Here is an 81,717-nt window from a genome sequence, read left to right on the forward strand (position 1 = left end):
TGTTCGGGAGCGGGTCAGGTGTTCGAGGTCAGCGCGTTCCTCGGGCGTCAGGTCACGTGTGGGCAGGGGACGGGGCATCGGGCACCTCCAGCAAGCAGATGCCCGTATTATAGCAGATACTTACCGGATGGACCACTTAGAGGAAGAGCAGAAATACACCCTGTTTCCTATTGAACCACCGGGATTGTTCAGATATACTTTGCGCAAGCAAGGGTCCAGACCCTTGTGAGATTGTAAGGAGGCACCAGCCATGTCCTTCAGACTACATCGGTTCCCGCAGCAGCGAGCAGTTGGAAACGCCTTCCTCCTCTCGATCTGTCTGGCATACAGCATACTGCTGGCTGGATGTGACAGCAGCAGCGCTGGCGCGGTTGCCAACGCTCCCACTGCAACTCCGACAGCCATGCTCATCCCAACACCAACCAGTACCCCCACCCCTACACCTACTATACCGCCGCCGCCGCCGCAGCCAGCGCCGATCCCTCCGCACGGCTGGGCCACCCATACGAGCAGCAAGTATCATTACACCATTCAATATCCAGCCAATTGGTTCGCATTGGGCGACTTCGATGTCTGGAACTTTAACGTGGAAAAGTTCAACGCGAGCTACATCAATCCACCACTGCTGAAAATTGAGGTGCTGCCTGCCCCCAACCCATCGCAACTCTCACCCTCGCAGTTCTACACACAAGATCAGCAAAATAGCGAAGGACCGCCCTGTTCTGACCCAACCACCCATGCAACCACAGTAGGGGGCCACGACGCACTAGAAGCCATCTGTCCATCACAGAACGATGTTGAGTATTTTGTCTCAGGCGGACCATATATGTTTATTATTGGTCAACTCAACGCGGTGAAGGGGCAGCCCTCACCTGTCTTTCCTCAGATGATAGCGAGCTTCACCTTCACCGATTGAGCATCCTGCCCAGACCAGGCTTCTCTCACCGACCCTTTTTGATGAGTCGGAGCGGAGTGCGCCACACCCCCGTCCCTATTCGCCGCCAGGGACGGCGGCGCTACACGCGGAGGCTGCCACCTGGAGCGCCAGCCTCTGTGCTGGCGAAAGGGTGGGGGTGCGGCGCATCTGATCTCGCTGCGCTGCAAAAAAGCTATCGGGAAGAGGGTACCCCGTACCAGCGATGGCCCCACCCTAGAAAGCCTGGACTCCGGCGCTACGGACCCATCGCCCGCTCCAGCGCTTCGAGCGGCACATCTACATACGTGCCGATAATGCGGCGGCCAGCCGCATAGGCTCCGCGCAGCGCCGGAATATTATGCGCAGGCACAAAGCCAAACAGATAGGGCCACTGGCGTGTATCTATGGCGGCAATCTGCGCCGTCCTGGAGGGATCGCCTGCCGATTCGGCGTCAGTCGGCGGCTCGACGCGGCGTGACGCCTTGCGTGTGACCAGCAGCGTTGCCGCGACTCGCTGAAGAATCGTTCCCAGGCGTTGGCCGCGCGCCTGGGGGGCAATATGCAAAGCGAGGATGCCCCAGCCATCGCAGCCCTCAGCCGCATCATACTGACGGGCCAGCGAGAGATGCCCGGCCAGCGTCTCGCCCTCGTACAGATTCAGAATCAACCCCAGCGGGCTGGCATTCCACCAGGCAAGCTCTTGTTCCAGCAGCGCCAGATCGCGCTCCAGGTCTCCCCACAGCCCCATTCCCGGAGCCTCACGCTCTTGTTGCACAATTAACGCGCGCAGGTGCGGCCAGAAGCTCATATTTGGCGCGCGCACCACGCTGTAGCGTGCCAGGGGCTGCCTGCTCAAAGCCGTATCTGACAGCGGCGCTACCAGTCCTCCCAGCGTATACAGGCGCGTCGTCGCGCCAGGAAGCCAGCGCGCTAGCTCCGCAGGCGCTACCACTCCAGGCGCGCGAAAGGAGAGCAGCGCCGGTCGCTCACTTTCATCAGCGCCAGTTACTGTGGTCCAGCGATCTGCTACACTCCTGAGCATCTCCACTGGAGGCAGCAAATCCTCCGCTGGCGTTGGCTCTTCCGCTCGCGCTTCTTCGGCGCGGTCCTCCTGGTCAGCGGGTTCTTCCTGCTCCGCGCTCTGGTCGTCCGCGCTGCTCTCTTCCTGCTGGACAGCGCCTCGGACATTCCGATCCGCGTCTCTGGACCATTCAGATACAAAAATAATGTGCTGCCCGGCGCCAAGCCGCCAGCGAACTGCGCTGGCGGCGCGCCAGCCAGTGACGCGTTCAGGGGCATCGCCCTGGGCAGTATCAGTTAGCGATGCTTGTGGTTTCTGTCGTTTTGATGCGCCGGAAGCTCTCCCCACCAGAAACACTCCTTTATCCGCTATCCGCCAGCCACGACGCTCCCATCTCTTCCATCTCCAGGCTGGCAGCGCATAGGTTCCGCCTGCCAGACAAAACACACTTCTTCTATCTGGAAGCGTGCGCTCAGTATAGCGTTCATTTTTCTTCGTAGCAAGAGATAATTTTTGCCCGGCCAGAGTTCCCGGCTCTAGAGGCAGCCTGTGCTGATGGACAGATGAGCCATGTTGATGCCCACTGGCCCGATTTTGCTATACTTCAGAAGATGGAGACCACAGAGCAGAGGAGCAGCAAGCTATGGCACGAAATCTCTGGTCCAGGAGCAGGGCGCTGGCGGTGGCGCTGCTGATCGCGCTGGCGATGTTCTATATGCTTATTCTAGTTGGCGCAGCACTACCCATTGCCTTGCTGTTGGGATGGCTCGTCAGCAGCATCGTTTGTCTCGTCATGAGCGCCCGACGCCAGGATGATGCCTGGGCAACGCTCGGCTTCATCGAACTGGGCGGAGCGATGCTCGCCGTATTCATGTGGCAGGGCGCGCTCATCTGGTGGTGGCCCCTTGGGCTGGTCGCGCTTGGCGTGGCCTACGTGCCGCTTGCTGCCTTGCTCCCTGGGCGATTGGCTGCTGGTTGGCGGCCCGCTCTGGAGAGCAGCGCGCCTTTTGTCGCCGGAGTCGGGGCCATTTGGGAGTTGGGGCAGGTCATCACCACATTTCTTCTTGCCTCGCAAGCGATACCACTGCTGGCGGAGGATGCGAATGCGCTCGGCGCCTCGTTTGCTCTCTCTTCCTTGCTGCTGGTAGGGGGATCGCTGGTCTGGGCGCTGCTGCACCGCCGCCTGCTCGTCCTGGCGCTAACAGCGTTACTGCTGGCGCAGCTTGCCATCGCGCTGGTCATCGTCGGTACAGGGATCAACAATCCCGGCGTTGAAGGACTCTTCGCCCTGGCGCTGCTGGTTGTTGCTTTAGCCTGCCATGTCGGCGCTTACCCTCTGCGGCTCTTGTTTCCAGACCTCGCGCCAGAAAACGCGCCCAGGCCCTGGCGCTTCCTCTTTCAACGGCGCGGACGGATCAGGGCAGCCCTGGCGATTAAATCGCTGCGCAATCGGGAAGCCTGGGGTCTGTGCTTTTTGTTGGACTGCTTCGCGCTGCTGCTGGCCTTGCTGGCAATTGCGCCCGTGGCCGATCAGCCGACGGCTGGCGCGCTCAACAGCGGGCCGCTGCTTATCGTTTTGAGCGCAGGAGTGATACTGAGCTTCGCCGTTGCCTACTGGCAGCAGGCCCCCTGGCTTTTGCTGCTGGCTGGTTTCTTTCTGGCGGGCGGCATCTATATCCTGGGACTCTTTGCCACAACTCCCGCTACCACCTGGCCGCTGCTCTATTTCGCCGCGACCACCGCTTTCCTGGGGCTGGCCGTCTGGCTGAGGAGCTATAACAGGCGCGCCTGGGCGCTTCCCGGTCTCTTTGTCGCGCTCGGCTCCGGCTGCCTGGCGCTGACCTTCGCTCTCCAGCGCCAGAGCCTGGCCTGGAGTATCGGCATGGCGCTGGCGCTGGCGTTGGCAGCATTGCTTGCCTTTTGGGGCTGGAGCATGGCTCAGGATGTGAGCCAGCATCCCTGACCGATGAGGAAGCTTATTCGATACTTCCTCTACGCTCGCACGTTCTACCCAATGAACGGCTCTTTTGGGCTATGCGCCGGGCAAAACACTCCTCAAAGAGCGCCAGGTATGCTATACTACCGCCCAGATTGGCTTAAACCAGCCTGGCATGCGAGGCAAAGAGTGGCAGTGCTGTTTGGAACGGCATGCTACCGCGCACGAGGGCAACTGATACCGGAGGGCGTGCAATGAATGGTCATCGGGGGTCGAACCCCAAACAGCGGCTACAGCCAGAAAACCAGGCCGAGGTAGAAAACTGGGCGCTGGGAGAAATCCAGCGGCAGCAAGCGCAAGCGGAGCGGAACACGAATCAGAAATCGCATGCCGCCCGCAACCTGCCCGCCATCCTGGCGGAACAGGAAGCGCAGCCCCCGGCGACGGCTACCCCCCAGACGATCAAGGTGAAACGCCCTCCAGTCAGGCGCGCGCTGACCCATGCCATGCGCAACGTCGCCGATAGGCGTATCGGCGCGGTAAGCCGCGTGGCAAGCCAACTCAGCAATCGCATTCAGCCGTTTAACACCGATGTGCGCATGCTGAAAGAGCGTCTGCGCTCAGTTGATGAGCGGGTCGCTGCCGATGCCGCCCGCAGGCTCGCAGAGATCGCCATCACCTATGGCTCCGAAGAGGCGCTGCTGCCCCTGCTGGAGAAGGCCGCCACAGCCACCCCGGTCTTTGTGGGCTTTCGGGGGAACACCAACGAAGAAATCTACCGCGATATGAGCGAGCCGATTCGTAGGGTAGCGACCGAGGCGCTGCGCCGCATTGACGCGCGCTGCGCTCAGGTCTTGCTTGACTTCGTTGGTGGCAAACTGGCCTGGATGACCGGCCTGGGCGGCCCATTCGATCAAGTGCTGGCGGCAGTCGAGAAAGCGATGGTGCGTTTCGGGGCCGACGCGCTGCCCGTCGTCGTTCCAGCCCTCCAGCGCCAACAAACGGCAGTCTCAGCGGCGCGTGTGCTGGTGAAATTAGATGATATGGAAGCAGCCCGCGCGCTGGTAGACGCTCTATGCAGCCGGGATGATTTTGTCGTCACCGCCGTAACCCGTTCCCTCATTGGCGCGCGCAACACTTCCCTGTTAGATGCGCTGGTACGCGCGCTCCAGCAGGGCAGCGTGCGCATGCGCCAGGCCGCCGCCGATGCCCTGGGCTGGATGGCTGATCGCCGCTCAGTGGAGGTGCTGGTGGCCGCGCTGGGTGATGAAGACTGGAAGGTCTGCGCCAACGCCGTCATCGCGCTGGGGCGGCTGAATGATCGCCGAGCGGTGACGCCGCTGGTGGCGCTGATCGCCGGAAGCAATGCGGCCATGCGGTTAGTGGCGGCGGGCATCCTGGGACGCCTGGGTGATCGTCGCGCCACCGCTCCGCTGGTGGGACTGCTCGATGACGCCGATATTGTGGTGCGCGCCGCCGGAGCCGAAGCCCTTGGCGCGCTTGGCGATCCACGAGCGGCGAACCCATTGGCGCGCGCCCTGGAGCGCGAATGGGAAGATCGCGCGCGCATGGCAATGATGGTGGCCCTGGTACAGTTGAGAGATAGCCGCGCGCTGGAGCCATTGTTACAGGTGCTTGAGCGCAAACGCGGCACCCTGGAGCAGCGACCCAAATCAGCCGAACTGCTGGGCGAACTGGGCGACCCGCGCGCCATCTGGCCGCTGGCGACGGTTCTGGTGGATAGTGAGCCACAGGTCCGGCGCGCGGCTGCCGTGTCTCTGGAGCAGCTTGATCTGGCCCAGGCTCCGCTGGTCCCTGAAGAGCGCAAGCGCCGCAAGCTGGGGCGCTACCTCCGAGCGGCCCGCCACAACGAGGATGGCGATCGCCAGGTGACGATGATCGCCAAAATCTTGCTGAACCAACTGACGACAACGCAAGGCCCCAATGCCAACCGGCGTGATGATGATGATGACGACGAGGACGAAGACCTGGATTAGCCAGAAGGGGCTGCGTCGAATGTCTCCTGCTGGCTGGCGAGGATGCGCAGTTCTTCACGCAGAATCGCCAGCTCTTTACGGACGCGATCATTGTTTTTGATGGCCGCAGCGACTCGATTTGCGCCGTAGATAACAGTGGAGTGATCGCGTCCCCCAAGCTCCGCCGCGATCAGGAGGCTGGTGGCCTTGGTCTCTTCGCGCATCATGAACATGGCTACCTGGCGCGGCCAGGTAATCTCGCGGTCTCGCTGCTTGCCGCGCAGCGCCTCCATCGTCACATTATAGTGGCGGGCCACGACCTCCAGCACCTGCGTTGGCTCCAGTGCGCGGCCCTTATTATCAATATAGAGCCGTTGCAACGCCTCCGCCGCCAATTCGACTGTGACCGGCGCTTTTTGCAGCTTGGCATAGGCGCCGACGCGGTTCAACATGCCTTCCAGTTCGCGCACGTTGGCGCATTCAGGATTAGCGATATACTCGATCACTGAATCGGGAATCTCCAGTTGCAGCCCATCTGGCCCGGAGAAAAATTCCGTCTTGGAGCGCAGGATCGCCAGGCGATGCTCATATTCCGGCGGCTGAACATCGGCCAGCAGCCCCCACTCAAAGCGAGAGCGCAGGCGGTCTTGCAACGTCACCATCGCCTTGGGGGGACGATCACTCGTCAGCACAATCTGCTTATTGGCGTTATGCAGCGTGTTAAAGGTATGGAAAAACTCTTCTTCGGTTGATTCTTTGCCGGCAATAAACTGAATATCATCCACCAGCAGAATATCGATCTGCCGATATTTGGCGCGAAACTCCTCGGTCGTATGAAAGCGGATGGCGTTAATAATCTCGTTGGTAAAGCGATCCGATGTTGTATAGAGGACATTAAGGCCAGCAGCAAGGCCACAGTGGCCGATGGCGTGCAGCAGGTGGGTCTTGCCTAAGCCCACGCCGCCATAGATAACCAGCGGATTATACGACTTCCCCGGCACATCAGCCACCGCCTGCGAAGCGGCATGCGCAAGTTGATTGGATTTGCCGACGATAAAGGTGCTGAAGGTATAGCGGGGATTTAACAGCCCTTCGCCGCCATTCGGCTGCCCGCTGGCGCCCTCAGCAGGGCCAGACCCACGCGCAGGAAGCAGTGCTGTCCAGGGAACCAGGGCTGCTTGCGCCTCATCAGGCTGCTTTCCTGTCCCCGGTTCCTCTGCTGGAGAAGAGGCTGCCGACGGCCTGACGCTTTCCACCACTGTCGTTGTCACGACCTGCTCTTCCCTGGAGCGCGGCTCCGGCCAGGTAGGAGGAAGAGCCTCGCCATCTCCCTCGCCTGAAGCGGGGGTGATGCGGGCCAGCAATGGAGTGGCGACGGGAGCGTCAGCGATTGGCAACAATTCAGGGCCAGCATAGGGCAGCGCGCGCCTGGGTAAGCGTCTGCCCTCTTGCGCCGCCTCCACCCGCTCCCGGCGGGCAGCGGCTACTGTCATCAACGCGGGCTGCCGCTGGGGTCGCGGCGCCTCCGGCACCGAGGCGACTTCCAGAGGTTCCTCCTGCACTGTCGTCCGCAAAGCCTCCGTTTGAGCGTGGTGCGAGACGCCATTGGCCGCCGTTTCAGTCCGCTCTTCGGCTTGCCCGACTTCAAAGCAGACCTCGGCATCCGGGCCAATAAGATCGCTTAGAACGCTACAGATCAGATCATGGAAGCGATTCTCCAAGTGAGCGCGGTTAAAGGTCGTCCTGACCCGAACCGTGAGCAAATGGCCCTTCAGAGAGACGGCGCTGGTACCAGTAAACCAGGTGTTAAAAGTGGCCTGGCTAATTTTTGGTTGGATGCGCTCCAGCGTTGATTGCCAGATCTGTTTCGCGTTCATAAGCACAAAGCCTCCCAGGTAATCAGATAAAATGAAGGCTTATTGTCTAGCGCCGAGGCGTGGCGCAATAACAATAGATGGTCTCTTCTGCACCGGCAGAGTTGCTTGGTCTTTCCGGGCATCTCTCACATATTTAAGAAGGCTGGCCTGGTTGATAGAGGCTTGAGGGATAGTCACCACAACCAGGGTGCCATCGTACCACGAATACCGTCTCCTGTAAAGAGGGTCTGCCAAAATATCGCAAAGTTCAGGCCAATAAATGGATGAGCTTCTAGTTGACAGGACTCAAGGCGTGGAGTATAATCGGCGGTAGGTCTGCGGAGTTCAGAATCATCATGAGAGAAGCGCACGATTGCCCGGCTGTGGGTGGTCAGCCGACTTGCCTCTCCGATCCCGAAACCGCCGAGATTCGGCCAGGAGAGGAGGGAGTGATGTGTCGGAAGTCAAAATTGGCGAGAACGAGTCATTCGAGGCTGCCCTGAAGCGATTTAATCGCAAGATTCAGCAGGACGGCATTCTGGCTGAGGCCCGCCGCCGCGAACACTACGAAAAGCCAAGCGTCAAACGCAAAAAGAAGGAAGCCGCGAAAAAGCGTAAGGCCCGTAAAGCCTGAGGCGCTGATCGCGTCTTGCTCCGCTGCCAAAGTGCAATTCAGGAAGCTGCTGAGGAGAGCCGGGTCGTGTGTTGCGCGGTCCGGCTTTCACCTTGTATTCCTGGTCGCAGAGGAGAAAGAGAGGCCCGGATGGCCGAGAACACTGTACAATTTCCTAGACGCCCAAGACATCACCGCCGCCTGGCGCTCTGGTTCTGGCGGCGCAGGCTTTTCTGGCCGATATTGTTCTTCTGGCCCCTGGCGACAGGAACTCTGGCAGCGGTCTTGCTAGCCCCATTTTTGGGACCGCCCACCAACCTCTTCTGGGCCTTTGGGCAGGGACCAGTAAGCCCCGGCGCCGGAACGCTTAGTTTCGGCGCCGGAATAGCCAATTTGGGTATCCTGCTTCTGGTTGGCGGGCTGATGCTGGGCCTCTCTCTCTATCTGGCCTCCTGGGCGCAAGCGGTGGCAACTCGCCCACGCTCTCTGCTCCTGGTGCTGGCCGTCTTGCTGTTGACTGTGCTGGCCGCCAGAGTCACGCTCCCGGCCTGGTCAGGCTGGGCCTATGCCTTTCCACTGGCCGCCTCGTCAATGATTATCGCTTCATTGCTTGATGCGCAGCTTGGCCTGGTGATGGGCCTCATCCTGGCTTTCCTGGTGGGCGCGGTGGTCGGAGACTCCCTCGCGCTCAGCCTGATCTACGCTGCGGGCGCGACCATCGGCGCCCTTGGTATGCGTCGGGTCAACCGGCTGGCGCGCTTCGGCGTAGTTGGCCTGGCGGTAGGACTTAGCTCGCTGCCGCTGATCGGCGCCTTCACCTTCATGTCCAGCGCCCAACAGCCTGACATCGGCAACCTCATCACCCTTTGCCTGGTAGGGCTGGTCGGCGGCGAGCTTTCAGCCGTCATGGCGCTCTCACTGTACAGCTTCTTTGGCTCGCTCTTCGGCATTACCACCATCTTGCAGCTTTTTGATAGCAGCCGCCCCAATCATCCGCTGCTGCATCGGCTCTTGCTGGAGGCGCCAGGCACGTATCATCACAGCATCGTCATGGGCGCAATGGCTGAGCGCGCCGCCCAGGATATTGGCGCAGATTCCCTGCTGGCGCGCGTCGGTGGGTTCTACCACGATGTCGGCAAGATCGTTCATCCGCAGGTCTTTATTGAAAACCAGTTTAGCGGGCGCAATGTCCATGACCAGTTGACCCCCTTGAGCAGCGCCAAAGTGATTCGCGCACATGTAAGCCAGGGTCTGCGCATGGCAAACAAACACCACCTGCCAGCGCGGGTGCGCGATTGCATCGCCGAACATCACGGCACATCGCGCATAGAGTATTTCTATGACAAGGCGAAACGCCAGGCTATAGAAAGAGGTCTGGAGCCGCCTGATGAGACGACTTTTCGCTATAGAGGCCCAAAACCACAAAGCAAAGAAACCGCGATCTTGATGCTGGCCGATGGAGTCGAGCCTCTGGTGCGCTCCGGTCAGGCAGGCCAGACACCAGAAGAAATGGATGCCGCTATCCAGCAGCTTTTCCAGGATCGCCTTGCCGACGGGCAACTTGCCGAATCTGGCCTAACGATCAACGAACTTGACGCGATCCGCCAGGCGTTTTTGAACATCTTGCGTGGCATATTCCATCAGCGTATTCCGTATCCCGAACTGCACGCCGAGGCGGAGGCAGAGCCAGACGACAAAGCTGACGATGAACCTGCCTTTCCCAAGGGGCAGATCAAGCAGGTGAGCTAATGTATGTTTGATGCTGATGAGGCGGGGTTCCCGGCCCAACAAACCGAAGAAGCGGAAGAGGTGGGTTGGGCCGAACTAACCCTTTTTATAGATGACGAGGCGGGCGATGAAGCCAGGCGTCTGAACCAACCGCTTCTGGCGCACGTAGCGCATACTGTTTTGGAACTGGCGGGCATCCGGCGACCAGTAGAACTGAACCTATTGGTGCGCGGTGACGAGGGCCTGCGCGAGCTGAACCGCGTCTATCGGGGCAAGGACACGGCAACTGATGTCCTTTCTTTCCCGGCGCTGGATGAGCCTCTGGTCACAGCGCCCACAGACGAACTCTGGCAAGACCTCAGCCAGCCAGAGGTCCGTTTCATCACCGCGCCGGGGCTGCCGCTGCAACTGGGCGATGTCGCAATTTCCTATCCCACCGCCATACGCCAGGCCGCCGAGGCTGGTCATAGTCCCTTGCATGAGTTCGCCTTCTTGCTGGCGCATGGCATCCTACACCTGATCGGCTTTGATGACCAGACCGAGGCTGGTTATCACCGCATGGTTGACCTTCAGAACGCTACCCTCGGCCAGATAGGAATCGCCTGATGCCAGACAAGGACGAACCGGGCGGGATAAAGCAGGCCGAACAGGCAGAACAGCGACCTCCGCCAGACCAACAGATGCGGCCACAGGCACAGCGCGAAAGGACAACACGGCAGAAAGCGCCACAACCGTCACGCGCCGCGTTTTTGCGCAGCTTTGTGTATGCTTTCAACGGCCTGCGCTATGCTGTGCGCACCCAGCGCAATGCTCGTGTGCATCTGGTCATCGCCATCCTGGCGATTGGGATGGGCCTCTGGCTGGGCATCAGCCCTGTCGAATGGGGGCTGGTCTTTGTAGCGATCACCGGGGTCTTCATTGCCGAGATGCTCAATACCGTCGTCGAGGCATGCGTGGACCTGGCAACCCAGGAATATCATCCACTGGCAAAAGTCGCCAAGGATGTTGCCGCCGGAACGGTCTTGCTCAATGCCATCCTGTCAATCATCATTGGCCTCTTCGTCTTTGGCCCCCACCTCTTCCCGATGATCGGGCGGCTGCTCCATCACTGACCACCGGATACCCCAAAACGGCCAGAGAGGTCGTGAAGATGTCATGGAGGCGCTCCCCTGGCCGGATTACCTCTTCGTCCGGCGGTTACGATACAGGTCTGCTGCTGTCCACTTATCTGCCAGGCAAGGGTGAAGGTTTGCATGGTACCCCGAAACAGGATCAGGTTAGATACTCGGCCAGTGGGAAGGAGCGATGGGCGCGCGGTGGCACCAGAAAGTTCTGCCGGTGGGTCGTGGTGAGCACCGCGTTGAAGCCCATGCCGAACGCTCGCGGTTTCAGCTTGAGCGCCGTCCCATCTGGATAGCGTCCATCCATCGCCATCCGCCCCCGGTGGAAAGCGTCGCTTGTGGGGACGAAGACAACAAAGTGTAGGCCAGCCGACGGCTCGTTAGAATATCGATCCTGCTGGGGGTTGGCGCTGTAGAAAAAGGGATTGTCCAGGGTGTTGAAGTCAGCCCGCTGGGGGATGGCTGTTCCTGCCCGGTAGAAATTGTCGTAGTTGTCGGTCACATCCTGCGGTAAGCGCGTGGCAGGCTGGATCGCGGCGCTGTGGCCGACAACCCCGTAGGTTTTGAGATCTTTTGCCAGGGCCACTGCATTCACAATCTGGGCAGGCCCCTCTGGCACGGTTTGCGTGCCTGCTGGCACATTGAGGCCAGGGCGGAAGGTGGCCCGCACACGGTCTGCGTAGCTGGAAAAGTTGATAGGGCCGTTTCCTTCGTACCACGCTTTCAGATCTTCGAACAGGTGCGAGAGGTGCATGGTCGTGCCATGCTGGAAGTAGCCATACGGCCATTGGTCGGTGAGGCCGGGGAGGCTCTCCATGTTGGCAATAACGCCAGGGCCGAGCGCGTTGTGCTGCGTTGAGGTGAACCCCATGAACAATTCAGCGGTGGGGGGGATGTACTCGGCTCCTGGGATTCTGGCCGAGCGGGCCATCTGGCTCGGCAGGCTTTGCTTGCCATAGAATCCGCCACCGGCGAAGCCCCGACGAATGCTCGTGATCTGGAATAACCAACCGGCCTGGCCTGGTTTCGTTCCGAAAAGGGCATCCATTCCAGCCTGGATGTGGGCGAGCGAATCGCTGCGCAAGAGTACGGCCACATCATTCGCTTCGAGGATAATGCCTGAGTACCCGGGCGGAGGCTGATCGCTGGGGAAGGTAATCGCGTCGAGAATCGCATGGACCGTCTTCCCGGCTGCCTGAGAAGCGCGATAGTCAATGGGCAGGTAGTCGGGATAGGGTGTCCAGGCAGCAAAGTGGTACGACTGCTTGCCCAGTCGTGGAATATATCGCTGAAAGTAGGGCAGTCCCCAGGCGATGGTAATGCCCAGCCCGCCAGCCGTCTGCGGGTAGGTCTGCTCCAGCGCCTGAATGGCTAATTCAAGCTGCGCCTGGGCCTGCTGGAGCGTCCTGGCGCTGGGATCGATCTTCAAGGTGGCCGTCACGACCTGATGATGAAGCGGGGGAACAACCACAGACAGCGCGCCTGTGCTGCTGCTGCTCCCTGTGCCATCGTCGGTGATGACTGACACGTCCTGCAACAGGTGCTGCTCCGGCAGGAACGTAAACGACGATGCGGGCGCCGATGCCGTCCCATCACGCGCGGGTGGCTTTGCAAAGGTATCGATCAATTCGTAGACGCCGTTGGCTGCCCCTGGGGTTGCTGGCGCTGGGGGAGTGGGAAGGGCAGCGTTCACAAATGGCTCCCCGCAGGTGGGACAGAAGCGAGCGCCTCCTGGCACGTCTTCCCCACATCTGGCACAGCGGCTGATCGGCGCGCTTGCTGCTGTCAGCACCGCTGCGCCCACTTTCGTCGGCTGCGCTCGCCCACAAGAGCGGCAGACGCCTCGCGCCGTGTCTATTTCTCCCTGGCAGAAGATACACTGTTCCAAGCTCGTTCTCCTGACCTTTTGTGCGGCTGTACACCTCTGTCCCTGTACAGGCTGTTTCAGTGTACATCTTGTCTTGGGTATAGAATTATCAGGGATATATCATCTTTGTATCATTGGTGTGGTTGATTGGAGGAGCTAAGCAATGAGACCTCCCCTTTAGTATAGATGTTCTTCGAGCGGTTGTCCGTGAACTGGCTCACACTCTGGTTGTGGGCTGATTCATACCCCCCTGGTTGCGCAACGAGGTTGCATGACTGAGCAATAAGAAAAAAGGAGCCTTGCCGAAAGATTGAAGGAATATGCCTCCTTCCTCATTTCTGCATCGTTTGCTCAACACATCATCATCCCCTTGACAACGAGATTCTCTGAGCTATAATGGTCTCACCAAAGAGGAACAGGTCGCCAGCAGAGGCGACCTGTTTTGTTTCGCAGAAGACCAAGAGAGCAGACGCGCCAGGTTTCTTTCTCCAGCGCGCCTGCTCTCTTGGTCTTCTGTATCGCTGCTCAAAAGGAGGGTTCATCATGAAAGAGAAGCGTTCTCTCATCACCCTGTCCGATGAACAAACTATTGCCTGGTTACAGCACCATGTGCAGGTGCTGCATGGCTACGCCCTGGCGCTGGCGCTGAAGGCAGGGCTCAGTCCAGCGGAGGCGGCTGCGACCTTCGTCGAACCCGGACATGGCGACAGAGCAGATCTTCACCCCCCCGCCTCGCTTCAACTGCAAGCCAGACAGATTGCGGAAGCCTTGGCGCTCACCCATGGTGCAGAACACGTTCATGTTCAGCACCATGACAATACCTGGAGCGTTCAGGTTACGGTGATTGACCGTGAGCCATTTGAGCGGTATGGAGCATCCCTTGAGATGCATACCCAGTGGATCGCCGAGCAAGTGCGCCATGTCTGCGAACCGAAGGGCATACGCCCTTCGGTCTGGCTTGATCAAGAGACGCTGTCCCTGCACCTCTCTCTCCAGATGGAGAGGCGGTAAAGTCCGCAGAGGAGAACGGTGAAGATGGCATGTCCCACGAGTCTCACCCTGCCATCTTCATCCTGCTGGGTCGAACGCGGCGATGGTGACACCTGCTTCTCACCCTGTGTGCGGTTGAGAAAGCTGAGGAGACGTCAGCACAAGAAACAACGATCATGGGAGCTGTTTGAGACAAGGAGCCCACAGAAGCCGTATGACGCACTCTTCAGTCACGATCCAGACTTCTGCCCAATTCATGTCCTCCACCCCTGGCTGGATGGGCGAAGTGGCTCTCATCGCTCACTACCTGCGAACGCAAGGAGGGCGGGCAGCCATTGCTGAGCAGGTCCGCTTTGCCCGGCGGCGGTTCGGGCGCTATGATGTGATCGACTTTGTGGCCGTACTCTTCGGCTATGCCATCAGCGGTGAACGGACCCTGCAAGTCTTCTACGAGCGGCTGCGACCCTGGGCCGTGGCCTTCATGGCGCGGCCAGCGTTCAAGAGTCTCTTCAGGGAAAGCCTGGCTGACAGCGCGCACCACTTGCTCGGCCCACTGGCGCTGTGCTGTTTGTTCCAGGCCATCCTTATACCCCAGTTGTCAACCCAATCCGAGGCGACGATGGCGTCTCTTCTCTCTAGCCTCTGCTGCCAGAGCGAGACATGCGCCAATCTTGATATGATCTTAACGGCCTGGCCTCTCTTTCTTGACATCAACTTGATCTTGACGGGCTATGCTTCTTTCCAGGAGGCTGCCCAGGCGCCAGAGTGGGAAGGCTGCGGGCCAGTATCGCTGGTGGCCGCCTGGAGCATATTTCCTGCACCCCAAGGGACTCCCTGGGCAGAGGGCAAGTTTCTTGCAGCATGCTCCAGGTAGAGGGGGGCAGGGCAAGAAGAAGGTACCAACTATGACACTTCCATCAGATCAACATGAGCAGTTGCCAGAGGCTACTGCACCTGTGGCGCCGCGCGGGCAGGTGGTCCACCGGGTTGCGCCAGCGCCCAAGCCGTCACGTTCCTATTCCCTGCTTTTCTTCCTGGCGCGTTTCCTCTTTCCAGCCTCGCGTGTGCCCGGGTGGAAAGGTTACGTTGCTGCGGCGCTGGGCGTTGCTCTGGCTTCTGGCGTCATTGGCCTCATCGAGCAATTCATCCATATCGCCAATATCTCGTTGATCTATTTGCTCGTCATCCTCTGGCTGGCAACCGCCTTCGGATGGGCGCCAGCGTTCCTGGCATCAGTGCTGGCCTTTCTGGCCTATGATTTTTTCTTCATCCCACCCGTTCATCGCCTGACGGTGGATGACCCTGCCGAGTGGGTAACGTTGTTCGTCTTCCTGATAACGGCGCTGGTCCTGGGCCAACTCACCGCGCTGGTGCAAGCACGCGCCCGCGAAGTGCGAGAGAGCCAGCAGCGAACCGCCACCCTCTATGCGCTGGCACAGTTGGTCGCCTCCACCACTGATCAGCAGGCGCTTCTGGATGCGCTGGTACAGCGTGTCCTCGATGTATTTACGCCCTTCGGAGTCAGGGGCTGCGCGCTTTTCTTGCCAGACCCCAACAAACATCTGGTGATGCGAGCGGCAGCAATGGGTACGCTCCCGCCAACTACTTTTAACCTGGAGCAGCGTGAGCAGTCTGCCCTCGCCGGATGGGCGTTGACGCAGGCGTCTCCTGTTGGGCAGGCCCTGCGCCTGCAAGAGGGGCGGCGCCAGCAGGAATACAGCCTCATCTATGTACCGCTGCAAAGTCGCCGCGAAGTGGTGGGCGTCCTGGGATTCCTGGGCATGCCAGAAAGTCGTCGCCTCGTCTCAAGACTGGCGCGCCTGCCAGAGCGGTCGGCTACCCCTCTCCTGGCGTATAGTGGGCGTGGCCCCGAAACAGAACTCTTTGAAGCCTTTTGCGACCAGATCGCCCCCGCCCTCGAACGGGCAACGCTCCAACAGCAGGCCATCCACGCCGAAGCCCTCCGCGAAAGTAATCGCCTCAAAGATGTGCTGCTCGGCTCGGTCAGTCACGAACTGCGAACGCCGCTGGCCTCCATCCAGGCAGCGGCCAGCAGCTTGTTGGAGCCTGAAGTGACCTGGAACCAGGCAGAACAACAGGAGTTGCTGGAATCCATCACTACCAGCGTTGGGCGGCTGAATCGTTTGGTGAGTAATTTGCTCGATCTCTCGCGGCTGGAAGCAGGGGTAGCAGAACCACAGAAAGACTGGCACTTCATTGACGAGATCGTAGCAACCGTACTCGACCGATTGGACCTGGCAGGGCAAGGACGGGATCACCACCTTCAGGTTGACATTCCTGATACAATACCGCTCGTGCCGATGGATCACGAGCAAATCGAGCAGGTGCTGACCAACCTGATCGAAAACGCCCTTAAATACTCCCCGGCAGGCAGTGTCGTTCGGATTCAAGCACAGGTGAAAGAGTCGCCAGAGGAGGGCACGGCATTGGAGGTGCGGGTTTCGGATCAGGGCATTGGTATCCCTGCTTCTGAATTGCAGGCCATCTTCGATAAATTCTATCGCGTGCAGCAAGTGCGCCTCCCCTGGACAAAGTCACGGCCACCAGCAGGCACGGGCCTGGGCCTTGCCATCTGCGCCAACATCATCCACGCGCATGGTGGGCGCATCTGGGCCGAAGGTCTGCCTGGCAATGGCGCAACGTTTATCTTTACCCTGCCCATGCCCGCTGGTGGCGCTCTCACAGATGTGCCTCCGCTGGAGGAGCGCGAGGGGCGCCAGCCCGCCTATCCACCGGAGGTCACTGCCCCATGAACAGCGATCCTGACACCCCCCCTGAAGCGCGGGCGCCTCGCCCGCAGACTCCCACTGGACCACAGCGCGGCCCGTCGGCTCGTGTGCTGGTCATTGATGACGAGCCAGAAATCTGGCGGGCTGTGCGCGCCGGGCTGACCAGCGCCGGGTTCACTGTTGACTGGGCATCTACCGGCGCGGAGGGCCTTGAACTGGTAGCGCGCTGGCATCCTGATGTCATCATCCTCGACCTGGCTCTGCCCGATCAAGATGGTATCGAAGTCTGTCGGCAAGTGCGCGAATGGTCGCAGGCGCCCATCATTGTGCTTTCCGTGCGCGGCGCAGATGCCGACAAGGTGACGGCGTTGGAACTGGGCGCTGATGACTATCTCACCAAGCCGTTTAGCATGGCTGAATTGATCGTTCGCGTGCGGGTCGCCTTGCGCCATATGGCGCGCGCAGCGGGCAGCAGCGACCGCGAGGCCCTCTTCCAAACTGGCGCGCTGGTGATCGACTTTGAACGACGCCAGGTCAGGATGGATGGCCGGGAAATTCATCTGACACCTATCGAATATGACCTCCTCAAATATCTGGCGATCAACGCGGGCCGGGTACTTACCCATCGAGCCATTCTGCGGGCCGTCTGGGGACCGGCCTATGAACAAGAGGTGCGCTATCTGCGCGTCTTTTTCAACCAACTCCGCCGCAAGATCGAGCCTGATCCAAGCCGTCCCCGCTACCTCCTCACTGAACTGGGCATCGGCTATCGGTTGCGTGTCAACGAACCCCCTCACTCCCACTGATTCCATATTCTTGATACGATCTTAACCCTTCGGGCCGCCTTTCTTGATGGGGTCTTGACCTGGGCAGGCTATGCTTCCCTTTAGAGGGAACAGAGGCCAAGGGCATGGCTGGATACCTATTAAGGAGGGTTTCTGATGGCACGCATCCTGGTCGTGGAAGATGAAGCGCCGCTGCGGCGTATCATTGTCCTCAATCTGGTTCGGCGGGGCCACACGGTGATCGAGGCTGAGGGCGTTGCCTCTGCCCAGGAAGCGTTGGCCGCCTTTGCGCGGCAGTTCGATCTGATCTTGCTTGACCTGAACCTGCCCGACCGCACCGGATGGGATCTGCTGCGCGCGCTGGAACAGACCAATGCCCCACCTTATCCAGAGCAGGCTGAACGCGCCAGGGCGCCTGCGGTCATTATCATCACCGCCGTTCGTCCCGTGCGCAGCCGCCTGGAGGCATTTCATCCGGTTGCAGTGCTGCTTAAACCGTTTCCCATTGAGGCGCTGCTGCGCCTCATTCAGCGGGTGCTGGGCGCATCCTCTGTCGAACTAGCCGAGGATGCCGAAGATCAGTACAACCCCTCAGAAAAGGAGCGTACCTGAGATGTATGACCTGCTGGTCGTCGTCGTGGCCCTGATCACCTTTGTGGCCCTGGGCGCTTTCGTGTTCTTTTGCAAGCGCATCTAAGGATGCGCGTATACCTTTAAGGAGTATGGTCTTCATGTTGGAGTACCTTCTTGTGGGGATCGTGGCGCTGCTCGTCGGCATCTATCTGTTTGCCGCCCTGCTGCGGCCCGACTGGTTCTAGGGGAGGAGGTTGATAATGGCTGTCACGATGCGCAGATTCCCCCTCCCAACACTCAAGCAAAGCGCCTTGATCGTCGTGCTGGCGGTGGCGGCCCTGATCCCGCTCATCTGGCTGGTTGCCATCGGCCTGATTACGTTCAACGCCGAAGTTCAGGTTGCTATCCTCTTTGGGTTGGTGCTGCTGGTGACGAAACCGCTGGGCCTGTATATGTATCATATTTTTCGCGGCGACCGCACCTGGCTCTCGCCTGTGCTGCGCCCGGTGGAGCGAGCTATCTATTGGGTCTGTGGCATTCACCAGGAGCAAGAGCAAGGCTGGGTGGGCTATACCATTGCCATGCTCCTGTTTATAGTGGTTGGCTTGCTGCTGCTCTATCTGATTGAGCGCCTTCAGGGTGTCTTGCCGCTGAATCCTGAACATGTGGGAGGTGTTGAGCCAGGGCTGGCCTGGAATACCGCTGTCAGCTTTTCCACCAACACCAACTGGCAGAATTACGCTGGCGAGCAGACCATGAGTTACTTCACTCAGATGGCCGGGCTGGCCGTCCACAACTTCACTTCCGCTGCCGTTGGCATTGTCCTGGCGGTTGCGGTGGTGCGTGGCTTCACTCGCCGCAACGCCCGCTCACTGGGCAACTTCTGGGTTGATCTCACGCGCTGTATCCTGTACCTGCTGTTGCCCATCTGCATCGTCGGGGCTATCTTTCTAGTTTCGCAGGGCGTCATCCAGAACTTCAACGACTATATAGTCGTCCACACGCTGGAAGGCAAGACACAAACCCTGGCGATGGGTCCGGTGGCTTCGCAAGAGATCATCAAAGAATTGGGCACCAACGGCGGCGGCTTCTTCAATACCAACTCTGCCCATCCTTTTGAGAATCCCAACGCACTGACAGACCTGGCGGAGATGTTTGCCATCTTGATGATTCCGGCAGGTCTTGTCTACTTCTTTGGCAAGATGGCGGGAAGCACCAGACAGGGCTGGGCGCTCTTTGGCGCGATGGCCTTCCTTTATCTGGTGGCCGTCTTTATCGTCATCCCTGCCGAGCAGGTTGGCAATCCACTGTTGACGACGCAGCATGTCGGCAATCAGACGTTCACCGTTGACCAATCCATCCATACCGGAACCATCTCCTCTTCCGGGGGCAACCTGGAAGGCAAGGAGGTGCGCTTCGGCATCACCAATTCGGCGCTGTGGGCTGTGACCACGACGGTCACATCCTGCGGGGCAGTCAACAGCTTCCTTGATAGTTATACACCGCTGGGGGGCATGATCCCCTTGGGGAATATTGCCCTGGGCGAGATTGTCTTTGGCGGGACCGGCTCTGGGCTGTATGGCATGATCATGTTTGCCATCCTCGCGGTTTTTATTGCCGGGTTGATGGTGGGACGCACGCCCGAATATCTGGGCAAGAAAATCGAAGGCAAAGAAATGAAGATGGCAGCTCTGGCGCTGCTGATCTTACCCCTGAGCATCCTGGGCTTTTCCGCCATTGCCAGCGTTACTCCTGTGGGCGTCGGCCCCATTCACAATGCCGGGCCACACGGCCTCTCAGAAATCCTCTACACCTACCACTCCACCACTGGCAACAACGGGTCGGCCTTTGCCGGGTTGGGGAGCAACACGCCCTTCTACAACTGGACGCAGGCGTTTGCCATGCTCATCGGGCGCATGCTCTTCGTCATTCCGCTCATGGCAATCGCCGGGTCGGTTGCGCGAAAGAAGATCGTGCCAGCGGGAGCGGGAACTTTGCCCACCGGGGGACCGCTCTTCTCGGCGCTACTGGTTGGGGTGATCCTGATAGTTGGCGCCCTGACCTTCATCCCAGCCTATGCGCTTGGTCCGATTATCGAACAACTCTTGATGTGGGCAGGGAAGATATTCTAGAGGGCAAAGAAAGCAAAAACCATGTCAGCATACGAAGAGAACCCATCACAGGCAGCGCCTCAAGCGTCGGCCAAAAATGTGCCGGTAGACCCTCCAGAGACGACCGGGGATGGCGGGAAGGAGAGCGTGAGCAGCCGCCGACACAAGACCTCGCTCTTTGATCGCAAAATCCTGGCGCGGGCGATCATTGATTCGTTCATCAAGCTCAATCCGCGTGCGCAGGCGCGCAACCCGGTCATGTTCGTAGTGGAAATCGGCAGCGTCATCACGACTATTGAGTTTGTCCGCGCGCTGTTTGATCCGTCGCTGCGCAGCGACCTGGGCTTTACGCTGGCCGTCTCCATCTGGCTCTGGTTTACGGTACTCTTTGCCAACTTTGCCGAGGCGATGGCTGAGGGGCGCGGCAAAGCTCAGGCCGATACCTTGCGCCGCGCCCGCACCGAAACCCAGGCTAAGCTGCTCAAAGAGGGGGCCAGAGGACGCGAGAGTCCATTTATCCTGACGCCCGCGCCGCAGTTGCGCAAAGGCAATCTGGTGCTGGTCGAAGCGGGAGACCTGATCCCCGGCGATGGCGAAGTGGTCGAAGGCGTCGCGTCCGTTGATGAATCGGCCATCACGGGCGAGTCGGCGCCGGTCATCCGCGAGAGCGGCGGGGACCGTTCGGCAGTCACGGGCGGAACGAGGGTTCTGTCCGATTGGATCATTGTCCAGATCATGTCCAATCCAGGTGAAACCTTTCTGGATCGCATGATTGCGCTGGTCGAAGGCGCGGCCAGACAAAAGACGCCCAACGAGATTGCGCTCAACATTCTGCTGGCGAGCCTGACCATCATCTTCCTGCTGGCGGTGGTGACGTTGGAACCGTTTGCCATCTATTCAGGCAGCCCGGTCTCGATTACCATCTTGATCGCCTTACTCGTCTGTCTGATTCCTACCACGATTGGTGGGCTGCTCTCGGCTATTGGCATCGCGGGCATGGACCGGCTGGTCCAGCGCAATGTGCTGGCGCTGAGTGGGCGCGCTGTTGAGGCTGCGGGCGATGTTGATGTCTTGCTGCTGGATAAAACCGGCACCATCACGCTGGGCAACCGCATGGCAAGCGAGTTCATCGCGCTGCCAGGGGTCAGCGAAGGGGAACTGGCCGACGCGGCCCAACTGGCCTCGCTCAGCGATGAAACGCCGGAGGGCCGCTCGATTGTGGTGCTGGCGAAAGCGCGCTATCAGTTGCGCGGGCGCGAGGTGGCCGCGCATAACATGACCTTCATCCCTTTCAGCGCCCAGACGCGCATGAGCGGGGTCGATCTGGATACGCCAAATGGCACGCGGCGCCAGATTCGCAAAGGCGCGGGCGATGCGGTGGCCGCCTTTGTGCAAGAGGCTGGAGGGCAGAACCCCAAGGAGTTGGCCCCCATTGTCGAACGCATCGCGCGGGCGGGCGGCACGCCGCTGGTTGTGGCCGAGAATGACCGCACGCTCGGCGTCATCTATCTCAAAGACATCGTCAAGGGCGGCATGCGCCAGCGTTTCGAGCAACTGCGCAAGGTGGGCATCCGCACCGTGATGATTACCGGCGACAACCCGCTGACCGCCGCTGCCATCGCCAGAGAAGCGGGAGTTGATGACTTTCTGGCTCAGGCCACGCCAGAGACCAAGCTGAAACTCATCAAACAAGAGCAGGAGGGGGGCAGGCTCGTCGCCATGACGGGCGATGGCACCAACGACGCGCCCGCGCTGGCACAGGCCGATGTGGGCGTGGCGATGAACACCGGCACCCAGGCCGCCAAAGAGGCGGGCAACATGGTCGATCTGGACTCCAATCCCACCAAGCTGATTGAGATTGTCGAGGTTGGCAAGCAGTTGCTGATCACGCGCGGCGCGCTGACGACATTCAGCATCGCCAACGATGTGGCGAAGTACTTCGCTATCATTCCGGCGATGTTCTCTGTTGCCTATCCGGCGCTGAACAGCCTCAACATCATGCGCCTGACGACGCCCCACAGCGCCATCCTTTCCGCCGTGATCTTCAACGCCCTCATCATCGTCGCGCTGATTCCGCTGGCGCTGCGCGGGGTAAAGTACCGCCCGCTGGGAGCGGCAGCCATCTTGCAGCGCAATCTGATTATCTACGGTATCGGAGGAATCATCGCCCCATTCCTGGGGATCAAGGCCATTGACCTGATCCTGGCCGCCCTGGGTCTGGCATAGGCGAGGAGTATCTGCCATGAGCAAGCAACCGCAAGACTCTCATCTCGAAGAAGCCCCAGAAGCCGCTGCTGAAACCCCGCCAGCCACACCGCGCGGGCGCGGGAAACTCATCCTTGATTATCTGCGGCCCGCCATTGTCCTGACGCTGGTGATGACTATCATCCTGGGATTCGCCTATCCCCTGGTGATTACCGGTGTGGCGCAGGTGCTATTCAACTATCAGGCTAATGGCAGCCTGGTCACTAACAATGGGCAGACCATCGGCTCCGAACAGATTGGGCAGGAGTGGACGGACCCCAGGTACTTTCACGGGCGGCCATCGGCAACACTGAGCAATGATGGCTCGCAGTCCCAACCCTATAACGGCGCAAACTCCAGCGCCTCGAATAATGGTCCGACCAGCAGCAATCTGCAAGCCGAGGTGCAGGCAGAACTCAAGCTGCTCAAAGAAGAGGAGGCATGTAACGTCCCCGGAACCCCGATTCCGGTCGATCTCGTGACCAGTTCGGGATCAGGGCTGGACCCCGATATTTCTGTTGCAGGAGCCATGTATCAGGCGTGCCGCGTGGCAAAAGAGCGCGGGATGCTGTTGAAGCAGGTGCAAGATCTCATCCAGAGCCACATCCATGACCGCAACCTGGGCGTGCTTGGCGAACCGTATGTCAACGTGCTGGAACTCAACCTGGCGCTGGACGGCTAAGCTGAATACACGAAGAAAAGAGGTGAAGTCCTATCGCCAGCTACGAGACAGCACAAGAGCCGGAACGCCCGGACCCGGAAAAACTACTTGACCGGTATAAACTGCGCGATGCCCAGCCACCTGAAGTGAGCGCCGGGGATATGTCAACTTCTCTTGAAGAGAGGAAGCCACAACGGGGACGGCTGCGCATCTACCTGGGCATGGCCGCCGGAGTTGGCAAAACCTACGCGATGCTCAATGAAGGACGCCGACGCAAAGGGCGAGGAACAGATGTGGTCATCGGCTACGTGGAAACACATGGTCGGACCCTCACCGAGCAGCAAATCGGCGACCTCGAAGTGGTGCGGCGCAAGAAAGTAACGTATCGAGGCATCACGCTGGAAGAGATGGATACGGAGGCAGTACTGGCCCGGCATCCCCAGGTCGCGCTGGTTGATGAGTTGGCCCATACCAATGCCCCCGGCTCCAAAAACACCAAGCGATACCAGGATGTGGAGGAATTACTGGCGGCAGGCATTACCGTCATCTCTACCCTCAATATCCAGCATCTGGAGGGGCTGAATGATATTGTTGAGGCCATCACTGGCGTTCGCCAGCGTGAGACGCTGCCTGATCGCATTCTGGATGAGGCCGACGAGGTGGAACTTGTCGACATAGCCCCCGATGCCTTGCGGGCGCGCCTGCGTCATGGCAATGTTTACCCACCGGAGCGCGCTCTCAAGGCCCTGGAAAATTACTTCTCCCAGAGCAACTTGACGGCGCTGCGCGAACTGGCGCTCCGGCGCACAGCCGAAAAAACCGAGACCCAGCTTGAAGCACTGATGCAGGGCCGCGAGGAGGCTGGGGAGCTTGCCTGGGCCACGACCGCGACTGAGCGGGTGATGGTCGCCTTCGATGGCCGCTCGCATTCTCAGCAGTTGCTGCGCGATGCCTGGCGGCTGGCGCGTGGCCTCAAAGCGCCTCTCCTGGCCGTCACCGTTGTGACCCCGCGCCGTTTCCTCCCTGCCCACTCGCCAGCCGTCGAACAGTTGAGCGAGCAGATACGCCTGGCGGAAGACCTGGGAGCGGAGGTTCTGCGCGTGGAAGGACACGATATTGCGGCTAGCTTAGCAAAGGTCGCGCGTGAGCGGCATATCACCCAGATCGTGATTGGTCAACCTACCCGAAGCCGCTGGCATTATCTGCTCTATGGTTCGGTGGTGAACCGGCTCTTACGCGAGCCTATCGGGGCAGATATTCATGTGGCGCCGACAGGCCGCCACCGAACTTGAGCGGACGCTTCCGATAGTAGTCCTGGCTGAGTCCTCTGACAATACTGAGCCTTCCCTCATAGAGTGTTCGTGGCCGGTTGCTAAAGTTTGCCCGCACATTCTCGTTTCAGCCAGAGCAGGTGTATGGTGGTATATCGGTGTTGGAACTGTTTGTTGGATTCATAGCGCATCCTCATCTTTCCTTGCGTATTCTGACATGTTTGACAGCCCGTTGCTTCGGGTGTATGCTTGTCCTGTGGTGAGGCTGGTTCCCCTTGAAAATCGCGAAGAGGGTAAAACAGGCGCGTCCTCTGACCACTTTTCGGCAAGCGTCCGTTCAACGGATAAGCACAGAGCCAAAGGTCGAGAGGAAAGACAAGCATTCTCCGACTCCGGCGCGTGTCGTCGGCAGGAGATAGAGGCCGTTAGCAGTTCGGCCAGTATGGCTCACGTTTGCCTGGTCAGTCCAGCCAAGGGCGCTGGCGGCAGCAGGAGCCATACCAACCAATCAATAGTTCGCTAGCGATTGTGATACTGTCACCTCCTTACCTCTCCGCTTGCCAACTGGCTCTGGATCAGGTGGGTATAGTAGCCATTACGGCTGAGCAATTCCTCATGAGTTCCACGCTCGACAATAGTGCCTTGATCCATGACCAGGATAAGATCGGCATTGCGAATAGTACTCAAGCGGTGCGCAATGATGATTTGCGTGCAGCGTAACGCGTGTAAGTTGCGTTCGACGGCCTGTTCGGTTACGACATCCAGTGCGCTGGTAGCCTCATCCAGCAACAGTATAACCGGATTCGTTGCCAGCGCCCGTGCGAGTCCCAGCCGCTGGCGTTGGCCTCCAGAAAGGGCGCTTCCACCCTCCGCAACAGCGGTTTCGTACTCCATCGGCATCTGAAGGATGTCCGTGTGGATGGCAGCGGCTGAGGCAGCCTGGACGATTTGCTCCATCGGCATTCCAGGGTGATTGAGGGCAATGTTTTCTCGGATAGATCCGCTGAAAAGCGTCGTGCCCTGCGTTACGACTCCAAATTGTGCACGAACTGCCTGGTAATCCAGCGTCCGCAGTGAGAGACCATTGTAGTAAATCTCTCCAGTCGTCGGCAGATACAGGCCCAGCAGCAGCATGCCCAGTGTACTTTTGCCTGACCCGGTGCGCCCGACAATGGCTACCTTCTGTTGGGGATGAATTACCAGGTGAATATCATGCAGCACGACTGGGGATTGCGGCGCATATTGAAACTGCACATGCTCCAGGCGAATATGCCCAGTGAGTCGTGGTGGTTGGCTGACCGCCTGTATCGGTTGCTCTGGCTCTGCTTCCAGCACATCAGCCACTCGTTCCAGGTGGGAGCGCACCAGTTGAAGCTGTTGCCCATTTGACACCAGCGAGCCGAGAGGCGTCAGGAAGGACGTAACCAGGGCCACCAGGGCCAGCATGGTTCCTGCATCGAGCGCGCCATTAAGGACTTGCGCGGTCCCGATGACGAGCAAGAGCAAAGGGGCAAACGCACGCAGGTTCGTCACCAGCGTATCCACCAGAGACGAGAAGTAGTTCCGACGTACCGAGGCATTCATTTGCTCGAAGAAAAGATTGGTCCAGCGCTCCAGTGCTCGCTGTTCGGCTCCTGCTGCCTTGAGAGTCGTGACCCCCACCAGGGCTTCGGCGGCATAGCCCTGAAATTTCCCCTGAGTGAGTAGCTCCTGCTTGGCAAGCGGTTGGATCATACGCGTGGAAACGATAAGCATGACCACTTGCAGGAGGCCAATAGCCAGGGTCAACCACGCAAAGATAGCTGACTGGCTGAAGAGGATAATGAGATAGGTGATGACAAAACTGCCATCGAGGAACGTTGAGATCAACTGATTGCTGATGGTGTCACGAATGATGCTATTGCTGCTTAAACGGGCGAGAATATCGCCGCTTGAACGCTGATGGAAGAAGCGGAGCGGCAGCGAGAGTAACTGCTCAAAGAAGTTGAGCATCATTCGGGTATCCACGCGGGTTTGCAAATAGAGCAGGAGTGAGGCCCGCAGCAGCATGACGACCGATTGGGCTGCAATGAGAATGAACAAGCCGATAGCTAGCACCAGCAAGACATCCTTGAGCTTGAAAGGAAGAATCTGATCGATCACAATAGCCGTCAGGAGGGGCACAGCCAGCCCAAAAAGCTGGAGCAAGAGCGAGGCGCCAAGGATTTGCGCCAGAGACACTGGAGCAATTTTCAGGTAGTTCAACACATAGCCACGCAGATCGATCTTTCGTCCCCTGGTAGTCTGGTCAAAACGTACACCTGGCTCCAGCATGATCACAATACCAGTGAAGCCGTTGAAAAACTCTTCGCTGCTCAGACGGCGGCGTCCCAGTCCAGGATCAACGACTTCTACCTGGTGAGAAGACGCCCGCTCGACGATCATAAAGTGGTTGAACTCCCAGTGAATAATGGCTGGCAAGGTGATCAGCCGGAGGTCGTTTTCCTGGAGCGAGACGGCTCGGACACGGAGGCCATAGGTGCGCGCAGCTTTGACAATATCCAGGGCAGAGAGACCATCGCGCCCGACCTGGCAATGTTCGCGCACTTCGGAAACGCTGGTTCTTCGCCCGTAATAGCTCAGGATCATGGCGAGGCAGGCGGCGCCACATTCCACCACGCTCATCTGAAGCAAGACGGGTACCCGTCGTGGTCGCAGCTTCGCCAAAAGTTTTCGCCACCGGGAAAGCCTTGCCTGCTGCGGTGGTGCGATGCGAGCTGTTTCAGACGCTGCCGTCTGAGCAGGAGCAGGCTCTTGGGTTCCAGCCAGAGCAGCCGACTTTGTTGGCAGGGGAAGCTGCGCTCGGTCTCGTTCAAGCTCTTCCTGAATCAACGCGCTGAGCGCGCGCGTTTGCCTGGCTTGCGCCTGCTCGCGGTGTTCAATGACTTGCGCCAGGGCTGGTGAGACCCCCTGTGGCTGCCCTGGAGTAATGAGACCGCTGAGCAACGCTGACCGGCGCTGGTAGTACAGCCGCCGCTCTTCGGGCGAAAGCAGAACCGTCGTCTCGTCATCTTCAGTTCCCGGTGGGGGGAGATAGTCACGGCGGTCCATTCGCTTACCCTCCCAAGACCCCTTGCAGCAACTCTGGCAACAGCGAGAGTACCGAGCGCGACCCTACCTGGACCTGGGCGCTGATCCTCCTACCGACAGACATATCAGGGGGGAGTGGTGTTGCCAGTGTGGCTGTCACAATGACCGAGGGCTGGCTGATGGTAAAGGCCAGATCACCAGTGAGTCCGTAGCGCGTCCGAGCATTAGCCGGGGTGATGACGCCCACTTCAATTGCGCGAATAACTGCCTGGAATTGCTCACCAGTTGCCGCAAGCTGAAGGTTGACTGCTTGCCCAACCTGCACTTCCGGGGAGAGGGGGAAAGGGACAAAGAGTAGCGCCAGCACTTCGCCGGTGTGCTGAGGCGTGATCTGCTCATTTTGGATAAACAGTCCTGCCGCCCCGGCGTATCTTGGTACCTGTGCTTGCCAGGCAAGCACAATGGAAGTGAGCAGAAGCCCCAGGAGTATCCACAGGCAAAGGAGGAAGGGTGGGGCAACCGAGCGTGGTAAGATGGTTTTCTCCTGCCGCTGTGCATAGTGATCGAGCGCCTGCTGGCGAAAAATGTGCTGTCGCTGGACCATGCTACATGCTCCACCGTTCCAATGTTCACCTCGCAAGATCCTGCGGGCGGTTCTGAGCGCGTGTTTGACACTGCTCAGCGTAGCAGAAACGGCAGGGCAAAAACAGGTACAACTGGTACTGGAACTGATACAATTCACCCGGCCAGACGGGCAGAGCAATAGAACAAACGCCGGAGAGAAAGCAAGAGCGTGGAGTCATTCTACGCTTGCCCGATCAGTGGGCAAGGGAAGCTCTTCAAGCGCCTGCTGGATGACTCCTGCGTAGAGTTGCTCACCAAGGCGATGGAGGATGATCAGTGCCGCCTCGAAGTGTTCGCGCGCTGGCCCAGTCTCCCCTCGCAGGTGAGAAACCCGCCCTGCTACAAAGAGCGTTTTGGCTTCGGCGTAGGGCCAGGGCATCTCTCGACAAAGTTTCAATGCTGCTTCTAGTGCCTCCTCAGCCTCTTGCCAACGCGCTTGTTTTGCTGCGAGCCGCGCCTGTACTAGCAACACCTCCAAAAGCACTGGCCGTAGCTGCTCGCCAGTTGCTCCAATGCGCGCCTGCTCTACCAGGCGCTGGGCCTGGGTTTTCTCTCCAAGTTCTAACTGCGCCCAGGCCACCAGCGGAAGCAGGGAGAACGGGTTCCGCTGTTCTTGTGTGGCCTCCTCCAGAAGAGGCTCCAGGCGATCACACGCTTGTTTTGGAGCGCCCAGGAGAAGCTCTTGTTCTGCCAGCATACTCTGCGCCATACGGAGCGCCAACAGGTCTTCGCTGCGTTTGGCAAGTTCAGTAGCTTCCTCCAGATACGCTCTGCCAGCCTCCTGGCCTTGAGCCAGAAGTTGCGCGCCAAAATTGAGCAGGGCATAGGCCGCTCCCCAGGGCATCCCTGCCTGGCGCAACAAGGTGATCGCTTTCTCATAATCCTGCTGGGCCTGGCGCCAGTCTCCCAGCACGGAGGCATTAAACCCACGACTTGCCAGGACATGCGCCAGAAGCACTGGCGCGTCCATCTGCTCAGCCAGAAGAGTTGCTCGCTCAGCATACTGTTTCCCAGCAATCGGTTCACCCCGCTCATCGGCAATCAGACTGAGGTTAGAGAAGACGTGACAGAGACACCGCAGATCACCAGCTTGCTCAGCCAGCGGAATGGCGGCTTCAAGCGCCTGCACTGCTTCTTTCAGACGACCGAGCAGCATAAGCACTCTGCCCAGATACCACCGTGCCACGCCCAATTGTCGGGCATCCTGGGCCTGCTGAGCCAGATCAACGGCCTGCCGCGCTGCGGATAACGCCTCGGTATTTCGGCTGCTGTTCATCAAGAGATAGGTCAGGGTGAGATACAACGCGCATCGCCGGTAGGTCGAGAACGTATAAAGGCTGGGGGAAGCAAGCCAGTGTTGCAGAAAAGGAATACCCTTTTCTGCGGCGCCGAGTGCCGCGTAGACGTGTCCTATCTGCTCCACTACCTTTGCTTGCTCTTCAAGATCGTTGGTCTGCTGATAAAACGCAAGTGTCTCTTCGAGGATGGGAAGCGCGCCTCTATATTGCCCGCGCACAAAGAGGACACCGCTCAGCTTAAAACGTGCCCGCGCCGCCTCGCCAGGGCGCTCCAGTTGGATCAGGCGCTCTAGCCACGCCCGGTAGTACCGCTCGGCCTGCTCATGGGCATAGACGGTTCGGGCGTGGTCTCCGGCGAGTTCGAGATAAGCAATTGCTTTCTCTGACAGCCCGGCCTGACTATAGTGATACGCAAGTACCGCAACTGGCGGATGCATCTCTTGTTCCAGGATTTCAGCAATTTGCTGGTGCAGGATAGCCCGCCGCACCGCGCTCATACCCTCTGCCAGCACTTCGCGAATGAGATCGTGGGCAAACGCATAGCTATGTTCGCCTTGTTCCACTAACAGCCGCGCCTGGCAAGCCTGTTCCAGAGCCAGAAGCACCGCCCGTTTGCCCCATCCCAGTTGGGTAGCCAGCGCCAGCAGAATTGATCGGCGCGCATTGTTCCCCACCACAGCTACGGCTCCCAGCAGGTACTGCGCCTCCTCTGAGAGGGCGCCGACCCGCTGCCGGATGGTTTCAGTAACCTGCCAGGGAATGGCCTCCCCGGCTGCGCCACCCCATGTTCCGGTGCGCAACCCCTGGGCGCAACTGACCAGAAAATAAGGCACACCACCAGCGCGCCGAAGAACCGTCTCCACCAGCGGCGCCTCCTGGTCTATGGTGGAGCCAGCCAGCAGCAGGCCCAGCAATTTTTCGGCATCTGGAGACGCGAGCGGGCCAAGTTCCAGGCGCTGGGCGCCAACCTCACGGGCCAAATCTGCCATTGCCAGGCTGAGGGGATCGGTTGAGAGGACTTCGTTATGGCGGTAGGCGCCGATAATGCGCAATGGTCGCCTGGCATTGGACCGAAAGAGGCTTGTCAGCAAATCGAGTGTATCAACGCTGGCCCACTGAAGATCGTCCAGAACCAACAGCGTGCCGGATGCTCCCGCGATGTTGTCCAGAAAGCGCCGCACGGCAGCAAAGAGCAATCTGCGCTCCTGGGCAGGTGGAACGTTCCAGGGAGGCAATGAGAGGCCAGCTACCTCTGCCAGTTCTGGGAGCAGCCGAAGCAACCAGCCGCACTGCTGCAACGCTTCGCGTTGCCCTGCCAGGGACTGGTGGGCCAGGTAGCGTTCCAACGCGCCAAGCAGCGGAGCATACAGTTCCTGATCGCTGTGCCGATGACAGCGGCCATCCAGGACGCGCCAGCCATGCCGCTGCCCCTGCTGGGCAGCTTCCTGTAAGAGACGCGTTTTGCCGATACCTGGTTCACCCAGCACCAGGAGCAGGAGTGGCTCCTCATCAGCGAGGTAGCGCGCCAGAAACCTCTGCTCTTCCGTCCGCCCAACCAGCGGCAAAAGAGCGACGTTGGCAGTGGAAACATTCGCTTGAGGCTGCCAGCGAGTGACTGAAGAGGTTCGTTGGGCTGCACCTTCGAGCGTCGCGCGCTCGCTGGAATCCAGCCCCAGAGCTTCAGCCAATGTAGCCACCGTAAAAGCGAGTGGCTGTCGCTCTCCTCGTTCTAATTTGCTCAAGTAGGTGGTGCTGTAGCCAGCGCGCTCGGCCAACATTTCTTGCGTGAAATGAGCGGCTCGCCGGTAGCGTTTCAGCAAGACTCCGAATGAGGAAAGAACGTCGGCAGTTGTATCGGTTTCAGTATCAGTTGTACCTGTCAACCTTATACCTCTTGGGAGTATGTTCACCCCAGCCAAGGGCAAGAATCTACCTCGCACATCAGTTGCTGCTAGTATAGCTGAAAACGGAAGCAGACGCACGATCCAGGTTCACATTGCCATTCCCAGAAATGAGAGGTCAGAAAGATGAGGCTTGAGCATCTCTGTGATATGGAACTTGGGTATCAAGGTGGCTTCACCCTGATTCAACCCTACGCCAGCGAGGAAGGGACCGGCTTTGGAACCGGGGAAGGGATTGCCTCTGGAGACCAGCTTGCTGGACGGATTCGCTGGGTGAACCATCCCCAGCGCCGCAGCGATGGCGTCATGTTGCCTAATGCGCATGGGGTGATTACCACAGGGGACGGAGCGCCGATCCTCTTCACCTTGCAAGGGCGCACGATGGGTACCCAAACCACCCTGAGTTGGCAGGGCCAGCACCTGCTCACCGCGCTCTTCGAGGCCGAGGACGAACGCTACCGCTGGCTAAACACGACCCTGTGTATTGCCGAGGGGCGGCAAAACCCCGAGACAATGCGCTTTCAATTGCATATCTACACCTGCCTGAGTGACCAACGCTGAACGAGACCGAAACCAGTATCAGTTTTCAGTGTCAGTTGTATCTGTTCCTGGAGCATCTTGCGCCCCTAGAATAGTGGCTGTCAACGGCAGAAAGCCTCGGTTGTTGGGAAGTAGTCGGCGAAGCTAATTATAGGCAGATTCCTAGTGGTAGAAGCAAAAGAAAGGTTAAAAAACACATGGCTCAAGAGCATCAGCAACAAGACCCAATCGTCGCCAAAGCAATGCGAGACACAACATTCCGGCAGCGATTGCTCAGCGATCCCAAGGCTGCATTACAGGCCGAGTTCGGCGCCACCGTTCCCCCAGGGGTCAACATCCATATTCATCAGGAGACTCCAACGGACATCCATATCGTCATCCCTGGAGAAGCACAAGTGGGTATGAGCGATCTATCTGATGCCGAACTCGAACAGGCTGTTGGTGGCCGCCCCCGCGATGGGGTTGGCGGAGGCTGCTGCACCTGTGGGGCGAGCACGCATCAGACGCTCTCTACACTACAGAGTTGCAGATAAGCCAGGGCCAGGCTAGCAAAACGATTAGTTCAAGCTTCCTCTTCTTGCCTCGTCGGATTTTCTGGCGAGGCAAGCTCCCTTTGCATCTTGAGTGGAGCAGTCATTTCGGCGCAACAAGGGGGAATGATGCCAGCCTTATCTCTCGTGCAACCCGCTGTACTCAGCATCATTGCAGCGGCTAGTTCTCTTGATGAACGGCTAGGCGCTGCTTTCGTTTCCGAGAGCAGCGAAGAAAGCCACGAAGTTGTCAACGCGCGCCTTGATACATGGCGCCAGGTCATCGCCAGGGGGAATTGGGATCTGTTTCAGCAGCGTCTGGCCTGGGACGGCCTTGATGTAGAAAAAGTACGGGGCGTTCTTGGCAAGGTACATATGCGTGAGGGCGCAGCCCTTCCCTCCTGGGCAAGCCTGCTGGATGCCGTTTTGAGGCTCGCCATTGCTCCATCTGGTTCGGCTAAGCGCCGCAACCTGGATCACCCTGCTCATCTGCGCTGTCTTGTCCCCAGCGACCCTCTTCCTTTTGAAGAACTCATCACTCCATTCCTTCTCGTAGCCCAGCAGCGGCTGAAGGAACATGCCGGAGCCGCTTACCACCTTTTGAGCTGCGAGGCGCATACCTCCCTCGAACGCCATCTGCTTCAGGAGTTGACTGGCTATGCCGCGCGGGCTTTTCACCTGGAGTTTTCTCTTAAACGTTTCCAGGCGCGTTCTCCTATAACACGCCTGCTGAGTGAGCTTCAAGACTCCGATGATCGCACGCTCTATCAGGACTTCGTTGAACAGATACTTGGCGGGGAACTGATAGAGTTCTTCCAGCACTATCCTGTCCTTGCCCGGCTGCTGGCGAGGGTTACAGAACTCTGGGTCGAAGCCACTGCTGAGTTTCTTGGACGATTGGCGGCTGACTGGGCGAGCATTGAGCAGGTATTGGGGGCTGCCGATGCGTTGGCGCAGGTCGTCAAGATCGAGGCTGCGCTCTCTGACCCGCATCGTGGCAGGCGTAGTGTCCTGGCGCTCACGTTCGCATCAGGCCACAAGCTGGTGTACAAACCCAAGAACCTGGGCATTGAGGTGGCCTATAATCGCCTTCTTGCCTGGATGAATGAGCAGGGTATCTCCCTCCCGTTCAAAATACTCACCGTTATCAACCGGGGAAGCTATGGTTGGGTGGAATTTGTCACGCAGCTGCGCTGCCAGGATGCGGAGGCAGGGCGGCGCTATTATCAGCGGGCGGGGATGTTGTTGTGCCTGATGTATGTGTTGGTGGGAACGGACTGCCATCATAATAATCTGGTTGCTCACGGCGAACATCCGGTGCTGGTGGATATGGAGGCGCTGATGCAGCATCGCGCTTATCTGGAAAGCCTGGATGACGGCGTGCAGGCACAGTTGCTGGCCCAGGAGATGATCGCCGATTCCGTGCTGCATACGGGCTTCTTACCAAGCTGGCAGATAGACAAAAATGGACACCAGGCTTACGATATCAGTGGTCTGCGTGGCCCTGACGAATTGGTGTTCGAGACGATAGCCTCACGTTGGGAACATGTGAATACTGATCGGATGGAACTCAAGTCAAAGCCGATCAAAGTGGAGGCGTCAACTGACTACACCTCACAAAACGGCATCTCGTTGCTCCTGGCCGAACATGGCGAAGACGTCCTTACCGGGTTCGAGCACTGTTATCGGTTCCTGCTGGCTCACCGGGAGTCGCTCCTGAAGCCTGGCAGCCCGCTCTATGATCTGAAGCACCAGCAGCTTCGTCTGATCTACCGCAATACCCAGGTCTATGGTTCGTTGTTGCAGTGCCTGCTCGCCCCTCAGTATCTGCGTGATGGAGCCGACCGGACCATCCAACTGGAGGCGTTGGGATTGGCAGTCATGCCACCCCCAGAAGTTTCCTCGCAGAGACGTCAGTGCTCGCGCTGGTGGCCCATTCTGGCAGAAGAGCAGCAGGCAATGCAGCAAATGGATATTCCATTTTTCAGCACCCGTGCTGACAGCGACAGCCTCATCCTTCTCTCCGGTCAGAGCATCGAGGGCTGTTTCCGGGGGCCGAGTTTCGATCTGGTCATCAGCAGATTGCAGGCACTCTGCGCCGAAGATTTAGAGCGGCAGCTTGGTTTCATCTCCGGCTCGCTCTATGCTTACGTTGCGCGCGATCCGGTAGGGACACCTGTCAGGAGTGATGCCTCCCTCTATGGAGAGCCGGTTGCTGCCGATGAGCAGGTGAAGCCAGAGCGCCTCCTGGCCCATGCCCTGCAACTCGCAGAAACGATTGACCGTCACACCATTCGCGCGAGTGATGGGAGCGCATCCTGGATTGTGCCCCAGTATATGTCCTGGGCAGATCGCTACCAACTTCAACCAGTTGGGTATGACCTCTATTCCGGCGTCTGCGGCATCGCGCTCTTTCTGGCTGCGGTAGAGCGGGTCACTGGTGGCGCTGGCTATCGTGAACTAGCCCTGGGCGCGCTACAACCACTCCGCAAGGCCCTCCATCTGTACGGTTCACGGCTGGCGAAAGAGCTGGGTATTGGTGCAGCCACCGGCCTGGCTTCGGTCGTCTACACCCTGACAGCCATCAGCCAATTGCTCGACGAGCCTGCCCTGTTGGCTGACGCCAGACAAGCGGCTGAGTTGATCACCTTCGAGAGCATTGCTAAAGATGAGGCTCTCGACATTTTTGATGGTTCGGCTGGGGCGCTGCTTGGGTTACTCGCGCTCTATGGCGTGGCACCTGACCAGAGCATCCGGGACCGCGCTGTGGCTTGCGGAGAACGCCTGTTGGAAGCACGGATGTGCAGCCGTTCTGGCTATCGAGCCTGGCCGGGTTTCACTGGCAAGCCACTGACGGGCTTCTCGCACGGGGCTGCCGGGATAACATATGCGTTGCTGCGCCTTTATGCTCTTACCCACAACACCTGCTATCAAGAAGCAGCCGACGAAGGTATTGCCTACGAGGATAGCACCTTCCTGCCAGAGATCAATAACTGGCCGGACCTGCGCTCAGAGGAATCACTGGAATTCCGCGTTGCCTGGTGTCATGGCGCGCCCGGAATCGGCCTGGCACGCCTGGGTGGCCTGCCATCCCTGGATACGGATCAGGTACGCAAAGACATCGAGATTGCCCTGCACAGGACAGAGCAAGAAGGAGTACAAGCCCTGGATCACCTCTGCTGTGGCAATATGGGCCGAGTAGACATCCTGCTCACTGCTGCTCAGCAGCTATCAGACCTTCGGCTTGCGAGGGTTGCCGGGCAGGCTATGGGGCAAATGGTCAGGGGAGCAGAACAAAGGGGCGCGTTTGCGCTGGACCCTTTGTTGCCGAGGCAGGTACAACATTTCGGCTTTTTTCAGGGTACTGCTGGTTTGGGGTATACCCTGCTGCGCGTGGCGTATCCAGGGCAGCTTCCTTCCGTGCTGCTCTGGCAATAAAGCGAGCTTAGAGGCGCATCGGGTGAACACCGCTCGTATCAAAACGCGAATTTTGTTGGCCCCTCGAAGGGTGTTGCCAGTCTTGCAAATCGCGCCCTTGATGATTGGGAAACCGATGCCCTTGCTTCCAGCATTTGACGAAGGCATCCTTTTTCGATGCCCCTCGAAATCAGCAATGCAGCGATCTTGGAGGTATTAGCAGCAGAGCTTTGCCGAATAGGCCGAAATTCTCGTGTTTTTCCAGCGGTGCTCCATTCCCTTCTATAAGAAGACGGCTGCTCAAACTCGTTCGTTTGAGCAGCCGTCTTGTCGTCTCGTCACCTCTTGTTTTACTAAACAATACCCGTCATCGCCAATCAGCTGGTCTTGATCCAGCGGCGTGTCATGGCAGCGGCGCCCCCACCGGCAAGACAGGCGCGGCCAGACCGGTGTAGAGCTTTTTGAACAAGTCAATACTCAACTGGTTGTCCAGGTGAAACGTACTCGAATCGCGCACGATCACGTTGGTCTTGGTAAAGCCAACCACAGTCATCCAATGGCCTTGTGACAAATTGGGCCAGAAGGACCCATCGTTCCAAAAGTCGGCTGCCACCGGATAGCCTGCCTCCACAATCCGTTGCAGATGAGCATAACTCAGGTAGCCGGTACTGGTTCCGTTGAACGAAACGGCATACCACCTGGGGTAGTACTTTGCAAGCAAGGGCACAAAGCCATCTGGGCCATGCAATCCTTGCTTATCAATGCCCATAATGCCAAATTGACGGTAGTACAGCAGATCAAAGAGGATGCCGATCCGCGTTTTCGCGCCATAGGCACGCAAGATGGCGGTCATGGTCGCCGGTCCGCAGGTGTAGCCGTTCCATTCCTCAAACTGCGCCTGGCTATCATAGCCATCAGGCACATACTGTGGCACATCCTCCACGAGCGCGGTGACGGGAAGTTCGGTAGGGGTAGCTTCGCAGCCAAGAATGTTGGGGACGTAATAGAAGGTTTGGTTCGCATCACCAAACCACCAGAGCCATGTCCAGGGGCCACGACTCCAGTTATGTTGGTCTGCCCAGCCCAGCGCCTTTCCGGTGTTGGGCCCGCCTGCGTTATAGGCAGCCAGCGCCAGCCCCCAGGCATAAGCGTTTCGGTTCCCGCCGAAACGCGCGGCAATTGTATGCGACCAGTCCCAGAAGGCGCGCAACGAGTCTAGATCGTAGCGAGCCATCCCATCCAGCGATTGCCAGGGATCCCAGGGATCGATGTGATAGGCAGCGGCCATCGCAGGCATAAACTGCGCAATGCCTATCGCGCCTGCCGGGCTGAGCGCGCTTGGATTAAAACCGCTTTCCTGCTGCACCTGCCAGAGGAGCACCGCCGCTTCGAGATGGTAGCGAGGCGCGATGACGTTCACAAGATAGTCGGCATACTGCTGCTTGCTCCCAGAGGTATCAGGCAACGTAGGGTCGCTATGGCAGTTGGCTGGTCCATAGAAGTATTCCTGAGCCAGCGAAGGACTCTTTCCGGCTGCGAAGGCCAGGTACCCGCCCCCAGAGAGGGCGCTCGTGCCCAATATGAGCAGCAGCACCATCAAGGTGGTCTTGATCCAACGTTGTTTCATGGCATGGGAGCAGCCCAAGTGAGAGGCTGTCTCCAGTGCTCCTTTCTTAAAACGGGTGGGGTCTCCTCACGAGGTGACCCGTTCTGATAACTACGAAAGAAACCGTTCGAGCTGGTCCGTGAGGCCGACTGGCATGTCCCAGGCACTCCTCTCTACCAGCTCTGGCTCCCAGGCTCCGACTTCTCTGGTGTCACGGCAAGCAAAAGACACAGGAGCAGATCGGGACTCAAACCTCCTTTCCAGCACCCCACCTGTAGGATGCTCTGGGCGAGCAGACGCCACCGCTGTTAGCAGACGAGCAGAAAAAAACAAAGACAATGTGGCCCTGCACGCCTTCTGTAGCAGAGGCGCTCTTTGGGACGGCCTCAAGTGAGGTGAGCGTTCATCACTGAGAGAAGGGTACGTGTCCTGGCGTTGTAGCCTCGTGGAGCGGGGACTCAAACGAAAGACCAGAGCAGAAAGGAAAGAGGAGAGGCGCTCATCTCCATACACAAATATAGAACATTAGTTCTACCTTGTCAAGCCCGTCAAAGGCCGTCAAACCCCGTCAAAGGCCGTCAAATTGCGGAGGATCAACAGTGGGTGTCTCCGGCAATGTTGATGATTCTGATGGCGTGCTTCTGTGAGTATTCCCATAACTTTGCCGCTGCGGGAAGCATACCTTGCTGCGGGCATTTGACGAAGGCACTCTATTTCGAGGTCTCTGAAAACCAGAGAGGTAGTGATTTTGACAACACTGGCAGCAGAGCTTTGCCGAAAAGGCAAATTGGCCGCAAAAGCTTACCGAAAGCACTTGCCGTTGCTGTCCCGGATAATATGGAGTGCCTCCCAATCTCGTTGAGAGCTCAGGTCTCATAGATCCTGGGGTGTAGTGGCCCTCAGCGAGTCGTTAGCCAAGGAAGCGCAGGCTGGAAAAATGCAGAGAGCGGCAAAAGTACAAGCTTCAGCGAGCCTTTACTCATAGTTTGGGACACCAACTCATATGATTGGTTACACATATTGAAAGTATCCATTGCGAGGGTGTTTCGGACCTCACTGCTCTGCATCCCTTGGCAAGCATGGGTGGCGCGCAGTCCCCTAGCTTGCGCCAGGCCAAGAGCCGTCGCATGTCGGCGGCCACCCAGAGGCGAGCAGGCTCACGCGAGCAGGAGGGCGACGGACCCGATCACAAACGAGAGCACGGTATAGACGGCCAACATCGTCAGGAACCCGTAGCCCAGCAGCGAAGCTAGACCCCGCCGCGGAGCAGGAAGGCGTCGCTCCAGCTGAGCGACAGCCGCCGCCTCGGCGATCCCCGCCGCTAGGAACAGGGCAGCGAAGAGCGCACTGCCCAGTACCGGGGCGTCTTGGAGTTCTCCCAGGAAGGGCAACACGAAGGGCAGCAGGGCCAGCGCCAGCAGCAGGACCCCGAACGCCACGCCCCTCAGGAGTCCGCCCCCCGGCAGATACCGGCGGATGGCTACGAAGAGGAGGCCCATCAAGATGCCGTCGTAGAGGCCAGTGCGCACCAGGACGAAGGTCGCGGCGGTGAACATGGGGGCTCTTCCCAGCGCCACCGCGATGAGCCGCATGAGAAGTCGAGCGATGATCGCGGCGCCCAAGCCGACCCCCAAGCCCGAGAGCACGCCCACGCCTAGCACCCGCAGGCGCTCGCTCCACCTCCCACGCCAGGCTGCTCGCTGCGAGACCATCCGACGCCTCCTTTCGTCTCGACGCAAGACCAGCGTCTGTCACGGGTCTGTCGGGGTCATCCCCACTATTATAACAGGCAAGAGCGCGACTTGTGGAGGAAGCGGCATGAGGGGCCTACGGGTGGCGTCGAGGAGCACCTGATCAGTGGCCTCTGCACTTCGTCCCGCGTTGCGAAACGCCCGCTGGACTTTGTACAAAGTCCAGCTTAGGCGGGCGCTTTCCCGCCGGGTCACGAGTGAGCACCCAGCGAATGGGCAGAGGTGTGTAGCCAAAGCGATACCACCAGGCCGTGTCACTGCAGTACTCCAGCGTCCGTTGGCCTTGCCCATACCACTCCAAGGTCAGACGCTGCCACTGGGTCTGTGGATCCTGCAGCACACGTTCGAGGGAGGGCAGGCGCGGGCCGACTACGGGCGGTCGTCCCAACGTATGCTTACTGAGGGGTGGCGTGGGCTGGTGGATGACTGAGTCCAGGCGAAACGGGGCAATCAGCGTGATCTGATGACGGGCACAGTGGAGCCCCAACTCCAGAACACTGTAGGCCAGATCGCCCATCAGCTTGATCGGGACCCCTGGCCGCCGGCGCCGGAGCAAGCTGACCAATTGGTGAGCGTGCCTGCCCAGCGTTTTGTGGCGCAGCCCCAACTGCTGTTTGATGTGCTTGCCATCGGATATTATCCATTGCCATGACCACCGTTCCAGGCTCCTTGCATCAGACTAGATTCTCTGACTATAATCAGAGAATGAGCGGTCACTGATTGGACACGACTGGAGGTTGTCATGGACATGTCACTGGTTGAACAGGTTCGCAGCTTCAATCGCACCATGACGGAGCGCGTTGGGGTGTTAAACGACCACTTCCTGGGTCGAAACCATCCACTTGGCGAAGCACGGCTGCTGTGGGAGATCGGAACGAAGGGGGCCAGGATCCGGGAACTGCGAAGTCGGCTTGGGCTCGATTCCGGGTACGTCAGCCGACTCCTGCGTTCGCTCGAGGGGCAAGGCTTGATCATGGTTGGGCCGAGTGAGCACGATGGAAGAGTTCGCCAGGTCCAGCTCACCGAGGCCGGCCTGCATGAGCGCGCTGAACTGGATCATCGTGCCGATGCATTTGCCCGTTCGCTTCTTGAGCCGCTGAACGACCGCCAGCGCGTGAAGCTGGGAGCAGCGATGGCAGAGGTCGAGCGGCTGCTGACCGCATCCATGGTGAACATTGGTGTTGTCGATCCAACAAGCCTGGATGCCAGATCGTGCATCGAGCAATACTTCGCCGAACTCAACCAGCGCTTCGAAGCCGGGTTCGATCCAACTCTCGGTATTTCGGCGCAGCCGCACGAACTCACGCCCCCCAGTGGCCTACTGCTCGTGGCACGTCTGCGAGAGGAGCCAGTTGGCTGTGGCGCTTTGAAGCTTCACGAGCATGCTCCAGGAGAGATCAAGCGAATGTGGGTCGCTCCACGGGCGCGTGGGCTTGGGTTGGGGCGGCGCCTCCTCGAGGCGCTGGAGCGCCAAGCCAGGGAAGCGGGAGTGGCAGTGCTTCACTTGGAAACGAACCACACCCTCATTGAAGCTATCCACCTGTACCGAGACAGCGGATACCAAGAAGTAGAAGCCTTTAACGATGAGCCGTATGCCCACCATTGGTTCGAAAAACGCCTGACAGAGGATGCCGCCGACCGGGGCGATGGTGGGTGTCCCACCTCGCAATGACTCTTAGCGGGAGAACTCGCCTCGATCACGGACCCCGATCACCAACAGGACGGTCCCCGCCACGACCAAGAGGCCCCCACCACAACAGCCGCCAGCGAGCTCACCCGCAGTGAGGTAGCGAGAAAACGTGATGCCGCCCGCGACGAGGAGGATAGCCCCGATCACCAGCCACATCCTGCCCTCCACCGCTGTGCGCTCCAGCAGTGTCCTCTTGGGGAAGGCCCTGGCCCCTTGCCCCATCGCCTCGTCAGGTCGTTCGCGTGCTTCCTGGATAGTCTCGGGGAGCGGCACCGTGAAGCGCCGGACTTGGGGATGGCGTGGAGGCGGTTCTGGTGGGAGCATATATAGCGGCCCGCTCAGATGGGGTAGACGGTGGGCCGCCGTCGCTCAATGCGAAAGAGGGGCGTATCGGTGAGCGGCTCTCCCTCGGGGTCCACGGCAAAGACCGCTCCGTCCCCATTGGCATCTGGAGGAACCAGGGCCACGGGCAACGAGAGGAGATCGGGGTTGTGCTGCTCCAGCCATACCAGCAACTGCTTAGGCCGCCAGTCGTCCCCATCCTGAACCAGCAGATAGCCCTCCCCCAGGTGGGTGATTTCCTCCAAACTGGTCTGCAGCGTCAGGATGCGATAGGTAGAGTGGATGTGTCCCATCATTGAGCCTCCTTTCGAGCTCTGTCTCTCCTTGGCTTATCAATCTGCCACTCTTTTGGAGCGCAATCGGCGTGCCAACTGGCACTGGAAGGGAGCGCTGGCCCAGTCACTCAGCCTACCCCTGGCTCCACGACGAACCTTGCCGAGCTGCCATTCGTTAAATAACGCTTGCTGGTTTTAGCCCTACCCGCGAATGCTGCGACAGGGCGTCACTGTGCTATACTGGAGCAAACGTGTTGTAAAAAGGAAGGTGAAAGATGGATGCTCTACCCATCATTGGAATCGTTCTCAACGGCGCCCTTGCTGTGGTGGCGGTTTTAAGCCTGCGGGACAATCACAAACAGATAAAGGAAGGCAAGGAGCAAGCCAGAATAGCACAGGCGGAAGCGGTAGAGGCACGCCAGGACCAGCACCGTCCGTTGCTTATCTTGCTTCACGGTCAGACAGGAACGAATATCGCGGTTAGCAACGGGCAACTTGACTACAGCCACGCCTCGCAGTACGTCGCCTACAAGAATGTCGGCTCCGGGGTAGCAATAAACATCCAGGGGTGGGTCTATGGGTATATCCCGGAGAATTATTCTTTACAGCTTGCTACACGCTTTCAATTCGAAGCACAGGAACCTTTGCCTAAAGATGGAGAGAAGGGGTACAACGCGCGGTCTAATACTTTACATTTCACCTTTGAGGACAAGATTGGCGACTACAGTTTATTGGCCCCAAAGGGGATGATAGCGCGCGTTACGTTGACCTACCATGACATTTTCAACAGAAAGCATGCAGCGATATTCGACCTTAACCCTGATGGCGGCTGGATAAGCAGAGGCTTTCCCAAGATCGACAAAGACCTTGCGGACCTGGATAAAGAAACAGGCCAGCGGATAGCACAGGCGAATCAAGCCGTGCTTGATGCGGCAGCTCAGCGCCGTGCAATTCAACCGCCAAATTAAGGAGGAGATTAGCTAGCCAAAAAGATGGCGGGTGAATTCACCCGCCATCTTGCTTCTCCTGCTGCGCCAGGTATGCGCGTATCTTGTCTTCCAATGGACCATATATCCATTCGTCAAGCGCCTGTTCCAGCAGCGCCCGCGCCTGGGCAAGTACTTCGCGTTGATACACCACATAGTGGCGAGCATCCTTCAGGTGTTCGCTCGTCATCTCCAGCTCATCGTACACCTCTCGAAGCTGCTGCTCGAGCTCTTCGACAATTACGTCGCGCCCGCCCAAGACTGGCCCGGTTTCGCGCTTCGTGCCGACACCCTTGACCACCGTGCGATAGGCGCCACAATCGGCGCAGTGGTGCTGCTGGGCAGAGACGTACCCGGGAACTCTCTCCCATGCGTGCACATGTTCATCGGCCATTGGCGGCCACCTCGGCTTTCTCTCTTGGGTTGACAAACGCGCGGGTCGCCATCGCTTACCAACCTTTCTACTCGCATCGTCATCCCTGGTTTCTTCTCTTGAACCAATTGCTGATCCAGTTGACCGTGACAGCGGCTCCAGCCAGCATCAGGGCTGCATACAGCATTTCTCGATTGCGCTTATTGAAGTATTTTTCGACGGCGTCCTCTTGCTCAGACGCGAACTGCTCGCTCAGCCGCTTTTCGAGTGCCGCCGCCTTCTCTCTGCACTGGTCTACAGACCAGAGAGGAAGAAGGAAGCCATGATCGCCAACGCTGTGATAATGATAGCAAGCAAGTCAACCAGCAGAGATGTGACATCGAGTCGCGCCCAGGTCTGGCTTCCAAAGCACGGTGATAAGGTCGGCGATGATTGCCCCAATGATACCACCAATAGCCGCAACCAGCAGCACATGCACCTGTTTCAAGTCACACGCCTCCTTTGTAGGCGGCCCAATCTGCAGCGTGCTTGGTAATGCTATACTAGATCTGGCAGCGTGTCCTCTCCTGCATCGCCTGACCCCTTTGTCAGCCGCTCCCGCGAGGGGTCTGCGCTGTTCCTAGTCCGCGTCCCACAAAAGGACCGCCTCGTGGCAGTGCTGGCACTGGAACAGATACACCCCGATGGCGTAAGCCACCTGCCCATCTTCTGGGATATCTGGCCGAACCCCCGGCCAGACTTCTTCCGCGTGGGCCAGCCCTTCCATCCAGAGGGCATGCTCAGCGAAGAAGACCATGCCCCGGCCATCAGGGGCGAGCCGGTTCAACCCGGGTTGCCCTATTTCCTTGAGGAACCGACAATACTCGCCACAGTGGACGGGCCAGAGGAAGTCCTGCCAGGTGACCAGATGGGGTGTCCGCTGTTCGAGTTCTCTGGTCTGTTCTTGTGCCAACACCTGTCGCGTCTGAGAGGTGAGTTCTGGCTGTAGGTGGGCTAGTTGCTGCTCCAGGGCGGCAGTATCTCCCCGATTCGTGAACAGCTCGGCCTCGATGAGTCGCCCGCTGACCAGGCACTCCTCACAGACGAAGGCGACCTCGCGCTTCCCAAAGAAGGGTCCCTCATAGCCAGGAAGGGAGCGATCACATAGCTCACACCTCTGCGGCTCAGGCCGGTAGGTGGAAAACTGATGGGGAAGTGTAAAGTAACGATAGCTTGGGATGCTCGGATTCATTCCAGGACCTTAGCACACGAGCGGCTTATCAAACGATCAGCTTTGTGCAGGATGCTGTTGCTTGACTCAGAAGTATACCCGCTCTTCTTCATTTTATCAACCGAGCCCTGTGCACCGGGCATGATGGAGAGCCAGTTTGTCTGCGCTCTATTGGAAGCACAGTTTGTCCGCAGCGGACAAACTGTAGGTAAAAGTAGGGGGCTTCAGAGGAATACGGGAACGATGGGGTGACCGATGGGGCTCGAACCCACAACCACTGGAGCCACAATCCAGTGCTCTGCCAATTGAGCTACGGTCACCAGGCATGTTTCGCCTTTTTAGTATAGACTACAAATGCCAGGGTTGTCAATAAAGCTAGCAAGGGCAGGAGGAAGCCAATGGCCCAGGAATCGCCAGACCAATCTAGCGCAGTGCCCGGGTGGGACGAAGAGACGACGCCAGCATTGCTTCACGGAATCGAGCAATTCAATCACCGCGAATATTTTGAATGCCATGAAACGCTCGAAGGCATTTGGATCAAGGAGCGCAGGCCCATCCGCACCGTCTACAAGGGTATCCTGCAAGTGGGCGTCGGCTGCTATCACCTGCTGCGCGGCAATTATCGCGGCGCCATTATCAAGCTGGATTCCGGCGCACGCTACCTCGAACCATTTGCCCCGCGCTGCATGCGCGTTGATATTGCCCGGCTTATTGCCGACGCGCGTACCCTCCAGAGCGCCCTCACGCAACTTGGCCCCGAACACTTCCGCGAGGTAGACCTCAGCTTGCTGCCTGTCATTCATTATGATGCCGAGGCGCAGGGCAGATAGCTGATAGCCAATTTGGGTCACTCTTGCTCAGCAGATGTGGCGGCAGGTGAGAGCAGGATCAGGCGCCAGCAAAGCGCAAGCCAGCAAGAAGTTTGACGGCTATGCTATGCTGCAAGCAGTAAATTACTGCCTGGCTCGGCACGACGCTGCCATCTCACCAGGGGAGGACTGCTCGCGCGTATGCAATCCGTATGGAAACGTCTTCGTGGTTCGTATCTCCTAAGCAACCCCGATCTCCTGGTCATCTGCCTGGGAGTCTTCGTCACCTTTCTCGGTATGGGCGTGGTGCTGCCCGTTCGCAATCTCTATGCCGAGCAAACCGGCTCATCTCCAACGGAGATCGGCTGGATGACCGCCGCTTTTTTCGGGGCCACGTTCCTCTTCCTCCTCCCCTGCGGCTGGCTCACTGATCGCTTTGGCAGGAAGCTCATGCTGGCTTCCGGGCTGGGAGTGCATGGCGTCGTTGCGATCCTCTATCTGTTCTTCACCAGTCCCTGGGCTTTTATCGGCCTGCGCTTCGTGGAAGGTATCGGCGCGGCGGGCCTGATTCCTGCTGCCCGCGCCTACCTGGGCGATGTCACTCCCCCGGAACGTCGGGGCGAAGCGTATGGCGCGTTCAGCGCCGCCATCAGCGTTGGCCTGCTGATTGGCCCCGGTCTTGGTTCGGAGTTGGCTCTCTTTGGCTATCCGGCCCCGTTTCTCGCCAGCTCTGCTATGGCCTTTACCGTCGTGGCCCTCAGCTTGCTGCGGGTAGATGATACGCGCGTCAAAGACCACCTCTCCGCCGAAGCTGCCAAAATGAGCGTCAGCTTGTTCGATCAGCGCCTCCTGAAGCTCAACCTCTGGGGGCCAATGGCCCTCACCTTTGGCCGCAATATCGCCCTGGGTCTCTTCAACGTGCTCTGGAGCATCTGGATGCACGATCTGGCCGTCAAGCAAGGTCTTTCCGAAACCGCCGCGCTCTCATTGATTGGTCTGAGCTATACGTGCTTTGCCCTGCCGCAGCTTTTCCTCCAACCGCTTGCCGGACGCTTTGCTGACCGACACAAACGGGCGCTGCTCATCTTGATTCCAGGGCTGCTGCTGGGGGTCGTCTACACCATCTATGGGCTGCTGACCAGCCTGCCCCTCATCTGCCTCTTCGCCTTTGCTGAGGGTACACTCGTCAGCTTCTTTCAACCGGCGACTGACAGTTACCTCATAGATGTTTCGCCAGAAGAGGCTCGCGGACTCATTCAGGGCCTCTTTTATGCGATTGGTATGGTGGGTGGCTTCGCCAGCGCCATCATCACCCCCACGCTTTATAGACCTGGCGGAATACATCGCGTGTCCCCCTTTATCTTCCTGGCGATTACCACCCTCATAACGACTTTCATCGGTTCGGCGATTGTGGCGCGCTTCGACCCGCGCAAGAAATGGCGGCCCAAAATCACCCCTATCCTGACAGACATGGCGACCATCTACAGCGGCCACGCGCCGACCTTGAACGGGTCATATCATATGGCTCTGCCAGAAGAAGACCCGTCCTCCGAACTGCTGACGAGCAATTAACCACGGGCTGGCTGCATTGGCTGCCCAGGCAGACCCACGAGAGAGGTTTCATCATGCACGACGATATTACTGACATCCCTGGCCTGCGCGTGGGGCACGATACCAACCTTGAAGCAGGCACCGGTTGCACCGTCGTTCTCTGCGACTGGCCTATGGTTGGTGGGGTTGATGTGCGCGGCGGCGCACCAGCCACCCGCGAGACTGACCTGCTGCGCCCTCATTACATGGTACAAGAAGTACATGGCGTCGTGCTGACGGGGGGCAGCGCCTATGGGCTGGATGTCGCCAGCGGCGTCATGCGCTACCTGGAAGCGCAGGGCGTGGGCTATGCGGCTGGTGAGTCGCTTGTCCCCATCGTCCCAGCGGCAGCGTTGCTCGATCTCGGCCTGGGACGCGCCGACATTCGGCCCGATGCCGCCGCTGGCGAACGCGCCTGCCAGGCAGCCGCCAACGGACCCGTCGCGCAGGGCAACGTGGGCGCTGGAACGGGGGCCACCGTTGGCAAGTTTTTGGGTTTCACCCAGGCCATGAAAGGCGGCCTGGGCAGCGCCAGCGCCAGCCTGCCGTCTGGCACGCTGATGGGCGCGCTCGTCGCCGTCAATGCGGGCGGCGATGTACGCGACCCGGAGACACAGCGCATCCTCGCTGGCGCGCGCCATCCCTCCGGCCAGGGCTTTCTTTTCGACAGCCCGTCGGTCATTACCACACCGACCCAACCGGATGCCGCATCAGCCCCGTCAGGCGGCGCGCCCATGTCAGATTCCCCCTTTGGCACATCGCCGCTGGCAAACACCACTATCGCCGTCGTCGCCACCAACGCCCGGCTGACCAAAACCGACGCGAACATCATCGCCCGCATGGCGCATGACGGGTTGGCGCTGGCAATTCGCCCGGTTCACACGCCCTTTGACGGCGACACCATCTTTGCGCTGGGTACAGGTCGTCCGGCGCAAGACGCCAGAGCCATGCCGCTGGACCCCATAGAACTCAGTATGCTGGGCGCGGCAGCCGTACAGACGCTCGCGCGTGCTATCGTCAAGGCGATCCAGGCGGCAGAATCCTTGCATGGCATCCCCGCCGCGCGCGATCTGGCGCGCCAGGGTGCATAAGCCAGATCGAAAGAGGGCTTTAGCAGGTTTGACAGGCGCTGTATGCATCAGAGGTTGGCCGTTTCAAGCAACAACAGACCCCGACCGCAGCGGGTTTACCCGCGCGGCTCATCAGCTACCCATCTTTTGCCAGCGTTTATCGTGTTGTTACGTCCGCAGCAGCCCTCCTCTTTAGCCTGAGCGTACCTATCTTCGCCATGCGCCATCGGGCGCAATCAGCCGGAAGCCTTTCCTCGTGCCGCACAGAAAAGAAGCAGATGAGGCCAGTGGGGGAGGACGCCGCCCAGCGGAGGGGCGGATGTCGGCAAAGAAGACGCCGACAACCTGTGCGCAGCAGGAGAGGGCGACTAAGAAAAGCGCAGCCGAAAGCGCAAGGCGAAGAACGCCTATGGAGGATCGTGTCGTGCGACCACCTGCGACTGAGCCAACCCAGCCTGCCAGCGAAACCGGGCCAGTGGGGGCGGCAAACGGAAAGCGCGGCAGGTGGGCGCTGCAATCAGAGCGGGTAGCCACAAGAGCAACCTTTTCTTCGCTAGGCAGTCGCACGACACAAAGACACGCTACAAAGACAAGAGCAGGAGCAGCATGATCATTGCGTGGCATTGTGGGGGCACGCCACGGCAAAAATGCGTGCTCTGTTACAAGTGACGGACAACAAGCCAGCCAGTAACAGAAAGGTGACGAAACGTTCAGCCTGTTCCATGCTCTTTATCTTCGAGCGGCGCATCCCGCCGCAAAAGCTCCAGAAGGGCAACCAGCATGCGCGCCGTAGCGCCCCAGATGCGGTTGGGACCGTAATCGAAGAAATAGACCGTATGGGGCTGACCTGCGCGCACCCACTCTTCGGCGTGGAAGATAGCTGGATCGGCCAGGTCGGCCAGCGGCGCTTCAATTACCTCCGCTACCTCTTCAGGATTGAGACGCAAGAGGCCAGGGCCGCTGGGCAACAACCCCACAAACGGCACAATCGTAAAATTGCTCACCACCGTTACCACCGGCTCCAGCGTTCCCAGGAGCGCCACCCGTTCTGGAGCCAGGCCAATCTCCTCCTCGGCCTCGCGCAGAGCAGTATGCTCTAGCGCCCCATCCGTCGGCTCATATGAGCCGCCAGGAAACGAAATCTCACCCCGATGGGCGTTCAACGTTGCCGCCCTGCGCGTAAAAAGCATATGGGGGCGACCATCGCGCAGATACACGGGCGCCAGGACTGCTGCAATGCGCTGGCCTCCTGGCGCCCCCACCGGGACAGCGCCTGAGAGCGGCGCCAGCGTTCGCCGCAGGCGCCGCACAATGGTCTCAAGATCAGCGGAAAACAGGGATGACATGGGCGCTACTCGTTCTCTTCGCTCCTCGCTCTGCCTTCCTCACTCCACCGGAAGCACTCGACCATCAGTATAACATAGCCAGAACGTGTAGTATGAATCTTGTCACAGTTGTCTTGTGACGGGGGGTAGCACTTGCATAATAGCGCGGTGATCGGGTATAATACAGATACATAAGTGGGGGCACTACATAGAGGAGACTCGCGCCGGGCCGTGAGTGTTGCAGTTTGTTCTCAAAGGTGAGAGCTTACGCGCCTGTAGGCTCTTTTTTCGTTCCTGTGTTGCTTCGCCTGTACAAAAGAGCATATCACCTCCTTTCGGTTCGCGGTCAGCCTGTCTGTCTCCCCCGCTTATTCGCCTACGCACAGTCGCGCTTCACTTCGTAACGTCCAGGCGTGAGGGTTCCTCTCCCCGCGCTCCTGTACGCCGAGCGCCCGCGCGGCGGCCACGGCAAAACAGCGAAATGAGGGGGTGTAGACAAACCCATGTATCAAGAGGAGCATTTTGATCCCTCGACGCAGGCAACATCCAATTTCCTCGACGAGCGATCACAAAGGATGGACTTCGGCGGCGCCGACTTCAACGGGACCGACACCGAGGGCAGCGAGGGTGAGAGCAACCCGATGGCCGAGCTGCTCAAAGAGCCAGCCCACTCGCTGCGCAGTGTCAAACGGGGGGATGTCGTTGATGGGAAGATTGTGCGCAAAGACCCCGAAGAAATCCTCGTGGACATCGGCCTGAAATCAGAAGGTGTGCTTTCCACCAAAGAACTGCCCGCCACCGGCTACGGTTCCTTCGATGAACTCAACATCGACGACGAGGTGCTGGTGTACGTGATGCAGCCAGAAACCCCGGAAGGCCATGCCATCGTCTCGCTCAAACGCGCCCGCATGGAGCGTCAGTGGCGCATCGCCCAGGAACAATATGAGCGCGGCGATCTGCTGGAGGCGAAGGTCATTGACTTTAACAAGGGTGGCCTGATCGTTGATCTGGACGGCATTCGCGGCTTCGTGCCTATCTCGCAGATCCTCAACCTCAAGCGCGAAGATACTGCCGACAGCGCCGAAACCAACGCCAAATTGCAGACGATGGTGGGCCGCTCGCTTCAACTGAAGATCATCGAGATCAACCGCAACCGCAACCGGCTTATTCTTTCGGAGCGGCTGGCTGTTCAGGAATGGCGCACCAAGCGGCGCGAAGAACTCTTGAATGAGTTGCAGGTTGGCGAAGTGCGCAAGGGAACGGTGAGCAATCTAGCGAACTTCGGCGCTTTTGTCGATCTGGGCGGCGCCGATGGCCTGGTTCACATCTCCCAGCTTGCCTGGAGCCGGGTCAACCACCCCAGCGAAGTGCTGCACGTCGGCCAGGAAGTCGAGGTACAGGTGCTGGGTGTTGATAAAGAGAAAAAGAAGATCGCGCTCTCGATCAAGCGCGCCGAAGTGGACCCCTGGACCACCGTGGAACAGCGTTACCAGGTCGGCCAACTGGTCAAGGGCATCGTCACCAAGATCGCCCCGTTCGGCGCGTTCGCCCGTATCGAGGATGGCGTCGAGGGTCTGATCCATCTGTCAGAACTGCTGCCGGGTCAAGACCCCAAAACGGCGCTGCACGAGGGCCAGGAACTGACGCTGCGCATTCTGCGCATCGAAAGCGAGCGCCGACGCCTGGGCCTGAGCGTGCGCCAGGCCGCTGAGCCGGACCAGGAGCAGCCTGCTGAAGCAGCGATTCCTGCTGGCGAAGAAGGCCAGCCGAGCGAACTCGCCGCTCAGCCAGAGCAGCCGACAGAAGAGACGCCAGCGCGAGAACCAGGGAAACGAGCAGCGCGCGAGAAGCCCGCAGAGGCTCCCAAAGCGGTAGAGAGCGCCGAAGAACTGACAGCGATGGCGGCAGCGTTCCACGCGGCTCGCCAGAACCGCGAACGTGAGGACACGGAAGAGCAGGAGGCGCCGTCGCCGCCAGTCGTTCCGCCAGAGGAACCAGGCCAGGAAGTTGGCAGAGAACAGTAATATCTCGCTGGCTGCTGGAAGAGGCAGCCAGCAGCCCTCAGATGAGGGCTGTGAGCAACCGTTCGGCCTCCTCCGCAGCCTATTGATGGGCTGCGGAGGAGGCCGCTCGATCTTCTCAGCCAGGCAAGCGCCAGATTTTCTGATGGCGTATTTCCTGCGCTCTAACACCTGCGAACAGCATCGGTGTGAACAGGCTCATCTGCCCGATCAGAAAAGTTTGCTATAATGAGAATACCATCTATCCAGAACACGTCAGCGATCTCTTGCAGTGTGATCTATCTGTCACCAATGTACGTAAGAGATGAAGAGGAGGATTTTTTTCCCAACGACAGGGCGGGTCTGCCGCATTCATCGCTCGCTCGCATGATAGGGTTGCTGGCCCCGCGTGGAACCAGCAAATAAGCGGCACGACGATGGATACAACGCTTGACGCTCGCCCGCGCGTATTGTATCATGAAACTGTGGTCTACCTGAGCTATCAGAGGGCACGGTTTCTCCCTCTGCCTTGAAAGGGGGGTGACACAGGTGAACGACCGCGAACGTTTTGACAAATTCACTGAGCGAGCCAGAAAGGTTCTCAGTCTCGCCCAGGAAGAAGCCCAGCGCTTCAACCACAACTATATCGGCACCGAGCATTTGCTCCTTGGCCTCGTCCGCGAGGGCGAGGGGGTTGCCGCCAAGGTTCTGAGCAACCTCGGCGTAGAACTCAACAAAGTTCGCAGCGCCGTCGAGTTTATCATAGGCCGGGGGGATCGCATTGTCCTGGGAGAGATTGGCCTGACCCCACGCGCCAAGAAGGTCATCGAACTGGCGGTTGATGAAGCCCGCCGCCTGAACCATCACTACATCGGCACCGAACACCTGCTGCTGGGGTTGGTGCGCGAAGGCGAAGGCATTGCCGCCGGAGTGCTGGAGAGCCTGGGCGTCAACCTGGAAAAGGTACGCACTCAGACCATCCAGGTACTCAGCCAGGCCAGCAGCCCACATGGGCATACCGATCCCAAGCACTCCAAAACGCCCACCATTGACCAGATGGGCATGGACCTGACGGCTGCGGCGCGCGCCGGAAAACTGGACCCCATCATCGGGCGCGAAAAAGAGATTGAGCGCGTGATTCAAATCCTCTCGCGGCGCCTGAAGAACAACCCCGCCCTCATTGGCGAGCCGGGTGTTGGGAAAACTGCCATTGCCGAAGGGCTGGCTCAGAAGATCATTGCGGGCGAAGTCCCTGAGACACTCGCTGGCAAGCGATTGCTCACCCTGGATGTGGGTTCGCTGGTCGCGGGCACCAAGTATCGCGGCGAATTTGAAGAGCGACTCAAGAAAATCATCGAGGAGATTCGCAGCAGCGGCGACTGCATTATTTTCATTGACGAACTGCATACGCTAGTCGGCGCAGGCGCGGCAGAAGGGGCGGTGGACGCGGCCAATATTTTGAAGCCGGCCCTCTCTCGCGGCGAACTCCAGTGCATCGGCGCCACCACGCTTGATGAATATCGCAAGTATATCGAGCGTGACCAGGCTCTGCAACGGCGCTTCCAGGAAGTCATGGTGCGCGAATCTACCGTTGAGGAAACCATTGACATCCTCAAAGGTATCCGCGAAAAGTACGAGCAACATCATCGCCTGACCATCTCCGACGCGGCCATCAAAGCCTCCGCCGAAATGGCAAGCCGCTATATCACCGACCGCTTCCTGCCTGACAAGGCTATTGACCTGGTTGACGAGGCTGCCAGCCGTGTTCGCATGCAGCGTTCCCTAGCTCCCCTCAACCTCAAAGAAGCCATGAAGGGACTGGAGGCCGTCCTCACTGAAAAGGAGTCTGCCATCCAGCAGCAGGAATACGAACTGGCGGCGGAACTGCGTGACCGCGAGGTCAAGCTGCGTGACCGTATCGCCAAGCTCGAATCCGGCTGGCACAAAGAGCAAGGCAACGAGAAACCCGTTGTTGGCGAAGAGGATATTGCCCAGATCGTCTCGATGTGGACAGGTATCCCCGTCATGCGCATCGCCCAGGAAGAGTCGGTCCGGCTGCTCCAAATGGAAGAAGCGTTGCACAAGCGTATCATTGGACAGCAGGAGCCAATCGACATCATCAGCAAGGCTGTGCGCCGCGCGAGGGCTGGCCTGAAAGACCCCAAGCGCCCCATTGGTTCATTTATCTTCATGGGGCCAACCGGCGTCGGCAAGACCGAGCTGGCGAAGGCGCTGGCCGAGTTTATGTTTGGCAGCGAAGACGCCCTTATCAAGATCGATATGTCTGAGTTCATGGAGCGCCACGCGGCAGCCCGTCTCGTGGGCGCGCCTCCGGGCTATGTCGGCTACGAAGAGGGCGGCCAGTTAACTGAGGCGGTACGCCGCAAGTCCTACAGCGTCATCTTGCTCGATGAGATCGAGAAGGCGCACCCGGATGTCTTCAATATGCTCCTCCAGATTTTGGAGGATGGCAAGCTGACCGACGCAAAGGGTCGCACAGTGGATTTCCGCAACACCATTGTGATAATGACCTCCAACGTCGGCGCCAGCGAAATGAACAAAGCCGCGTCCATCGGCTTCGCGCAAGGCAAGGATAAAGCCAAAGCCGCGCAGCAGGAATACGAGCGCATGAAGGATAAGGTCTTGAGCGAACTCAAGAACACCTTCAAGCCCGAATTCCTGAACCGTATTGACGCGATCATTGTCTTCCACTCCCTCAAGCAAGAGGAAGTGCGCCAGATCGTTGATTTGATGCTGGCTCGCGTGCGTGTGCAGCTCACCGAGCAGCAGGTCGAGCTGATCGTGTCCGACGACACCAAGGATTTCCTGGTGACAAAGGGCTTCGACCCGCAGTTTGGCGCTCGCCCGCTGCGCCGGACCATTCAGAACATGGTAGAAGACCCTCTGGCCGAGGGTCTGCTCCAGGGGAAGTTTAAGCCCGGTGACGTGGTGGAAGCGCTGGTCATTGATGGCGTGCTGGTACTCGAACCCCGCCGCCCATTGGAGGCTTTGCCGCCCCCGCCACCGGAGGCCGCGCTTTCGGCTGGTGAAGCGGCAGGCGAAAGTCTATAACGTGTAGGGCCTGGGCCAGTTCGTTCCAACGTTCGCAGGTGGCCCCCGTTGGGAGCTACGCGCCGCAGCGCAGCCCCCAGCAGGGGAGCATGTGCGCCATTTTAAGAACGGGTCCAGGCTCTTTCTGCCCTTTCAGGATCACTATGCCTAAAACCTATACGAAATATACCTGCCAGCAATGCGGCTATGAAAGCGCGAAATATCTGGGCCGCTGTCCAGATTGCAGCGCCTGGAACAGCATGGTTGAAACAGTTGAGCAAGCAGCATCGGCTGCGCGCGCTAGCGGAGGAAGCCAGCGCGCGTCAGGCGGCCTCAGCGGCATCTACAACCAGCCTATCCCCTTGCCGGAGGTTCGCGCCATCGCCCATACACGACTCAGCACCGGCATTGGCGAGATGAATCGTGTGCTGGGAGGCGGTCTGGTGCCGGGTTCAGTGGTGTTGATCGGCGGCGAGCCGGGCATCGGTAAATCAACGCTGCTGCTGCAAGTCGCGGGCAATATTGCCGAAACCACCGGTGTCGTGTTGTATGTCACTGCCGAAGAATCCGCGGAACAGGTGAAGATACGCGCCGAGCGCCTGGGTATCTCCAGCAGCCGCCTGAGCCTGTATCCTGAAAGCGACCTCGATACCATCGCGGAAGCCATCAACGGCCTCAAGCCCGCGCTGGTCATTGTTGATTCAATTCAGACGATTGCCTCTGAGCAACTGACCTCGGCCCCCGGCAGCATCAGCCAGGTCCGCGATGGGGCCAACCGGCTGCACCGCATCGCCAAAAGCCTGCACATCCCCATCTTCATCATCGGCCACGTCACCAAAGAAGGCTCGGTGGCCGGACCACGCGCCCTGGAGCACATCGTTGATGCCGTCCTCTATCTCGAAGGTGAACGCTTCCATACCTATCGCCTCTTGCGCGGCGCGAAAAATCGTTTTGGCGCTACCCATGAGGTAGGCGTATTTGAGATGCAGGGAGAAGGGATGGTTGAAATCCCCAACCCTTCGGCGGTCTTCCTGAACGAGCGTGGACCGCGCTCCACCGGAACATCCGTCGTCGTCAGCATGGAAGGCACGCGCCCGCTGCTGGTGGAGGTGCAGGCGTTGACCTCCACGACAGCGTTTGGCACGCCGCGCATCACCACTACCGGCGTTGACCATAATCGCTTGTTGATGCTGCTGGCCGTTCTAACCAAGCGAGTTGGCCTCTTGTTGTATAATCATGATGTCTATGTCAATGTTGTTGGCGGCTTTAGTCTGGACGAGCCGGGCGTTGATCTAGGAGTGGCAGCGGCAGTGGCCTCCAGCTTCAAAGAGCGGCAGGTTCCTCCTGATGTCGCGCTCATCGGCGAGGTTGGCCTCTCCGGCGAGGTACGCTCAGTCAGTCGGGTGGCGCTGCGGGTGCGCGAAGCGGCAAAACTAGGATTTCGTCGTTGCATTGTGCCGAAGTCTGGCACGCCTCTTGATATATTGGATAACTGGACCCCATCAACATCTGGGCAGGCGCTCGATCACGACGGGGATGGCCCCCGCGAACGGGGAGCGCAGCCCCACGCGAAAGCGAAAACCAGCCCAGGCTCGCCAGCAGAAGGCCGCCAGGGCATCGAACTGGTGCGAGTGGCGACATTGGCCCAGGCATTGGAAGCCGCGCTTGACTAACCAGCGTATCATGAAAAGAAGACCACTGTGTAGTAAAGAGTAGCAGATAAGCATTACTGGAGTTCAACATCGTGTACCCCAGAGATGCAATCAACTTTTTCGGTAGCATCTATTTGGACAAACAAGGAGATCCAGAGGGGCGTAGGCGCTCATCAACTCATCAGAGCTGGATGAACTGGCAGGTGATGTTGACTGCACTTATCCATTGTTTATTGCTTGCCCCCTCTGATAGCGCAGCACAGCAGATACCACCTGGAAAAGAAAGCTGGGCCACTCAAAGGTTCAGGAGAGGTGGTGTCGGCTCTCTCGCAGCACAGGTAGCCCTATGGTGGGGGAACTTGAGGAGGGAACCATCCCTAAGCCATAACCTGGCTTCGTGGAGATGCACAGCTTTGGAGGTTGCAAAGCATGTCAGCAGCACTTATTTCCCGCATCAGCGGGGCAATCGTCGCCGCAGGTCTGAGCCTGGGCATTATGTGGGAGCAAAACCAGTGGGGCTGGTGGTGGCCTATTGTAGCAGGCATCGCGGCGGCCTGTGGGGTGATAGCGTTTATCATTACCCCTTATATCACCATCTACCCCTATCGCTGGGTGCGTGATACCATTCGCCGCGCCTCGGCAGGTGATATTGTTGCGGCAACCATCGGCCTGATTGTCGGGTTGATTATTGCGGCATTGCTTACGCTGCCATTATCAGAACTCACCTTTCTGAGTCTTGGGAAAGTGCTTCCCTTCCTGGGCGCGCTGCTCTTTGGCTATCTAGGCGTGGCAACTGCCGTCTTACAAAAGCAGGAACTCGCCCATCTTTTCAGCGGCATCTGGACAGTGCGCCAGCGCCGCGCACAAGAGCGCGAAGAGCGGGACCGCGAGAAAGGCGACCGGGAGAATCGAGACCGCGAAAGCGGCTCTCTGGAAGAAGTCGAAGGCCGGGACCGCCGCCGAGACAACGAAAGTCGGGCCAAAAAGAACGGCAAAGTCTCCGATAAGATTTTGCTCGACACCAGCGCCATCATTGACGGACGCATCGCCGACATCAGCCAGACGGGCTTCGTCAATGGCACGCTCCTGGTGCCGCGCTTTGTGCTGGAGGAACTGCAACATATCGCCGACTCGGCTGATACCCTGCGCCGCAACCGGGGTCGGCGCGGGCTGGACATCCTCAACCGGCTGCAAAAAGAAACCAACATCCCCGTTGAGATCTCCGATAACGACATTGATGGGATCGTCGAGGTAGACGCCAAGCTGGTCAAAATGGCCCGCAACCTGCACTGCCCCATCATCACCAACGACTTTAACCTCAACCGCGTGGCCGAGCTTCAGGGCGTCAAAGTCCTCAATATCAATGAACTGGCAAACGCCGTCAAGCCCGTTCTGCTGCCTGGCGAAGAGATGCTGGTCAAGATCATTCAGGACGGCAAAGAGCTTGGTCAGGGCGTTGGCTATCTTGATGATGGCACGATGATCGTCGTAGAGGGTGGCCGCCAGCACATGAACAGCACCGTCGAAGTCACCGTGACGCGCGTGCTGCAAACGGTGGCTGGCCGGATGATTTTCGCCCACCCCAAAGGCAGCCCATCGAAGAAGTAGCCAGGCAGAAAGTGACGCGGAATGAGCAGCGAGCGCGGGCGCGCGAGCGCCCACCGCCAAAGGCGCAAACGGGTGGCCGCCGTCATTGTCGCGGCAGGCAGCAGCCAGCGCATGCAAGGCATCAACAAAACCTGGGCTAGCCTGGGCGGGAAGCCGCTCCTGGCCCACAGCATCGCTGTCTTCGAGCAATCCGGGCTGATTGATGATCTGGTCGTCGTACTGGCAAAAGAGGCGCTGATCGAGGGCAAACGGCGGCGCGAGCAAGAGGGCTGGGGAGCAATGTGCTGCTTCACGCCCGGCGGCGCCCGGCGGCGCGACTCTGCGCTGGCCGGACTGGAGGCGCTTGCGCCTGCTCCCGACTATGTGCTGATTCACGATGGGGCGCGGCCATTCATCACCACGACGCTGATCGAGCAAGGGCTGGCTGCCGCTCGACGACACGGTGCAGCTACCGCTGCCGTTCCCGTCAAGGACACCATCAAGCGCGTCGGGCCGGATGGGCTGGTGCTGGAAACGCTGGACCGCGCCGCGCTCTGGTCCATTCAGACGCCCCAGGTCTTCGCCTATGACCTCATCCTCGCTGCCCATCACACTATCGAACCGGCCTGGGACGCCACCGACGACGCCGCGCTGGTCGAGCGCGCGGGCCACCCCGTCGCCCTCTTCATGGGCGCGTATGAAAATATCAAAATCACCACTCCCGACGACCTGCTGATCGCCGAGGCCATGCTCAACCGTCTGGCAAAGAGTTCTGCGCTATCCGGCTGAATACTGCTGGTAGCGCCGCCGTTCCTGGCGGCAAGTCGGTTCGCTATTCAGCAAGAGTTGGCTTACTATCAATAAAGGCACGCGCTATGGCTATAAGAATTGGTATCGGCTACGACGTTCACGGCTTCACTGAAGGACGCCCGTTGGTGATTGGCGGCGTAGCAATCCCCCACGCGCGCGGGCTGGCGGGCCATTCTGACGCCGACGTGTTGATTCACGCCATCGTTGATGCCCTCCTGGGCGCGGCGGCGCTGGGCGACATCGGCAGCCACTTCCCCTCCAACGACCTACGTTGGAAAGATGCGCCCAGCCGCGCCTTCCTGAGCTACACCCGCGATCTGCTGGCGGCGCGAGGCTGGCGCGTGAGCAATCTCGACGCCGTAATCGTGGCCGAGCGCCCGAAGCTGGCCCCACATATTCCAACTATGCGCGCCGAACTGGCGCGTCAGTTAGAAATTGACCTGGAGCAGATCAGCGTCAAAGCCACCACCACCGATGGCCTCGGCTTTACCGGGCGCGAAGAAGGCATCGGCTGCTGCGCCGTCGTCCTCATCGAGCGCAGCTAGTCCGTGTACCCGCAAACAAGCAGCAGGCCATACAGGACGTGGAAACAATGCGCGCAAAACAGGAGTCCCAGATACCAGCCAGCAGGCTTCATGCTCGTGCAAACACGTCGGCAACCGTCATCGTAAAACCAGGAACCGCATCGTACCCTTCAAGCGTCTCTCCAACGCGCATAATGAGGCCAGGTCCGTCCTGGTCCCCTGGCCGCCAGACCTCTACCTCCCGACGTTTGGGCCACACAATCCACCCCAACCGTGAGCCAGCGGCAAGATAGCGTTTGATGTGCGTGCGCATCTTGGAACGAAACTGGCTCTTGCTGGCGATCTCCACGACAAAATCGGGGGCCAACCTGGGCGCGATCTCCTTTTCGTCGGCGGCGTCAATGATGGGGAGCAGTTGAGCGCGAACAAACGCCACATCTGGATGCCACACCGTCTCACCCTCGTCTCCAGGCTGGCTGAGATCATATTCGTATTGCTGCATCGTGACCCGCCCCAGGTCGCGGGAGTCCACCGAGGTACGCAACGCCATCGCTATGTTTAGCGCAATGACATCGTGCTTGCTATAATGCACGCCCAAAAGGAACACCAACCTTCCATTGGTGAGTTCGGTGCTGCCCCGTTCCACTTCTGGGAGATGGCAATACTCGGCTGCCGTCATCAAATCTCCCTCGTATTCTCGATAGTAGTGTTCCAGTGCCATAGCGCAGACCCTCTTTCCAGGGTGAGAACGTCGCTGCAAGGGCATTCTACCATGCGTCGGCCAAAACGGAAAAGGGCATGGCCTCTCGCGTTTTATGGCTAGACGATATGCCCGCAGCTCTGATGTACGCGCCTATCATTATGTCAGCCGTTCCCTTGAAGCGACGTGATATACTATTGAGAGGACATGCTATCAACCATACTCCAGATACCTCATCGAAGATGAGACACCTGATCAGCATGAGGATGACGTTTATGAAGGTTTTCAGACAAGAAAGGCTGCGCTGCGCCTGTCGTAAGGGCCTCGAAGTTGGGGCTTGACATGTCAGGCAGCAGGCCATCGAGAGACCTCATCTTCTGCTGATACTGCTTCCTCTGAAGGCTCCACTTCGCGGCCCGTCCCTTCCTCCATTCGTTCACAACGCGCTCTCAAGCGCAGGGGTATGCCCTGGGCCACGCATTGCAGAAGGAGTTAGCAGGAGTCTTATGCTCATTCATAACACAGAATCGGGACGCGAAGAAGTCTTTGAACCCTACGGTCTGCCCGTCAAAATGTACGTCTGCGGCCTGACGCCCAAGAACGACCCGCATATCGGCCACGCGCGCAACTTTGTCCTCAACGATGTCATCCGACGCTATCTGGAGTATCGCGGCTATCCCGTTCACTACGTCCAGAACTTCACCGACGTGGATGACAAGATCATCGCCGCAGGCATCCGCGAGGGCATCCCTGCGGCTGAGGCGGCCAGACGCTATATTGATGGCTATTTCGAGACCATTGACGCGATGAATGTGCGCCGCGCCGACCAGTATACCTATGTTACCGAATACATACCCAAGATCATCGCTATGGTGCAGCGTCTTATTGATCTGGGTCATGCCTATCAGGCGGGCGGCGATGTCTTCTACGCCGTCAACACCTTTCCTCGCTATGGACGGCTTTCGCACCAGCCCGAAGAAGAACTACTCATTGCCGGGGCGCGCGTGGAGCCAGACCCTAAGAAGCGCGATCCACGCGATTTTGCCCTCTGGAAAGCCGCCAAACCAGGCGAACCCTTCTGGGAGAGCCAGTGGGGGCCTGGCCGCCCCGGCTGGCACATCGAATGCTCGACAATGGCGTTGGATACATTGGGCGAGAAGATCGATATTCACGGCGGCGGCAGCGACCTGATCTTCCCACACCACGAGAACGAAATCGCCCAGAGCGAAGCGGCAACCGGCACAGCCCCCTTTTCTAAATATTGGGCGCATATCGGCATGCTGAACCTGGGCGAAGGCAAGATGGCCCACTCCGGGGTATTCATCCCGCTCGAGGAGATGCTCAAGAGGTATCCCGCGCCGGTCATTCGCCTCTATCTAGTCAGCCATCATTACCGCGCCCCCATCGCCTACAGCGAAGAGGCGCTGGCCGCAGCACAGCCACGCTGGCAGCGCTACGTGGAGACGCGCGCGAACCTGCTGCGGCTCATCCGCCGCGCCGAGGAAGCGCAAACTGCCCAGGGGAGAACGAATGCTGCCCAGGCAACAACCAGCGCAGCCGTCCCATTGGACGAGGCACGCGAAGCGTTCATCGCGGCGATGGACGACGATTTCAACACCTCCGGCGGGCTGGCGGCCATTGATAACCTGCTGCGCCGAGTCAACGAGTATGCCGCCTCCCTCGGTGGCGGCGAACTGACGCCGGAGGCGCTGGCAACTTTGCGCGCAGCAGTAGCTCTGCTGGATGAACTGCTGACTGACGTGTTGGGTATCCAGATTGAAGCCGAAAGTGGAGAACAGATCGCCCCGGCGCTGCTGGCCGAGATCGAGGCGCTCATCGCCAGCCGCAGCGAGGCGCGCCGCTCCAAACAATGGGCCGAAGCCGACCACATCCGCAAAGACCTGGAGGAGCGCCTCAACATCGTCTTGAAAGATCATGCCCAGGAAACCACCTGGGAGTTCAAGTCATAGACAACTGGACAGAACAGCAATGGCAGAGTATATCTGGGGGCGCAATCCAGTGCTGGAAACACTGCGCTCAAGGCGGCGCGTCTATCGGCTCCTGCTGGCCGAAGGCGGGCGCGACGCCGGTCTCACGGATATTCTGCGCGAGGCCGAGCGGCGGCGCGTCTCGATTGAATACGCGCCGCGCCGCCGCTTAGACGAACTGACACGCGGCGCAGTTCATCAGGGCTGCGTCGCTTTGGCTGCCCCGCGCGAGTATGCCACGATTGAAGAGATACTGGCATTGGCTGAGCAGCGTGGTGAGCCGCCCCTGCTGCTCATCCTCGACGCCATTCAGGACATTCAGAACCTGGGGTCGCTGCTGCGCACCGCCGAAGCCGTCGGCGCGCATGGCGTGATTATTCCCGAACATCGCGCCGCCGGTTTGACGCCTGCTGTGGATAAAAGTTCTGCCGGGGCAGTTGAGCATCTACTGGTGGCGCAAGTCACCAATCTCACTCGCACCGTGGACGCCCTGAAAAAAGGCGGCGTCTGGGTCGTGGGGTTGGCCGGAGAAGCCGCCCAGGATTACGACCACGTTGATCTGGACAGACCACTCGCGCTCGTCGTTGGCAACGAAGGCAAAGGCATTGGGCGGCTGCTGCGCGAACACTGTGATTTTCTGGTGAGGCTGCCAATGCGCGGCAAGGTCAACTCGCTCAATGCCGCCGTCGCTGGTTCCATTGTCCTTTACGAAGCCTGGCGTCAGCGAGAGAAGCATGCCGACGGCTAAGGAAGCAGCACGAACAGCCCCAGGCGGCAATCTACCTGATCAGATCAGGCTATTTGGGGGTTTCATCCAGCAGGTTCATAGCGGTCTTTACAACGGTGGACTGACTGTTGCTCGGCGAATCGTTTGTTATCCAGAGAACCGCCGTTGGCGAAACAGACACGGCCAGCGGGTTAGTAATCCAAGAATTCAGCGAATGGCTGCCACCAGGGGTATTACCCGATACATCATACAGGTAATAATCGTCTTTGCTAATTTTCCAGACTACAAAGGTTGCGCCTGTCTGGAGATCGGAGACCGTAGAATTAGTTTTTGAGATGGCCGTCTTAGAGGTAGGATCGAGATCAAGGCGGCCATCCAGGTTTTCGCTCCAGATGACGCCTGTCGGCTGGCTGTTGTTCGCATTCCCATTGCCCGCCGTCGCTGTGCTTGTGGCTTGAGCCGTGGGTGATGGGGTTGGTTGATCGGCTGGCGTGCCAGCGTCCGGCAAGGGAGCCGCCTCCAGCCAGATCAGTTTCCCCGCGACGATCTTGGGCGAGAAGGAGGCGCCATTGGTCGTCACCTCTTCCTGCACACCGCCCGGAGCCAATCGCCAGATATTGCCACGCAGCGTGCCATCAGGGTCGTGCCACTGCTCATCCCAATACCCCGTGATTTTACCTGTCGCCGGATCGGCCACCGCCGTCGGGTCAGCGATCAGGTGTCCAAGCTGTGATGCTGTCGCAATCACCGACCGCGACTCTGTACCCTCCAGGGTGAGGTCAAGTGAGACGAGCTGCCCTTGTCCATTCGCCAGTTCCTCAGCCAGCAGCACCGTCGCGCCAAGAGCATACACACCATGAAGCGTTGTGACCGCGCCATCCGGCCTGGCGTCTGCGTCATTCCCTTGCAGCAGGCGCAGCGTCTGAGCGGCCCCTGGCAGAGCTGGCGATAGCTGGGTAGCGTCCAGTTCCCAATGATTGCCCGCGCTTTGATCGCCCTGCGCCCAAAGCACCCAGCTTCGCGCCCAGCCTTCCAGTGTCAGCGGCCCGGCAACCGGCGCGGACAGCAAGGCCGTACTTCTTTCGGTCTGGCGGTTGAGTTCCTCAAGCATCCATTTGCCGCTGGCATTATACGCCGCGTAAATGATATACCGCCCATCGGCGCTGGCTGTCGCGTCCGCCACCAGCGGATAGGCTGGATCGGGGGAATAGAAAGAGGGAAGAGAATCAGAGCAATGGATAATACAAGTAGTACTAGTAGTCCCTATACTGCCTGGGCTGCGCAGCAGTTGGAAGAGTCCTATGCTCAGCCCAAAAGCCAAGACCAGGAACAGGGCGGTCAGCGCCGCGCCGTAGCGCAGGGCAAACGCGCCAGTTGGACCCATCTGGCGGCGCATGGGCGCCACACGCGCCCGCCGTTCCATGACAGCCCGGCGCAGCGCCGGAAGATAGAAGACATCGGTCATGCCAGGAACAACAACCTTCGCTGGCTTCTTTCGAGGGGCAGCCTGGGCGCGCTCGGCGGTCTGCTGTTCTTCCGCCTGGACAGCAGCCATCACACGGGCGTAAAAATCAGGAGGGGGGGCCAGTTTGGGCAGCGAACGCAAGGTTTCACCAATAGCGCGAAACTCCGCAACGCTTACACGGCATTCCGCGCATTCCCTTAGATGCGCTTGCAGTGCAGCGTTTTCGCCGGGCGAGAGGTCATCTCGCCGATAAGCAGCTAGAAGCTGTCGCGCCTGCTTGCACGTCATAGACCATCCACCTCCTGTTGATAGAGCGCAATAAACCGCTCGCGCGCTCGCATCAACCGCATCTTAACCGCCGACGGGCTAATTTTGAGAACATCGGCAATCTCGTTACACGAGAAGCCTTCATGTTCATATAACAGCAAGCAGGTTGCGTATTTCACAGGTAACTTGCCCAACACGTTATCTACAATTTCACGATCAGCTACGCGCTGCTCAAAGCGCCCACCATTATAACCCGCGCCATCATAGAGACTTGCCGCGCTGGAGAAGCCTTCCTCAGCGCCCCCCCCGCCAGGTTCCCCGGAGAGCGTCCCGACACCGGCCCCCACTCCCCGGTCTTCGTTGAAGAGCGAAAGCGGCAGCCAGGCAATCAAACGCTTGCGCCGCAGCGAATCCGTCGCTGTATTGGCCGCAATGCGATAAAGCCAGGACGAAAGGGCGCCAGCGTGAATCTTCGTTCCCCCAGCCAATGCTTTATATGCTTTGACAAAGACATCCTGCGATAGATCGTATGCTTGCTCACGATTGCCAACGAGCCGAAAGACAAAGTTAATAATCGGTGTTTGATAACGCTGGAACAGCATTTCAAAATCGGAGAGATCGATCAGATCATCACCGGGCGCGCCTGGAGCCTCATCCTCCTCAGTGGTTTCTTCCTCCTCGTCCTCATCTTCAGCGTCGTCCTCAGCGCCTCCCATACTCACAGAGCCGGTTTCAGCCACGCCTATCCCTGTGCGCGGCCTGCCCGCTCTGCACTCATCTGATTCCCCAGTACCACTCAGTTCAGTTGTTTCCGCCACCGTCTCCAGCAGCTCTGGCTGCGCCATCTCTGCGTCTCCAGCGGCATCGCCGTTGGCTGCGCGGGCAGCCAATGCTCTGCCCGTTTCAGGCGAGCGCCCTCCAGGGCTAGATACTATCTGAGCTTTCGATCCTTCACCAGGTCCGTCAGCATCGCTCAAGTTGAAGAAACGAATGAAAGACTCCATCAGTTACACCTGCGACGGAATTGCGCCGTCATTGCCTTAAAAACCCCTCCCGCTCTCCATCATCCCTGTGCTACACATTCCCCTCATATGAGGATACCCTCATCCCCAGCATCGTGCTATGGCAAGGCTCACAGCGGCAGAAGCCACTGTGAGGCCAGACCATCCCCGCCTCTCTGGCAACATCCCTATTGTCGCACAAATGGAAAAGTTTGCCAACGCAGCGCATGCTCGTCTGGATGCTTTATTAAGAGAAGCGCGGAAAGCATGGCGCTCAACAGAAACGCACGAAGCGTTCCAACCATTATCTCCCTATCATCTTCCCGCATAGCTGCTCTCTTGCTCCTCTTCTCTTGACAGTACCGCCTGGCGCACTGTAGCATCTCTCAATGCTGGATCATCGCCAAGGAGTCTGCCCATGCCGCTGCTTATCGCTATTCTGCTGAGCCTGGCAGGTTTGCTCGTCCTGCTGGCCTTGTTGTTTCTCTTGTTCACCTGGCGTCAGGCATGGAAACTCACCCACCCCCTGCGCAAGCCGCTCAGTCGCACGCCTGCCGATCTCGGTGTGGCTTTTGAGGACGTTACTTTCCAGACAGAAGATGGCGTTACCCTCTCTGGCTGGTTTATTCCGGCGCGCAACGGACGGACCATCATTGGTTGTCACGGCATCCTTGATAACCGCGAACAACTGCTCGAACCCACCGTCATCCTGACCAGGCAAGGCTACGGTTTTCTGCTCTATGACGCGCGCGCTCACGGCAAGAGCGGTGGCAGGCACAGCACCTACGGCTACAATGAGACCAAAGATGTGGCTGCCGCCGTCGCCTATCTTGAGGCGCGGCCCGATGTAGACCCGCAGCAATTGGGCATTCTCGGCAATTCGTTGGGAGGCATCACCGCCATTCGCGCCGCGACGAGCCTCCCGCAGCTTCGCATCCTGATCGCCGAAAGCACCCTCGCCGATTTTGCCAGCGACATCGGCAAAGCCTTTACACGCTTTACCCATCTGCCCGCCTTCCCCTTTGCCCCTCTGACCATCTTCTGGGGCGAGCGCATCACGCGCATTGACCTCAAGGCCATTCGCCCGGTGCGCGATATTGCCGCGCTTGCGCCACGCCCTATCTTTCTCATCTCGGACCTGCTTGACCAGATCGTAGATGAGCCGTTTGATGGCGAACTGCTCTACGCCAGCGCGGGCGAGCCAAAAGAACTCTGGCAACTGCCCGATTGCCATCATGTACAATGCTTCCCCACGCATCCCGAAGCCTATATCAGCCGTGTCAGTGCTTTTCTGGAGAAAGGCTTCGCGCCGAAGCAAGCGCCAGACGAGCGCGGTGACTGACGCATCGCGGCTTGCATCAACGTGCTTTGGCGTCCTATGTTTCACGTGAAACACTATTGGCCTATTTGTACGCTAACGTGACAGGTGTGCTAGACTAACCGTTGGTATAAGAGACAAACTAATTGAGGAACCAGGCCAGGCCCAGGCTAACGCATATGCCGCGCTTGCCTTGTTGGCCCAGCTTTTGCAGACCTATTTCACTGGTATTTCGCCCTAATTTCGCGTTCATCTAAGGAGCTTGAGGAATCTATGCCCACTCGCGCAAAAGTAGCCGTCTTAAAAACACAGCCTGAAACCGTTCTGGAAGACTATGGGCGGCTGATGCAGCTTGCCGACTTCAAGCAGGGTCTCGATCCGGCCAGCACCACCATTCTGAAGGATAATATCTCCTGGCATTTCCCTTTTCCTGCCGCCAACACCACGCCCTGGCAGATGGAAGGCGTCGTGCAGGCGCTGCGCTCCGGAGGCTACCAGGACTTGACCTGTGTACAGAACAAAACCGTCGTTACTAACGCCTTCAAGGGCGAAGACCTCAATAACTACATACCCCTCTTCCGTAAGTACCAGATTCCGGTTCTCTATAATTTCAAGCCGGAAGATATGGCCTGGGTGAAGTACGAGCCAAAGCATAAGATGCTGGTGCTGGACCAGATTTTCTCGGAAGGCATCTCCATTCCCGATTACTTCTTTGGCAAGAACATCGTCCACCTGCCAACCATGAAGTGCCACATCTATACCACCACCACGGGCGCGATGAAGAACGCTTTTGGTGGCCTGCTCAACACCAAGCGTCACTATACCCATAGCTGGATTCACGAGACGCTGGTGGACCTGCTGGCAATCCAACAAGAGATTCACAAGGGCATCTTCGCCGTCATGGATGGCACGACAGCAGGTAATGGCCCCGGCCCGCGCACCATGTTCCCGGTCATCAAAGACTATATCCTTGCCAGCGCCGATCAAACTGCCATTGACGCTGTGGCCGCCTGGATGATGGGCTTCGACCCCATGGCCCTGAAATACATTCGCCTGGCGCACGAGAACGGGCTGGGCGTGGGCGACATGAATGAGATCGAGGTCGTTGGGGCTGACATCTCTGCCGAGCGATGGGGCTTTACCGTCGGCGACAACCTGGCAAGCCGCGCTGGCGATCTGCTCTGGTTTAGCCCGCTCAAGAGCATTCAGAACTTCTTCTTCCGCACTCCACTCGTCAATATCTTTATCCTGGGGTCGGAAACGTATCATGACTACTATCGCTGGCCGCTGAAAGATCGGCGCGTCTTCGAGCGATGGCTGGCAACCACCCATTGGGGCCATCTGTTCCAGCAATATATGACTTCCAGCGAACCAGCCCCCGCGCGCAGCGCCTGACATTGCTCATCTTCAGGATAAAACAACTTGAATCCAGAGGATTTTGCGTGTACAATCTCCTGGGCTGAAAGCCTAGAGAGTATGCCGAAACCATCCATTTACCCACGGCGCGTGTAGTAGAAAACGAGAGGAGCTACCACCAGATGGTTGCCTTCCCGGTTATGATGGTTCACTGAGGCGGCATGGGGAGCGAGCGTTTAGTCAACCAGGAAATAGAAGATGAGAGCCTGGCAAAGCGGGTGGCCGAAGGAGACGCCGTTGCGCTTGAGCAGCTCTATGACCGCTATGGGCAGCCGGTGTACTCTCTGGCGCTGCGCATCGTGCGCGATCCAGAGACCGCCGAAGAGCTGACCCAGGAGGTCTTTGTGCGGCTCTGGCGCTACGCGGCTACCTACGACGCGACACGCGGTCGTTTCTCCGGCTGGCTTCTTGGCATCGCGCATAACCTCTCGTTGAACGAAGTGCGCCGTTGGCAGAGCCGCCCACAAAAAGCGGACCTCCCAACCGATGATGACGAGCGCCCGTATGACCTCGTAGACGAATCAGCCGACTCCGCAGAGGCTGCCTGGCTCAACATCCAGCGCGAGGCCATTGTAGGGGCGCTCAAGCAGCTTCCTGAGGCGCAGCGCCTCGCTATCGAACTGGCGTTCTTTGGAGGCTACACGCATTTGGAGATCGCTAACATGCTGGGCGATCCACTTGGCACAATCAAGAGCCGCATTCGTATCGGCATGCAGCGGCTCAAGCAGCTTTTGTTGGCGCAGGGCATCGAGGCGGAATAACCCATGTCTGAGAGACTGAACCAATTGAATACCCATGTAGCGGACCAGATCGACGCCTATGCCCTGGGTATACTCGAAGATGAGGCGGTTGCTCAGGTAGAAGCGCACCTGGAGGGCTGCTCCGATTGTCAACGGCTGCTCCGCCAGGCGCAAACAGTCGTTGCGTTCCTGGCGCTCGCCCCCAGGCAGGTTCAACCACCAGCCAGGCTCAAACAGCGTATCCTGGCGCGCATCGCGCAAGAGGAGCGAGGCGGTAGTCCACCAGCGTCTGCCGCTACGCTCGACCCAACCACTGCTGCCGCGCTTCCCGACATCACGCCAGAGCGCCAGGGGATGATGGAGGCATTGCGCCATTTCTTCTCTGGCCGCAGAGGCACGCAAACCCCAGGCGCGGAGGCTCCCGACGAGCAGCATCAGCTTCAGAATATTTTGCGGCTGCTGCGCTCGCCGCATCCTGCGGTCTGGGAATTGCCCGGCACAGCGGAAGCGCCCCAGGCGCGCGCGCGTTTGCTTGGCTCGCCAGCAGAGCAAATGGCTGTCCTGATCGTGAGCGGCCTGGAGCCGCTGCCTCCAGAGCGCGATTATCAACTCTGGTTCTTGCGCGAAGGCAAGCCGGAGGGCAGCGCCGTCTTTGATGTGCAGCGCAGCGGCGAGGGGCAGATACTCGTGCACGCGCCGCGCCAGCTTGGGCAATATGATCTGGCCGCCATCACGCCCGAACCCGCCGGAGGCAGCCCCGGCCCTACCGGCCCGATCATCATTGCCGGAGAGATCAAAGCCGCCTGACACCAGCGAGCGTTCGCTGGTGTCAGGCTTCTCCACGTCACTAGCCTATCCCTGTACCCGTTCCTGCGACGCTTGCCGCCTGTTTTTGCTGCTTCCGCCTGCGCAGTTTGCGCCACGCCCAGCGAATGAGCAGCGCGAACAGCGCCACCAGCAGGATCAACAGAATCAGCGCCACGACTGGAACGATGACCGCCAGGACCACCAGGCCGATCACGGCAACATCTTCAATAATGCTGACGACAGGATTGCCCACGCCTGCGGTTGTCGCCGTCACCACCGGGCGCGAGAGCGCCTTCACCCCATGCATACCACCAGCGAGGGCAGCCCCGATGATAGCCGCCACTACGCCGTTGTTGACACTGACCAGGTTATCCGTGTTGGCAAAGATTAACCCGCCCATAACCGGGCGAATCACTGTATGAATAATATCGCTCACATGATCGACCGCTGGAACCTTATCGGCCACAATCTCCAGAACGGAAAGGACACCCAGCGCACCCAACACCAGGGGATTCGTGAGGATTTCATAGCCATGTTCAAGCGGCACCACACCAGCAATCACCGCGATCCCCAGGGCAAAGAGCGGGAGATAAGCGCGCAGCCCCGATGAAGAACTCAGCACTACGGAAGCAATCGTTGTTGTCGTTATTGAGAGTGGGTCCATATTTTAATCCTTACCTCGCGGCCTGGGCCTCGGTGTATTAGGTGGTGGGCGCAGGCGAGACATTGGCCTGGGCTGCGCAGAGCCAGGCGTCATCCCCCTGGCTGGAGCGCCTGGCGGATTGGTTCCACCAGGCTGACTTCTCCGAGGATTGAGCTGCCTGCCCTTATCAAAAGGCTGCCCTTCTCGTTCAAGGCGGCGCTGTTGCCAGGGCGACACAGGAGGTGGGGGCGCTTCAGAGACAAACGGAGAATATTCTGGCCGCATGAATGGCAGCAGCGCCGGATCCATCTCTGGCGCATCGTCGGCATCGGGTAAGAGCGCCTGCTCCCGCGCGTCTAGCATCGTTTGCAGCGCCTGGGCAGTCTTTGCTCTCCCGACAACGCTTGTCACCGAACTGCTGATAGCGACCACGATCAACAGGTAGATGAGGTACAGAATCAGATTCACAATGATCAAAAGAATGATATGCGCTACCTGCGTTGACACCGGCAGGCGCGAGACAATAAAGTTAGAAAGTACAGTAGTGGGGCTGGCCTTGTTGATGGCAGCAAACACTAAACGTAAGATCAGATCGATCACTTCGGTCACGCCAGCGGCTACCAGTCCGACAAAGGCTCCAGCAGAGGGTTGATGCCCATAGTCAGCGAGATCGAGCCAGCGCGCCGCAAGCACGCCAGAAAAAAGGCCCAGCCCAAAAAGCAAGGCCAGTGCCAGGTAGGCAGCAAGGACGGGGAAGCTGAGAGAAGAGAGAACCAGCCCAATAGACAGCGCGGCGCCAAACCCGCCAGCCACCAGGCCAGCAAGCATCTTCAATGACATAGGATGTCCCCCCTTGCCTCCGATCTCCTCCCATCCAAGCGTCCAACCTTTGGCTGTTATCCGGCAAGATGCTTGGCGATCAGCATTCGCTGCACCTCGCTGGTGCCTTCGCCAATCTCATGCGCTTTGACATTGCGATAGTAGCGCGAGACAGGATATTCATCCATAAAGCCATAGCCGCCGTGAATCTGCACAGCCTGGTCGGCGGCTCGTTTGGCTGCTTCGGAGGCAAAGAGCTTTGCCATCGCCGCCTCTTTACTATAAGGTCGTTCCTGCATATGCAGCCACGCAGCCTTATAATACATCAGCCGCGCAAGCTCGATCTCCATCGCCATATCGGCCAGCTTAAATTGGATCGCCTGGAAGGCGCTGATGGGCTTGCCGAACTGCTGGCGTTCACGAGCATATTTCAGCGATTCATCCAGGCACGCCTGCGCCAGACCCACACTCATGGCCGCAATTGCCACGCGCCCGCCGTCCAGAATCTGCATAAACTGACGAAAACCTTCGCCACACTGGCCCAGCGTCTGCTCTGCCGGTACCTGGCAATCCTCAAAGGAGAGTGGACGGGTGTCTGAGGCGCGCCAGCCCATCTTTTTGAGCGGCTTGCCAATATGATACCCTGGCGTTCCCTGGTGAACGATGATATTGGTCACTTCCGGGCGGCCATCGGGCCGTCGTCCGGTGGCTGCCGCAATCGTCACGCCTGCGGACATATCCGTACCGGCGTTCGTAATGAACATCTTGGACCCATTGATACGCCACTGCCCGTCGCGCAGTTCCGCGCGCGTCTGCGTGCTGCCGGAGTCGGACCCCGCGCCTGGCTCGGTCAACCCGAACGACCAGAGTTGTTTGCCCTGGACCAGCGGCGGCAGATAACGCTGCTTTTGCTCTTCCGTTCCAAAAAGAGCGAACGGCATGCAGCCCAGCGAGACATGCGCCTCCATCGTAATGGCTACCGAGGCGTCGCCACGCCCGATCTCTTCAAGCGCCAGGCAATACGAGAGAAAATCAGCCCCAGCGCCGCCGTACTCTTCGGGGAACGGCAGCCCCAGCAGGCCAAGTTCGCCCATCTGGCGCACAATATCATACGGAAACTCGCCGGTTCGGTCCATCTCTTCGGCGCGCGGTTGAATGACCTCTTCGGCAAATGCGCGCGCCGTCCTCTGAATCTCCATCTGCTCGTCGCTGAGCGAGAAGTCCATCACCATAGCTCCTTTGCTAGCTGCGAACACAGGCGGGCGCCAGTGAACTCCCAGGTGGCGCTCACACCCGGTCATGACCGATTATAGCATACCTCTGCTGCATACGCAGCAAGATAGGGGCCGCTAAAAACCCGCTGGTAGGAACCGCCAGGCGGGCTTGATAGCTGAATGCTCTTGCCTTACAATAGCAGGGGAAGCGCGAAAAGCGCGCTGGCGGCACGCACCAGAGTGGCTGCTAAACAGAAAGCCCCCAGGCAAGGAGCAACGAGCCATGTTTGGGCAGAAACAGAAAAACCTTTTCTTGCGTGGCATGGGCCTCTTGCTCGGCCTGGCTACGTGCGTAATGATGCTGGAAGAGTTCGTGTTCCAGCCGGACAAGGCTGTGATCGCTTGGACCGTGCTCACTGCTCTGGTGGTCACGGGAGGACTGTTCTTTGCGATGCCGCTAGCATTTAAGGAACAGGAACCGGCAAATCGCTGGTACCGCGCCGCCTATTTGGTGGCCTGGATACTCAGCGTCCTGACTGGAACGGTGTGTATCCTCTTGGCGGTAGTCTGGGGAATCACAGGACAGCTTCCGGCTATCGGTGGTATTTTGCTGCTCATAGCAACGACAGTGGGCATGGCAGGTTGCTTGGTGGCTGGAGGGTTGGCAGCGATTGGCTATATTGCGCAAGGCAATGAAGAAACCAGGCAATGGTCCCGTTCTTGGGGCCAGAGGAACGGCAGGGCGAGAGCCGGATCAGCAGGAGATGGGGGATCAACAGACTCTGCCAACAGCCGACCTTTGCTGTGAAACTTTCGCAATGCTATAATGCTCTAAGAAATCCTGATACTACGCGAAGAAGCAATCTCATGGAGGGCAGCGCCCTGCTTGCTGCGCTCCATCCTTTTGCCGTTTGCGCCAGTTTCAGACTATCGTTTTGGGCCACGTAGCGGGGACGAGTGGAATAGGGAGGAGAAGTATCTAATTATGAGCAGCAACCACAGCACACAGCATCACAGCCGCTTCTTACAAGAACTTCAGCGCCGCGTCATCATCTTTGACGGCGCAATGGGTACCAACATCCAGAACTATCATCTGGGGGCAGCCGATTACGGCGGCGAACGCACCGAGGGCTGCAACGAATATCTGGTCATCACCCGGCCCGACGTTATCGAAGAAATCCACAGCGGCTTTATGGAGGCTGGCTCCGATGTGCTGGAGACCGATACCTTCACCGGCAGCCGGATGAAGCTCGACGAGTATGGACTGGGCGAGCGCACCCGCGAGATTAACCTTGCCGCCGCGCAGCTTGCCCGCCGCGTCGCTGACCGCTACAGCACGCTCGAAAAGCCGCGTTTCGTCGCCGGGTCCATCGGCCCCACCGGCATGCTGCCATCCTCCGATGACCCCGCGCTGAGCAATATCACCTATCAGCAGCTAGCTGAAATCTTCCGCGAGCAGGCTGCCGCGCTCATCGAAGGCGGCGTTGACCTGCTGATTATCGAGACCAGCCAGGACATTCTGGAGGTGCGCGCCGCCATCGCGGGCATTCGCCGCGCTTTCAACGACCTGGGGCGCACGCTGCCCATTCAGGCGCAGGTGACGCTGGATACCAGCGGGCGCATGCTGCTGGGGACCGATATTGCCGCCGCCATGACCATCCTCGTCAACCTGGGGGTGAACGTGGTTGGACTGAACTGCTCCACTGGCCCGCAGCATATGCGCGAGCCGGTGCGCTATCTCGCTGAGAACTGCCCCCTGCCGATCTCGACGATCCCCAACGCGGGCATCCCGCTCAACGTGGGCGGTAAAGCCGTCTACCCGATGGAGCCAGCGCCAATGGCCGAAGCGTTACGCGAGTTTGTCGAAGAACTTGGCGTCAACATCGTGGGAGGCTGCTGCGGCAACACCCACGAACACCTGCGCCAGATCGTCCAGGCGGTCTCCGGCGTGACGCGCAAGCCGCGCCCGGCGCAGAACGGCCACGCTACCTCCGGTGCTGGGGGAGTCCCTGAACAGGGATCTGGTGGCCGCTGGCCCGCAGCAGCGAGTGCATTCGCCAACGGCGGGGGCGCAGTTTTAACTACCAGCGCCCCCTACGTCGCCAGCGGCATTCATGCGGCCCCGCTGATACAAGACCCGCCGCCGCTGCTGGTCGGAGAGCGCGTCAACAGCACCGGCAGCAAGAAAGCCAAACAGGCGCTGCTAAGCGATGATTACGATACCCTGCTGGCGATTGCCCGCGAGCAGGTGGAGGGTGGCGCGCATACGCTGGATGTGCAGGTGGCCCTCACCGAGCGCAGTGATGAAGCCGAGCAGATGCGCCGCACCGTCAAAAAGCTCTCAATGGGCATCGAAGCGCCGCTGGTCTTCGACTCCACCGAGGCCAACGTCATTCAAGCCGCGCTGGAGAGCTACCCTGGCCGGGCCATCATCAACTCCATCAACATGGAGAATGGACGCCAGCGCATCGAGGCAGTACTGCCGCTCGCCAAAGAACACGGCGCCGCCGTAGTCGCGCTGACCATTGACGAAGAGGGCATGGGCAAAACCGCCGAGCGCAAGTTCGAGATTGCCAGGCGCATTTACCAGATTTGCACAACAGAATATGGCCTGCGGCCCGACGCGCTGATCTTCGATACGCTGACCTTCCCTGTCACCACCGGGCAGGAGGAACTGCAAAGCGCCGCCGTCGAAACAATTGAAGGCATACGGCGCATCAAAGCCGAACTGCCCGGCGCGCTCACCATCCTGGGCGTCAGCAACGTCTCCTTTGGCGTGGCCCAGCACGCCCGCGCCGTCCTGAACAGCGTCTTTCTCTTTCATGCCGTTCAGGCCGGGCTGGACGCGGCCATCGTCAATCCAGCGCACATCACGCCCTACGCTGAAATTGACGCTGAGCAGCGCGAACTGGCCGACGACCTGCTCTTGAATCGGCGAGCCGATGCCCTGCCGCGCTTCATCGAGTATTTCGAGCAGCACGGGGCGCAGAAGAAGGAGCAAGAGAAAGCCGACCCCACCGAAGGCATGACGACTGACGAGAAGATTCACTATCAGATTCTGCACCGCAAAAAAGAGGGCATCGAGACGCTGCTGGATCAGGCGCTGCTAGAGCGGCTGGCCCGTTCAGACGATGAAGGCTTTGGGCCGGAAGCCTATCAGGATTTAGTAGCCGCGCGCAAGCCTACCGCCGAACTCTCCCAGGCTGCCGTAACAATCTTGAACACAGTCCTGCTTCCGGCCATGAAGGATGTCGGTGATAAGTTTGGGGCGGGCGAACTGATTCTGCCCTTTGTCCTGCAATCAGCCGAAGTCATGAAGCGCGCCGTAGCGCATCTGGAACACTTTCTGGAGCGCAAAGAGGGCTATACGAAGGGCAAAGTCGTGCTGGCAACCGTCTTTGGCGATGTGCATGACATCGGCAAAAATCTGGTCAACACCATTCTCTCGAATAACGGCTATACCGTCTATGACCTGGGCAAGCAGGTGCCGCTGAATACCATCATTGACAAAGCGACGGAGGTACAGGCCGACGCCATCGGCCTTTCCGCCCTGCTGGTCAGCACCTCTAAACAGATGCCGCTCTGCGTACAGGAACTGCACAAGCGCGGGCTGCGCTTCCCCGTCATCGTGGGCGGCGCGGCAATCAACCGCGCCTATGGCCGGCGCATCATCTTCGTGGGCGACGACGACCAGAAAGCGCCCTATGAATCGGGGCTGTTCTATGCCAAAGACGCCTTCGAGGGGCTGGAGATCATGGATAAGCTCTCCGACCCACAGAGGCGCGAATCGTTTGTCGCGCAGATCAGGCGCGAGGCCATCGAAGCTGCCCAGAATGCTCAGCAGGCCGCCGAAAGCAGAGCCAACGAGGCCGCGAGCAAACCGCAGGCTCCAGCGGTCATCGCGCTGGACCGCAGCCGTTTCGCGCTCGACACGCTGCCAACGCCGCCCTTCTGGGGGCCGCGCGTGCTGGAGCGCATCGGGCTAGAAGAGGTGGCCGCGTGTATGGACCTCAACACACTCTATCGCCTGCACTGGGGCGGCAAGGCGCATGGCGAGGAGTTCAAACGGCTGGTCCGCGAAGATTTCGAGCCGCGCCTGGAGCGCATGCTGCGCGAGGCGCGCCAGCGGCGCTACATGGAGCCAAAAGCCGTCTACGGCTATTATCCCTGCCAGAGCGATGGCGACGAACTGATTCTTTACGACCCGCAGGACCATAACCGCGAGATCGAGCGTTTCACCATGCCGCGCCAGCCAGACCAGGAGCGGCTCTGTCTGGCTGATTACTTCGCTTCGGTGGCATCAGGGCGCAAGGATGTGGTCGCGCTGCAAGTCGTCACTGTCGGCCAGAAGACAACCGACCTGATTGACGAGCTACAGGCCAGCGGCGACTACTCCGCCGCCTACTACATTCACGGGCTGGGCGCAGAGATGGCCGAGGGTATGGCCGAATACGTCCATCGTATTGTGCGCCGCGAACTTGGGCTGTTGGCAGAGCAAGGCAAACGTTATAGCTGGGGCTATCCGGCCATCCCCGAACTGGAAGATCACGTCAAAGTATTCCGGGCGCTGCCGGTACGCGAAACCATCGGCGTCGATCTGACTATCTCACACCAGCTTGTGCCGGAACAGTCCACCGCAGCCATCGTGGCGCATCACCCCAGGGCGGTCTACTTCAGCGTTCGCCAGGCCCGCGAGGCAGCGCCAGCGATCTAATCTCACATCTCGGCGCATATCACTTGTAGCGCCGCCTTCCAGGCGGCAAGTCGTCTAGCCGCCTGGAAGGCGGCGCTACAGACGGCAGGCGTTCATTCGCCTGCATGATACGTCTTGAAGGGCCAGAGGCTCATCTCCTGAGTCCAGGCGCTGGGCGGCTGTTGCAACAGAAAGAGGATCGCATCTGCGATGTCTTCGGGGCGCAAATACTTTGCGCCAGGGCGAGGCATCCAACCTTTGCGCTGTCCTGAGAAGCCCGTCTCGGCTATGCTGCCGGGCATGATCGTCGTCACCCGGATATTCAGGTCGCTCACCTCAGCGGCCAGCGATTGCGCCAGGCCATGCAGCCCGAACTTGCTGGCGCAATACGCCGCCATGTTCGGATAGCCCTGCTTGCCCGCGCCCGACGAGATCATGATAATATGCCCGCTGCGCTGCTCCTTCATCGCTGGCAAAACAGCCTGCGAACAAAGAAACGGACCAGTCAGGTTGACATCCAGCGTGCGCCGCCATTCTTCCACCGGCGTTTCTTCGACGCGGCTCACGGGGCCGCCAACACCCGCGTTGTTGACCAGCACATCAATCCGCCCGAAGCGTTCCAACGTCTGCGCAGCGATGCGCCGGGCATCAGCGGGACTGGCGACATCGGCGTCAAGCGGCTCACAGACCCCGTTGGCAGCAGTAATCTCCGCCGCCAGCCGGTCAAGATCAGTCCTGGTTCGCCCAACAGCTACCAGGCTCGCCCCCTCGCGGGCAAGCACCAGAGCGATAGCGCGTCCAGCGCCCCGCCCGGCTCCGGTCACAATAGCCACCTTATTCTCTAATGCTGGCATCGCTGGACCTCCTGAAGTGTATCGTGAGAACGTCTCTTCTCCTCACAGAGTACCGCGAAGGGGACTTCTGCGCAATGGGGAAGAGGCGCCTCTTCCCCATTGCCCCCATTTCAGCGCACTTTTTGCAAAAAACAATAGGACTGCTTTCCTATTGAAATAGATCATGACCGCGCCCTCGCGGAAGCAGGTTAGATGACTTCGCCCCAGGATAGTCCACCAGCAGCGAGCAGAAAGGTTCACGCTCGATAGCTTGCCGGGCATGATATACTCTTTCCAGCCTTACGGCCCATTGCTTGCCCAGCGTCTTGTAAACGCCCAGGTGAAGCGGGCGAGCAAGCTGAAAGCGCCTGGAAGAGCGCCCCTATTCCGGCGGCATGCTCTCAGGGGCCGGTGTATCATAAACCTATGAGCGCGGTTCTCACTATGCCACCGCGTACCTGATGCCAGACGGGACGAACTGATAGGGAGGTTTCCCATGCGCTCTCTACCGTATCGCAAACCATTCTTCTCAACCATCGGCAGCAAAGTGTTGATCGGTCTGCTGGTGGCAGCCCTCCTGCCTCTGATCGCCAGCATTCTCATCTCGCTGTTCCAGATGAATACCATGAACAGCCAGGCGCGCAGCACCAGCAGCACTGCGCTGATGACCAACGCCCAGCAGGCGTTGCAGACACAGGCCAGCAATATCGATCAGACCATCAGTAAGCAGATGCAATTGATCGCCAACACTACCCAGGAACTGGCAAATTACGCCGGGTATCTACTCTCCAACCCCGATGTTTTTGGCGCTGGAGTCTATGATCAGTTCGAGACGGTAGCTCAAGACCCAATCAAGGGTCAGTGGTATAACCCCGTCACCGATCCAGATAGTCTCTTCCTGCCCAACACGATCACCGAAATAACGCCAACAATGAAGCAGCAAATCAATATCCTGACCTACATAGATGCGGTGTTCAAGGCGCACTACGACCAGGACCAATATCCGACCTATATTGGTACCGCCCTCGGCATTACGCGCTATTACGCGCCAGATCCAAAGAATCCCAAGCATAATGCTGATTTAGCGCACATAGTACCCCCTGACTTTGATATTACCAAACGTCCCTGGTTTGTGGCAGCCAATCAAAAGAACGATCCCAAAAAGCTGCCAGTACTCACGTCGGTTTACTTTGATGCCACGGGTAAGGGTCTGCTGATTACCTCCGCTGCCCCGGTCTATGATAATAAAGGCCATTTTCTGGGCGCTGTTGGGCGTGATGTCACGCTGAGCAATCTCCTGAGCGCGCTTCCGGCGAAAATTGGTCAGAATGGCTACGCCTTCCTGGTTGGACAGGATGGTAACATCATCAGCATGCCAGACCAGGGCCAGCAGGATTTTGGCGTTCAACTGGCAGGCCCAGACAACGGACAGCGGCTGGACGTACCCCTGGATCAGCAGGTCAAGGATGCTACCACGTTCAAGCAGAACTTAGCCAAAGACAAGAGTGGCAGCGCGACTCTCACTCTGCAAGGGAATCCGAAGTATCTGGCCTTCGATCAGGTAGAGGGCATACCCTGGGCTGTGGTACTGGTCTTGCCAGAATCAGAGGTGCTGGCTCCGGTCGCCACCCTGAATACACAGCTTGATCAACAGATCACTCAGACACAACTGCTGAGCCTTGGGCTGGCGTTGGCCTTGATTGTCCTGGCAACCGCTATCGCCTATCTGCTCAGCCGGAATATCTCCCAGCCGCTGCTGGCAATTACCAACTCCGCGCAATATCTGGCGACGGGCCAGACCATGTACCAGAGCCAGGAGATGGCTGACTTGCAAGACAGGATGGCTCAGCGCCGCGACGAAGTGGGCGACCTGGCGCGCGCATTCGATGCCATTGATCGCTACTTCGAGGAGACCAGCCAGCTTGCCGACCAGATCGCCCAGGGCAATCTGGGGGTTCAGGTCCACCGCACCTCCGACCAGGATCGCCTGGGGTTGGCCCTGGAATATATGATGAGCTACCTCAATCAGATCCTTCAGGTGGCAACCACGCTTGCGGCGGGCGATCTCTCACATGACATTCAGCCGCGCTCCTCCAACGATGTGCTGGGCAATGCGCTCAAATATATGCTTGATGAGCTGCGGGGATTGGTTTTGCGGGTGCAGTCAACTGCGCGCGAAATCGAAGCAGCCGCAGCGGTTGTCTTGCAGCGGTCTGCCTTCCTAGTGGAAGCGTCCGAGCGCCAGATGGAGCAGATCATCCACGCCACAGACGAGGCCGGGCAGATGGCCGAGTCGAACCACCGCGTTGCCGAGGATACCTACACCCTGGCGCGGGTGGCGTACAGCGCGCGTGGGCATGCTCAGGCAGGCTATGAAGCTGTTCAACAAAGCATCGCTGGGATGAACCAGATACAAGAGGATGTCAAACTGACAACCAATCGCGTGGGGCAGTTGACACGCCGCAGCCAGGAAATCACCCGCGTGGTCGAGGTCATTACCAACATCGCTCACCAGACCAACCGCCTGGCGCTCGACGCCGCCATCCACGCTTCGGCGGCTGGGGCTAATGGGCGCAACTTTAATATGGTCGCCACTAACATCCGCCACCTGTCCGAGCAGGTCAAGGAAGAAGCTGGTCAGATCTCGCATCTGATTCAGACCATTATCGAGGAAACGAACCAGGCCATTCAAGCCACCAAGCAAAGCCAGCAGCGAGTCTCCGAAGGGATGGGGCTGGCAAGCAATGCTGGAACGGCCCTGGAATCTATTGGCAGCGTGGTTGACCAGCAAAGCCAGTTGGTAGAGGTTATCAACCAGGTTGCCAAGCAACAGCGCGACACATCCGTCTTAGTCGCGCAGGAAATGCAGGCGGCTTCTGATATTACCAACCAGTACAGCGTCGGCACTCGTCAGACCGCCCAGAGCATCGAGCGCCTGGCTTATCTGGCGCGCCAGCTCAAAGAATCCATCGAAGCGTTCAACCTGCCGAGCAGCTATGGCATGGAGCCATCACAGAACATGGACCAGATCACTGGCATGAGCCTGCGCACCCCGGTACGTTCTGCAAGGCCCACGCCACTGCTTCCCCAGGGAAATCCGATGAACGGAAACAACGGGATGTAGCGCCGGGCGCTGCGCTTCTATACAGCGCCCACAGCAGGAGCGCGCTATAATTGGCGCGCGCTCCTGCTGTCTCAGAGAACTTCGCTCTCGCCGGGGGCTGTGCTGATTACTCTATTTTCGAGCATCCTTGTGCTTCAAGGCCAGTCCAATCAGCAAAATCATGACGATACTAATCACACCCATGACAATCCAGCAGAGAATAAGATGCTGCGTGGCGTTGGCTGGTGTATAGCTGGAGTACAGGGTAGAGTGATAGAGATAGCTATCGCCAAAGAGCCGATCCCCGCCAATCAGATCGCTATGCAGACCCAGCGAGGAACCCAGCCCTGACATGGCCCAGCGCAGCGGGAAAATCATCGCTACACTCTGCGACACAACATCCTTCAGTGGAACCACCACCCCTGAGAAGATGACCTGCGGCACGATTGCCACCGCCAGCAGACTCGCCGCCATGTCCTCATTCGCTGCCCAGGCAGAAACCACAAAGCCCAGCAGCACTCCCCCTATCCCGGCCAGCGCCAGCGTAATATACGTCTCTAGCAGCACAGGGAGAAAGATGCCTTGATGCAGCGGCTCAAAGAGGTCTACGATGACCACCATCGCCGCCATTTGCAGCAGGGTCAGCAGGCTAAAGACAATGAGCTTGGAGAGCATATAGGGCATGATCCCCAGATTCACCGCGCGCTCGCGCCGATAGACCGCCACCTCTTTGACGATCTCGCGCGAGCCACCAAGGAGACCAAAGAGGATTGGAATCAGCGACAGCATAAAGACTATCCGCTGCGCGTCGCCGTTATGCCCGGCCACCTCAAAATCTTGCAGCGCCTGGTTAGCGCCTCCGCGCGCCTGGGCGTAGGCGATCCCGTCTGGATTCGTCTGAAGGAATGTCAGCACCCGATCACAGGTCACAACATTACCCTGCGTGGACACGCCCTGCACTATCAGCACCTGGCCTGTCGCTGTGCGGATTTGCGGCTGGCATTGGATGATGCTGTCCCCATCCAGAATGCCAGGCCCCAGCCCAAAGCGAATCAAGACCATCAGCAGAATAGCGACCAGCGGCGCCTGCAAGAGCAAAACGAGCAGCGTAGGTACATCGTTTTTCAGCAGTTCCAGCCGACGCAGCGAAAGCAGGGAAAATTGTTTCCAGAAGCTGCCGCGCTTTGCCCGCTTGATCTCGCTGAGCGGCATAGTTCCAGCAGGGGCTGCGCTGGCTTCTCTGAGCGGCTGCGCCACATAGTCCTGATAGGCTTGAGAGACCTTGAAGCGCGCTTCAGCCTCTTCAGGAAGATTGGCAGCCTCGTCAGTCGCTTCGAGCGCCGTGTAAATCTCGGCAAACTCGCTCTTGCCGAAAAACTCCTTGGCCCCGTCGGGCGAGCCGAAGTAAGCGAGGCGTCCTCCCTGCGCCAGAAAGCACACATAGTCACACACATTGATGTTGTTGGTCGCATGCGTCACCAGCACAATCGTATGCCCCTTGTCCGCCAGCTTGCGCAAGAGCACCATCATCTTG

General features: G+C 59.0%; 64 protein-coding genes and 1 tRNA gene. 41 read left to right on the forward strand and 24 right to left on the reverse strand.

Going from position 1 to position 81,717, the window contains the following annotated elements; all coding sequences use genetic code 11:
• Positions 1-250 precede the first annotated feature (250 nt).
• A complete protein-coding gene (locus VH599_13265) occupies positions 251-916 on the forward strand; it encodes a hypothetical protein (GenBank protein HEY7349277.1) in 666 nt (221 codons plus the stop codon).
• 256 nt (positions 917-1,172) lie between these two features.
• On the opposite strand, the gene VH599_13270 is transcribed toward VH599_13265, so the two are convergent.
• Complete coding sequence (locus VH599_13270) at positions 1,173-2,285, reverse strand: GNAT family N-acetyltransferase (protein HEY7349278.1); 1,113 nt, start codon at positions 2,283-2,285, stop codon at positions 1,173-1,175.
• 295 nt (positions 2,286-2,580) lie between these two features.
• Here VH599_13270 and VH599_13275 point away from each other — a divergent pair, with 295 nt between their 5' ends.
• Together VH599_13275 and VH599_13280 are read left to right on the forward strand one after the other, a co-directional pair.
• Complete coding sequence (locus VH599_13275) at positions 2,581-3,900, forward strand: hypothetical protein (GenBank protein ID HEY7349279.1); 1,320 nt, start codon at positions 2,581-2,583, stop codon at positions 3,898-3,900.
• Between the two features lie 227 nt (positions 3,901-4,127).
• Entirely contained in the window at positions 4,128-5,870 is a 1,743-nt protein-coding gene (locus VH599_13280) for a HEAT repeat domain-containing protein (GenBank protein ID HEY7349280.1), read from the forward strand.
• Here the strand turns inward: VH599_13280 and dnaA are convergent.
• On the reverse strand, positions 5,867-7,726 hold the full coding sequence (gene dnaA, locus VH599_13285; GenBank protein HEY7349281.1) for a chromosomal replication initiator protein DnaA: 1,860 nt from the start codon (positions 7,724-7,726) through the stop codon (positions 5,867-5,869). The two genes, VH599_13280 and dnaA, sit on opposite strands and share 4 nt — an antisense overlap.
• A gap of 433 nt (positions 7,727-8,159) precedes the next feature.
• On the opposite strand from dnaA, the gene rpsU reads away from it, so the two are divergent.
• The 4 genes from rpsU (at position 8,160) to VH599_13305 (ending at position 11,158) form a co-directional block, all read left to right on the forward strand.
• Positions 8,160-8,339 (forward strand): 30S ribosomal protein S21, encoded by a 180-nt coding sequence (gene rpsU, locus VH599_13290; protein ID HEY7349282.1) that lies wholly within the window; start codon positions 8,160-8,162, stop codon positions 8,337-8,339.
• A 129-nt stretch (positions 8,340-8,468) separates the two neighbouring features.
• Positions 8,469-10,067 (forward strand): HDIG domain-containing metalloprotein, encoded by a 1,599-nt coding sequence (locus VH599_13295; GenBank protein HEY7349283.1) that lies wholly within the window; start codon positions 8,469-8,471, stop codon positions 10,065-10,067.
• A gap of 3 nt (positions 10,068-10,070) precedes the next feature.
• Positions 10,071-10,652, forward strand: coding sequence for an rRNA maturation RNase YbeY (gene ybeY / locus VH599_13300; GenBank protein ID HEY7349284.1), 582 nt, complete (start codon positions 10,071-10,073; stop codon positions 10,650-10,652).
• Entirely contained in the window at positions 10,652-11,158 is a 507-nt protein-coding gene (locus VH599_13305) for a diacylglycerol kinase family protein (GenBank protein ID HEY7349285.1), read from the forward strand. The genes ybeY and VH599_13305 overlap by 1 nt, the downstream gene beginning before the upstream one ends.
• A gap of 160 nt (positions 11,159-11,318) precedes the next feature.
• On the opposite strand, the gene VH599_13310 is transcribed toward VH599_13305, so the two are convergent.
• Positions 11,319-13,055, reverse strand: coding sequence for a zinc ribbon domain-containing protein (locus VH599_13310; protein HEY7349286.1), 1,737 nt, complete (start codon positions 13,053-13,055; stop codon positions 11,319-11,321).
• Between the two features lie 522 nt (positions 13,056-13,577).
• Between VH599_13310 and VH599_13315 the strand changes: the two genes are divergently transcribed.
• The 10 genes from VH599_13315 (at position 13,578) to VH599_13360 (ending at position 24,440) form a co-directional block, all read left to right on the forward strand.
• Complete coding sequence (locus tag VH599_13315) at positions 13,578-14,045, forward strand: hypothetical protein (GenBank protein ID HEY7349287.1); 468 nt, start codon at positions 13,578-13,580, stop codon at positions 14,043-14,045.
• Between the two features lie 193 nt (positions 14,046-14,238).
• The gene (locus tag VH599_13320; GenBank protein HEY7349288.1) at positions 14,239-14,898 is read left to right on the forward strand and encodes a hypothetical protein; all 660 of its coding nucleotides are present in this window, start codon (positions 14,239-14,241) and stop codon (positions 14,896-14,898) included.
• A gap of 31 nt (positions 14,899-14,929) precedes the next feature.
• Positions 14,930-16,798, forward strand: a complete 1,869-nt coding sequence (locus VH599_13325; GenBank protein HEY7349289.1) for an ATP-binding protein — start codon at positions 14,930-14,932, stop codon at positions 16,796-16,798.
• Positions 16,795-17,580, forward strand: a complete 786-nt coding sequence (locus tag VH599_13330; GenBank protein ID HEY7349290.1) for a response regulator transcription factor — start codon at positions 16,795-16,797, stop codon at positions 17,578-17,580. The genes VH599_13325 and VH599_13330 overlap by 4 nt, the downstream gene beginning before the upstream one ends.
• A 135-nt stretch (positions 17,581-17,715) precedes the next feature.
• Positions 17,716-18,171, forward strand: coding sequence for a response regulator (locus tag VH599_13335; protein ID HEY7349291.1), 456 nt, complete (start codon positions 17,716-17,718; stop codon positions 18,169-18,171).
• A 110-nt stretch (positions 18,172-18,281) separates the two neighbouring features.
• Positions 18,282-18,377: a potassium-transporting ATPase subunit F gene (locus VH599_13340; protein HEY7349292.1), complete on the forward strand. Its 96-nt coding sequence runs from the start codon at positions 18,282-18,284 to the stop codon at positions 18,375-18,377.
• A 15-nt stretch (positions 18,378-18,392) separates the two neighbouring features.
• On the forward strand, positions 18,393-20,264 hold the full coding sequence (kdpA, locus tag VH599_13345; GenBank protein ID HEY7349293.1) for a potassium-transporting ATPase subunit KdpA: 1,872 nt from the start codon (positions 18,393-18,395) through the stop codon (positions 20,262-20,264).
• Positions 20,265-20,285: 21 nt separating this feature from the next.
• The gene (gene kdpB, locus VH599_13350; GenBank protein ID HEY7349294.1) at positions 20,286-22,469 is read left to right on the forward strand and encodes a potassium-transporting ATPase subunit KdpB; all 2,184 of its coding nucleotides are present in this window, start codon (positions 20,286-20,288) and stop codon (positions 22,467-22,469) included.
• A 16-nt stretch (positions 22,470-22,485) separates the two neighbouring features.
• Positions 22,486-23,169 (forward strand): potassium-transporting ATPase subunit KdpC, encoded by a 684-nt coding sequence (gene kdpC, locus VH599_13355; GenBank protein ID HEY7349295.1) that lies wholly within the window; start codon positions 22,486-22,488, stop codon positions 23,167-23,169.
• A 140-nt stretch (positions 23,170-23,309) separates the two neighbouring features.
• Entirely contained in the window at positions 23,310-24,440 is a 1,131-nt protein-coding gene (locus VH599_13360; GenBank protein HEY7349296.1) for a universal stress protein, read from the forward strand.
• Between the two features lie 516 nt (positions 24,441-24,956).
• Here VH599_13360 and VH599_13365 read toward each other — a convergent pair.
• The 3 genes from VH599_13365 to VH599_13375 all read right to left on the reverse strand — a co-directional run bounded on the left by VH599_13365 (position 24,957) and on the right by VH599_13375 (position 31,293).
• Positions 24,957-27,509, reverse strand: coding sequence for a peptidase domain-containing ABC transporter (locus VH599_13365; GenBank protein HEY7349297.1), 2,553 nt, complete (start codon positions 27,507-27,509; stop codon positions 24,957-24,959).
• A gap of 4 nt (positions 27,510-27,513) precedes the next feature.
• The gene (locus VH599_13370) at positions 27,514-28,092 is read right to left on the reverse strand and encodes a hypothetical protein (GenBank protein HEY7349298.1); all 579 of its coding nucleotides are present in this window, start codon (positions 28,090-28,092) and stop codon (positions 27,514-27,516) included.
• A 195-nt stretch (positions 28,093-28,287) separates the two neighbouring features.
• Positions 28,288-31,293: an AAA family ATPase gene (locus VH599_13375; GenBank protein ID HEY7349299.1), complete on the reverse strand. Its 3,006-nt coding sequence runs from the start codon at positions 31,291-31,293 to the stop codon at positions 28,288-28,290.
• Between the two features lie 144 nt (positions 31,294-31,437).
• Between VH599_13375 and VH599_13380 the strand changes: the two genes are divergently transcribed.
• From VH599_13380 to VH599_13390, 3 genes are all read left to right on the forward strand, one after another.
• On the forward strand, positions 31,438-31,872 hold the full coding sequence (locus tag VH599_13380) for a DUF3237 family protein (GenBank protein HEY7349300.1): 435 nt from the start codon (positions 31,438-31,440) through the stop codon (positions 31,870-31,872).
• A 176-nt stretch (positions 31,873-32,048) separates the two neighbouring features.
• Positions 32,049-32,384 (forward strand): NHLP leader peptide family RiPP precursor, encoded by a 336-nt coding sequence (locus tag VH599_13385; protein ID HEY7349301.1) that lies wholly within the window; start codon positions 32,049-32,051, stop codon positions 32,382-32,384.
• 126 nt (positions 32,385-32,510) lie between these two features.
• Entirely contained in the window at positions 32,511-35,819 is a 3,309-nt protein-coding gene (locus VH599_13390) for a type 2 lanthipeptide synthetase LanM family protein (GenBank protein HEY7349302.1), read from the forward strand.
• Positions 35,820-36,201: 382 nt separating this feature from the next.
• Here the strand turns inward: VH599_13390 and VH599_13395 are convergent, their stop codons facing one another.
• Both VH599_13395 and VH599_13400 read right to left on the reverse strand, forming a co-directional pair.
• Positions 36,202-37,425 carry a transglycosylase SLT domain-containing protein gene (locus VH599_13395; GenBank protein HEY7349303.1) on the reverse strand — a complete coding sequence of 408 codons (1,224 nt, stop codon included), beginning with the start codon at positions 37,423-37,425 and terminating at the stop codon, positions 36,202-36,204.
• Positions 37,426-38,561: 1,136 nt separating this feature from the next.
• On the reverse strand, positions 38,562-39,116 hold the full coding sequence (locus VH599_13400; GenBank protein HEY7349304.1) for a hypothetical protein: 555 nt from the start codon (positions 39,114-39,116) through the stop codon (positions 38,562-38,564).
• 514 nt (positions 39,117-39,630) lie between these two features.
• Between VH599_13400 and VH599_13405 the strand changes: the two genes are divergently transcribed.
• Positions 39,631-39,807, forward strand: coding sequence for a hypothetical protein (locus VH599_13405; protein ID HEY7349305.1), 177 nt, complete (start codon positions 39,631-39,633; stop codon positions 39,805-39,807).
• A gap of 90 nt (positions 39,808-39,897) precedes the next feature.
• A complete protein-coding gene (locus VH599_13410) occupies positions 39,898-40,827 on the forward strand; it encodes a helix-turn-helix domain-containing GNAT family N-acetyltransferase (protein ID HEY7349306.1) in 930 nt (309 codons plus the stop codon).
• A gap of 3 nt (positions 40,828-40,830) precedes the next feature.
• On the opposite strand, the gene VH599_13415 is transcribed toward VH599_13410, so the two are convergent.
• Positions 40,831-41,169, reverse strand: a complete 339-nt coding sequence (locus VH599_13415) for a hypothetical protein (protein HEY7349307.1) — start codon at positions 41,167-41,169, stop codon at positions 40,831-40,833.
• Between the two features lie 14 nt (positions 41,170-41,183).
• The gene (locus tag VH599_13420; protein HEY7349308.1) at positions 41,184-41,483 is read right to left on the reverse strand and encodes a hypothetical protein; all 300 of its coding nucleotides are present in this window, start codon (positions 41,481-41,483) and stop codon (positions 41,184-41,186) included.
• A gap of 254 nt (positions 41,484-41,737) precedes the next feature.
• Between VH599_13420 and VH599_13425 the strand changes: the two genes are divergently transcribed.
• Positions 41,738-42,430: a hypothetical protein gene (locus tag VH599_13425; GenBank protein ID HEY7349309.1), complete on the forward strand. Its 693-nt coding sequence runs from the start codon at positions 41,738-41,740 to the stop codon at positions 42,428-42,430.
• Positions 42,431-42,467: 37 nt separating this feature from the next.
• Here VH599_13425 and VH599_13430 read toward each other — a convergent pair whose 3' ends face one another.
• The 4 genes from VH599_13430 to VH599_13445 form a co-directional block, all read right to left on the reverse strand.
• The gene (locus VH599_13430) at positions 42,468-42,842 is read right to left on the reverse strand and encodes a hypothetical protein (protein HEY7349310.1); all 375 of its coding nucleotides are present in this window, start codon (positions 42,840-42,842) and stop codon (positions 42,468-42,470) included.
• Between the two features lie 337 nt (positions 42,843-43,179).
• Positions 43,180-43,308, reverse strand: a complete 129-nt coding sequence (locus VH599_13435) for a hypothetical protein (GenBank protein ID HEY7349311.1) — start codon at positions 43,306-43,308, stop codon at positions 43,180-43,182.
• A gap of 132 nt (positions 43,309-43,440) precedes the next feature.
• Complete coding sequence (locus VH599_13440) at positions 43,441-44,052, reverse strand: CbrC family protein (protein HEY7349312.1); 612 nt, start codon at positions 44,050-44,052, stop codon at positions 43,441-43,443.
• Positions 44,053-44,275: 223 nt separating this feature from the next.
• Positions 44,276-44,351: transfer RNA gene (locus tag VH599_13445), tRNA-His, on the reverse strand.
• A gap of 78 nt (positions 44,352-44,429) precedes the next feature.
• On the opposite strand from VH599_13445, the gene VH599_13450 reads away from it, so the two are divergent.
• The 3 genes from VH599_13450 to VH599_13460 all read left to right on the forward strand — a co-directional run bounded on the left by VH599_13450 (position 44,430) and on the right by VH599_13460 (position 47,521).
• Positions 44,430-44,861: a DUF309 domain-containing protein gene (locus tag VH599_13450; GenBank protein ID HEY7349313.1), complete on the forward strand. Its 432-nt coding sequence runs from the start codon at positions 44,430-44,432 to the stop codon at positions 44,859-44,861.
• A gap of 180 nt (positions 44,862-45,041) precedes the next feature.
• Entirely contained in the window at positions 45,042-46,412 is a 1,371-nt protein-coding gene (locus VH599_13455) for an MFS transporter (protein HEY7349314.1), read from the forward strand.
• A gap of 53 nt (positions 46,413-46,465) precedes the next feature.
• A complete protein-coding gene (locus VH599_13460; protein ID HEY7349315.1) occupies positions 46,466-47,521 on the forward strand; it encodes a P1 family peptidase in 1,056 nt (351 codons plus the stop codon).
• Positions 47,522-47,707: 186 nt separating this feature from the next.
• Here VH599_13460 and VH599_13465 read toward each other — a convergent pair whose 3' ends face one another.
• The gene (locus VH599_13465; GenBank protein HEY7349316.1) at positions 47,708-48,034 is read right to left on the reverse strand and encodes a hypothetical protein; all 327 of its coding nucleotides are present in this window, start codon (positions 48,032-48,034) and stop codon (positions 47,708-47,710) included.
• Positions 48,035-48,210: 176 nt separating this feature from the next.
• Entirely contained in the window at positions 48,211-48,846 is a 636-nt protein-coding gene (locus VH599_13470; protein HEY7349317.1) for a CoA pyrophosphatase, read from the reverse strand.
• 482 nt (positions 48,847-49,328) lie between these two features.
• Between VH599_13470 and VH599_13475 the strand changes: the two genes are divergently transcribed.
• The 6 genes from VH599_13475 (at position 49,329) to ispF (ending at position 58,470) form a co-directional block, all read left to right on the forward strand.
• Positions 49,329-50,849: a S1 RNA-binding domain-containing protein gene (locus VH599_13475; GenBank protein ID HEY7349318.1), complete on the forward strand. Its 1,521-nt coding sequence runs from the start codon at positions 49,329-49,331 to the stop codon at positions 50,847-50,849.
• 525 nt (positions 50,850-51,374) lie between these two features.
• Positions 51,375-53,897, forward strand: a complete 2,523-nt coding sequence (locus tag VH599_13480; protein ID HEY7349319.1) for an ATP-dependent Clp protease ATP-binding subunit — start codon at positions 51,375-51,377, stop codon at positions 53,895-53,897.
• Positions 53,898-54,040: 143 nt separating this feature from the next.
• Positions 54,041-55,549: a DNA repair protein RadA gene (gene radA / locus VH599_13485; protein ID HEY7349320.1), complete on the forward strand. Its 1,509-nt coding sequence runs from the start codon at positions 54,041-54,043 to the stop codon at positions 55,547-55,549.
• A 408-nt stretch (positions 55,550-55,957) separates the two neighbouring features.
• Positions 55,958-57,136, forward strand: coding sequence for a PIN domain-containing protein (locus tag VH599_13490; protein ID HEY7349321.1), 1,179 nt, complete (start codon positions 55,958-55,960; stop codon positions 57,134-57,136).
• Between the two features lie 21 nt (positions 57,137-57,157).
• Positions 57,158-57,904 carry a 2-C-methyl-D-erythritol 4-phosphate cytidylyltransferase gene (gene ispD, locus VH599_13495; protein ID HEY7349322.1) on the forward strand — a complete coding sequence of 249 codons (747 nt, stop codon included), beginning with the start codon at positions 57,158-57,160 and terminating at the stop codon, positions 57,902-57,904.
• Positions 57,905-57,990: 86 nt separating this feature from the next.
• Positions 57,991-58,470, forward strand: a complete 480-nt coding sequence (gene ispF / locus VH599_13500; GenBank protein ID HEY7349323.1) for a 2-C-methyl-D-erythritol 2,4-cyclodiphosphate synthase — start codon at positions 57,991-57,993, stop codon at positions 58,468-58,470.
• 88 nt (positions 58,471-58,558) lie between these two features.
• On the opposite strand, the gene VH599_13505 is transcribed toward ispF, so the two are convergent.
• Positions 58,559-59,170: a Uma2 family endonuclease gene (locus VH599_13505; protein HEY7349324.1), complete on the reverse strand. Its 612-nt coding sequence runs from the start codon at positions 59,168-59,170 to the stop codon at positions 58,559-58,561.
• 485 nt (positions 59,171-59,655) lie between these two features.
• On the opposite strand from VH599_13505, the gene cysS reads away from it, so the two are divergent.
• Positions 59,656-61,119 (forward strand): cysteine--tRNA ligase, encoded by a 1,464-nt coding sequence (gene cysS / locus VH599_13510; GenBank protein HEY7349325.1) that lies wholly within the window; start codon positions 59,656-59,658, stop codon positions 61,117-61,119.
• Between the two features lie 19 nt (positions 61,120-61,138).
• Positions 61,139-61,885 (forward strand): 23S rRNA (guanosine(2251)-2'-O)-methyltransferase RlmB, encoded by a 747-nt coding sequence (gene rlmB / locus VH599_13515; protein HEY7349326.1) that lies wholly within the window; start codon positions 61,139-61,141, stop codon positions 61,883-61,885.
• Positions 61,886-61,934: 49 nt separating this feature from the next.
• On the opposite strand, the gene VH599_13520 is transcribed toward rlmB, so the two are convergent.
• Complete coding sequence (locus VH599_13520) at positions 61,935-63,617, reverse strand: zf-HC2 domain-containing protein (GenBank protein ID HEY7349327.1); 1,683 nt, start codon at positions 63,615-63,617, stop codon at positions 61,935-61,937.
• Positions 63,614-64,600 carry a sigma-70 family RNA polymerase sigma factor gene (locus VH599_13525; protein ID HEY7349328.1) on the reverse strand — a complete coding sequence of 329 codons (987 nt, stop codon included), beginning with the start codon at positions 64,598-64,600 and terminating at the stop codon, positions 63,614-63,616. Before VH599_13525 ends, VH599_13520 begins: the two co-directional genes overlap by 4 nt.
• A 415-nt stretch (positions 64,601-65,015) precedes the next feature.
• On the opposite strand from VH599_13525, the gene VH599_13530 reads away from it, so the two are divergent.
• From VH599_13530 to VH599_13545, 4 genes are all read left to right on the forward strand, one after another.
• Positions 65,016-65,939, forward strand: coding sequence for an alpha/beta hydrolase (locus VH599_13530; protein ID HEY7349329.1), 924 nt, complete (start codon positions 65,016-65,018; stop codon positions 65,937-65,939).
• Positions 65,940-66,188: 249 nt separating this feature from the next.
• Positions 66,189-67,310 carry a DUF362 domain-containing protein gene (locus VH599_13535; GenBank protein ID HEY7349330.1) on the forward strand — a complete coding sequence of 374 codons (1,122 nt, stop codon included), beginning with the start codon at positions 66,189-66,191 and terminating at the stop codon, positions 67,308-67,310.
• A 182-nt stretch (positions 67,311-67,492) separates the two neighbouring features.
• On the forward strand, positions 67,493-68,092 hold the full coding sequence (locus VH599_13540) for a sigma-70 family RNA polymerase sigma factor (protein HEY7349331.1): 600 nt from the start codon (positions 67,493-67,495) through the stop codon (positions 68,090-68,092).
• Between the two features lie 3 nt (positions 68,093-68,095).
• Positions 68,096-68,878 (forward strand): anti-sigma factor, encoded by a 783-nt coding sequence (locus VH599_13545; protein HEY7349332.1) that lies wholly within the window; start codon positions 68,096-68,098, stop codon positions 68,876-68,878.
• A gap of 40 nt (positions 68,879-68,918) precedes the next feature.
• Here VH599_13545 and VH599_13550 read toward each other — a convergent pair whose 3' ends face one another.
• The 3 genes from VH599_13550 to VH599_13560 are packed head-to-tail and all read right to left on the reverse strand — an operon-like array spanning position 68,919 to position 71,566.
• The gene (locus VH599_13550; GenBank protein HEY7349333.1) at positions 68,919-69,542 is read right to left on the reverse strand and encodes a DUF4126 domain-containing protein; all 624 of its coding nucleotides are present in this window, start codon (positions 69,540-69,542) and stop codon (positions 68,919-68,921) included.
• A gap of 3 nt (positions 69,543-69,545) precedes the next feature.
• The gene (locus tag VH599_13555; GenBank protein ID HEY7349334.1) at positions 69,546-70,361 is read right to left on the reverse strand and encodes a hypothetical protein; all 816 of its coding nucleotides are present in this window, start codon (positions 70,359-70,361) and stop codon (positions 69,546-69,548) included.
• Positions 70,362-70,417: 56 nt separating this feature from the next.
• Positions 70,418-71,566 carry an acyl-CoA dehydrogenase family protein gene (locus VH599_13560; protein HEY7349335.1) on the reverse strand — a complete coding sequence of 383 codons (1,149 nt, stop codon included), beginning with the start codon at positions 71,564-71,566 and terminating at the stop codon, positions 70,418-70,420.
• Between the two features lie 271 nt (positions 71,567-71,837).
• Here VH599_13560 and VH599_13565 point away from each other — a divergent pair, with 271 nt between their 5' ends.
• Positions 71,838-72,362, forward strand: a complete 525-nt coding sequence (locus VH599_13565; GenBank protein HEY7349336.1) for a hypothetical protein — start codon at positions 71,838-71,840, stop codon at positions 72,360-72,362.
• Positions 72,363-72,539: 177 nt separating this feature from the next.
• On the forward strand, positions 72,540-76,268 hold the full coding sequence (locus tag VH599_13570; protein ID HEY7349337.1) for a homocysteine S-methyltransferase family protein: 3,729 nt from the start codon (positions 72,540-72,542) through the stop codon (positions 76,266-76,268).
• 92 nt (positions 76,269-76,360) lie between these two features.
• On the opposite strand, the gene VH599_13575 is transcribed toward VH599_13570, so the two are convergent.
• On the reverse strand, positions 76,361-77,101 hold the full coding sequence (locus tag VH599_13575) for an SDR family oxidoreductase (protein ID HEY7349338.1): 741 nt from the start codon (positions 77,099-77,101) through the stop codon (positions 76,361-76,363).
• Between the two features lie 475 nt (positions 77,102-77,576).
• On the opposite strand from VH599_13575, the gene VH599_13580 reads away from it, so the two are divergent.
• Positions 77,577-80,204 (forward strand): methyl-accepting chemotaxis protein, encoded by a 2,628-nt coding sequence (locus tag VH599_13580; GenBank protein ID HEY7349339.1) that lies wholly within the window; start codon positions 77,577-77,579, stop codon positions 80,202-80,204.
• Between the two features lie 111 nt (positions 80,205-80,315).
• On the opposite strand, the gene VH599_13585 is transcribed toward VH599_13580, so the two are convergent.
• Positions 80,316-81,717, reverse strand: a 1,402-nt coding sequence (locus VH599_13585) for an ABC transporter permease (GenBank protein HEY7349340.1), incomplete at its 5' end; no start/stop codon positions are given.

This window comes from Ktedonobacterales bacterium, from assembly GCA_036557285.1.
In the GTDB taxonomy this organism is placed as follows: Bacteria; Chloroflexota; Ktedonobacteria; order Ktedonobacterales; family DATBGS01; genus DATBHW01.

What these genes read in the sequence shown, in the direction of transcription:
- VH599_13265 (HEY7349277.1), top strand. Translation starts at nt 251, where the DNA reads ATGTCCTTCAGACTACATCGGTTCCCGCAGCAGCGAGCAGTTGGAAAC.
- VH599_13275 (HEY7349279.1), top strand. Translation starts at nt 2,581, where the DNA reads ATGGCACGAAATCTCTGGTCCAGGAGCAGGGCGCTGGCGGTGGCGCTG.
- VH599_13280 (HEY7349280.1), top strand. Translation starts at nt 4,128, where the DNA reads ATGAATGGTCATCGGGGGTCGAACCCCAAACAGCGGCTACAGCCAGAA.
- dnaA (HEY7349281.1), bottom strand. Translation starts at nt 7,726, where the DNA reads ATGAACGCGAAACAGATCTGGCAATCAACGCTGGAGCGCATCCAACCA.
- VH599_13295 (HEY7349283.1), top strand. Translation starts at nt 8,469, where the DNA reads ATGGCCGAGAACACTGTACAATTTCCTAGACGCCCAAGACATCACCGC.
- ybeY (HEY7349284.1), top strand. Translation starts at nt 10,071, where the DNA reads ATGTTTGATGCTGATGAGGCGGGGTTCCCGGCCCAACAAACCGAAGAA.
- VH599_13305 (HEY7349285.1), top strand. Translation starts at nt 10,652, where the DNA reads ATGCCAGACAAGGACGAACCGGGCGGGATAAAGCAGGCCGAACAGGCA.
- VH599_13315 (HEY7349287.1), top strand. Translation starts at nt 13,578, where the DNA reads ATGAAAGAGAAGCGTTCTCTCATCACCCTGTCCGATGAACAAACTATT.
- VH599_13320 (HEY7349288.1), top strand. Translation starts at nt 14,239, where the DNA reads ATGACGCACTCTTCAGTCACGATCCAGACTTCTGCCCAATTCATGTCC.
- VH599_13325 (HEY7349289.1), top strand. Translation starts at nt 14,930, where the DNA reads ATGACACTTCCATCAGATCAACATGAGCAGTTGCCAGAGGCTACTGCA.
- VH599_13330 (HEY7349290.1), top strand. Translation starts at nt 16,795, where the DNA reads ATGAACAGCGATCCTGACACCCCCCCTGAAGCGCGGGCGCCTCGCCCG.
- VH599_13335 (HEY7349291.1), top strand. Translation starts at nt 17,716, where the DNA reads ATGGCACGCATCCTGGTCGTGGAAGATGAAGCGCCGCTGCGGCGTATC.
- VH599_13340 (HEY7349292.1), top strand. Translation starts at nt 18,282, where the DNA reads ATGGTCTTCATGTTGGAGTACCTTCTTGTGGGGATCGTGGCGCTGCTC.
- kdpA (HEY7349293.1), top strand. Translation starts at nt 18,393, where the DNA reads ATGGCTGTCACGATGCGCAGATTCCCCCTCCCAACACTCAAGCAAAGC.
- kdpB (HEY7349294.1), top strand. Translation starts at nt 20,286, where the DNA reads ATGTCAGCATACGAAGAGAACCCATCACAGGCAGCGCCTCAAGCGTCG.
- kdpC (HEY7349295.1), top strand. Translation starts at nt 22,486, where the DNA reads ATGAGCAAGCAACCGCAAGACTCTCATCTCGAAGAAGCCCCAGAAGCC.
- VH599_13360 (HEY7349296.1), top strand. Translation starts at nt 23,310, where the DNA reads ATGTCAACTTCTCTTGAAGAGAGGAAGCCACAACGGGGACGGCTGCGC.
- VH599_13365 (HEY7349297.1), bottom strand. Translation starts at nt 27,509, where the DNA reads ATGGACCGCCGTGACTATCTCCCCCCACCGGGAACTGAAGATGACGAG.
- VH599_13370 (HEY7349298.1), bottom strand. Translation starts at nt 28,092, where the DNA reads ATGGTCCAGCGACAGCACATTTTTCGCCAGCAGGCGCTCGATCACTAT.
- VH599_13380 (HEY7349300.1), top strand. Translation starts at nt 31,438, where the DNA reads ATGAGGCTTGAGCATCTCTGTGATATGGAACTTGGGTATCAAGGTGGC.
- VH599_13385 (HEY7349301.1), top strand. Translation starts at nt 32,049, where the DNA reads ATGGCTCAAGAGCATCAGCAACAAGACCCAATCGTCGCCAAAGCAATG.
- VH599_13390 (HEY7349302.1), top strand. Translation starts at nt 32,511, where the DNA reads ATGCCAGCCTTATCTCTCGTGCAACCCGCTGTACTCAGCATCATTGCA.
- VH599_13395 (HEY7349303.1), bottom strand. Translation starts at nt 37,425, where the DNA reads ATGAAACAACGTTGGATCAAGACCACCTTGATGGTGCTGCTGCTCATA.
- VH599_13400 (HEY7349304.1), bottom strand. Translation starts at nt 39,116, where the DNA reads ATGGTCTCGCAGCGAGCAGCCTGGCGTGGGAGGTGGAGCGAGCGCCTG.
- VH599_13410 (HEY7349306.1), top strand. Translation starts at nt 39,898, where the DNA reads ATGGACATGTCACTGGTTGAACAGGTTCGCAGCTTCAATCGCACCATG.
- VH599_13415 (HEY7349307.1), bottom strand. Translation starts at nt 41,169, where the DNA reads ATGCTCCCACCAGAACCGCCTCCACGCCATCCCCAAGTCCGGCGCTTC.
- VH599_13420 (HEY7349308.1), bottom strand. Translation starts at nt 41,483, where the DNA reads ATGATGGGACACATCCACTCTACCTATCGCATCCTGACGCTGCAGACC.
- VH599_13425 (HEY7349309.1), top strand. Translation starts at nt 41,738, where the DNA reads ATGGATGCTCTACCCATCATTGGAATCGTTCTCAACGGCGCCCTTGCT.
- VH599_13430 (HEY7349310.1), bottom strand. Translation starts at nt 42,842, where the DNA reads ATGGCCGATGAACATGTGCACGCATGGGAGAGAGTTCCCGGGTACGTC.
- VH599_13440 (HEY7349312.1), bottom strand. Translation starts at nt 44,052, where the DNA reads ATGAATCCGAGCATCCCAAGCTATCGTTACTTTACACTTCCCCATCAG.
- VH599_13450 (HEY7349313.1), top strand. Translation starts at nt 44,430, where the DNA reads ATGGCCCAGGAATCGCCAGACCAATCTAGCGCAGTGCCCGGGTGGGAC.
- VH599_13455 (HEY7349314.1), top strand. Translation starts at nt 45,042, where the DNA reads ATGCAATCCGTATGGAAACGTCTTCGTGGTTCGTATCTCCTAAGCAAC.
- VH599_13460 (HEY7349315.1), top strand. Translation starts at nt 46,466, where the DNA reads ATGCACGACGATATTACTGACATCCCTGGCCTGCGCGTGGGGCACGAT.
- VH599_13470 (HEY7349317.1), bottom strand. Translation starts at nt 48,846, where the DNA reads ATGTCATCCCTGTTTTCCGCTGATCTTGAGACCATTGTGCGGCGCCTG.
- VH599_13475 (HEY7349318.1), top strand. Translation starts at nt 49,329, where the DNA reads ATGTATCAAGAGGAGCATTTTGATCCCTCGACGCAGGCAACATCCAAT.
- radA (HEY7349320.1), top strand. Translation starts at nt 54,041, where the DNA reads ATGCCTAAAACCTATACGAAATATACCTGCCAGCAATGCGGCTATGAA.
- VH599_13490 (HEY7349321.1), top strand. Translation starts at nt 55,958, where the DNA reads ATGTCAGCAGCACTTATTTCCCGCATCAGCGGGGCAATCGTCGCCGCA.
- ispD (HEY7349322.1), top strand. Translation starts at nt 57,158, where the DNA reads ATGAGCAGCGAGCGCGGGCGCGCGAGCGCCCACCGCCAAAGGCGCAAA.
- ispF (HEY7349323.1), top strand. Translation starts at nt 57,991, where the DNA reads ATGGCTATAAGAATTGGTATCGGCTACGACGTTCACGGCTTCACTGAA.
- VH599_13505 (HEY7349324.1), bottom strand. Translation starts at nt 59,170, where the DNA reads ATGGCACTGGAACACTACTATCGAGAATACGAGGGAGATTTGATGACG.
- cysS (HEY7349325.1), top strand. Translation starts at nt 59,656, where the DNA reads ATGCTCATTCATAACACAGAATCGGGACGCGAAGAAGTCTTTGAACCC.
- rlmB (HEY7349326.1), top strand. Translation starts at nt 61,139, where the DNA reads ATGGCAGAGTATATCTGGGGGCGCAATCCAGTGCTGGAAACACTGCGC.
- VH599_13520 (HEY7349327.1), bottom strand. Translation starts at nt 63,617, where the DNA reads ATGACGTGCAAGCAGGCGCGACAGCTTCTAGCTGCTTATCGGCGAGAT.
- VH599_13525 (HEY7349328.1), bottom strand. Translation starts at nt 64,600, where the DNA reads ATGGAGTCTTTCATTCGTTTCTTCAACTTGAGCGATGCTGACGGACCT.
- VH599_13530 (HEY7349329.1), top strand. Translation starts at nt 65,016, where the DNA reads ATGCCGCTGCTTATCGCTATTCTGCTGAGCCTGGCAGGTTTGCTCGTC.
- VH599_13535 (HEY7349330.1), top strand. Translation starts at nt 66,189, where the DNA reads ATGCCCACTCGCGCAAAAGTAGCCGTCTTAAAAACACAGCCTGAAACC.
- VH599_13540 (HEY7349331.1), top strand. Translation starts at nt 67,493, where the DNA reads ATGGGGAGCGAGCGTTTAGTCAACCAGGAAATAGAAGATGAGAGCCTG.
- VH599_13545 (HEY7349332.1), top strand. Translation starts at nt 68,096, where the DNA reads ATGTCTGAGAGACTGAACCAATTGAATACCCATGTAGCGGACCAGATC.
- VH599_13550 (HEY7349333.1), bottom strand. Translation starts at nt 69,542, where the DNA reads ATGGACCCACTCTCAATAACGACAACAACGATTGCTTCCGTAGTGCTG.
- VH599_13555 (HEY7349334.1), bottom strand. Translation starts at nt 70,361, where the DNA reads ATGTCATTGAAGATGCTTGCTGGCCTGGTGGCTGGCGGGTTTGGCGCC.
- VH599_13560 (HEY7349335.1), bottom strand. Translation starts at nt 71,566, where the DNA reads ATGGACTTCTCGCTCAGCGACGAGCAGATGGAGATTCAGAGGACGGCG.
- VH599_13565 (HEY7349336.1), top strand. Translation starts at nt 71,838, where the DNA reads ATGTTTGGGCAGAAACAGAAAAACCTTTTCTTGCGTGGCATGGGCCTC.
- VH599_13570 (HEY7349337.1), top strand. Translation starts at nt 72,540, where the DNA reads ATGAGCAGCAACCACAGCACACAGCATCACAGCCGCTTCTTACAAGAA.
- VH599_13575 (HEY7349338.1), bottom strand. Translation starts at nt 77,101, where the DNA reads ATGCCAGCATTAGAGAATAAGGTGGCTATTGTGACCGGAGCCGGGCGG.
- VH599_13580 (HEY7349339.1), top strand. Translation starts at nt 77,577, where the DNA reads ATGCGCTCTCTACCGTATCGCAAACCATTCTTCTCAACCATCGGCAGC.